The sequence below is a fragment of the Youngiibacter multivorans genome (assembly GCF_017873395.1).
Taxonomy (GTDB): Bacteria; Bacillota; Clostridia; order Clostridiales; family Clostridiaceae; genus Youngiibacter; species Youngiibacter multivorans.
Map to the genome: position 1 here is coordinate 1 of NZ_JAGGKC010000002.1, position 114,236 is coordinate 114,236.

At 44.6% G+C, this 114,236-nt stretch carries 121 protein-coding genes (1 of these 121 running past the window's edge); 31 read left to right on the top strand and 90 right to left on the bottom strand.

Annotated elements, in window-relative coordinates:
- Positions 1–154: 154 nt before the first annotated feature.
- The 11 genes from J2Z34_RS01545 to J2Z34_RS01595 all read right to left on the bottom strand — a co-directional run bounded on the left by J2Z34_RS01545 (position 155) and on the right by J2Z34_RS01595 (position 12,453).
- On the bottom strand, positions 155–1,570 hold the full coding sequence (locus J2Z34_RS01545; protein ID WP_209458092.1) for a sigma-54 interaction domain-containing protein: 1,416 nt from the start codon (positions 1,568–1,570) through the stop codon (positions 155–157).
- A gap of 432 nt (positions 1,571–2,002) precedes the next feature.
- Entirely contained in the window at positions 2,003–2,167 is a 165-nt protein-coding gene (locus J2Z34_RS01550) for a hypothetical protein (RefSeq protein WP_209458093.1), read from the bottom strand.
- A 2-nt stretch (positions 2,168–2,169) separates the two neighbouring features.
- Positions 2,170–2,394, bottom strand: coding sequence for a hypothetical protein (locus tag J2Z34_RS01555; protein ID WP_209458094.1), 225 nt, complete (start codon positions 2,392–2,394; stop codon positions 2,170–2,172).
- A 362-nt stretch (positions 2,395–2,756) separates the two neighbouring features.
- Complete coding sequence (locus J2Z34_RS01560; RefSeq protein WP_209458095.1) at positions 2,757–3,287, bottom strand: hypothetical protein; 531 nt, start codon at positions 3,285–3,287, stop codon at positions 2,757–2,759.
- Between the two features lie 2 nt (positions 3,288–3,289).
- Positions 3,290–4,468 carry an AAA family ATPase gene (locus tag J2Z34_RS01565; RefSeq protein WP_209458096.1) on the bottom strand — a complete coding sequence of 393 codons (1,179 nt, stop codon included), beginning with the start codon at positions 4,466–4,468 and terminating at the stop codon, positions 3,290–3,292.
- A gap of 223 nt (positions 4,469–4,691) precedes the next feature.
- Positions 4,692–7,322: a cation-translocating P-type ATPase gene (locus J2Z34_RS01570; protein WP_209458097.1), complete on the bottom strand. Its 2,631-nt coding sequence runs from the start codon at positions 7,320–7,322 to the stop codon at positions 4,692–4,694.
- A gap of 480 nt (positions 7,323–7,802) precedes the next feature.
- Entirely contained in the window at positions 7,803–9,287 is a 1,485-nt protein-coding gene (locus J2Z34_RS01575; protein ID WP_209458098.1) for a tripartite tricarboxylate transporter permease, read from the bottom strand.
- A 32-nt stretch (positions 9,288–9,319) separates the two neighbouring features.
- Entirely contained in the window at positions 9,320–9,769 is a 450-nt protein-coding gene (locus J2Z34_RS01580) for a tripartite tricarboxylate transporter TctB family protein (RefSeq protein WP_209458099.1), read from the bottom strand.
- A gap of 71 nt (positions 9,770–9,840) precedes the next feature.
- The gene (locus J2Z34_RS01585; RefSeq protein WP_209458100.1) at positions 9,841–10,839 is read right to left on the bottom strand and encodes a tripartite tricarboxylate transporter substrate binding protein; all 999 of its coding nucleotides are present in this window, start codon (positions 10,837–10,839) and stop codon (positions 9,841–9,843) included.
- A 17-nt stretch (positions 10,840–10,856) separates the two neighbouring features.
- Positions 10,857–11,741, bottom strand: a complete 885-nt coding sequence (locus tag J2Z34_RS01590; RefSeq protein WP_209458101.1) for an NAD(P)-binding domain-containing protein — start codon at positions 11,739–11,741, stop codon at positions 10,857–10,859.
- 1 nt (position 11,742) lies between these two features.
- Positions 11,743–12,453 (bottom strand): RraA family protein, encoded by a 711-nt coding sequence (locus tag J2Z34_RS01595; RefSeq protein ID WP_209458102.1) that lies wholly within the window; start codon positions 12,451–12,453, stop codon positions 11,743–11,745.
- A 564-nt stretch (positions 12,454–13,017) separates the two neighbouring features.
- Between J2Z34_RS01595 and J2Z34_RS01600 the strand changes: the two genes are divergently transcribed.
- Positions 13,018–13,911, top strand: a complete 894-nt coding sequence (locus tag J2Z34_RS01600; protein WP_209458103.1) for a MurR/RpiR family transcriptional regulator — start codon at positions 13,018–13,020, stop codon at positions 13,909–13,911.
- Positions 13,912–14,151: 240 nt separating this feature from the next.
- Here the strand turns inward: J2Z34_RS01600 and J2Z34_RS01605 are convergent, their stop codons facing one another.
- A complete protein-coding gene (locus J2Z34_RS01605) occupies positions 14,152–14,412 on the bottom strand; it encodes a hypothetical protein (RefSeq protein WP_209458104.1) in 261 nt (86 codons plus the stop codon).
- Positions 14,413–14,486: 74 nt separating this feature from the next.
- Positions 14,487–15,296, bottom strand: coding sequence for a rhodanese-like domain-containing protein (locus J2Z34_RS01610; RefSeq protein WP_209458105.1), 810 nt, complete (start codon positions 15,294–15,296; stop codon positions 14,487–14,489).
- Positions 15,297–15,423: 127 nt separating this feature from the next.
- On the opposite strand from J2Z34_RS01610, the gene J2Z34_RS01615 reads away from it, so the two are divergent.
- From J2Z34_RS01615 to J2Z34_RS01625, 3 genes are all read left to right on the top strand, one after another.
- Positions 15,424–15,702 (top strand): type II toxin-antitoxin system Phd/YefM family antitoxin, encoded by a 279-nt coding sequence (locus J2Z34_RS01615; RefSeq protein ID WP_209458106.1) that lies wholly within the window; start codon positions 15,424–15,426, stop codon positions 15,700–15,702.
- 109 nt (positions 15,703–15,811) lie between these two features.
- On the top strand, positions 15,812–16,435 hold the full coding sequence (locus J2Z34_RS01620) for a DUF6088 family protein (RefSeq protein ID WP_209458107.1): 624 nt from the start codon (positions 15,812–15,814) through the stop codon (positions 16,433–16,435).
- The gene (locus tag J2Z34_RS01625; protein ID WP_209458108.1) at positions 16,428–16,610 is read left to right on the top strand and encodes a hypothetical protein; all 183 of its coding nucleotides are present in this window, start codon (positions 16,428–16,430) and stop codon (positions 16,608–16,610) included. The genes J2Z34_RS01620 and J2Z34_RS01625 overlap by 8 nt, the downstream gene beginning before the upstream one ends.
- A 155-nt stretch (positions 16,611–16,765) precedes the next feature.
- Here the strand turns inward: J2Z34_RS01625 and J2Z34_RS01630 are convergent, their stop codons facing one another.
- The 6 genes from J2Z34_RS01630 to J2Z34_RS01655 form a co-directional block, all read right to left on the bottom strand.
- Entirely contained in the window at positions 16,766–17,251 is a 486-nt protein-coding gene (locus tag J2Z34_RS01630; RefSeq protein ID WP_209458281.1) for a pyridoxamine 5'-phosphate oxidase family protein, read from the bottom strand.
- A gap of 102 nt (positions 17,252–17,353) precedes the next feature.
- On the bottom strand, positions 17,354–17,701 hold the full coding sequence (locus tag J2Z34_RS01635; protein WP_209458109.1) for a hypothetical protein: 348 nt from the start codon (positions 17,699–17,701) through the stop codon (positions 17,354–17,356).
- Between the two features lie 414 nt (positions 17,702–18,115).
- On the bottom strand, positions 18,116–18,499 hold the full coding sequence (gene panD, locus J2Z34_RS01640; RefSeq protein WP_209458110.1) for an aspartate 1-decarboxylase: 384 nt from the start codon (positions 18,497–18,499) through the stop codon (positions 18,116–18,118).
- Between the two features lie 4 nt (positions 18,500–18,503).
- Complete coding sequence (gene panC, locus J2Z34_RS01645) at positions 18,504–19,376, bottom strand: pantoate--beta-alanine ligase (RefSeq protein WP_209458111.1); 873 nt, start codon at positions 19,374–19,376, stop codon at positions 18,504–18,506.
- A gap of 19 nt (positions 19,377–19,395) precedes the next feature.
- Entirely contained in the window at positions 19,396–20,229 is an 834-nt protein-coding gene (panB, locus tag J2Z34_RS01650; RefSeq protein ID WP_209458112.1) for a 3-methyl-2-oxobutanoate hydroxymethyltransferase, read from the bottom strand.
- The gene (locus J2Z34_RS01655; RefSeq protein ID WP_209458113.1) at positions 20,219–21,103 is read right to left on the bottom strand and encodes a Rossmann-like and DUF2520 domain-containing protein; all 885 of its coding nucleotides are present in this window, start codon (positions 21,101–21,103) and stop codon (positions 20,219–20,221) included. Before J2Z34_RS01655 ends, panB begins: the two co-directional genes overlap by 11 nt.
- A 688-nt stretch (positions 21,104–21,791) precedes the next feature.
- On the opposite strand from J2Z34_RS01655, the gene J2Z34_RS01660 reads away from it, so the two are divergent.
- Both J2Z34_RS01660 and J2Z34_RS01665 read left to right on the top strand, forming a co-directional pair.
- Positions 21,792–22,859, top strand: a complete 1,068-nt coding sequence (locus J2Z34_RS01660) for a Fic family protein (protein ID WP_209458114.1) — start codon at positions 21,792–21,794, stop codon at positions 22,857–22,859.
- 83 nt (positions 22,860–22,942) lie between these two features.
- Complete coding sequence (locus J2Z34_RS01665; protein ID WP_209458115.1) at positions 22,943–23,086, top strand: hypothetical protein; 144 nt, start codon at positions 22,943–22,945, stop codon at positions 23,084–23,086.
- 355 nt (positions 23,087–23,441) lie between these two features.
- Here J2Z34_RS01665 and J2Z34_RS01670 read toward each other — a convergent pair whose 3' ends face one another.
- A complete protein-coding gene (locus J2Z34_RS01670; RefSeq protein WP_209458116.1) occupies positions 23,442–24,479 on the bottom strand; it encodes a type II TA system antitoxin MqsA family protein in 1,038 nt (345 codons plus the stop codon).
- A 1,159-nt stretch (positions 24,480–25,638) separates the two neighbouring features.
- On the opposite strand from J2Z34_RS01670, the gene J2Z34_RS01675 reads away from it, so the two are divergent.
- The 3 genes from J2Z34_RS01675 to J2Z34_RS01685 are packed head-to-tail and all read left to right on the top strand — an operon-like array spanning position 25,639 to position 27,272.
- Complete coding sequence (locus J2Z34_RS01675; protein WP_209458117.1) at positions 25,639–25,992, top strand: helix-turn-helix domain-containing protein; 354 nt, start codon at positions 25,639–25,641, stop codon at positions 25,990–25,992.
- The gene (locus J2Z34_RS01680; RefSeq protein WP_209458118.1) at positions 25,985–26,737 is read left to right on the top strand and encodes an ImmA/IrrE family metallo-endopeptidase; all 753 of its coding nucleotides are present in this window, start codon (positions 25,985–25,987) and stop codon (positions 26,735–26,737) included. The genes J2Z34_RS01675 and J2Z34_RS01680 overlap by 8 nt, the downstream gene beginning before the upstream one ends.
- On the top strand, positions 26,730–27,272 hold the full coding sequence (locus J2Z34_RS01685; protein WP_209458119.1) for a PIN domain-containing protein: 543 nt from the start codon (positions 26,730–26,732) through the stop codon (positions 27,270–27,272). The genes J2Z34_RS01680 and J2Z34_RS01685 overlap by 8 nt, the downstream gene beginning before the upstream one ends.
- A gap of 101 nt (positions 27,273–27,373) precedes the next feature.
- Here J2Z34_RS01685 and J2Z34_RS01690 read toward each other — a convergent pair whose 3' ends face one another.
- The 16 genes from J2Z34_RS01690 to J2Z34_RS01765 all read right to left on the bottom strand — a co-directional run bounded on the left by J2Z34_RS01690 (position 27,374) and on the right by J2Z34_RS01765 (position 43,861).
- Entirely contained in the window at positions 27,374–28,645 is a 1,272-nt protein-coding gene (locus J2Z34_RS01690; RefSeq protein ID WP_209458120.1) for an L-cysteine desulfidase family protein, read from the bottom strand.
- Between the two features lie 26 nt (positions 28,646–28,671).
- Positions 28,672–30,372 carry a sigma 54-interacting transcriptional regulator gene (locus J2Z34_RS17875; RefSeq protein WP_209458121.1) on the bottom strand — a complete coding sequence of 567 codons (1,701 nt, stop codon included), beginning with the start codon at positions 30,370–30,372 and terminating at the stop codon, positions 28,672–28,674.
- Between the two features lie 5 nt (positions 30,373–30,377).
- Positions 30,378–31,016: a dihydroxyacetone kinase subunit DhaL gene (gene dhaL / locus J2Z34_RS01700; RefSeq protein WP_209458122.1), complete on the bottom strand. Its 639-nt coding sequence runs from the start codon at positions 31,014–31,016 to the stop codon at positions 30,378–30,380.
- A gap of 4 nt (positions 31,017–31,020) precedes the next feature.
- The gene (gene dhaK / locus J2Z34_RS01705; protein WP_209458123.1) at positions 31,021–32,004 is read right to left on the bottom strand and encodes a dihydroxyacetone kinase subunit DhaK; all 984 of its coding nucleotides are present in this window, start codon (positions 32,002–32,004) and stop codon (positions 31,021–31,023) included.
- Between the two features lie 14 nt (positions 32,005–32,018).
- Entirely contained in the window at positions 32,019–32,735 is a 717-nt protein-coding gene (locus J2Z34_RS01710) for an ABC transporter ATP-binding protein (protein WP_209458124.1), read from the bottom strand.
- Positions 32,713–33,498, bottom strand: a complete 786-nt coding sequence (locus J2Z34_RS01715; RefSeq protein WP_209458125.1) for an ABC transporter ATP-binding protein — start codon at positions 33,496–33,498, stop codon at positions 32,713–32,715. Before J2Z34_RS01715 ends, J2Z34_RS01710 begins: the two co-directional genes overlap by 23 nt.
- Positions 33,486–34,556 carry a branched-chain amino acid ABC transporter permease gene (locus J2Z34_RS01720; RefSeq protein ID WP_209458126.1) on the bottom strand — a complete coding sequence of 357 codons (1,071 nt, stop codon included), beginning with the start codon at positions 34,554–34,556 and terminating at the stop codon, positions 33,486–33,488. Before J2Z34_RS01720 ends, J2Z34_RS01715 begins: the two co-directional genes overlap by 13 nt.
- Before the next feature lies 1 nt (position 34,557).
- Positions 34,558–35,433: a branched-chain amino acid ABC transporter permease gene (locus tag J2Z34_RS01725; RefSeq protein WP_209458127.1), complete on the bottom strand. Its 876-nt coding sequence runs from the start codon at positions 35,431–35,433 to the stop codon at positions 34,558–34,560.
- Positions 35,434–35,524: 91 nt separating this feature from the next.
- On the bottom strand, positions 35,525–36,658 hold the full coding sequence (locus J2Z34_RS01730; protein ID WP_209458128.1) for an ABC transporter substrate-binding protein: 1,134 nt from the start codon (positions 36,656–36,658) through the stop codon (positions 35,525–35,527).
- 88 nt (positions 36,659–36,746) lie between these two features.
- Positions 36,747–37,244: an L-2-amino-thiazoline-4-carboxylic acid hydrolase gene (locus J2Z34_RS01735; protein WP_209458129.1), complete on the bottom strand. Its 498-nt coding sequence runs from the start codon at positions 37,242–37,244 to the stop codon at positions 36,747–36,749.
- A gap of 530 nt (positions 37,245–37,774) precedes the next feature.
- A complete protein-coding gene (locus J2Z34_RS01740) occupies positions 37,775–38,584 on the bottom strand; it encodes an ADP-ribosylglycohydrolase family protein (protein WP_245250463.1) in 810 nt (269 codons plus the stop codon).
- Positions 38,581–39,234, bottom strand: coding sequence for a vWA domain-containing protein (locus J2Z34_RS01745; protein WP_209458130.1), 654 nt, complete (start codon positions 39,232–39,234; stop codon positions 38,581–38,583). The genes J2Z34_RS01740 and J2Z34_RS01745 overlap by 4 nt, the downstream gene beginning before the upstream one ends.
- A gap of 130 nt (positions 39,235–39,364) precedes the next feature.
- Positions 39,365–40,357 (bottom strand): macro domain-containing protein, encoded by a 993-nt coding sequence (locus tag J2Z34_RS01750; protein WP_209458131.1) that lies wholly within the window; start codon positions 40,355–40,357, stop codon positions 39,365–39,367.
- Between the two features lie 219 nt (positions 40,358–40,576).
- Complete coding sequence (locus J2Z34_RS01755) at positions 40,577–41,512, bottom strand: SGNH/GDSL hydrolase family protein (protein WP_209458132.1); 936 nt, start codon at positions 41,510–41,512, stop codon at positions 40,577–40,579.
- 240 nt (positions 41,513–41,752) lie between these two features.
- The gene (locus tag J2Z34_RS01760; protein ID WP_209458133.1) at positions 41,753–42,898 is read right to left on the bottom strand and encodes an aminotransferase class I/II-fold pyridoxal phosphate-dependent enzyme; all 1,146 of its coding nucleotides are present in this window, start codon (positions 42,896–42,898) and stop codon (positions 41,753–41,755) included.
- A gap of 84 nt (positions 42,899–42,982) precedes the next feature.
- Entirely contained in the window at positions 42,983–43,861 is an 879-nt protein-coding gene (locus J2Z34_RS01765) for a rhodanese-like domain-containing protein (protein ID WP_425348030.1), read from the bottom strand.
- Between J2Z34_RS01765 and J2Z34_RS17940 the strand changes: the two genes are divergently transcribed.
- Positions 43,791–43,958: a hypothetical protein gene (locus J2Z34_RS17940; RefSeq protein WP_425348031.1), complete on the top strand. Its 168-nt coding sequence runs from the start codon at positions 43,791–43,793 to the stop codon at positions 43,956–43,958. The genes J2Z34_RS01765 and J2Z34_RS17940 overlap by 71 nt on opposite strands.
- Positions 43,959–43,972: 14 nt before the next feature.
- Here J2Z34_RS17940 and J2Z34_RS01770 read toward each other — a convergent pair whose 3' ends face one another.
- Both J2Z34_RS01770 and J2Z34_RS01775 read right to left on the bottom strand, forming a co-directional pair.
- Positions 43,973–44,884, bottom strand: a complete 912-nt coding sequence (locus J2Z34_RS01770) for a sulfurtransferase (protein ID WP_209458135.1) — start codon at positions 44,882–44,884, stop codon at positions 43,973–43,975.
- Positions 44,885–45,187: 303 nt separating this feature from the next.
- Positions 45,188–46,525 carry an SH3 domain-containing protein gene (locus J2Z34_RS01775; RefSeq protein ID WP_209458136.1) on the bottom strand — a complete coding sequence of 446 codons (1,338 nt, stop codon included), beginning with the start codon at positions 46,523–46,525 and terminating at the stop codon, positions 45,188–45,190.
- A 229-nt stretch (positions 46,526–46,754) separates the two neighbouring features.
- Here J2Z34_RS01775 and J2Z34_RS01780 point away from each other — a divergent pair, with 229 nt between their 5' ends.
- The 3 genes from J2Z34_RS01780 (at position 46,755) to J2Z34_RS01790 (ending at position 50,637) form a co-directional block, all read left to right on the top strand.
- A complete protein-coding gene (locus tag J2Z34_RS01780) occupies positions 46,755–48,332 on the top strand; it encodes an ArnT family glycosyltransferase (RefSeq protein ID WP_209458137.1) in 1,578 nt (525 codons plus the stop codon).
- A 416-nt stretch (positions 48,333–48,748) separates the two neighbouring features.
- Entirely contained in the window at positions 48,749–50,035 is a 1,287-nt protein-coding gene (locus J2Z34_RS01785; protein ID WP_209458138.1) for an AAA family ATPase, read from the top strand.
- A complete protein-coding gene (locus J2Z34_RS01790) occupies positions 50,032–50,637 on the top strand; it encodes a hypothetical protein (protein WP_209458139.1) in 606 nt (201 codons plus the stop codon). The genes J2Z34_RS01785 and J2Z34_RS01790 overlap by 4 nt, the downstream gene beginning before the upstream one ends.
- Positions 50,638–50,719: 82 nt before the next feature.
- Here the strand turns inward: J2Z34_RS01790 and J2Z34_RS01795 are convergent, their stop codons facing one another.
- Genes J2Z34_RS01795 through J2Z34_RS01810 form a run of 4 tightly spaced genes read right to left on the bottom strand, consistent with a single transcriptional unit; the run spans position 50,720 to position 53,801 of the window.
- Entirely contained in the window at positions 50,720–51,625 is a 906-nt protein-coding gene (locus J2Z34_RS01795) for a DUF4085 family protein (protein ID WP_209458140.1), read from the bottom strand.
- Between the two features lie 2 nt (positions 51,626–51,627).
- The gene (locus tag J2Z34_RS01800; protein WP_209458141.1) at positions 51,628–51,852 is read right to left on the bottom strand and encodes a PF20097 family protein; all 225 of its coding nucleotides are present in this window, start codon (positions 51,850–51,852) and stop codon (positions 51,628–51,630) included.
- A gap of 16 nt (positions 51,853–51,868) precedes the next feature.
- Positions 51,869–53,101 carry an ATP-grasp domain-containing protein gene (locus J2Z34_RS01805; protein ID WP_209458142.1) on the bottom strand — a complete coding sequence of 411 codons (1,233 nt, stop codon included), beginning with the start codon at positions 53,099–53,101 and terminating at the stop codon, positions 51,869–51,871.
- The gene (locus J2Z34_RS01810) at positions 53,025–53,801 is read right to left on the bottom strand and encodes a glycosyltransferase (RefSeq protein ID WP_209458143.1); all 777 of its coding nucleotides are present in this window, start codon (positions 53,799–53,801) and stop codon (positions 53,025–53,027) included. Before J2Z34_RS01810 ends, J2Z34_RS01805 begins: the two co-directional genes overlap by 77 nt.
- Positions 53,802–53,889: 88 nt before the next feature.
- Here J2Z34_RS01810 and J2Z34_RS01815 point away from each other — a divergent pair, with 88 nt between their 5' ends.
- The gene (locus J2Z34_RS01815) at positions 53,890–54,108 is read left to right on the top strand and encodes a sulfurtransferase TusA family protein (protein WP_209458144.1); all 219 of its coding nucleotides are present in this window, start codon (positions 53,890–53,892) and stop codon (positions 54,106–54,108) included.
- A gap of 41 nt (positions 54,109–54,149) precedes the next feature.
- Here the strand turns inward: J2Z34_RS01815 and J2Z34_RS01820 are convergent, their stop codons facing one another.
- Positions 54,150–55,049, bottom strand: a complete 900-nt coding sequence (locus J2Z34_RS01820; RefSeq protein ID WP_209458145.1) for a LysR family transcriptional regulator — start codon at positions 55,047–55,049, stop codon at positions 54,150–54,152.
- 166 nt (positions 55,050–55,215) lie between these two features.
- Between J2Z34_RS01820 and J2Z34_RS01825 the strand changes: the two genes are divergently transcribed.
- From J2Z34_RS01825 to J2Z34_RS01840, 4 genes are all read left to right on the top strand, one after another.
- Positions 55,216–55,893 (top strand): YeeE/YedE thiosulfate transporter family protein, encoded by a 678-nt coding sequence (locus J2Z34_RS01825; RefSeq protein ID WP_209458146.1) that lies wholly within the window; start codon positions 55,216–55,218, stop codon positions 55,891–55,893.
- 91 nt (positions 55,894–55,984) lie between these two features.
- Complete coding sequence (locus J2Z34_RS01830; protein ID WP_023384790.1) at positions 55,985–56,212, top strand: sulfurtransferase TusA family protein; 228 nt, start codon at positions 55,985–55,987, stop codon at positions 56,210–56,212.
- 20 nt (positions 56,213–56,232) lie between these two features.
- On the top strand, positions 56,233–56,799 hold the full coding sequence (locus J2Z34_RS01835; protein WP_245250464.1) for a YeeE/YedE thiosulfate transporter family protein: 567 nt from the start codon (positions 56,233–56,235) through the stop codon (positions 56,797–56,799).
- Positions 56,800–56,823: 24 nt separating this feature from the next.
- The gene (locus tag J2Z34_RS01840) at positions 56,824–58,050 is read left to right on the top strand and encodes an FAD-dependent oxidoreductase (RefSeq protein WP_209458147.1); all 1,227 of its coding nucleotides are present in this window, start codon (positions 56,824–56,826) and stop codon (positions 58,048–58,050) included.
- 83 nt (positions 58,051–58,133) lie between these two features.
- On the opposite strand, the gene J2Z34_RS01845 is transcribed toward J2Z34_RS01840, so the two are convergent.
- The 8 genes from J2Z34_RS01845 to J2Z34_RS01880 all read right to left on the bottom strand — a co-directional run bounded on the left by J2Z34_RS01845 (position 58,134) and on the right by J2Z34_RS01880 (position 65,130).
- Complete coding sequence (locus J2Z34_RS01845; protein WP_209458148.1) at positions 58,134–58,775, bottom strand: GntR family transcriptional regulator; 642 nt, start codon at positions 58,773–58,775, stop codon at positions 58,134–58,136.
- A gap of 71 nt (positions 58,776–58,846) precedes the next feature.
- Positions 58,847–59,731 carry a DUF1932 domain-containing protein gene (locus J2Z34_RS01850; protein WP_209458149.1) on the bottom strand — a complete coding sequence of 295 codons (885 nt, stop codon included), beginning with the start codon at positions 59,729–59,731 and terminating at the stop codon, positions 58,847–58,849.
- A 19-nt stretch (positions 59,732–59,750) separates the two neighbouring features.
- Positions 59,751–61,247, bottom strand: coding sequence for a tripartite tricarboxylate transporter permease (locus tag J2Z34_RS01855; protein WP_209458150.1), 1,497 nt, complete (start codon positions 61,245–61,247; stop codon positions 59,751–59,753).
- Positions 61,248–61,259: 12 nt separating this feature from the next.
- Positions 61,260–61,733: a tripartite tricarboxylate transporter TctB family protein gene (locus J2Z34_RS01860; RefSeq protein ID WP_209458151.1), complete on the bottom strand. Its 474-nt coding sequence runs from the start codon at positions 61,731–61,733 to the stop codon at positions 61,260–61,262.
- 62 nt (positions 61,734–61,795) lie between these two features.
- Positions 61,796–62,779 carry a Bug family tripartite tricarboxylate transporter substrate binding protein gene (locus tag J2Z34_RS01865; RefSeq protein ID WP_209458152.1) on the bottom strand — a complete coding sequence of 328 codons (984 nt, stop codon included), beginning with the start codon at positions 62,777–62,779 and terminating at the stop codon, positions 61,796–61,798.
- Between the two features lie 19 nt (positions 62,780–62,798).
- A complete protein-coding gene (locus J2Z34_RS01870; RefSeq protein ID WP_209458153.1) occupies positions 62,799–63,497 on the bottom strand; it encodes a 4-carboxy-4-hydroxy-2-oxoadipate aldolase/oxaloacetate decarboxylase in 699 nt (232 codons plus the stop codon).
- Complete coding sequence (locus J2Z34_RS01875; RefSeq protein WP_209458154.1) at positions 63,497–64,225, bottom strand: PIG-L deacetylase family protein; 729 nt, start codon at positions 64,223–64,225, stop codon at positions 63,497–63,499. The genes J2Z34_RS01870 and J2Z34_RS01875 overlap by 1 nt, the downstream gene beginning before the upstream one ends.
- Positions 64,226–64,251: 26 nt before the next feature.
- A complete protein-coding gene (locus J2Z34_RS01880; RefSeq protein ID WP_209458155.1) occupies positions 64,252–65,130 on the bottom strand; it encodes a DUF6282 family protein in 879 nt (292 codons plus the stop codon).
- Between the two features lie 410 nt (positions 65,131–65,540).
- Here J2Z34_RS01880 and J2Z34_RS01885 point away from each other — a divergent pair, with 410 nt between their 5' ends.
- A complete protein-coding gene (locus J2Z34_RS01885; RefSeq protein WP_209458156.1) occupies positions 65,541–66,179 on the top strand; it encodes a GntR family transcriptional regulator in 639 nt (212 codons plus the stop codon).
- 260 nt (positions 66,180–66,439) lie between these two features.
- On the opposite strand, the gene J2Z34_RS01890 is transcribed toward J2Z34_RS01885, so the two are convergent.
- The 5 genes from J2Z34_RS01890 to J2Z34_RS01910 all read right to left on the bottom strand — a co-directional run bounded on the left by J2Z34_RS01890 (position 66,440) and on the right by J2Z34_RS01910 (position 71,589).
- A complete protein-coding gene (locus tag J2Z34_RS01890) occupies positions 66,440–67,447 on the bottom strand; it encodes a beta/alpha barrel domain-containing protein (RefSeq protein ID WP_209458157.1) in 1,008 nt (335 codons plus the stop codon).
- A gap of 92 nt (positions 67,448–67,539) precedes the next feature.
- A complete protein-coding gene (locus J2Z34_RS01895) occupies positions 67,540–68,487 on the bottom strand; it encodes a hydroxyacid dehydrogenase (RefSeq protein ID WP_209458158.1) in 948 nt (315 codons plus the stop codon).
- Between the two features lie 11 nt (positions 68,488–68,498).
- Positions 68,499–70,037 carry a tripartite tricarboxylate transporter permease gene (locus J2Z34_RS01900; protein ID WP_209458159.1) on the bottom strand — a complete coding sequence of 513 codons (1,539 nt, stop codon included), beginning with the start codon at positions 70,035–70,037 and terminating at the stop codon, positions 68,499–68,501.
- 21 nt (positions 70,038–70,058) lie between these two features.
- Positions 70,059–70,508, bottom strand: a complete 450-nt coding sequence (locus J2Z34_RS01905; RefSeq protein WP_209458160.1) for a tripartite tricarboxylate transporter TctB family protein — start codon at positions 70,506–70,508, stop codon at positions 70,059–70,061.
- Between the two features lie 85 nt (positions 70,509–70,593).
- Entirely contained in the window at positions 70,594–71,589 is a 996-nt protein-coding gene (locus tag J2Z34_RS01910) for a tripartite tricarboxylate transporter substrate binding protein (RefSeq protein WP_209458161.1), read from the bottom strand.
- Between the two features lie 174 nt (positions 71,590–71,763).
- Here J2Z34_RS01910 and J2Z34_RS01915 point away from each other — a divergent pair, with 174 nt between their 5' ends.
- The gene (locus J2Z34_RS01915) at positions 71,764–72,684 is read left to right on the top strand and encodes a LysR family transcriptional regulator (RefSeq protein ID WP_209458162.1); all 921 of its coding nucleotides are present in this window, start codon (positions 71,764–71,766) and stop codon (positions 72,682–72,684) included.
- A gap of 104 nt (positions 72,685–72,788) precedes the next feature.
- On the opposite strand, the gene J2Z34_RS01920 is transcribed toward J2Z34_RS01915, so the two are convergent.
- The 6 genes from J2Z34_RS01920 to J2Z34_RS01945 form a co-directional block, all read right to left on the bottom strand.
- Positions 72,789–73,421 carry an ABC transporter ATP-binding protein gene (locus tag J2Z34_RS01920; protein ID WP_209458163.1) on the bottom strand — a complete coding sequence of 211 codons (633 nt, stop codon included), beginning with the start codon at positions 73,419–73,421 and terminating at the stop codon, positions 72,789–72,791.
- The gene (locus J2Z34_RS01925) at positions 73,408–75,057 is read right to left on the bottom strand and encodes an ABC transporter permease (RefSeq protein ID WP_209458164.1); all 1,650 of its coding nucleotides are present in this window, start codon (positions 75,055–75,057) and stop codon (positions 73,408–73,410) included. Before J2Z34_RS01925 ends, J2Z34_RS01920 begins: the two co-directional genes overlap by 14 nt.
- Positions 75,054–76,109, bottom strand: a complete 1,056-nt coding sequence (locus J2Z34_RS01930; RefSeq protein ID WP_209458165.1) for a Fe(3+) ABC transporter substrate-binding protein — start codon at positions 76,107–76,109, stop codon at positions 75,054–75,056. The genes J2Z34_RS01925 and J2Z34_RS01930 overlap by 4 nt, the downstream gene beginning before the upstream one ends.
- Before the next feature lie 192 nt (positions 76,110–76,301).
- Complete coding sequence (locus J2Z34_RS01935) at positions 76,302–76,901, bottom strand: ABC transporter ATP-binding protein (RefSeq protein ID WP_209458166.1); 600 nt, start codon at positions 76,899–76,901, stop codon at positions 76,302–76,304.
- Positions 76,888–77,667, bottom strand: a complete 780-nt coding sequence (locus J2Z34_RS01940; protein ID WP_209458167.1) for an ABC transporter permease — start codon at positions 77,665–77,667, stop codon at positions 76,888–76,890. The genes J2Z34_RS01935 and J2Z34_RS01940 overlap by 14 nt, the downstream gene beginning before the upstream one ends.
- Positions 77,657–78,604 (bottom strand): ABC transporter substrate-binding protein, encoded by a 948-nt coding sequence (locus J2Z34_RS01945; protein ID WP_209458168.1) that lies wholly within the window; start codon positions 78,602–78,604, stop codon positions 77,657–77,659. The genes J2Z34_RS01940 and J2Z34_RS01945 overlap by 11 nt, the downstream gene beginning before the upstream one ends.
- 382 nt (positions 78,605–78,986) lie before the next feature.
- Between J2Z34_RS01945 and J2Z34_RS01950 the strand changes: the two genes are divergently transcribed.
- The gene (locus tag J2Z34_RS01950) at positions 78,987–79,586 is read left to right on the top strand and encodes a type IV toxin-antitoxin system AbiEi family antitoxin domain-containing protein (protein WP_209458169.1); all 600 of its coding nucleotides are present in this window, start codon (positions 78,987–78,989) and stop codon (positions 79,584–79,586) included.
- Positions 79,586–80,485 (top strand): nucleotidyl transferase AbiEii/AbiGii toxin family protein, encoded by a 900-nt coding sequence (locus J2Z34_RS01955; protein ID WP_209458170.1) that lies wholly within the window; start codon positions 79,586–79,588, stop codon positions 80,483–80,485. The genes J2Z34_RS01950 and J2Z34_RS01955 overlap by 1 nt, the downstream gene beginning before the upstream one ends.
- A 153-nt stretch (positions 80,486–80,638) precedes the next feature.
- On the opposite strand, the gene J2Z34_RS01960 is transcribed toward J2Z34_RS01955, so the two are convergent.
- The 7 genes from J2Z34_RS01960 to J2Z34_RS01990 form a co-directional block, all read right to left on the bottom strand.
- A complete protein-coding gene (locus J2Z34_RS01960) occupies positions 80,639–81,058 on the bottom strand; it encodes an OsmC family protein (RefSeq protein WP_209458171.1) in 420 nt (139 codons plus the stop codon).
- Between the two features lie 9 nt (positions 81,059–81,067).
- A complete protein-coding gene (locus J2Z34_RS01965; RefSeq protein WP_209458172.1) occupies positions 81,068–81,508 on the bottom strand; it encodes a glycine cleavage system protein H in 441 nt (146 codons plus the stop codon).
- A gap of 30 nt (positions 81,509–81,538) precedes the next feature.
- A complete protein-coding gene (locus J2Z34_RS01970) occupies positions 81,539–82,324 on the bottom strand; it encodes a hypothetical protein (RefSeq protein ID WP_209458173.1) in 786 nt (261 codons plus the stop codon).
- Positions 82,321–83,538 carry a reductive dehalogenase gene (locus J2Z34_RS01975; protein WP_209458174.1) on the bottom strand — a complete coding sequence of 406 codons (1,218 nt, stop codon included), beginning with the start codon at positions 83,536–83,538 and terminating at the stop codon, positions 82,321–82,323. Before J2Z34_RS01975 ends, J2Z34_RS01970 begins: the two co-directional genes overlap by 4 nt.
- A gap of 120 nt (positions 83,539–83,658) precedes the next feature.
- The gene (locus tag J2Z34_RS01980) at positions 83,659–83,892 is read right to left on the bottom strand and encodes a thioredoxin family protein (protein ID WP_209458175.1); all 234 of its coding nucleotides are present in this window, start codon (positions 83,890–83,892) and stop codon (positions 83,659–83,661) included.
- Positions 83,893–83,963: 71 nt separating this feature from the next.
- Positions 83,964–84,968: a permease gene (locus tag J2Z34_RS01985; protein WP_209458176.1), complete on the bottom strand. Its 1,005-nt coding sequence runs from the start codon at positions 84,966–84,968 to the stop codon at positions 83,964–83,966.
- Between the two features lie 13 nt (positions 84,969–84,981).
- Positions 84,982–85,347 carry an ArsR/SmtB family transcription factor gene (locus J2Z34_RS01990; RefSeq protein ID WP_209458177.1) on the bottom strand — a complete coding sequence of 122 codons (366 nt, stop codon included), beginning with the start codon at positions 85,345–85,347 and terminating at the stop codon, positions 84,982–84,984.
- Positions 85,348–85,487: 140 nt separating this feature from the next.
- Between J2Z34_RS01990 and J2Z34_RS01995 the strand changes: the two genes are divergently transcribed.
- Complete coding sequence (locus J2Z34_RS01995; RefSeq protein ID WP_209458178.1) at positions 85,488–86,180, top strand: [Fe-Fe] hydrogenase large subunit C-terminal domain-containing protein; 693 nt, start codon at positions 85,488–85,490, stop codon at positions 86,178–86,180.
- A 2-nt stretch (positions 86,181–86,182) separates the two neighbouring features.
- Entirely contained in the window at positions 86,183–86,437 is a 255-nt protein-coding gene (locus tag J2Z34_RS02000) for a MoaD/ThiS family protein (RefSeq protein ID WP_209458179.1), read from the top strand.
- 246 nt (positions 86,438–86,683) lie between these two features.
- Here J2Z34_RS02000 and J2Z34_RS02005 read toward each other — a convergent pair whose 3' ends face one another.
- The 4 genes from J2Z34_RS02005 to J2Z34_RS02020 form a co-directional block, all read right to left on the bottom strand.
- Positions 86,684–87,346, bottom strand: a complete 663-nt coding sequence (locus J2Z34_RS02005) for a DUF6320 domain-containing protein (RefSeq protein ID WP_209458180.1) — start codon at positions 87,344–87,346, stop codon at positions 86,684–86,686.
- A gap of 5 nt (positions 87,347–87,351) precedes the next feature.
- The gene (locus J2Z34_RS02010) at positions 87,352–88,776 is read right to left on the bottom strand and encodes a hypothetical protein (protein WP_209458181.1); all 1,425 of its coding nucleotides are present in this window, start codon (positions 88,774–88,776) and stop codon (positions 87,352–87,354) included.
- Positions 88,777–88,797: 21 nt separating this feature from the next.
- Complete coding sequence (locus tag J2Z34_RS02015) at positions 88,798–89,739, bottom strand: alpha/beta hydrolase (RefSeq protein ID WP_209458182.1); 942 nt, start codon at positions 89,737–89,739, stop codon at positions 88,798–88,800.
- A gap of 145 nt (positions 89,740–89,884) precedes the next feature.
- Positions 89,885–90,775: a LysR family transcriptional regulator gene (locus tag J2Z34_RS02020; RefSeq protein ID WP_209458183.1), complete on the bottom strand. Its 891-nt coding sequence runs from the start codon at positions 90,773–90,775 to the stop codon at positions 89,885–89,887.
- 126 nt (positions 90,776–90,901) lie between these two features.
- Between J2Z34_RS02020 and J2Z34_RS02025 the strand changes: the two genes are divergently transcribed.
- Positions 90,902–92,791 (top strand): FAD-dependent oxidoreductase, encoded by a 1,890-nt coding sequence (locus J2Z34_RS02025; protein ID WP_209458184.1) that lies wholly within the window; start codon positions 90,902–90,904, stop codon positions 92,789–92,791.
- A 182-nt stretch (positions 92,792–92,973) separates the two neighbouring features.
- Here the strand turns inward: J2Z34_RS02025 and J2Z34_RS02030 are convergent, their stop codons facing one another.
- The 5 genes from J2Z34_RS02030 to J2Z34_RS02050 all read right to left on the bottom strand — a co-directional run bounded on the left by J2Z34_RS02030 (position 92,974) and on the right by J2Z34_RS02050 (position 99,346).
- Positions 92,974–95,226, bottom strand: a complete 2,253-nt coding sequence (locus J2Z34_RS02030; protein ID WP_209458185.1) for an FAD-dependent oxidoreductase — start codon at positions 95,224–95,226, stop codon at positions 92,974–92,976.
- Positions 95,227–95,518: 292 nt separating this feature from the next.
- Positions 95,519–96,202 (bottom strand): helix-turn-helix transcriptional regulator, encoded by a 684-nt coding sequence (locus tag J2Z34_RS02035; protein WP_209458186.1) that lies wholly within the window; start codon positions 96,200–96,202, stop codon positions 95,519–95,521.
- Positions 96,203–96,270: 68 nt separating this feature from the next.
- Complete coding sequence (locus tag J2Z34_RS02040; protein WP_245250465.1) at positions 96,271–97,488, bottom strand: pyridoxal phosphate-dependent aminotransferase; 1,218 nt, start codon at positions 97,486–97,488, stop codon at positions 96,271–96,273.
- A gap of 72 nt (positions 97,489–97,560) precedes the next feature.
- The gene (locus tag J2Z34_RS02045; protein ID WP_209458188.1) at positions 97,561–98,952 is read right to left on the bottom strand and encodes a PTS transporter subunit EIIC; all 1,392 of its coding nucleotides are present in this window, start codon (positions 98,950–98,952) and stop codon (positions 97,561–97,563) included.
- A 19-nt stretch (positions 98,953–98,971) separates the two neighbouring features.
- A complete protein-coding gene (locus J2Z34_RS02050; protein WP_209458189.1) occupies positions 98,972–99,346 on the bottom strand; it encodes a RidA family protein in 375 nt (124 codons plus the stop codon).
- Positions 99,347–99,508: 162 nt separating this feature from the next.
- Between J2Z34_RS02050 and J2Z34_RS02055 the strand changes: the two genes are divergently transcribed.
- Complete coding sequence (locus J2Z34_RS02055; protein ID WP_209458190.1) at positions 99,509–100,957, top strand: glycoside hydrolase family 1 protein; 1,449 nt, start codon at positions 99,509–99,511, stop codon at positions 100,955–100,957.
- Between the two features lie 99 nt (positions 100,958–101,056).
- Here J2Z34_RS02055 and J2Z34_RS02060 read toward each other — a convergent pair whose 3' ends face one another.
- From J2Z34_RS02060 to J2Z34_RS02070, 3 genes are all read right to left on the bottom strand, one after another.
- Positions 101,057–101,758: a ferritin-like domain-containing protein gene (locus J2Z34_RS02060; protein WP_209458191.1), complete on the bottom strand. Its 702-nt coding sequence runs from the start codon at positions 101,756–101,758 to the stop codon at positions 101,057–101,059.
- 125 nt (positions 101,759–101,883) lie between these two features.
- Positions 101,884–102,384, bottom strand: a complete 501-nt coding sequence (locus J2Z34_RS02065) for a hypothetical protein (protein WP_209458192.1) — start codon at positions 102,382–102,384, stop codon at positions 101,884–101,886.
- Between the two features lie 4 nt (positions 102,385–102,388).
- Positions 102,389–103,294, bottom strand: a complete 906-nt coding sequence (locus J2Z34_RS02070; protein ID WP_209458193.1) for a prephenate dehydrogenase — start codon at positions 103,292–103,294, stop codon at positions 102,389–102,391.
- A 286-nt stretch (positions 103,295–103,580) separates the two neighbouring features.
- On the opposite strand from J2Z34_RS02070, the gene J2Z34_RS02075 reads away from it, so the two are divergent.
- The 5 genes from J2Z34_RS02075 (at position 103,581) to J2Z34_RS02095 (ending at position 107,578) form a co-directional block, all read left to right on the top strand.
- Positions 103,581–104,762 (top strand): acetate/propionate family kinase, encoded by a 1,182-nt coding sequence (locus tag J2Z34_RS02075; RefSeq protein ID WP_209458194.1) that lies wholly within the window; start codon positions 103,581–103,583, stop codon positions 104,760–104,762.
- Positions 104,763–104,970: 208 nt separating this feature from the next.
- A complete protein-coding gene (locus tag J2Z34_RS02080) occupies positions 104,971–105,240 on the top strand; it encodes a TM1266 family iron-only hydrogenase system putative regulator (protein WP_209458195.1) in 270 nt (89 codons plus the stop codon).
- Complete coding sequence (locus J2Z34_RS02085) at positions 105,237–106,256, top strand: ABC transporter substrate-binding protein (protein WP_209458196.1); 1,020 nt, start codon at positions 105,237–105,239, stop codon at positions 106,254–106,256. The genes J2Z34_RS02080 and J2Z34_RS02085 overlap by 4 nt, the downstream gene beginning before the upstream one ends.
- Complete coding sequence (locus J2Z34_RS02090; protein WP_209458197.1) at positions 106,246–106,998, top strand: ABC transporter permease; 753 nt, start codon at positions 106,246–106,248, stop codon at positions 106,996–106,998. The genes J2Z34_RS02085 and J2Z34_RS02090 overlap by 11 nt, the downstream gene beginning before the upstream one ends.
- 1 nt (position 106,999) lies before the next feature.
- Positions 107,000–107,578 (top strand): ATP-binding cassette domain-containing protein, encoded by a 579-nt coding sequence (locus J2Z34_RS02095; RefSeq protein WP_209458198.1) that lies wholly within the window; start codon positions 107,000–107,002, stop codon positions 107,576–107,578.
- Positions 107,579–107,679: 101 nt separating this feature from the next.
- On the opposite strand, the gene J2Z34_RS02100 is transcribed toward J2Z34_RS02095, so the two are convergent.
- The 9 genes from J2Z34_RS02100 to zupT all read right to left on the bottom strand — a co-directional run.
- Positions 107,680–107,826 carry a multicopper oxidase domain-containing protein gene (locus J2Z34_RS02100; protein WP_245250466.1) on the bottom strand — a complete coding sequence of 49 codons (147 nt, stop codon included), beginning with the start codon at positions 107,824–107,826 and terminating at the stop codon, positions 107,680–107,682.
- Positions 107,827–107,889: 63 nt separating this feature from the next.
- Entirely contained in the window at positions 107,890–108,096 is a 207-nt protein-coding gene (locus J2Z34_RS02105) for a hypothetical protein (RefSeq protein ID WP_209458199.1), read from the bottom strand.
- A gap of 390 nt (positions 108,097–108,486) precedes the next feature.
- Complete coding sequence (locus J2Z34_RS02110) at positions 108,487–110,214, bottom strand: vWA domain-containing protein (protein ID WP_209458200.1); 1,728 nt, start codon at positions 110,212–110,214, stop codon at positions 108,487–108,489.
- Between the two features lie 2 nt (positions 110,215–110,216).
- Positions 110,217–111,131, bottom strand: a complete 915-nt coding sequence (locus J2Z34_RS02115) for an AAA family ATPase (protein WP_209458201.1) — start codon at positions 111,129–111,131, stop codon at positions 110,217–110,219.
- A 216-nt stretch (positions 111,132–111,347) separates the two neighbouring features.
- A complete protein-coding gene (locus tag J2Z34_RS02120; RefSeq protein ID WP_342453071.1) occupies positions 111,348–111,701 on the bottom strand; it encodes a NifB/NifX family molybdenum-iron cluster-binding protein in 354 nt (117 codons plus the stop codon).
- Positions 111,695–112,546, bottom strand: a complete 852-nt coding sequence (locus J2Z34_RS02125; protein WP_209458203.1) for an Mrp/NBP35 family ATP-binding protein — start codon at positions 112,544–112,546, stop codon at positions 111,695–111,697. Before J2Z34_RS02125 ends, J2Z34_RS02120 begins: the two co-directional genes overlap by 7 nt.
- Before the next feature lie 16 nt (positions 112,547–112,562).
- A complete protein-coding gene (locus J2Z34_RS02130) occupies positions 112,563–113,387 on the bottom strand; it encodes an MBL fold metallo-hydrolase (RefSeq protein ID WP_209458204.1) in 825 nt (274 codons plus the stop codon).
- Between the two features lie 55 nt (positions 113,388–113,442).
- The gene (locus tag J2Z34_RS02135; protein ID WP_209458205.1) at positions 113,443–113,808 is read right to left on the bottom strand and encodes a DUF134 domain-containing protein; all 366 of its coding nucleotides are present in this window, start codon (positions 113,806–113,808) and stop codon (positions 113,443–113,445) included.
- Positions 113,809–114,017: 209 nt separating this feature from the next.
- On the bottom strand, positions 114,018–114,236 hold the final stretch of the coding sequence (gene zupT / locus J2Z34_RS02140; RefSeq protein WP_209458206.1) for a zinc transporter ZupT. 594 nt of this gene lie beyond the right edge of the window; only the last 219 of its 813 coding nucleotides appear in the window; its start codon lies beyond the right edge, outside the window; it ends in the stop codon at positions 114,018–114,020.

The following is a 114,236-nucleotide window of genomic DNA, read 5'->3' on the forward strand; positions in this document are numbered from 1 at the left end:
TGTTTCTTGAAGCTGAAGCTATTATTTCCTCCACCTGCATAGCAGGTGGTTTATTTGTTTCAAATGTGCCATTTGAAACGCACTAAAGTGACCAAAAAAAAATGTATCAGATTTGATACCGTTTCAAATCTGATACATAAATCAAACTATTTAATTAACCCTGTTTCTTCAGCTTCTTGTACAGGTGCGTCCTGTGGATGCCAAGTACCTCGGCCGCCTTTGTGATACTTCCGTTGCAGTCCCTCAGCGCAGCCTCTACGTATTTCCTCTCAAAATCATCCATTGCTGACTTAAGCGGAACTGTCACAGGTAAACCAGATTGAGACCCCTCTAAGCATATCCTGTTTTCAGATGCCTTCTTGTTTTCGTCAAAGGATATGTCAATCTCATTGCCTGGCGTAATTATTACATACCTTTCTATTACGTTCCTCATCTCCCTGATGTTTCCAGGCCAGCTGTAATCGAGTAAGTTGTCAAGGGTGTTTTTTGACATCCTCTTATCCAGTCCGAACTTCCTGTTGAAGCGGTTAAGGAACATATAGGCTAAAGGGATGATGTCCTCTTTCCTGTCCCTGAGAGGGGCGATCAATAGAGGTATGACATTAAGCCGGTAGAAGAGGTCTTCCCTGAATTCACCCCTCGTTACCATCTCCTCCAGGTTCCTGTTTGTGGCTGCTACGATCCTCGCGTCCACCTTCCTGTATTTTGTGTCACCCAACCTTCTTATCTCCCCGGTCTCGATGACCCTCAGAAGCTTTGACTGCATAGAAAGCGGCAGTTCCCCTATCTCATCAAGGAATATGGTTCCTTTGTGGGCAAGCTCGAAAAGCCCGGCACTTCCATTAGGATTAGCTCCTGTAAATGCACCCTTGGTGTAGCCAAACAGCTCAGCCTCAACCAGGTCGCCGGGTATTGCGCCGCAGTTCACTGGCACGAAGACCTCGTCCTTCCTTGGGCTGTGGTCATGTATGTATCTGGAGACAACCTCCTTGCCGACACCCGACTCACCTGTTATCAGCACCACACTGTCGGCTTTTGCAATAAGGCTGCAAAGCTTCATCACCTTCTGCATAGATGCACTGTTTGTTACTACCTCTCCGCTGCTGCCAGCAAGCTTCGAGAGGTACTTGGATATGTCCTGATATTTGGATGCATTCAGCTTCTCTGTCTCAAGCTCACGGGCATAGAATTCTAGGGCAGCCTCATTCCTTGAATTGGTAATTACATACCTAAGCTCCCCTTTGTCATCAAAGATAGGCGTGCTTGTGGAAAACACTGCAGTTTCCTTCTCATTCTCGCTTCCAGCCACATGCACAATGCCCGAGCATTGCTTTCTGAGCTTCATGCATTCAAGTGCGGTGGATTTCGTATAGTAACCTCTATCAATAAGGTCATAAATAGTCTTTCCCGAGATGTCCACCCCGTCAAGCCGCAGCGCTTTTACCATGTTCTTGCTGAAAAGCACTATCCTCGCCTTGCTGTCTGTGATCAGTATATTGTCAAACGATTCTATGAGAAGCTCCTGCAGGTTCAGGTCCTTGTTGTCTTCATATTGGTAAAAATACTTCATATCATCACTCCGAAATGCATCTTAAATTAAGTCCTAAACGCGAAAACATTTACAAATAGGTTATCGCTAAATCAGATACTATTCAATGTATGATATTTATTTAACACGAAGTCAAGAGATAATATGATATATGCTCCACTGTCCATACTCAATTTCATTCCAATGTATCATCCCATGTGAGCTTCCAGCATTAGCATCTTATTTGACAACCTTGGTTCAGCCTTTCGGTAAGGACATGATAAAAAACAAATGTTTCTACTGCAAAATGCAACTGGAGCATTTGTTACAATTTATCTTATGGTCAGATTAAAAAGGCGTCTTATCACATAATAAAATGCAACAAAACGCCTGGGGTAGCACATAGTTTAGTGTTCTATGTTGTTATTGTAAATGCCTAATAACAAAAAGGAAGAGTTCTAGATTCAAGGTGTTCTATTTTTTAGGTTCCTTTTCAACATAGTAATCAGAAGGTTTACCATTGTCATGATCAACTTTCGTTATTGTTTCAATATAAGTTCCCCGATCATAAATCTCGATAGTTACAACTTCTCCCTTATCGTTCGTCTGACAGCCTGAGATTGATTTATCATCACCCATAATTATTTATCTCCTCGATAAACACTACCATCTTCATCTCTCCAAACACCATCGGAATCCTTTGTTAATGTTTTGCCCTCGGAAGTTTCCCATTTCTCAACTATAATTTTATTACCGTCTTTATCCTCTCGTTCATGGACATGTGATGTTCCAGACTTTCCAGAATAATCATGGTTTGTAAAACCACTACCGTGATATGAAGTGTGAGTTGAGTTTTTATCACTCATAAGTATTCCTCCCTACTTAATATAATTAATTATATTATAATTCATATAAATCGGAAGTACAGACAACTATTGAATAATTAATGTCAAAAATATATAAATAAATGTAAATTTGTAGTACATTAGTCGAAGTAATAGCTTGATAGTTATCCATCCATAAATTGTACCCATCTCAGGCTGGCTCCAAGTGTTGTATACTTTTTAGACTCTTTTAAAGAACTGAACTTGAAGCACAACAGGCAAACATCAGAGAATCGGTAAAACTAAAGCGAAGTAAATTTCCAAAAAAAGAACTTGGCTAATGTCAATAATAAAGTTCCGATACCTTATTATCATTAATTGGTTTCGGCATTTCCCTCATTTTTCTACTGAAATTCAGGTTTCAGTAAATCATATAGTGAAAATTCACCATTTCTAACAGCTGCCTTACTTTTATATTGCTTTATACAAAGTACCAGTTTGTTTATATCTTTAAAATATTCTTCTATAAATGAATAGCTTTTGACATCTTTATATCTCATGGAATTTCTGCAATACAAACTAGGTTTCAATCTGGATTTTTTAAATTCTTCATACTTATCTTCATTGAAAATTACGAGCATTTCTATTTCAGGTGCTGTTATGACATTCACGATTTCAATTTTCTCAGCATAAGCCTTACTCAATTTGAATTTTTCTCTTCTTGAATCCAGTATCCTGTATACTGTTATCTTTTGTTCGAAACCTTTTCTCAAATACCTGACTTCAAAACTTTTTCCGTCCCTGCATGGAATGACCTGTCGGTCTATCATCTGTTTTCTATTGAAAATCAGTTTATCATTATCAAGCAGCAAATTGATGATTGCTTTTTCAGCAGCTCCTTCGCATATACACGCAACATATCCATCTATGCTCATGATTACCTCAGGTTAGCTGCAGTTTCGATGATTGCAGTTTTTAGATCGATATACGCTTCATACATCGGAGTTGTTCCACGCAAATATCCGCTTTCATACGCTTCACTTTTCTTGATGTCGTTTCGTTTCAATATTTTAGAAAGATTTTCTACTGTTATCCCACCGTTATTTCGGGTTATGAATATGTCATCATTTCTTTCAAATTCATCCAGCAACTCCGCATAATGTGTGGAGAATATTATGGTTGCGCCATTTTTGTTGACTTCATGGTCCAAAAAGAATCTGATAAGTGTCGCGGCGATTTCTTTATTAAAATGGTTTTCAAGCTCATCTACAATCAAGTATCCGCCTCTTTCCAATACCATCATCGCATACATAAATACATTTATTCCTTTGATTGTTCCAGAGGACAGATACTTTGCCATTTCCGATGTGCGGTACATGATAATCTCTTCTTTACCTTTGAATTTCAGCCTGATTTCCACCTTTTCTTCTGACTTGTCGACTACAGGTTTAATGTATTCAATGCTTGGATCCAGAAATGTTATCAGTTCCTTTGGAAAGTCTCCTAAAATCCTAATTAAGTTGATATTTGTCATATTGATCAAATCTCTATAATAAATCTTGGTATTGCTTTTTTTATTTATGGCAATGACAATACTGACATCCTCAGGCAAGAACTCTTCATCACCTTTTCTGACTTGTATCGGATCCAGGCCATCAAATTCAAACAAACTTTTCCTTGTCTTGATGTCCTTTATCGCTTTCTTCCAAATTTTCTCATCTTCAATGATATATTTGCTCTCACCCTCAATGCTGTTCTCATCCTTTTTAATTATCGTCACCAACTTGTATACATTCTCTAGTTCAACGCTAAAATAAGTTTCGAGAGTTATCTTTTCGTTATTTGAAATACCATTTAAGATTTCGTTCTTTTCAATCTTGTTAATTGACTCATTGTTCAGCATCTGGATAATGAATGATATTAATTTTAAAGTCATGGTTTTTCCCGAAGCGTTCACGCCAATAAATGCCAGCACATTATTCTGATATATTTTCGGAGCAATCTTGAATAGCATTTCACTGGATTCATTCCTTACACGTTGCTGAGTTACAAATTCCAGTTCCAGCGAATCTGAAAATAAATTGAGTCCCGTGGCCTTGATTTTCAAAATCCTCATAATATTCTCCTTTAAACACATTTCTTGTTTTTATATGCTAAATGTACCACATAATTAAGGTTTAAATCAATATTTTACAATTTTAAAACATATTTTATGTTTTAAAATTGTAAATTTAATTCTTGTTTTCCATAGCGAAAGCAGTCTATATCCATAAAGAACAAGGGCAGGCCTAGCTGACCTGCCCTTGTTTATATGTCTTACCTGTTTTATGTATCCCTAATTACCTTAGTTCTGTCTCCGCTTTTCCTGAAGATAAACCATCAGCAGCCACACGAACCACCTGAACCAACAGGAATGATACGAACGCCATACCAACCGCGAATATCGAGTACCCCGAAGGTATGCTTGCAACCTCGAATATGTTCCTTAATACCTGTACATTGAATATGATGTAGAAGAGTGCAAAGCCCATGATTACTGAGCCAGCGAGAACATGGTTCCGAGTACCAGCTGACTTCAGGAATGAACCTGCAGTCCTTGAGCTTATGCCATGCAGAAGCCTGGAGAGTCCAAGAGTCAGGAATGCCATTGTAGCAGCGACATTTGAATTTCCTGTCTTTAGTCCTGTTACGTATGACGCCATTACAGCAAGAGCCATTATCGTACCGTCTATTGCAACGGACCTTATGAAGCCTGTATCAAGTATGTGAGCATCGATATCCCTTGGAAGCTTGGACATGAGTCCCTGCTGGGGCTTCTCCATACCTATGGCAATTGCAGGGAGTGAGTCAGTAACAAGGTTTATGAAAAGCAGGTGTACAGGCATGAAGGGTGCCGGAAGACCTGCAAGGCTTGCCATCAGCACCGCAAGTATTCCTGAAGTGTTTCCAGACAAAAGGAACCTTATGGCATTCCTGATGTTCTCGTAGATTCCCCTTCCGGAAGCCACAGCCTTGACTATGGTTCCGAAGTTGTCATCTGAAAGTACCATTGATGAGGCATCCTTGGCAACCTCAGTACCTGTTATTCCCATGGCTACTCCAATGTCCGCCTGTTTCAGTGCCGGAGCATCATTTACGCCGTCACCTGTCATTGCAACGACCTTTCCTTTGTCCTGCCACGCCTTGACTATCCTTATCTTATGCTCAGGGCTTACCCTGGCATATACCGATGTCTTCTCAACCATGTATTCAAGGCCCTCATCAGTCATATGGTCAAGGTCCCTGCCTTCAAGAACTACATCTCCTTCACGCAGTATCCCAAGCTTTGATGCTATAGCTGCTGCAGTTGACTTATGGTCACCAGTTATCATTACAGTTCTTATCCCTGCATCAGAAGCCGTCCTTATTGCCTCATGCACCTCAGGCCTTGGCGGATCCATAAGGGCTATGAGACCTAAGAATGTCATGTCAGATTCATCGCCTTCAGCAAGCGTATCCTTGTCCATTGCCTTCTCAGCGAAGGCAAGAACCCTCTTTCCCTGAAGGGACAGACTCTCAACCTTTTCCAGTAAGGATTGCCTGGTAGCTTCGTCAAAAAGTCTTATTCCGTTTGACTTCCTCATCCTTGTTGCACTTGCAAGGACCACCTCAGGCGCTCCCTTCATGAACATGATGTTCTTTCCCCTGTACTCGACAAGAGTACTCATGAGCTTCCTGTCAGAGTCAAAGGGCAGCTCGGAGAGCCTTGGATGATTTTCCCTGGCCAGCTCCTCATCCATTCCATAAAGCTCTCCAAGGTCAACGAGAGCTGTCTCAGTCGGGTCACCAAAGCTCTCATTTCCTCTTGTGACAGCATCGCTGCACAGGAGCCCTGCCGCTATCAGGTCTCTTGTAAGTTCATCGTCAACATCAAGCGACTTACCTTCAATGATCTCGCCATCAACAAGGGTATCCGTTACAGTCATCTTGTTCTGGGTAAGGGTTCCGGTCTTGTCTGTACATATAACAGAAACCCCACCAAGCACTTCCACTGAATGGAGGTCCCTTATGACAGCCTTCTCCTCAGCCATCCTGCCGGTGCCTATTGAAAGGACAACAGTGACTATGGTACTCAGCGCTTCAGGAATTGCAGCGACAGCGAGTGAAACTCCGAAAAGCAATGCTTCCATAAGAGGCTTTCCCCGAAGCACATCTGAGATGAGTATGAGTGTAGTAAGTATCATGATCCCTGATGCAAGCTTCTTTGAAAAGTCATCAAGGTCCTTCTGAAGCGGAGTCCTCTTGTCCCCTGTCCCGGAAAGGAGCCCTGCTATCTTACCAAGCTCAGTAGTCATTCCAGTAGCAGTTACAGCCATGGTACCTCTTCCCTTGACAACGAAGCTGCCTGAATGAACCATGTTGAGCCTGTCACCGATTGGTACCTCAACCTCATCAATTGATTCAGTGGTCTTAAGTACACCCTCTGCCTCACCGGTAAGCGAGCTCTCCATGACTATAAGTCCCATGGACTCTATAAGCCTTCCATCTGCAGAAACCATGTCTCCTGCTTCAAGGAGCAGTATGTCACCAGGCACAACCTCCCTGGAAGGGAGAACCTTCATCTTGCGATCCCTTATTGCCTTGACGCTTGGTGCGCTGAGCTTCCTGAGGCCATCCATGGACCTCTCCGCCTTGACATGCTGCATTGTTCCAAGAACAGCATTAAGCAGAAGCACCATTACAATGACAACAGCACTTTCACCTTTGCCAAAGGCTGCTGAAAGCACAGCTGATGCAATCAGTATGATGACAAGAAGGTCCTTGAACTGGCTGAAGAAAACCTTCAGCAGCCCGTCCTTCTCCTCTTCATTCAGGGCATTTATGCCATGCTTTAAACGCCTTTCAGAAGCCTCCTCTTCAGAAAGGCCATAGCCTAAAACGCCAAGGTCATCAAGCACCTCTTCACTTGTCTGGTTCCAATAATTCTTCATTTCTTTTACCCCCTAAAATTTTGCAGACAAAAAGACCCTAAAGCTGAAGAAACTAATCTTCAGCCATAGAGTCTCACAAAACCACAAAATCTCCGGCACCGGGGATATCCCGAAATGACGATGTCGGACCTGTTACCAGGAAGTTACTCCCTCTATGGAGTTTTTATCTTATTATGTTGCCAATATTATCAGATTCACAAAATGCTGTCAACAAATCCCGGGATTTTTAACCAAGCTTTAACAATTCGGCAAATCATGAAATTATCCATAGCAATCCTGAAAAATCGCACAGCACTTAATTATCCTATAGGAATCAGTATCACCTTAATTTCTTTAAATACTGTAACCTAAATTACCTATGGGTATTAACCGAGTCAATTAAAAGCAGGATTACAATAAAAGTAATCCCGCCTCATATAACCGTCCTGCCTGTTCGGTTTTAGTATTTGCAAGTCTACCGCTTAAGCTGATATCTATCAGCTAATCAGCCAGATTTGAATTCTTTTTCTTCCTCATCAGCGGAAGTATTATTGATACTACTCCGATAATGATGAATATAAGACTCAGAGGCCTAGTGAAGAATATTGAAGGATCTCCATTTGACATCATGAGTGACTGCCTGAGGCCAGTCTCTGCCATTGGCCCAAGTATGATTGCAAGCACTGTAGGAGATGCAGGGATCTTCAGAAGCTTGTAGAGCAAGCCAATCATACCGAATACGAACATTACGCCTACATCGAAAATATTATTGTTGATTGCAAATGCGCCAGTTACGCAAAGAACAAGAATATAGCTTATGAGTATCGGCTTTGGAAGGAAAAGGACCTTAGCAAAGTACCCAGCTCCAAACAGTCCGAATAAAAGCATAAGTAGCTGCGCAACAAGCAATCCTGCAAAGAATATCCACATTATTTTGGCATTGTTTCCTGTAAAGAGGTCCGGACCAGGTCTTAGCCCCTGGATCAGAAGTGCTCCAAGGAAAAGCGCTGAAACCGCGTTTCCAGGTATTCCCAAAGTAAGGAGAGGAACAAGTGATCCACCTACGCATGCATTGTTTGAGGTCTCACTTGCTATGATTCCATCAACTATACCGGTACCGAACTTTTCAGGATGCTTGGATCGCCTCTTTGCTTCATTGTATGAAACGAAGGCAGCGACACTGGCACCAGCGCCGGGCAATATGCCTACTGCAGTACCGATTATCGAGGATATGGTGAAGTTACCGATATTTCGCTTCATCTCTTCCTTGTTAGGGAGGAGTCTTCCCTTGATCTCATTCATGTCTTTCTTGGATGTAGTCGACTTACCCAAAAGGAATGCCTCACAGATCGAGAACAGGCCTATAAGAAGCGGAACAAGGGCTATCCCGGAAATCAGGTTGATATTCCTGAACGTAAACCTCATTACCCCTTCTACAGGATCCATTCCGATCGTTGCAATCAGGAGGCCGAAAACACCTGAAATCAGACCCTTGATCATATTGTCTTCAGACAAGCTTATTATTATGGTAAGCCCGAAGAATGCGAGAGCAAAATACTCAGGCGGTCCGAACCTTAGGGCTTGTTTCGCAAGAAACGGAGCGAAAAAAGCCAGAACTATAACGCTGAATATACCTCCAATGGCAGAAGAAAGTGTTGCAGTTCCTATGGCAAGCCTGGCTTCGCCCTTCTGCCCCATGGGATATCCGTCAAAGGTAGTAGCTGCAGCAGATGGAGTACCAGGTGCATTGATAAGAATAGCCGATATGGAACCGCCGTATATTGCACCGGTATAGATTCCACCAAGCATTATAAGTCCAGTTTCAGGCTCCATTGCAAAAGTAAATGGTACTAGTAGTGCGACTCCCAGATTCGCTGTGAGTCCAGGTATGGCCCCGACGATTATACCGCCGATGACTCCCAGAGCACAGACAAGCAGGTTATATGGTGATACCGAGGCCATCAAGGCCTGTAACAAATCCCCCATGTTTATCCTCCAAAGTAAATATTGTCTCCCGACTAAAGAAAGGCACTGAATATCCCTTCAGGAAGAGGTACATTTAGCACCTTGCTGAAAGAAAGGTAGATTACAACTGTAAACAGCGTGGAATTCAGAAGCAGCTTGACAATGTTCTTGTAACCCAGGAGATACTGGATTGCAATGATAAATAGAAGAGAAGACAACACAAAGCCCAAAATTTCCAGGCCAAGTATGAAAAGCACATACCCGATAATGAGGATCAGGAAATACTTGCTTTCCTTTTTCAATATCAACAGCGGATTTTTGGATGTATCTGATTTCAATTTTGAACTTGCATCGATAAAGAGCATTATAGACAGAATAACCAGCATTCCGGCAAGAACCATCGGGTATGCCTTTGCACCTTCACTAAGTTTTCTGCCCAGATATATGAATCCAAGTGAAATCGCCAAAAACACAATCGCTACGATCCTATTAACCTTAGCCATATCTAACCTCCATAGTAATTTGAGACGACCCAATCGACATCTCAATCGAGTCGCCCCAACATTAAATTTGATTATTTGCCCAGTACTGACTTGTAGGCCACTGAAGTTGCCATTATCTTGTCTGTGAATGCCTTTGAATCAAGGTAGTTGATTGAGAGCGATGCGTTAGTCATCTGTGTCTTGTACTCCGCCTCTTCCATTCCCTTCTTGCATGCTTCAGCAAGTATCGCGACTATCTCATCAGGTGTGTCTGCCGGTACTACCAGTCCTCTGAAGGTTCCAGAATATACTTCAAATCCAAGTTCCTTTATTGAAGGCACGTCAGGATAGTTAGGATTCCTTTCAGGTGTGAGAACTGCAAGAGGTACGAGCTTGCCTTCCTTGATGTGCTGGTCAAATGATGATGCTCCACCAATTACAGCTTCAATATGTCCGCCAAGTATGGCAGTAGTTGCAAGTCCTGAACCGTCGAAGGGAATGTTCTGAGCCTGTATTCCTGTAGCCTTTATCATTCCTGCGTTTCCAAGGTCATCGGTAGTTCCTTTACCCGAGCTTCCGAACCTTATAGTGTTAGGATTTGCTTTCGCAAAGGCTATGAATTCTGCAAAGGTCTTGTATTCCTTTCCGCTCTGTACTACAAGGAAGTCATTTTCCTCCGTAAGCTGTACAACGCCCTTGAAGTCATCAGCCTGGAAAGGAGTCTCATTAAGCAGAGGATTTATTACGATTGAAGTAGTAGCCATGGTAAGGAAGTACCCGTCAGGAGCAGCAGTTGCGCCCTTGTTCTGTCCAACAGCTCCGCCTCCACCTGCAAGGTTCTCGATTATTATCGACTGGCCAAGATGCTTTTCAGCATATGGAGCAAGTATCCTAGCTGTAAGGTCAGCTGAACCGCCGGCTGCAAACGGGACAAGTATGGTCACTGATTTCTTAGGAAAGTCAGTCTTTGTAGGAGCAGCAGTTGTGCTTGGAGTCGTAGCAGTCGGAGTAGAGCTTGCGCATCCGGCAAGCAGTGCAGTACCAAGTGCTGCTGACAGAATGAGTGATATAAGCTTTTTACCTTTTAACATGATGTTTCCCCCTCATCTTATAAAATACCCTTAACACGCATTGCATTCATTACATCCAAATAATTCTTAGGCTTTGATTCCTTGAAGTATTCCATAAGCTTCAGTCCATTCAATTCCTCCAGTGCTTTTCTTGTCGCTATTGTCATGGTCGGTGTCAGCCCGCATTCTTCAGCGAACTGGATGACACTCTCCATTTCATGTATCCTTCTCTCGGAGTGGATTGCATTTCCAGAAATGAGCCTGTTGGCAGTGACTATGAATTTCTCTCCATCAAGCGAGCCTGATATCGATTCGATTATCTTGTCCTGTATGTTGTTCACGTAAGCGCACATAAGCGTCTCAGTCATGAGTGTTGCAAGACCCTTCATGTATATGCTTCGGGTGAGCTTTATGGCAGAAGCATCTCCAGCCTTGTCGCTTACCTTCTCGATATCCATGCCATGGGGTTGCATCAGGCTTAGGAACCTGTCAGCACCTGTTCCGGAAACCAGTATCGGAACCTTGTGCTTATCTTTTGGAAGAGATCCAAGCATAGCCACATCAGCAAAGTCTATCCCTCTTTCAGCTGCAGCCTTTGCAATTTCCACCATATCGTCAGGCAAAGAGGTTGAAGCATCTGCGAAGAGTTGTCCCTTGCCAAAGTACTTCATTGCATCCATTGCCGTAGTCAGTGTGTATGCAGTAGGAACCATCGACATTATGACTTCTGATGAACCTATAAGGTCTTCGAGACTTTCAGAAATTTCCACTCCGGCCTTTTCAGCCCTAGCATCAAAATTTGCCTTATTTTTCGTATAAGCTACATCAAACGCCCTGATTTCAACATCCTTTCCTTCAGCCTTGAACCCGCAGCTCATCTCATATGCAGCTTCTCCAAATCCGATGAATCCGAGTCTAACCATCTTATTCACTCACCAGCTTCCTGCCAGCCTTAAGGTCTATATACTCACAGCCTTTTTCAGCAAGGCTCTTGTCAACCCATGACCTGTTAAGCTTTCCAGCCATTGACTCAACAATCTTGCTCTGGTCCTTTTTGTTGAATTCTATAGAGCTCTTGAGGACCTCCTCAAGATCTTCCCTTGGGACAACCACTACCCCGTCATCATCACCTATGACCAGATCACCGGGATTAAGGCTTACTCCCCCGCACGTTATGTTCACATTGATTTCCCCCGGCCCTTCCTTGTAGGGTCCGGCTGGAGTCGTACCGGTAGCATATATTGGTATTTCAAGATTCCTAATGGTGTCAATATCCCTGATCGGTCCGTCAAGGACTATTCCACCAAGCTTCCTGAACTCCGCATGCCTCACCATTATCTCACCCATAAGGGAGTGGCTTCTGTCACCACCGTTTGAGACAACTATGACATCCCCCTCCTGGGCCATATCCAATGCCTTGTGCAGCATCAGGTTGTCTCCAGGCCTGACCTTTACAGTTATTGCTGAACCAACCATCTTGAATCCATTCTTAGATAAACGTCTGATCTCTGAATGCATTCCGCTCATTCTTCCCATGCAGTCAGCCACGTTTGAACCCGGCAGTTCCCTGAAAGCTTCAATTGTCTCTGCATCAACCCTCTCCGGATTCATGAAAACCCTTAACCCAACAGCCATGCTATCACCCCTATACAAATATTGTAAACCTTTACTTTTACTTTAAAAAAATATGTTGCTTTGTACTAAATATTCTGTATAATGATTTTTGAAAAACATATTTCATAATTTTGTCGGTTGTCATTCATTAACTATGTTCATAGTACAAATAAATAATCAGAAAATCAAGTATTATCTGAAACATTATATTAGAATTTATATTTGACTGTAATTTTCATCATCACAACAAGCACAGCCAATTACTTCTAATTTCCTATTCCGCAAAATAAGCGCATATTTTTGACTTAATGATCTAGTTTTCAATCGTATGTTTGATAATTGTTTGTCTATCTTGCTGTTACGTAGATTGCTTTCGATGAATATCTATAAGTGTTCAATGAGATATTGCGCCTTGTTATTGTAATCATTTTAATAATACTATAATTTACTTGCATAATTTTTTTATATAGTTTGCTTGCAGTTCAATTAAAGCCGATAATATAGTTGAATTAATCATCTTTGACAACGTTTCCAAATACCATTAATATTTAAATAGCAGCTTTTGAAGCAATACGGGGTGAATACATGAAAGACAGGATAAAAGAAAAGATTAAAAATACAAACCTAACCAAGACAGAATTCAAGATAGCCAATTATTTCCTTGATAACGAAGAGCTTGTTTACTTCAAGGCAGCCAATGAGATAGCTAACGAGATAGGAGTAAGCGACTCATCTGTGATCAGGTTCATCAAGATGCTTGGCTATGCCGGATATACTGAATTTCAGCAGGAAGTCCAGAACGAATTGAAATCACTCATGCAGAACTATTCGGTAACACTGGGTCCTACAAGCAAACTCAAGAAAACAAAGCTTGAGCCCGAAGCAACAGACCTCAGCAGCAGAGTCTTCAACCTTACCTGTTCCAACCTTGAAGCTACTTTTGCCAACAACCCACCTGACAAGATAGCAAGGATCACAGACATACTGCTTAAGAGTGAGCAGAAGTTCATAGTTAGTGTCAGAGGTTCAGCAAGCGTGGCATATTTTCTCGGCGAGAAGCTTAAGCTTATACTCCCAAATGTCAGGCCTGTCCTACAAGGAGACTACTCTCTGATACACACTTTAGCTGACATAGGACCGAACGATTGCCTGTTCCTTGTAAGCTTTCCAAGATACTCAAGGATAGTGCTTTCAGCCATTTCAATGGCAGTCAAAGCCGGAGCAAGAATCGTAGTGCTTACAGACAGGCTGACCTCCCCCATCGCGAAGAAAGCGGACGAGATACTCCTCGCGAACTGTGAAACAATAGGCTTCAGCAATTCGTATGTCTCTGCACTATTCCTGGCAGACCTTATCATTGCTGACATCAGCCAGAAGCTTAAGCCGGAGAATCTTGACAGACTGAACCTGATCGAGGAGTACATCCGCATGAACAACATCAATTACCTTGAAGATGTATTCCCGTACAAAACTGATTGACAGATTCCTCCAAATCCAACAAAGCAATATTCAAACATTATAGCTATAGACTTGTTTATCTTTTTGAGACATGAAATTAAAGTTGATTTGCACTTAAAAAATGAGATCCGATGCAATACAGTCAATGCATTCGGATCTCATTTTTTTTGTCATTTAAATTGTCATATACTTATCAGGCTTCCAGTAAGTTCACCCTAATACTTAAATTTGAAAGAACCTCAAAACTTAACTGAATTCTGCCTATCCGTCATACTCCTCCGAATAGCCGCACTTTCCGCATCGGTATCTGCTCTTTTTCTTTCCCAGAGCACCAGCGGAAGCTCCCAAAGGTCCGAAGATTGAACTTCCTACAATCGCCTTACCCACACTGAATCCTTTGTATGATGAATCGGATTTCTTCCAGAGAGTTATTTCTCCGCATCTTGGACATCTAAGCGGCGCATATCCCATTGTCATGTCCTCCTTCTTAAGGTTTAATCCAAAAAGTATTTCAACATTCATTCAATACTGGAATTTTCAAGACATACCATATACACAAAGTATAAACCTATAAGCTTATGATTTCCATTAAAGGATTACCTTACTACAGGATACCCTTTGTTCATCCAGCCATAAGGATAATTGCCTTTGGTTCCCATGCCGGCATTCATAGAAACCGCGTCATATCCAAGAAGCCTTAATCCAGCAGTCACCTGTCCTGATGTCTGTCCAGTATAGCAGTATACTATTATCTTCTTGTCCTTAGGAAGGACACTGAATCCATCAGCAGTTTCATTTCCGAACGGTATGTTTACAGCTCCTTCAATATGCTCAGAACTGAAGTCAACAGCCCTTCTTATAGAAAGTATTAAGAAATCCTCATCCTTCCTCTCTGCAATCGACAGTACATCCTCTTCAGAAATCTTGTAGTTCTTGAACAGAGTATCAGACACTTCAGATAAACCCTCATAATATTTTGTTACTGCAGCCTGAACAATCGGATCTATTGTCCTATCTGACTCTGACAAACAGGTCGGCTCTGTCGTCACAAGCTCCTCATAACCTTCAACCCTGACAATCCCAAGGTCCCATCCCAAGTTTACGCTCCTTGCGTAAATCCCGGCTATGTTCATCGTCAGCACAGCCTGCCCTGCTGTCTGTCCAGTATAACAGTAAACGAACACAGGCTTTCCCTCAGGAATCATCTTAAGGCCTTCAGCTATCGCCGGTCCGAATGGCATGTTTATCGCCCTGATAATATGGCCTTTCTCATAGTCCTCCGCTCTTCTTATATCGATTATGGTCATCTCTTCAGACGCCTTTACTTTTTCAATAAAGTCCACTTGGTCAATCTTGTAGCGGTTGTCAGGCATCTGCCTGAAGTATTCAAGAATCAGCTTCTCCATAGGTACCCTCCAGTTACGTGTATTGAACTTATGATAGCATTTGAGGGATTCAAGGTCAAAGCTATAGGCAGTCTGAAATTCGATGATATGATATTATGGAATTATAAGAAATTCGGAGGTGAGTTATATGTCAGCAATCAGACCAATTTCAGATTTGAGATACAGATCTCGTAGCATATCAGAAGAGTGTCATAATAGTACTGAGCCGGTCTTCATACAAAAAAATGGTAAGATTGACCTGGTAGTCATGAGCTCATCTCTTTTTGACAAACAACTTGCTCTTCTTGAACTTTACAAGAAGTTACTTGAAGCCGAATCACAACGAAATTCAACGAATGAAAGAAAATCCCACGAATCGCTAGTTACGGAGCTTAGGGATCGAATAAACAAAAATAATGCACCTTGAATTTTTAATTAAACTACCTGCATAGCTTCATAATAAGATAAAATATTGCATTTTCGTTACCAATAACATATAATATTGGTAACGAAACCTTTTGTAAGGAGGTGCTATTATGATTAGAGTTGAACATCTAGCCCTAATTCGCAAGAGAATATTAGAATCTGAAAAAGGAACAATATTTGTCACATCAGATTTTAAAGATATTTCAGAACGAAATGCAATAAAGATGTCACTATCGAGGCTAAGTAACGAAGGATTGATCAGAAGAATTGCACGGGGACTTTATGAATATCCAGAGTACAGTGAATTCCTCCAGCAGTTTGTCTCACCTTCTCCAAATAAATTTGCTTACGCAATTGCCCGAAACTTTGGATGGACAATCATACCATATGGTGATACAGCCCTAAACATTTTAGGCTTATCAACTCAGGTTCCGAATATCTGGTCGTTCGTAAGTGATGGCCCTTATAAAAAGTATGAATTAAACAATATAATCATTGAATTCAAGCACACTACTAATAAAGAAATTACAGGATTATCATATATTACTGCACTGATTATCCAGGCACTAAAAGCTCTCGGTAAGGAAAATATCAGTAAATCTACTATTTATAGACTACATGACAGACTTACTTCTGACGAAAAAAGATTAATTTTATCCGAAGCCAAATATGCGACATCCTGGATTTACGAAGCAATGAAACAAATAATGTCCCAAGGAGATGTATATGCTTAAAGTAGCAAACCTCTCAACTAAAGACAGAGAAGCTCTTTTTAGAAACACGGCTCAACAAATGGGATTAAGCGAAGCAATTGTTGAAAAAGACTTTTGGGTTTGCTGGACTTTGAATTATCTATTTCATATCTCAAAATGGAAGAATCATCTTTACATCGCGACTACAATCATATGAAAAATATGATATTTGGCAAAAAGCCAACATTATCCGAGATATTAGTTTCAATAATGGATCTTGAGACCAAAATAAACAATCTATAAAAAGTTTGCTCTCAATTTTTTTGAGAGCAAGCTTCACTATTATATTTACTTTTCAGTTGTCTTTCTATCCTATCCTCTTGCTCTGACGAACTCGATGGCTTCCTTACCCGTCATATGCTCAATATCTATTGCGATGATATACGCATTCTCACATTTTGCGATTTCCATTTCCTTTGCCTCTGTGCTCTGGTCACCAGAGTACTTTTCAACCAGTGCGTGAAAGGCATCCAGCCTTTCGTGACCATCAGCTATCCTTGCCTTTCCAAATGCTATGACGCTCCTGAAATATGTGGTGTATTCACTGCTCACTATAGTGTCCTCATCTACTACTGCAAAGGATACCTTCGGATTCCTTAGAATTGAATCTACCTTATGTCCTGACTTAGCAGAATGGAAGTATATCCTTCCATTGGAATACACATAGCTTACCGGAACAGCATATGGATAATCCTCATCCCCTGTACACGCAAGTATCCCATTCGTGCACCTTTCCATTACTGCAGTAGTGTCTTCACTAGACATTAGCTGCCTCTTTCTTCTCATTTCCCTGAACACAAACATTCCCTCACTTTCAGCTTCATACACACATTCTTATTTGACTTCTTTACTGCTGTGCCGCTTCCCAGCATTAATGCTCTATAAATCACTGGTCTTATACTACTTGTTTTCAGCAGGCGCCGGAAAGAGAACCATACCGTCTATACTATTAGGATCAATAGTAACATGCACATAGACATCGTCACGCCCTGGTACCGGGAGCCAGTATCTGAGCCTGCCGTTCACTGACTTCACAACCTGATAGCGTCCTGTCTTGAACATCTCATTCACCCTGCAGCCCTTATGGATCTCTGGCGAGCCCACAGACACGCATCTGACATCAGTCACGAATCCGACACTCTTAGCATATGAGTTGGATGCAATAATCGTCCTGTCCTTCCTTATGAGCCTTGCCGTTCCGGGAAAGCTCTCCCACATCAGGTAAAACGCATTAATCAGTTCATCCATAGATTTCTCCTTCATGATTCATATATACTTTTGTCCTCTTCACCTGTCAGCATGACCATTCAGCTGGAACAAGGACTTCTATCCAGCAATTGTACCATTTTCCGTGTCATCCTTGCCATTTATCCTAAGATATTGCTTAAGTTTGCACCGACTTACATACTGCTTCGAAGGCTCTTGTCATATAAATCTCATTCATATGAGATAATTATTCTCCAAGATGTCCACCCCATGCCATTTAGAAAATTGCAGTCTGGTTCATTCCATACATCATATGAATTACTGGTTATCCTGTCAATCGAGTGAAAAGAACTGCTTGCAGTAATGAAAATACACACTGCATCACAGCATTTAACTTGCTGATCAGCAGTGTGTATCTTACTAAAATGACATGTGATTCCAATTGGAATCTACTTACTATTCAGTGGTACCGTGGATCTCCTCATGCTTTACCCTTATTATCCTGTTCTTGTCATCAAGCACCAATACGTTAGGCAGGAAGGACTTAGCCTCCTCCTCATTCATCAGGGCATATGCGATTATGATCACCTTGTCCCCCACCTGAACCAGCCTTGCTGCTGCCCCGTTTATGCATATGACACCGCTGCCGGCATCTCCCTTGATCGTGTATGTCTCAAAGCGTTCACCGTTATGGAGGTTTACTATCTGTACCTTCTCACCGGGCAGGATGCCTGACTGGTCAAGGAGGTCAGAGTCAATGGTTACGCTGCCCACATAGTTGATGTCAGCCTGAGTTACAGTAGCACGGTGCAGTTTACCCTTAAACATATTTAACAGCATTTCATCACCTCACTTCAACAGAAAGTACTCTGTTGTCTATTAGTCTGGTCTTGCCGAATTTCACAGCAACAGCAGCCAGAGCAGTCTTTCCCGGCTCTATGTCTGTTATCTCCTCAAGTGTCTCTCCGTCAAGGATCCTTACATAGTCAATGATAGCAAGATCCTGCCCTTTAATGTGGTTCTCTATGACTTCTATAAGCTTCCTTACACTCCTACTATCATCACTTCCTGAATTAAGGTATTCCAAGGCCTTCTGAAGTCCGCAATTTAAACATACCGCCTGCTTTCGCTCCTCAGGACCAAGATAGATATTCCTCGAGCTCATTGCAAGACCGTCCTTCTCCCTTACGATCGGGCAGACTATAACCTCTACAGGCATATGGAGGTCCCTTACCATCTTCTTTATTATCAGAGCCTGCTGGGCATCCTTCTGTCCGAAATAAGCCTTGTCAGGCCGTACTATATTGAACAGGATGTTTACAACCGTAGTGACTCCTTTAAAATGAGTAGGCCTTGATGCTCCGCAGAGCTTCTTTGTTATCTCCCCAGACACCTCAACAGCTGTTGAGGCACCTTGTACGTAAATCTCCCCTGCTTCAGGATTGAATACTATATCAGCACCTGAATCAACCGCAAGCTCATAGTCTCGTTCAATGTTCCTTGGATAGCTCTCAAAGTCTTCACCAGGAGCAAATTGAGTCGGATTTACAAATACACTAACTACGACCAGGTCGTTATCAGCTTTTGCAGCTCGTATAAGGGAGCAATGTCCTTCATGAAGATACCCCATGGTGGGCACAAGACCAAGGGTCCTGTTCCTGTGGTCTGCATCAGTTAACCAAGCTTCCAGATTTTCAATAGTTTTTATGATACTCATATTTTCACCAACCCATCCATCAATATAGTCTTTCCAGGATTTCATCGTTCATCTTGTACGTATGCTGTATCTCCGGGAACTGTGAATCCCTGACTTCACTTACGTAGCTTGCAACTGCTTCAGACATGCTGCCCCGCAGCTTTGCATACTGCTTCACGAATTTCGGGGTGAAATCCGAGTAAAGACCCAGCATGTCATGGATTACAAGAATCTGTCCGTCACAGTACTTTCCTGCACCTATTCCTATAGTCGGTATGCTCACCTTCTCACTTATGAGCTTTGCAAGCATCTCAGGTACAGCCTCAAGGACTATGGCAAATGCTCCAGCTGCTTCAATCGCCAGGGCATCCTCAACAAGAGCCCTTGCTGCACTCTCTTCCTTACCCTGGACCTTGAAGCCGCCGAAAATATTCACAGACTGTGGTGTCAGGCCTATATGCCCCATGACTGGAATCTGAGCTCTTACGATTGCCCTGACTGTATCAGCCATGTGCTTCCCGCCTTCAAGCTTTACAGCATTAGCCTTGCCTTCCTGTATGAACCTTCCCGCATTGCGGACAGCCTCATCTGTATTGATGTGGTACGTCATGAACGGCATGTCCCCCACAATAAGTGCATTCCTGACACCCTTTGCCACGCATCTGCAATGATAGAGCATTTCCTCCATGGTCACTTCGAGGGTTGAATCCTTACCCTGAATAGGCATTGCCAGGGAATCTCCGACAAGTATAGAGTCAATTCCGCTCTCATCAAGTATCTGCGCCATTGTATAGTCATATGCCGTAAGCATAGTAATCTTCCTGCTGTTCTTCTTTGCATCCGAAAATGCCTGAGTCGTGAATTTACCTGCCATCTATCCTTACCTCCAAAATCCCTTCAAATTTTTCAATCTGCTCATGAGTCAGCCTGTTGCCATCAAGCATCATGGCAGTCTTATAAGCTGCCGCCCTATAGAACTCAAGCTCAGAAGGCATCTTATCTCCTATCGCCTTCAGATGAACGCTTACAGTGTCGTAGTCTCCTCTTACAATCGGTCCGGTTAAGGCGTCAATTGTCCCCTTCTCCCTTATATTTGAAAGGGCAGATTCAATGAGTGGCTCTATAGCCTGAAATATGTCAGCACGGTCCATGCCTGCCGCTTCAAAAAGACTGATGCCGCTCTCAAGAAGAGTGACCATAAAGTTTGATACTACAGATGCACCCGCATGAAAAAGAGGCTTGTTTTCCGCCTCAATCCGGAAGTGCTTCCCGTTAGTTTTATCCAGTAATGACTGTGCAATCAAAACCGCCTTATCCGTGCCTTCCAGGGTGAACCAGCTTCTTTCTAGCCTTTCTGCGCTGCCATATGGTTCACCAAAGCTCTGCAGAGGATGCATGCTGCCAGTCTCACAGCCAGCCTTCCTGATACCTTCAAGGATTTTCGACGAATGGGCTCCGCTGACATGAAACCAGAAGGTTTCTGGCTTTACCTCATAACCATCAAGCATTAAGGCTGCTTCACGGTCGACTTCTGCTAAAGCCTGGTCAGGCACTGTTATGAATATGATGTCGCTTGAATCTGCCAGCTCCCTGAGTGTCCTGTACGCAATGGATGAAGTAAGTACTGCAGCTTCAACTGCAGACTTTTCGGTCCTGCTGCAAAACCCGGATACATTTAGACCATGAGCCTTAAAATAAAGCCCGAGAGCCTTCCCAACCTTTCCAGCACCGATGAATCCAATTTCCAATAGCATCACCTCGATAAAAGTGTGCAGTTCCATGATTCATACAAGCGAAAACAATTGAAGCTCCCGGGTATTTGTAAAAAATTGCAATAAATAAAAAATGTCCATTTCACCTGTACGGGTGCTCCTAGGCAGAGCAAGCCCCTTTGACAGACGAAAAAGACATAAATACCAATTCCAATTAGAATTCATCTGTCTCTGTCGCAAAGGATCAAAGCCGATTCCAAATATTCCGAAAAACCTTAAGTTGCGTGCAGTTCAAATCGATACCGCCGCTTGTACAGTTCATAAAGATACTGCCAAGATTTATTCTAAGGCATTGCCATGAATTTATCAATCTATTTCTGAAATCATTTACCTGACCTGTTCATTTGAACCCTTAACGAATTTCTCCACAAACCTTAGATATCTGCTGATAGATACAAAACAAAGTATTGAGGAATAAATTAAAGCGAGAATATGCTCTTGTCCAGACACTTCAAAATAGGTGTTCAGGTTATGCAAATTGATGATTTGGATGATGGAGACAGAGCACATCCTTTCTGCTCAAAATTCATTTATAATGTGCAGTAAAGATATGATTACTGCAGAAAAACAGACTATTACTTCTGCCTGAACAAATCGACTTCTGCATTATTAAGCACTATAATAATGCAGAACAGGAAATTATTGTGCAGAAAGGATGATACCGATGCGAAAGTTTGATTATGGAGTAATACCAGACGAGTTAATGAACTATGAGGTTATGAATCTAGTCTCTGCAATTCATGAATTCAAAGGAAAGCAGAAGCTTTATATTGAAGCAAAGCCGGATGTGCTTAATGCCATGCTGGAAATCGCAAAAATTCAGAGTACTGGGGCTTCAAATAGAATTGAAGGTATCCATACCTCAGATGAACGTTTGAAGGCACTGGTAAAGGCAAAATCTGAGCCCCGTAATCAATCGGAGAAAGAAATTGCGGGTTATAGAGAAGTGCTTAGCCTGATCCATGATAGCTACGATTATATGGAACCAAGAACAAACGTCATCCTTCAACTTCATAGAGACCTCTATCAATTTAGTTCGACATCTTCTGGCGGCAAATTCAAAAACAGTGATAATGTTATCACTGAAACAGATGCCAATGGAGAAAGCCGGGTTCGATTTAAACCAATGTCGGCTTTTGAAGCACCTGAGGCAGTATACAACTTAACCAACACATTCATCGACGCAATCCAGGTTGAAAAATATGATCCATTGCTGCTCATACCTATGTTTATTCTTGATTTTCTTTGCATTCATCCATTTAATGACGGGAATGGACGTATGAGCCGACTGCTGACTTTACTTCTGCTGTACAGGTCAGGATATATTGCAGGCAAGTATGTCAGCATTGAGATGATTATTGAAAAGACTAAGGAGACATATTATGAAACATTGCAGGACAGCTCAACCAATTGGTATGAGGGTCAGAATTCCTACCTCCCATTTGTTAAGTACTACCTTGAGGTTATATTAAGTGCCTATAAAGAATTCTCAGCACGAATAGAATTGATTCAAGACAGAAACCTGTCAAAACCTGATAGAATCCGTGTGTTATTTCAAGGTACTCTTCAAAAACAGTCAAAGCGAATGATTTTGGAGAAATGTCCTGATATCAGTACGTCAACAGTGGAAATAGCCTTGGCTTCATTGCTCAAAGAAGGCTATATTATCAAGACGGGCGCCGGGAAAAATACTGCATATATTCGCAATGTAAACTACAGCATACCAGACTAAAGGTATCTCGAAATGTTCCTATGTGCCCAATAGCGGCTAGAGCTATAATTGCCAAATCCTGAAAGAAAATCAGTTCGGAACATATGGATACTATATTCAGCTGGTTAATAGAGTTTAAGAACAGGGCCTTGTTTTCACCAAGAAAGTATGAAGAGCTGCTCTTGCCAGCTTATCGCCCAAATATGGTCTATGATGACTATACCTATAAGGTAGAAGTTCTTGGCTGATACCATATTTCAATATTTGCGAATCAAGTTTCAACGAAGAGGATTTGGAGCAGCATTGTTATCGCTACATAGTCAGCCTTGATTGAAATCTCAAGTTTTCTTTCCTTGGCAGCCTTACGCATCTTCTGAGCGATGAAGCCGCTTGATGCACCTGCCCCCAGGCAAGCAATATGTTTTTCATGTGTCTCCCCCCTTTCTCATTATCTATGGGTACAGATTACCATCAATTGACTAAAAGCTTCAAATACTTAGGTTAACCAGCTGAGTGCAGTTCTTTACCTTAGAGTATTTTGAATTTTGAAGTCTTCAGAAAATGAGAACAGCCGGACAAAATGTCCGGCATTTACTTCTAAAACTAAATATTAAGCTTTCCAATTTGGCTATAATAAATTGCCTCATCCAACAAGGTTCCGACATAAGCCTTTTCACTGATAACCCTTTGCAGCACATCGCAAGGTTCCATATCCTTGAATTCACTTGCTACAGCTTCAAGGACTCCCAATTCCTCAAGTGAAAAATCAGATATATTGATACTAACAACAGGATTTATTGAATATCCTATCTCATCGAAAAGAGGCTCAGCTAGAGATCCAATCGAATCCAGGGTAAGTATTTCCCTGCAGCCAACTGGCAGAGCTCCAGTCCTTTTGTGCATATATACCAGACCCATCATAGACCGTCCGTGCCTTGAGAAGTTCATAGCATCAGAATACCAAAGCAAAGACATCAGCTTTGCCCCATTAAGGTTAATAATGAAAGTGGAGAAATACCTTATAACACTGATGACCTTGCTTAAATCTAGCCGCTTCCCTCCATTCAGGTCGCACTCCTTATCGTATCTTGAATATATGCTCATTATGGCCTGCCTCTTGAGATACTCTGTCCCCGACTCTTCAATCCTATCCTTGATTTTACTCCTGACCTTCTCATACTTGCCAGGGGAAAAACGGGATCTGTTCTTTTCAATCATCGAAAGCGCAAAGAACGGATTCTCATAAGCCATCCTCATCGTCATGTCATACGTATCATCCTGGATAAGCTTGCTCTCATATCTAGTTACAGTGACTTCTCCCCATCCCAAAAGAGCTGAAAAATCGCTTTGAGTCATTCCATAATAGCTTCTGATTGCAGCTATCTCCTGAGAAGCCAGAAGTCCCCTTTTCTTGCGATACGAGTCTCTTGCCCTCAGCAGATTCTCATCCATCATGGCAGCAGGGACATATTCATTCTCTGCACCATCGCTAAATGGGCATGAATAATAGGTTTCCTCGTATTCAACGGTCTCTTCCTTTACGATAGCATGAGAATGCCGCTTTTTAATTTCGATCGTATGTACCTTGCCACATATCGGACAGTCAGTATCTAGCTTACTGGTGATGTAGCCACTGCTCATTTAATTCCCTCCTGAATTCATTTATTCATGCTATTACTTCCAGTTCGATCAGAATTTACCAAAGTATTGAAGACTAAATATTTGCATGCCAGAAATCCTTATTTTGGGGTCTACACAATCTCATTGTTCAAGTCAAGTTGAGAATCATTCAAAACTTGCGCAATTTCCATTAATGGCTTCTTACTACCGTATCCTCTGGTTAAATCCCCTTGAATCTTATTACTTCCTTATTCACATTATATGCTATCATATGATAGTTCAAAGAGAGTTTCACTTACCTTTATTCAAAATTCAGCAAAAATGTACAAGAGTAAAAAAACTCCTGACCATTCTCACGGTAAGGAGTATTTCTATGTCTGTCATATCCATTTAAGATTAAGATTGAACTGGATTGTACTGAGGCATGTCTATTTCAAATGATTCCAAAATCCATATCCAGTGCATTAAGATTGAAGTCTCTGATTTCCGAAACAAACAGTTGCTCCCACAAACAGTGCAGAAAGGTTCCTTACCCTCAAACACTATTATCCTGACCTTTATCACCTTTTCCAAAGTGATGCTTTAGGTCGAATATTCGACAAGATCATGACATTCCATACAAAATGTGGTCATTAGCAATATTTCTCCCTTTACATGACTATGAAGTGTATTCATCCCTGCAAGGTTGTTCACCTTCTTTTTTACTTAACTTTCACATTAATTATAGCCTACTGAGGAGTATTATTCAGAGACATGGATCAATTGTGATTTTTCATAAAAGAAAATTTTACATTCGGTATATGACACCATGTACTGAAACTACTGATCAGAAAGCTCCGGGAAGACTATTCCTCCTGGAGTCTTGCTTTTGCCAATTCTAAATCGCTTTTGCACAAAATTCATTATAAATGTGCAGTAATGATGAGTATTGTGGAAAATACACATCCTTCTACCTACAGCAGATAGTCCTCTACTCTTTATTGTTCAATTCTAACAAAGCAATTCAATCTAAATTTCTGCACATTTCATTCAAACACAGATTTAGCTATTAATATGAACCGAAATTATCTCACAACACTGAAAATCATGGACGAAAGGCAAGTTTTGTCATATTTATATTTTCTTTTTTTATGTTATTTATGACTTGAATTGCATATAATATAGGTGAGGGGGTGTCATTATGAAAAGTTCAACAGAACATCTTGGATACAGGCTGAAAGAGTTGCGAGAGCAAAGCGGCTTCACGCAACGCAACATCGCGAATTTCCTTAAAGTCGACCAGAGTCTTATTTCAATGGCAGAAAAAGGAAAACGTGCATTGACTTCAGACATGATCGAGAAGCTGGCAGCTCTATATGGAGTCCAGCCAGGCGCATTCCACGAATCAGAATCAGTTCTGAGGCCATTGACATTCGCTCTGCGAGCCAATGAAATACTTGAGGAGGACCTGGAAGTAATAAGCTCCATAAATAGGATTGCTCTCAATTCAATTTTTATGACAAATTTGCTCGAAGGCGGCAATACCCATGGATAAGATGGATTTGTGGAAAAAGGCTGTCAATCTAAGAAAGCAGTTAGGTAAAGATGCAACTTCGTCAATAGATATTTTTGCTTTAGCCTTTTCAATCGAACACCTGTCAATTGTCTACTATCCAATGGGTGACAGACTAAGCGGGATTTGTGTAAAGAATTCAGTAAGCAATGTTATTGCGGTGAATTCAGCCATGACGATTGGGAGGCAACGGTTTTCGCTAGCCCACGAGCTATACCATCTTTTTTTTGATGACGAGAAGCTTACTGCCATTTGCACAAAAAATATTGGCGTTGGCAGCGAAAAGGAGATTGACGCGGATCAGTTTGCATCTTATCTCCTCATGCCGCCTGATGCCTTGTCAGATATGGTAAGGCAGATAAAGAAGACACATTCAGACAAACTATCAGTTAAGGATATCGTACGAATTGAACAGCATTTTCAAATCAGTCGGCAAGCAGTGCTAAGCAGGCTCATCGCTGAGAAGGAACTGACAATGAAGGATTCAGAGCCAATGCGCAAGAATGTCATCCTATCCGCGCTAAGTCTGGGGTATGATGACACACTGTATAAGCCAACCCCAAAAGAAAAGCAATATGGAACATACGGATATTATATCCAGCAGGTAGATAGAGTTGCGGAGAAAGGCCTTGTTTCCGACGGAAAGTATGAAGAGCTGCTATTGTCAGCTTATAGACCGGACCTTGTATATGGAGATGATGCCGAAGGAGGAGAATTGCTTGACTGATTCGCTCTTCTTCGATACAGACTGCCTATCTGCCTTCCTATGGGTAGGAAACGAAAGTCTACTCGTTAAGCTATATCCAGGTAGGATCATAATCCCTAAGCCTGTATATGATGAACTGTCTTATCCTGGAGTCACTCATCTTAAAGCACGATTTGACACACTGCTCTCGAGCGGGCAAGCGAGTTTAGAAAGCATCCTAGCTGATAGTGAAGCATATTTGTTATATTATCAGCTTGCATATGAGCCAAACGCTGGCAATAAAATAATCGGTAAGGGCGAAGCTGCCTCAATAGCTCTGGCAAAAAGCTCAGGTGGTATTCTAGCCAGCAATAACCTCAGGGATATCAGTGTCTATGTTGAAAAATTCAGTTTAAGGCTTATGACTACCGGAGACATCTTGATTCAGGCGCTAGAGGGCGGTTATATTAACGAATCTCAGGGCAATACCATTTGGGCTTCGATGCTTGCTAAAAGAAGAAAGTTGGGGTCAGCATCCTTTACAGACTACATCCGTAGCAAAAAAAATGACATTTGAAAATACTATTTTCCATCATTATGGAAGTCAAGAATACCCATTGAATCACATTAGTTAAAAAAAAAGACCTGGATCTCCATGCAAGCATGGGAACCAGGTCTTCAGTTCTCTATCATTATGTTAAGTATCTCGGTATCGGTGTTCTTCATCCCCTGCCTGGCCATCCTGCCGATGTTCCTGACAGTTTCCTCGACATCCGATCCTACCAGGCCTTCGCCTTGGTGGAATGTCCTTCCTTCCTTGCTCATGTTGATTGCCATGATCATGTTGTCCAGTGCCATTGCAATCTTTGAAGCGCAGGAGGGCTTAGCACCGTCGCACACCATCCCCCCGGTGGTTGCGATGGTATTGGTTACAATGTTAGAAATGGTCTCGTAGTCGTAGTCAAGAAGGTAGCCAACTCCGCTGCCTGCTGCAGCTGAAGCGCTGACTACTCCGCAGAAGGCTGAGAGCTTGCCTATGTATTTCTTCTGATGTATAGCCATCAGGTTGGATACTATAAGCGCCCTGTACAGCTTATCGAGCGGAACCTCCATGGATTTGGCGAATTCAATTACTGGTATGGATACGGTTATGCCCTGGTTACCGCTGCCAGAATTTATGACTACAGGAAGGCTTGAACCACCCATCCTCGCGTCAGAGCCTGCAGCTGCCCTCGCCTTGCTCCTGGTCCGCGGGTCCTTAGGGTCTCCGCTTTCCATTATTGTCCTTCCTACCTCCGCACCGTAACTTCTCGAGAGGCCTTCGTCAGCTATTGCTGAGTTATATGAAATCTGTCTGTCCAGGACCTGCACCAGGTCCCAGTTCTCGGCAAGGTCAACACTGTCCGCATATTCGATTATGCTCTTTAGGGACAATGAGGACTTGTCGGTATCCTCGGAAGCTCCATTCACTGCATCGCATTCAAAGAGCTTCTTTCCATCCTTCTCTATGCTGTAGAACCTTGTATGGTCGTACTTGATCTCGACCATGGAGCTGCCATCCCCATTTTCAAGTCTTACAGCAAGATACAGGTTCTCCTCGTCCTCGACGAGAACGATCCTTACGTCCTTGTCCCTTAAAAGCTTTCTTGCTTTCAGCCTGTTCTCGTCGGTGATCCCTTCAAGTACCTGAAGCCCCTTGCTGGAGTCACCTCCGCAAATGCCAAGCACCGCAGCTGCAGTTATGCCCTTCATCCCCCCGGAGTTTGGCACGGTGACACCCTTAACGTTCTTCACGATATTGCCGCTGCAGCTTATTACAACCGTATCAGGCATCCCGCCCAGGACCTCTTTAGCCTTAGCCGCCGCCAGCGCAATTGCTATGGGTTCAGTGCAGCCAAGGGCAGGTATCAGCTCCTTCATAAGTATCTTCTTGTAGATGTCCTCAGTCATGCCCAATCACTTCCTTTCCGACATGTCTACTGTAGTCCCTGCTTCTTCAGCTTCCTGTAGAGAGTCGCACGGCTTATGCCCATTTTTTCTGCTATTGCTTCCTTGCTCATCTTGTCAGCCACCATCTGCTTAAGCAGCTGTTCCTCGATGATCTCCAGGTTGCAGCTCTTCTCCTCTTCCCTGAAGAAGCCGAAGGACATGATGTCATTTTCCTCGACTGCCTTACCCTCAGCATTGAATATTATGGTCTCAAGAGTCTTGTCCAGCTCGCTGAAGTTTCCGGGCCAGGTGTGGCCTGCAAGTATTTCCAGGGCTTCCCTGGAGAATTTCAGCTCGCTCTTCCCATGCCTTATGGCAAGCTCCCTTATCCTTCCTTCTATGATGAAGGGAAGGTCCTTCTTCCTGGCCCTTAGCGGCGGGATCTCCAGGGAGTTTTCCATTAGCCTGTAATGAAGCTCGTCGTTGAACATTTTCTTTCCTGAGAGCTCCTTCAGGTCCCTTGAAGTATGCATTATGAACCTGATGTCAGTGGCTTCATGCTCTACCTGGTTCCTGGGGTTCTTCCTGTACTTGATGACATCAAGAATGTCCTTCTGCAGGTAAAGCGGGCACTCTTCGATGTTCATCATCAGCACAGTACCCTGGTTTGCAAGGTTCAGAGCCCCTAGGAGCGGATTCTTATCAGTTCCGAAAAGCTCGTTTTCAAGGTCGCTGTAGGTCTTACCGGTACAGTCCATCCTGACGAACCTTTCCTTTGACCTGTCAGAGAAGTTATGCATGGACCTTGCGATCTCCATTACCTCGAGCCCATCCTCGCTTCCAATAAGCACGTTGCAGCCGTCAATCGCAAATTCTTTCGCCTTCTCGATGGTCTCCACCATGCACTGGTCGCTTGAGCGAAGCTTGTCAAAGCTCAGCGACTTGTACCTGTCCATAACCGAAGAATAGCTCCAGTGGCTGTCCCTCAGGCTCTTGAACGAGAGGAGGATCCCCTCCTTCGCTCCATTAACCACAACATTCTTTTTCGACACGATCCCCCTGAAGCTCTGACCCTTGTCCTCAAGGAAGAGGCTCTTCACTATCTTGTCCTTGGGAGAAAGTATCATGTTGCTTATGGTGCTGTTCTTGAATATGTCCTCGGCGTTCCGCCCAAGGATATCCTCTTCAATGTTGAAATACTTCAGGAACTGGTCGTTGCAGAACGAGACCTCGTTCCTTCCATCAAGGGAGAGCAGGCCCTCCTCGATGGTGTTGATTATCGTCTCCCGCTCGCTCTTTGTCTTCTCAAGCAGCGCATAATCCTCCATGTTCTTGAGCCTGAAGGAGAGGAGGTCAGCCATGCTTTCAAGGAAGTCGATTGCCGGACCTACCTTCTCAAAAATCGATGTCTTCATGTTCTTGGGAACAAGCAGGGCTACAGCTCCTACCGGTCTCTCATTGTACATTATGGGAACAGATATCATCCCCTGGATCTTGCACTGGGAGCTGTCCACGCAGTTCTTGCAGATTGGATACTTCCTGTTGTCCTCTATGATGAGCACCTTCCCGGTAGTCAGCACCTCACCGATGACGGAGGTACGTGTCACCGGCAACTGGTTGCTGACATTCCGTGAGGTATAGGCGATCTTGTTGTACTCGCTGTCGATTATGATCACGTCTATGTCCAGTATCGTCGAGATCGCCCTGGAATATTTGTTGGCGATGTCCTTTATGTGAAGGAGGTTCACAAAAATCAGTCCTTTCCAGGCTTCATACAGTCTGAAAGAAGCTCAAGCTGATAGCACATGGTTACAGCTCCTGGATCAAGGCACCCTACACCCTTGTTAGTCTGGTAAGTCGCCCTTCCCTTTACAGCCTCCATGCCCTTGGTGGCTTCCATTCCTTCTACTGCTCCCCGCTTCATTTCTGAAAGTACGGAAGCATCATCCATTCCCGCTTCCATACCGGCTTTCATCCTTACTATAGCAGTATACAGAGGGTCTATCATGGTCTTGTAGCCAGGCTTTGCATTCCCTCTTTCCATTATCGCAGTGAGCTTAGCCTCAAGTATGGTGTGAAGCAGAGGTACATCAATGACCTCCTTGTCCCCTATTGCCTGTGAAGCCTTTATGTATGCGCTTCCGTACAAGACTCCTGATGAGCCGCCTACAGTTGACATTATGAGCATCCCTATCTTCTTGAACATGTCCTTAAGGCTTAATGCCTCAAGTATCTCACGGCTTGCAACGAGCTTCTGGAAGCCCATGTTCATGTTTACCCAGTGGTCTCCGTCTCCGGTTGCAGCATCAAGGTCTGTCACATAATCCCTGTTCTCCTCAAGCTTCTTAGTAACGAGTTCAATATAGTCGAGGTAATCCTTCTTAGTCATCATATTTCTACCCCTTTAGCGCCGGTGTGTCGCATGGCGCATCCAGAAGCTCCTTAAGCTCGTCATCAAGGTCCATTAGTGTAAGTGAGCAGCCTGACATTTCAAGGGATGTCATGAAGTTGCCGACAAATGTCCTGTACACCTTTATGCCCTTTTCAGAGAGTATCCTCTCCACCTCATTATTCAGTATGTATAGCTCCATGAGAGGAGTTCCGCCAAGGCCGTTGACCATAAGGGCAACCTCTTTGCCGGAATAGTCGTAGTCAGCAAGGATCTTTTCAAGGAGGACCTCAGCCAGCTCAGCAGCTGACAGTATATGGCTCCTGTTGACTCCCGGCTCACCGTGAATTCCCATCCCTATCTCTATCTCGTCATCAGCAAGTGAAAATCCAGGTTTCCCGACTCCAGGCAGAGTACATGGAGTCATAGCCATGCCCATTGACCTTATCCTTGAGATCGCCTTCTCTGCAGCTGCCTTGACCTCAGGAAGGGTTCCGCCTGCTTCAGCCCTGGCTCCGGCTATCTTGTGGACGAATACGGTTCCTGCGATACCCCTTCTTCCAGTCGAATAGGTGCTGTCAGGAACAGCCACATCATCCCTTACCACTACGCTGTCGACCTCTATCCCATCCATCATGGCAAGGTCCTTCGCCATCTCGAAGTTCATTATGTCGCCTGAGTAGTTCTTGATGACAAGGAGCACTCCCTTTCCGGAATTTGCCTCCTCGATGCCCTTAAGTATCCTGTCAGGCGAAGGTGAAGCGAATACGTTGCCCGCAACAGCAGAGTCAAGCATTCCCTTACCAACGTACCCTGCATGCGAAGGCTCGTGACCGCTTCCTCCTCCGGAAACAAGTCCAACCTTTTCAGACTTCTCTCTTCTTGTGATAACCTCAAGCTCCCTGATATATACAAGGTTCCTGTGGGCTTTCTCCATACCTTCCAGCATTTCGGAAACAACCTTGTCCGGACTGTTTATTATCTTCTTCATATCGCACCCCCAAATTAAAATTCTTCCACCTGTCCAAGATAAGCTCGCCTTACGGCTTCATTAGTCGCAAGGGCTTTGGCATCGTCTGTCAGTATCACCTTGCCCGTCTCAAGCACGTATCCCCTGTGCGCTATGGACAGGGCCATGTTTGCATTCTGCTCAACTAGCAAGATCGTCGTTCCCTGTTTGTTTATTGAAACTATCAGATCAAATATCATCATTACAAGCTTTGGAGCAAGCCCTAATGACGGCTCGTCAAGCATGAGAAGCTGCGGCTCAGCCATAAGCGACCTGCCAATTGCAAGCATCTGCTGCTCGCCGCCTGAAAGTGTTCCTGCAGTCTGCTTCTTCCTTTCAGAAAGCCTTGGGAAAAGGTCGTAGACCCTGTCATAGGACCTTTTTACTGCTGCCTTGTCCTTCCTTGTGAACGCCCCAAGTGAAAGGTTCTCCTCCACCGTCAGCGCAGGGAATACCTCCCTGCCCTCAGGCGACAGGCTTATGCCCATCCTGACTATCTCAGAAGGCGGCTTTCCTGCAATGCTTACTCCATTGAAGGTTATCTCACCTCTTGTTGGCTTAAGGAGTCCGGTCACCGTGCTTAATGTCGTGCTCTTTCCTGCACCGTTGCTGCCTATGAGTGTCACTATCTCACCCTGCCTGACCTCAAGGTCCACTCCCTTAAGGGCATGAATGTTGCCGTAATGCGTGTTAAGATTCTTTACTGTCAGCACTTTCATCCCTCCTTCCAAGATAGGCCTCTATTACTCTCGGATCCCTAGCTATATCCTTAGGCAGACCCTCAGCTATCTTCTTGCCATAGTCAAGAACATAGATCTTGTCAGATATGTTCATGACCAGGCTCATGTCATGCTCAATGAGAATTACAGTATGTCCATCTGCCTTCAGCTTCCTTATGTATTCAAGAAGCTCATCGGTCTCCTGCGGATTCATTCCTGCCGCGGGCTCATCAAGAAGCAGAACGCTTGCACCCGTTGCAATTGCTCTCGCTATCTCAAGCCTTCTCTGGTCACCGTAAGGAAGGTTAGTCGCATAGCTGTGCATCTTGTCCTTCAGCTTTATTGAATCAAGCAGCCTTATGGCCTCTCTGTGCTTTTCAGCCTCCGCAAAGCGGAATCTCCTCGTCCTGAGAACCGCATCCATGAAGCTGTAGCTTGTATTGACATGCATTCCCAAAAGCACATTCTCTATCACCCTCATGTCACCGAAAAGCCTTACGTTCTGGAAGGTCCTCGCCATTCCCGCCTTGACAATGTCCTGAGGCATCATGCCGCTTATGGTTTTGCCGTCCAGCCTGATCTCGCCCTCGGTAACCCTGTACACGCCTGTCAGCATGTTGAAGAGGGTAGTCTTACCTGCTCCGTTCGGTCCTATTATGCTTACTATCTCACCCTTTTCAGCGGAGATTGAGACCTGGTCAACGGCCACCAGGCCGCCGAACCGCATCGAAATGTCTTTGACCTCTAGATATGCCATCCCGCTTTCATCTCCTTCATCCTTTGTTCTTTGTTCCTTGTCAGATCCTCAGTCACGCCTTTCGGCAGCTTGTATGGCGTCTTCTTCTGTCCGCCTAGGATCCCCTGCGGTCTGAATCTCATGGTTAGGACCAGAACGACCCCGTATACGACGAACCTGTACTCCTGCAGGAACCTCATGACCTCCGGAAAGGAAATGAGAAGCGCCGACCCAACGAACATTCCCTTTATCGTACCCATGCCTCCGAGTATTACAATACTGAGTATCAGTATCGATGTATCAAAGGTAAAGGTATTTGGATCAATAAATCTGATCATGTGTGCATAGAATGCACCTGCAAGTCCAGCGAAGAACGCTCCGATAACAAACACCAGCACCTTGTAGTAGGTTGTCTTCACTCCCATCATGGTGGCAGCAAGCTCATCATCTCTTATGGACATTAGAGCACGCCCTACCTTTGAGTTGACTATGTTGTATATGACAACCGTGGTTATCAGGAGGAACACCAGCATCAGATAGTAAAGGCCGTTGTTGCCTACTATGAGGTCAACTCCTAAAATGCTTGGCCTTGGAATCCTCGATATGCCCAGCGGTCCGTTTGTGACCGGCTCCCAGTTAAGAAGAACCATCCTCACGAACTCGGAGAAGCCTAAGGTGGTAATCGCCAGGTATGTTCCAGAGAGCCTCAGTGTTGGCAGACCCAGGGCAAGGCCCATTAGGGCTGCAAATACTGCAGCAATAGGTGCTGTTATAAAGAAGCTCCAGCCTGTCTGTATGCTGATTATGGCCGAGGTATAAGCTCCGATTGCGTAGAACGCAGCATGTCCCAGCGAGGTCTGTCCGGCATAGCCTGTTATAAGACCCAGTGACTGTGCAAGTATGGCATAGACACCGATCATTATGATTATCCTCATTATGTACTGCGACCCGACTATGAAGGGAAGCAGAAGTATAATGAGTGCCAGAGCGATATTCGAATAAAGCCTGTATCTTGCATAGAATGAACTGACCTTTTCCAAAAGACCTGAAAGCCTTATTTTTCCAATCTTATCTCTCATGCTACACCTTCGTTATCCCCTTCTTGCCGAACAGGCCGTTTGGCCTTACAAGAAGGACTAATATAAGAATGACGAACGCCACTGCGTCCCTGTAGCTGCCTCCAAGGTAAGTGGCAGCGAAGCTTTCTGATATCCCAACCACGACTCCTCCGAATATGGAGCCATAAAGGACTCCGATTCCTCCAAGTACCGCTGCCGAGAAAGCCTTCATTCCTGCCATGAAGCCCATGCCTGCATATACCATCTGGTAATAGCCGCTGATGAGTGAGCCGGCTATAGCCGCTGATGCTCCTCCAAGAAAGAACGTGAAGGTTATAACCTTGTTGACATCGATACCCATGAGGTGAGCCGCCTTCTGGTTCTGCTCAACCGCTCTCATGGCAAGGCCCACCCTGGTAAACCTTATTATGTAGGTCAGGACCGAGAGAAGTACAAGTGAGACCAGGAATATGAAAAGCTGTGTGGTCCCTATCTGGGAGCCAAGTATGTTCACGGTACCGTAGTCGAAAAGCTTCGGGAAGAACTTGGTCTGGCTTCCGAACCCGATCATGAGAAGGTTCTGTATGATGTATGAAATTCCGATCGTCGTTATAAGCGCCGCAATGGGCTTGGACTTCTCCGACCGGAGTGGCTGCAGCGCAGACTTGTCTATAAGAACTCCCAGTACTCCTGTGAGTATTACGCTCAAGGCTATTGCAGGGATGATCCCCATATTCATCGATATGAAAAGGAGTGCGAAATGCGCTCCGAAGGCATATACGGAGCCATGCGAGAAATTCACAAGCCTCAGTATGCCGAATACTAAAGAGTAGCCGACGGCAATAAGCGCGTAGACCATTCCCAGTGTGATGCCGTTGATTAGCTGCTCTAAGAACATATCTTTTCCCCCTGTCGAGAACCTCTTTTATTAAACCCATGAAGCCGGCAATAAGTCATTTCCTTAGCTCCATTGCCGGCTTCACAAACTGCTATTTTACTTCTACGAACTTTCCGCCTTCTATCTTGACTACAGTGAACGGTCTGACAGAGTCTCTGTTCTCATTGAACTTTGTAGCTCCGGTTACTCCGTTATACTGTATCTTTTCAACTTCGTCCCTTATCTTCGCCCTGTCAGTCGACTTTGCATTCTGTATTGCAGTAAGGATTATACCCATGCTGTCATATGCCTGTGCTGTAAGGCTTGAAGGGTTTGCTCCGTACTTCGCCTTGTAGTCCGCTACGAACTTTGCAACCTCTGGCTTTGTCGATCCTGAGAAGAACTGAGCCGGGAAGTGTATTCCTTCAGCATTTTCCTTCGCAAGCTCTATGAGCTGCTGGCTGTATGCATTGGAGAAGCCCACGAACTGAATGTCCTTGTTCACTGCCTTGTACTGGGTTGCAAGCGGGGCAAGCGTGTTGTACATCGCCGCAACTATCACTACTTCGGCACCTGCGCTATTGAGCTGGGATATGTTCGGGCTGAAGTCAACTGTTCCGTCAACTATCTCCTGGTGGTCAACAAGCTCTCCACCAAGCTCCGTTATGAGCTTCTTGACTATGCCTGCAGTGTTTGTACCCCAGTCTGTCTTAACTGAAAGGACTCCTATCTTCTTCTTTCCAAGGGTCTTCAAAGCTATTTCAACTGCTGCCTTGGATTCTATCGAGATTACTGTGTTATTCCTGAATATGAAGTTTCCTTCCTTGGTGAAATCAGCATGTGATGCTGATGGGGATATGTTGACTATACCGGTCTCCTGGTACTTTGGAGTGGCTGCCATTGCAACGCCTGATGCGAAGTGTCCGATTACAGCCGATATGCTGTCATCGCTTGCTATCTTCTCAGCTATTGTCGCTGCCTCTTCACCGTTGTTCTTGTCGTCATATACGACTACCTCGATCTTTCTTCCAAGGACTCCGCCCTTTGCGTTCCATTCTTCAGCCATGAGGTTCACCGCATTCTTGAAGCCTGTTCCGTATTCTGCATAGTCGCCTGTCTGAGGTGCCGCTACCGCTATCTTTACTGGTGCTTCCTGTGTTGGGGCTTTGGATCCGCATCCTGCGAGTACCGGTAGGATCATTGTAGAGATTGCTGCCAGTGCTACGAGTTTAGTGATTTTTTTCATGATTTTCCCCTTTCTGTCGATTGATTCTTCAAGCAGTCGATACACCAAAATTGAAGCATGAAATTATCAAGGTATTATGAAGATTCTCCTATTTGTGGAAGTGAAGCTTGCAGGTCTTGCAGCTCTTTGCGATGGTATCAGTAAGGTCAAAGGTGTAACCCATGGTCTCCGCTATTCCTCTGTCGCCGTCCATTGCCATGTCACAAAGCAGCTCGCATGTCTCGTCATCAAAGCCAAGCTTCTTCCAGGCTGAGATAAGCGGGCAGTAGTTGAACTCAACCACCAGGTTGTCCCTGTCAAGGCTCTTGACATCCATCTCGAAATATTTCAGGACTCCCTCATGCAGGAACAGCGTCTTGAAGTACGGTATGTCCTGTGTGTCCACCATCTGATTCTTGATGGCCTCACCGTGGATCCTCCCGGTCTTCCTTATTGCAGCTCTTGTGAAAGCTTCTGCGTCATATCCCATTGCCTTCGCCTCGGAATACATGAGACCCATCCAGGTTGCCCTATGCTCTATGGCCGCCCTAAGCATATTCACCCTTTCATCAGTTGTAAGACTTGGAACATTCACGATATTTGTCATATTTTCCTCCCAAACTTTAATTTAATCTATTTTTACCCCATAGATTACAACATAAATTATTCGCGGATTTAGTTAGTCATTTTCAAATTCAGGACAATTTTCAGAATCTTTACTCTTTCGTAATACAAAATCTCATTTTGATACATCTTCAATATTTGACCTTATTTTTATCGATTTACCGTCTCAAATTGAGATATGCCGTATCTTTTTGCTACATTTCAAATTATATATGACGTTGTAAACATTATCAATACCCCTCGTAAACTTTTACATGCTTTGTCCCAAATTAAAATTCAACCAACAAATTCCGCATTTTTGAATAAGTAAAACGGCGCCCGAAGATTTTATCTTCAAGCGCCGTTACTTATGTTGTTATTATATTTTCATAATAACGATAAGTCAATATGAATTTGCAAAGAAATGAACATTATTTGAATAAACATTCAATCAGGTCCCTTATACCTTCTAAATAACCTTTGAATTTCAGCCCGAAAAATAGAGTTCAGGTAAGCCTTTCGGGTGATCCCACATTAAACAAACAAGTTATTCTTATGCGACTCTCTCACATACTCTTCCCTGAATCTTCTTACTACAGCTCCGAGCCTGTCGTCAAGGAACTCAAAAACCCTTTCTTCAAGCTCTTTCGGTATCCCATATGCAGCCTCAGCAATGCTTCCTGTTATGGCCGCAAGGGTGTCACTATCTCCTCCAAGGGAGATGGCGTTCCTTATGGCATCCTCGAAGCCTGTGCTCTCAAGGAAAGCAGTTATGGCCTGAGGAACAGTCTCCTGGCAGGTCTCATTGAACCTGTAGGACGGTCTTATCTGGTCCAGACTCCTTCCAAGGTCATAACCATACCTTGTCACCACATATTGCCTTATGGTATCCTTGGAGCTTCCTGTCCTGGCAAGGTAGATGCAGGCAGCGATTGCCTGAGCTCCCCTTATCCCTTCCGGATGGCTATGGGTGACTTCAGCGCTGAGAGCGGCCTTTTCCTCCACCTGCCCGATGCCATCATACGCCCAGGCTACAGCTGAGACCCTCATTGCTGACCCGTTTCCATAGCTTCCATAGGGAGCTGTATCTTCTGAAAACAGCCAGCTTCCGAACCGTCCGCCGTATCCAGCATCAGGATAAAGCCTGCCATATTTCTTCATGGAAGAGACGAAGTCGTCCTTGTCTCCTCCATTTTCAATCGCTTCCGCGATTGCAACTGTCATCACTGTATCATCTGTGAAGAAACATCTTCTGGTCAAAAGAGGAAAGTCCTTGGTCTTTATGTTATTCCACTCATATACCGATCCTGCGATATCTCCGATTATTGCTCCAAACATGGTCATCTGTTCCTCCCGCGCTTCTTGAAGTCCTCATCTATACGGTCCTTCCAGTCCTTTGGGATGCTGCTTTCAGCCCTCATGCAGCTTACAGTCTCGCTTATGACCTCATAGTTCAGCTGAGTGCCCTCACTGTCAGCATTGTAGTTAGCCGCCCTGTCCCTGTCTATGCCGAAACGCTCCGCTGTTGCCACAGCATCGATGTTGGCTCCGAGGAACATGAACTCCCATCCATACTTCTCCTTCTGACGTCCTATCATCTGCCTGATCTTCTCATAGGTGAACTCGCGGCTTGCATTCTCCATGCCGTCAGTGGTTATGATGAACATGACGTTCTCTGCCTTTTCATCTTCAGCTGTATGCCTCTGCACATTCACTATCTTGTTCACCGTATTGCCTATGGCATCAAGAAGAGCTGTGCTTCCTCTAACGAAATACTCCTTGTCCGTTATTGGAGCGACCCCCTTAAGGTTTATCCTGTCATGCAGCAGCTCATACCTGTCGTCAAACAGCACCGTAGTAAGGATGACATCCCCGGGTTCCTTCCTCTGCTTATCAAGCAGCGCATTGTATCCGCCTATGGTGTCGCTTTCAAGTCCGCTCATCGACCCGCTTCTGTCAAGGATGAATACCAGCTCAGTAAGATTCTTTTTCATTTTGATAACCTCCAAATCTTTTTTCTGACTTAAGGTTACCATTTAGGAAGGCTCATAAGGTCGCCCAGCAGGCGACAAATGAAAAACCGACTATTCCGGTTAACTGATACTGATGCAGAAGGCCAAGGCCTCATTCCCCCAAAGCAGCCTGCCCGAATCCGTACAACGCCTCGTTTATCTCAAATATGTTATGGATTCCTCTCTCAAGGAAATACTGGATGATAAGGTCCGACTTGCTGCTGTTTGACAGTGCAAATCCCGCCTTCATGAGCAGATCCCTCGTCTCATCAAGGTTAAGCTCAAGCGCTATGGCAAATGCTATGGCGGTAGCCTTGCTGGGCTTGTAGAAGACATCATTCCTGATCTTCGAGAACAGCTTCCTGTCCACGTTTGCCTTCTTGTAGACATCAGTGTCCTTGAGCTTCTTCTCATCAATTAGCCTTATAAGGCTCCTGGAGAAGGTCTCATCCATCTGTCCGATCACCTCATCAAGGCTTCGCCTGCTCTTCCTCGTAGGTGCCTGAGACTCCATTGGAGACATCATCGAATCTTCAAGAAGGTTTCCACTGCGCCTTCTTACTGATACAGGCTTTTCCTCCACATACTTCTCATCTATGTACTGTGTGATCGAAGAGAACAGCTTATTGGAGAGCATGAAGGAATCCCTGTCGTAAACCACCAGATATACAGTCATGTCATTGGACAGCAGGAACTCCCCAATTACAGATATCGCGGTTCTCAGCGCCAAGTCCTTGGGATACCCGAAACTCCCTGAGGAAATCAGAGGAAACGCAATGCTTTCAAGCCCGTATTCCCTGGCAAGGTTAAGTGAACTCCTGTAGCTATCCTTAAGAAGTCCTTCTTCACCAGAATTTCCTCCCCGCCATACAGGTCCAGCAGTATGGATGACATACCTTGCAGGAAGGTCGTACCCCTTCGTGATCCTCGCCTGCCCCACAGGCAATTCTCCCAAAGTCCTGCACTCAACAGCAAGCAAAGGCCCTGCAGCCTTGTGTATTTCAAGGTCCACTCCTCCACCGGCGTCAATTGCACTATTTGTGGGATTGACTATGGCATCTGCAGTTACCTTAATGATGTCGTTTCTTATGATTTCAAGCGGCACGACTCCACCTCCAGTTATTCTTAGCTATCTTCTATATTCAGGGTATATTTAAGCCCTCTCCCCTGATTATATCCCTTTTCAGCATTGTCGAGTACTTTCTCTCTCAAGATAAAGGAACATTGAATAATAAAAAGGATATACCATGAAGGATTTCCCATCCTTGTTCATAGCATATCCTTTTCATATAGGGAAAGTCATATTGGCAAACTGACTTCAATTTTAGAAATGACTCATACAAATCTGGAACTGAAGTTCTGCAATTATCATGTGACCCACTGTATTTGGATGCGGATCTATGCTCATTGCAAATCCGGCCATATTACCAGAAAGTGCATAGGCAACTGCCGCAACAGGGTCGAGCATTACAGGATCAAAATCACCATCATAATATTTGAAGGCATTGTAGACATCAGCCACAGCGAATCTGCCATCTTCCGCTATGCTGTTTATCGTCTTGTTGATCTGGCCTATGCTCTTGTCTACAAAAGCATAAAGCGGATCCTCAGGCTTAAGCGGATTGTACAGGTTGTTTACGATTATCATTGATTCAGGCGCAAGCTGCCTTACAGCTCCAATTATCCTCGGGAAGTCTTTCCTGAAGGTCTGTATCCCCTTCTTGAAAGCTGCTGCTAGTGGACCATCCGGATCGCTGAGGCCTTCGTACCTTGCCTGGGCTTCTACCGGGCCCATTGCCTGTAGACTGGCTACTAATGACGCAATCTCTGTATTATCTATTTCACCATCTACAATAACGCCATATTCGGCAAAAATACCTGCAATGAATGGCTTAAGCAGATTGTTTCCACCTATGTTGATTGTAACCAGGTCCCTGTCCATGACAAGAGGTCTGGTAATCGGGCAATACTTCACCCTCATGAATAGACCGGTGGAGTCAATTCCGGGAGTACCAACATTAACGTAATTTACATCATGAAAAGCATCCAAAGCATCCTCGAGCATATCAGCATAACCAAAATAAACAGGTGATGGTGGAGGAACAATGTATGCAGACATGCCATAGGTTACAGAATCTCCAAGGGCGATATAATGCAGTGTCATCGGATCTGCAGACGCAAGAGTCGACGTGAATAAAACGGTGAAGAGCATGAACATAGCAGCGACCATAGCAATCAGCTTCTTAGCCCGCTTTTTCATATTTGCACCCACCTTATTTTACAGAGGATTCCCTCCGCATATTTATAACCTCATTATCCACCTGTTCTGCTCACATGACAATGCTACTATAATAACTTAATGTTATGTTTACAATATCAGTAAAATTGTTCATTAAATGACTTGGAAATACTTTTGTAATACTGTTGCTTATTTTTCCAGACAACAAAAGGCCGCCTTAGCAGCCTTATAAATTATATACTTAGTTGTCCGGTAAGACTCTTAAACTTCCTTACATTCACATATGGCAGAACATACCCTGTCGATATCCTCATCCTTCAGACCCATGTGCATCGGAAGCCTTAAAAGCCTTCCTGCAACACTGTTTGTAACACTCATGTCACCCTCACATCTTCCTCTGCTTCTGCCTATAGCCGTGTCATGAAGCGGCTCATAGTGGGTGAATGCCTCTATTCTATGTTTATGAAGATGAGCCTTGAGATAGTCCCTTTCCTTCCTGAAGTTAAGGAGAACATAGAATACATGCCCGTTTATACCGGCATTCTTTGGAACCCTGCACAGCTTTATGTATCCTTCCGTTTCAAGTTGACTTAGCTGAGATTGGTATCTTAGCCAGAGCTCCCTTCTTCTGTCAGTTACCTGAATGAGCCTACCAAGTGAAGCTTCCAGGTAAGCCATGGAAAATACCGGCATCTGATACTCACCACCCGGTCTCTTCCACCTGTATGAGCTTACCTTTCCTTCCCTGTAGGCCACCCTGTCCGTACCCTGGTATATTATCTCGGATACTTTTTCCCTATAACCTTCATCTGTTACAAACAGGCAGCCTCCGCTTCCTGCAGAGGTTATGTTCTTTGAGCAGTGGAAGCTTACCGCCCCCATGGCACCAAAGGTACCAAGAGGCTGACCCATGAAGCTTGCCCCGATGCAGTGCGCCGCGTCTTCAAGAAGGACAGCTCCGCTTGCTTTGGCAATATCCATAAGGGACTGTATGTCCGCAGCTACTCCGCCATAATGTATCGGGACTATGGCTCTTGTCCTTTCGGTAATTGCCCTTTCAACTGATTTCGGGTCAAGGTTGCAGGTATCTTGCTCGATGTCAGCAAAGACAATGGATGCTCCAGCCCTGACGAATGCATTGGCGGTGGCAGGATATGTGAAGGACGGGATGATCACTTCGTCGCCAGACTTGAAGTCCATGGCCAGCGCCATTACCTCAAGTGCAGCAGTCGCGGACTGCATGAAGAATGGAGAAGCTGATTCGCTGTAAAGGTCAATTGAAGAAAGCCTCCTCTGAAGCATCTCTTCAATACCGTCATTGTCAAAAAGGCGTCGCCTTGAAGTCTCCGTCGCCCTATTGAATATCTCCTCATCACCAAATGGTTTGTTGAATCTTATCCAATCCATCCTGATTGCCTCCGCATGTTAAAAGTAAGTGCCTTTCCATGATTTTATCACGAAAAGGCACTCTGTTTCCCTATTAGTCTCTTATTACTTTACTACAGGATATCCTGCGTTTGCCCAGCCCTGAGGAGCATTGGCCGCATTTCCCATTCCGCCGTTAAGCGAAACCGCATTGTAGCCCATGAGCCTGAGTCCTGCGACAACCTGTCCTGCAGTCTGTCCGGTGTAGCAATATACAACTATTGTCTTATCCTTTGGAAGTGTTCCGAAGGATGAAGCCATTCCCTTTGCGAAAGGTATGTTCTTTGCTCCTTCGATATGTCCTGCAGCATAGTCAGCCGCGCTTCTTACTGAAAGTATGTACATTCCAGCATCCTTGGCATCAACCATTGCCTTGAGGTCAGCCTCGGAGATCTTGTAGTTCTTGTACTTGGTGGCTGATACTCCAGCAAGGCCTGAATAGTACTCGTCCATTGCCTTCTGTACTGTTGCGTCTATCTTAGTAGGTGTTCCTGTCAGAGTTGCAGCTTCAGTGGAAGTTGCTGCTTCATAGCCTTCAACCTTTGATATTCCAAGGTTCCAGCCAAGATGAACACTTCTTGCAGGTATTCCAGCGATATTCATCGTTGTTACAGCCTGTCCTGCAGTCTGTCCGGTGTAGCAGTAAATATATATTGGCTTGTCTGTAGGTATGCTCTTTAGGCCAGCTGCTATGGCAGGTCCCCAAGGCATGTTGACCGCGCCCTTGATATGACCCTTTGCATAGTCCTCTGCGCTTCTTATGTCTATAACTGTCATGGCCTCACTTGCCTTTACCTTAGCAACGAATTCCTTGTTGTCTATCTTGTAGACATTATCAGGCATCTCTGCGAAGTACTTGGTTACGAGTGCTGACATGTCAGCAGCAGGTGCTGCTGTTGGAGCTGTTGTAGGTGCTGTTGTAGGCGCAGTTGTAGGAACCGTCATGGATCCTGTGCCATTGTCCTTGCTGCCGCAGGCGGCGAGAGACAGAGTGAGCATAGCAGACATCATAATTGCGATAAGCTTTTTGTTCATTTATTAATCTCCTCCAGATGTTTATGATCCGTCCGATGGTCCTACAGGCGCCGGAGTTTCCGGTCCTGCAACAGTGCCCTTTTGCTCCCATTCGACCCAGGCTCCGTCATATACCTTGATGTTAGTGAATCCAGCTTCCTGAAGCAGGGCAGCAGTCTGAGTAGCCCTGAATGAGGTCTTGCAGTAGAGTATTATGTTCTCATCCTTTGTTATGCCCGCATCCTTGTAGAACAACCCCAGGTCCCTTGAGGACATGAAGGTTCCGTCTGAATACAGGTTCTTGGTATGAGGATAAAGTACCGCAGTAGGAATGTAGCCTGCATCATACTCCGCCTGTGACCTGACATCAACAATTACAGTACCATCGACCGGAGTCTCAGTAAGAGACTTCACATCCTCGAAGGTAGCAATCATGCTTGTATCAGCTTCCTTAGCGACATACTTCGTTGCAGGAAGGCTCGCAGCATCAGCGGTCAGCTCCAGCTTCTCGTTGACGAGAGCCTTAGATCCTCCGTTTACGATCATGACGTTCTCGTGACCATATACCTTGAGGACCCACCATACCCTGCCGGAGTATACTCCGCCATTTTCATCATAGACATAGATGATGCTGTCGTTTGCTATTCCCTTTGAACTTAGAACGCTCTCTATCTGCGCCTTCGGAGCAAGCAGTCCCGGGACTGGCGTGCTAACAGAAAGCTCAGTCGGAGTCAGGCTAATGGCACCCTTAAGGTGTCCCTTCGCATATGCCTCCGGTTCCCTGGCATCAATGACAATGACCTTTCCTCCTGAGAGGTAATCCTTGCCTACCTGGGAAGCTTCAACTATATTCTTGGTTCCTGGATAAGTCGTGTCGACGGAACACGCGGTAAGTGAAAACATCAGTACGAGAGCCAGGAATACGATCCTGACAGCCTTATGTTTCTTCGCCATATTTTCCTCCTAAACGAATTTGTGAGATTGCCAAGGAGTGTTTTGTTAATTATCAAACTAAGTAGTCCAAAAACTAACACATCGACCTCTTTTATTATATGGTATCGTTGTAATGAATGGTTATCGTATTTACTTATGCAATATCCTTAAATGTTATGACATTAACTTAACAATAATTCTAAATATCGTCGCAAAAATGTTGTATCAGGTCACCATCACCTCCAGACAGGAATGTACCCCTGAAGCAACATGCTGCAGGGGTACATTCAAAAATCATTACTTTATTCCTAAGGCTGCATAATCCTAAGGCGCCTTCACAAATGACAAGGAGATGTAGCCCTGCTTTCCTGCATAGCTGGTCTTCCCCCACCCGTTTTCCATCTCATCGACATAGACTATTGTCTGGGCCGGGATAAGTATCAGGACAGGACTTTCCGTACCCGGGCTTTCACGAAGATTTACATTCCATTGGGTCATCCTGTGATGTGCAGGATCAAAAGCAACAGGCTTCAGGTATTCCATGAAGCTGTACCCACTCCATCCTGAGGTGTGGACCCCTGCCCATCCCTTCCAGGAAAATTCCGCTAAGACAATAGTCCCTTTGGGAATTACATAGAGCTGTTCTCCTGTTGTTTCAGGCCTGCTTCTCATGACAAGGTTCTCAGTGGTTATTAGGAAATCGCTGTTTTCAGCCACTGAACCATACTCCGATACTATACTGTCAGCCATGCCCTGGATGCGCCATTTGAATTCAAGCCTTTCAGCGGAGTTCGTGTCGTCATAGGGTGCTGCAAATCCCTTAGCCTTTAAGTTAGAATAATATCTTCCAAGTACGACTGCCGTCTTCGTGTCAGGATGCTTTTCAAGATAGTCCTCGTAGGCTTCGAGGTAATCCTTCGAGTAGTCTTTACCATCTGTAACCGGCGTATTGTCAAGGCCACCGAGGTACCCATTAAGGTAGTTCCCAAAATCCCTCAACACATTTCCCTTGAATCCTGATTCAGGGTATTTCTTCATGAAGCCTTCTGCAGCGGCGATCCTTTCGCCAAGCTCGCTGACTGGGATTACAATGCCGGCATCCTTGGCCCATGGCTTATCCGAATCCATGGCCTTGAACCTAAGGTACTCCTCCATTTCAGTTGAGATGTTTCCAGAATAGGACCCCATAAGACCGTAGTCAACTATAGGCTCCACTGTCCCTTCAATCCTAATGAACCTGTAGCCGGCATCCACCATTCTGCTGTAGAGAGCCTTCAAGTCGGGATCCGTTACTGAATCAGGGCTTATGGCCTCTGTCACATCATCAAAATATGGTTCCAAGCCCTGAAGCTTATTCCAGACGTCAGTCATTCCAATCCTTCTGTACGCATCTAGGTATCCAATATAATCAGCAAGTATTGCATCGCTTTGCTCCTCAGATGCCGAAGCCATCATCTCATCCATCTGCTTCCTTATGCCAACTGGGTCATCGGAGGTTTCAAGGCTTTTCCTGAACTCCTGCAAAGTCTCCTCTGTTACCTCAACAGGCTCCTCCTGCTTAGTCTCCTCTGGTTTTCCCGTCTCTGTCGGTTTTTCACCGCCTGTAGTGCATGCTGCAAGGAACAGAGTACAGAAAAGAACTGCTACCAATACTCTTTTCATTTCAACACCTCGCTTCCATCACTTATACCTTGATTATATTCCTTAATCACCAAAGTTAAATTTCAATCAGGATACAAAAATACTTTGTATCTTCTCGCATGACAAGTTAGGAAAATATCCCAGTGAAATTTCCAGCCACTTCTCATACTTTGCAGACTGGTGTTAGAATGTAGAGGTATGGTAGCGTCTAAGTACAAAATCACACCAGTAAGACAAAGGGAGGTCGGATATGAAAAAAACGATAAAAAGAATACTTCCTGTAACCGCCCTCCTTGCATACTTCATTGCAAACCTGGTTACAATCATGGACTTTCCAACCATCCATTCAGATGAGCTGTGGCTTAAAGGACTGACTGAAGAGATGATAAGGAAAAGCTCCTTTTCAGTTACCGAACCTTTCTATGACCTTTATCCCAGGGTGGTACATCCCTTCAGGTGGCTCTATCATAGCCTGGAAGCCTTGTTCTTCACAATTTTCGGCAGCTCAGCTGCTACGTCAAGGATGCTGTCACTTGTTGCAGCTTCACTGGCCCTCATAGTTTTCTACAGGATACTTTCGAAAACCCTTCAAGGTTGGCTTCTTCCAATAGCTGGCACCCTGACCCTTGCACTTAATATCCAGTTCCTATATAGTGCAAGGTTTGGAAGGCAGGACAGTATCATACTTCTTCTGCTCGTTACAGCATACGGAATAGCCTCAGGAGCAATGCTTAATGGCAGAAGGGCACCTTTGACACTTGCGCTTATTACCCTCCTCGGCATCGGTGTCCATCCGAACAGCTTCCTCATAGGAATGACTGTTGCTTCCGTTCTTATAGTCCGCCTGTTCATGAAGGAGATAAGACTAAAGGACCTGGTCTCATATTTCATTGTGACAGGGGCAGGCTTCGCGGCGTATATTGCAGCTGGAAACCTTATGAATCCTGGATTCTTGACTGGATACCTTAAGTTCGGAGAAAGCCTCGGCATAGAAGGCAGTCCCATTGGAAGACTTGAAGGCTTCTACTGGTTCTGGTACAAGCTATACCATAGAATCGGCGGAACCTACGACCTGTTTGACATCCGGATCGAGATAGTACTTATGATTGCAAGTATCTTGCTGATTCCATTGCTGGCACTTGCAATGCGGAACCGGGGATCAGGAATATTCAATATGACATTTCTACCCTGGTCTGCGATACTCGGTATTAACTTGGGGCTTCTTGTAATCGGCAGGTACAATCAGACTTCGGTGGTCTTCCTCATCCCATTTATAATACTGGTACTGATGACTATGATAGATAAAATATTAGAATCTCCCGAACGAAGATGGCTTGCAGCTGCAACTTCAATCTCATTACTTGTTCTCGTTCCTTCAGGATTATACGGAGGCCTTCAGAGCTACAGCGGATCAAAGCCTTACAAACTAAGCTTTGAAGCCATGATTGACGAAATTGACGGAATTGTATCTGACGATTCAGTAGTCCTTGGAAATCTCAACTCAATAGATGCCTTCGATGGTCAAAGGTTCTATGACATAAGGAACCTTGCATTCCTTGAAGACAATGGGATGACCATAGAGGACTACATAAAGGAAAGAGGAATAACCGTAATACTGTTACACGAGGAAATGGATTATATAAGTAAAACCGCCCCGACCTGGGATTTCCTGTACGGCAGTGGTACATACATGGATGAGCTGTTAGTGTATATTTCTGAAAAGACAGAGCTCATCGGTGAATTCGAAAATCCATTATACGCAATGAGAATAACAAGATATTCAGGTACCTATCCCTGGAAGACAAGAATATACCGTGTAAGGCCCTAGTGGCATTGCACGGTATATTCTTGTCTATGTCTATTTCAGATTATATGCAAACATCTATTGCTCTTCAGAATGGGATAAAGGAAGTTCAGAATCAGGCTCAAAATTGCTTGAGATCCATCTGAGTCGGATGTATTCAATAGTGTTTTGTACCTCTTTCAAACTGCTAGGAGTGAAATTAATTCTGTTTTACGTGTAAGCTCTATCTATTTTTTTACCTAAAATTGTATGTCCTTTAACATATTTAGGTTGCAGAAGCAAAATGCCATCAACTCTAGCGATAAATTATTTTTCGTTATCAATCTTTAATCTTATATTATTAGCAACTTTATTTTATTTACGCATTATTTTATTGCGTTTCGTTGGAATGAAGAGTATATTGAAGTTAGAAATTCATATAAACTTGGAGGTGGTCTAAGTTGAAAATTACCAAGATAACTCTTTGTGGATATCGGAATGTAAAAAAAGTTGAAATGGATCTTGATTCAATAATAGCTTTAGTTGCGGTCAACAGCTATGGGAAATCCAATATTCTAAGTGGAATCAAATTCGGAATAGAATTTATAAAAGAAAATCAGGCCCTCAAAAGAAAGTTGATGGAGTTGCATAGTGCAGTCCCGATAAATACCGAAACAGCTTCTGATGACTTCAGCATTGAGTTTACAATGGAAACTACGACAGACGGAATTAGATATTCGGCAATATATGGATATCAGTTCAAATGGTTCAGAGATGATAACCTCGGCTCAAGAATAGTTGGAGAGTGGCTGAAAATTAAGGTCAACGAGAAAGGCCAAAAATACAACCTATTCATAACAAGGGACAGTGCCGGAGCCACTTATAAGTCATCGGAAACTGGAAGATGCACAAATAAAATTAATATTGAGCAGAACGAACTTGTAATCAACAAGTTGATGGCGTACGACTCATTGTACTTTCTTGATATCATCAGAAAAATAAACAGCATTAATATGTACATCGAACGTCATCTTGATGCCAGCCAGTCATATACATCAAATATATTAGTTTTTAATGATTCAGATGAATTGTCACTTAGTAACATTGATAGCATCCCAAGGCTAATTTACAACTTGAAAAACATGCATAGATCCAATTATGACATGCTTATTGATTCATTTAAAACTCTATTTCCAAACATTGATGATGTAGTTGTAGAAAAAATTGACAGAACTGACTTCCCATATCCTAGTTCACGGGAAAAAGTACCTTTTATAGTCGATAACCAGATTTATCTGATGTATGTCATTGACAAAAACCTGAATCAGCCATTGAATTTTAAATATATATCAGATGGCAGCAAAAGGATATTCCTAATACTTGCAAGCCTTATCCTCGCTGGCATAAATGGCTACTCAATAATTGCAATAGAAGAGCCAGAAAACTCCATACATCCAAGGCTATTGCAGAGCTATCTTAGAATACTGTCCCAATTCTCCAATGAGTGCAAAATTATTTTTACAAGCCACTCTCCATATATCATTCAGTATATGGAGCTGAGCAGTATTTATGTAGGATTACCGAACAGGTTTGGAATTGCGAATTTTTCACGTATCAAACAGAGGGCTGCGAGCCGCTTAATCCATGACTCCAGTGATCTTTCTGTGTCAACAGGCGAATACATTTTCAATCTTTTGAGTGAAAATGATGATTCTATTCTCGATTACTATACTGAGGATACACAATGAAAAGAGGAATCGTGATATTCGTTGAAGGTGATACTGAAGATGCATTATACCGCAGATTTAAGGATAAACTCCACTCGATGACAGAAAACCACCGATTTGAAGTCTCAGACCTTATAGTTTGTAACCTAAAAGGTATTGGAAATTTCAAAATCAGAGTACAGCGAAAATTTGAAAAGGATATCCGAAGAAAGCACCCTGAAATAGAGTATACCGTATTTCTTTGTTATGACACTGATATCTTCGATTTTGCATCTAATCCACCAGTAAAATGGACTGAAGTTGAATCAATGCTTAAAAACCTTGGCGCAGTTAAAGTTCATCAAGTAAAAGCCAGACATTCGATTGAGGATTGGTTTCTCAATGACCTGTCAGGATTACTGAAATTTCTGAAATTGCCCCCAGGCACCAACCCGAACGGAAACAATGGTTATGAAAAAATGAAGAACCTGTTCAAAAAATCAAATCGGGTATATGTCAAAGGAGAAGGGATTAGTGGATTTATAGACTCGATTAATTTAGACAAGGTAATGTGCATAAACTGCAACCAGCTAAAACCACTGTGCAAAGTACTAAACGTGCAGTGTCCACGGCTTAATCCATAAGTATCCTACTTCAAACCCGGAATAATTCATGAAAAAGTAAAGGATATGAGGCTAAATAACTTTAGGCTCATATCCTTTACTCTTATTCGAAATCTCCCCAATCCTTCTCACCATGTACCATAAGAAGATTGTCATATGTTACAAAGAAATATGACTTAATTCCATCCTGCCCGGCAAGCAGTACATTAAGCTCGTACCTGTCACCCTTCCAGTAGACTTCTTCATAAAGCCAGTAAAGACCTGAAAGTTCATTCTCCATCAAGGTAATTTCCGGATTAAGAAGGACAAGCCTCTCTACATCAGTGAAGCCTCCACTGTTGTCAAGGTCAATGGTAAGCCTCCCTTTCTCACTAATAACTTCAGTTATCCTGCAGTCATGGAGGTCAAAGCCATCCTTATACAGCTTCCTGATTGATTTCTCATTCTTCAGGTACTTCTGGTACCCCTTGGCTGCTTTTTCGACCTTTCTTAAGTTCCTTTTGGATAATTTCCTGACCTTTTTCAGTACCTTTCCTGTAGCTTTGCCTAACGTAAACACCCTAAGGTCAGCAATCTGTCCCCTGATTTTTTCAGGAAGGTTCACTTCATACCATTTCATCCTGCCTTGAAAGACTTCTTCAAAGATAGCTTCATTTTCTTCAATATCGAATACGACAGGCTCCTTCAATGCTTCTTCATGGACGCCTTCAAGGAGGTCAACTGGTTGGTCAGCCCATATCAGAAGAGGTTTAAGGACAATGTCCTCACCTTTTCCCTGGACAGCTAATGTCTCATCCTCGTCGAAGGTTTCCAGCTCTTCCAAGTCTGAATCATATGTCGATTCCTCTGCCATGCGTCTTTCAAACCTTATGAATTCAGCCAGTTTCCTTTTGTATTGCTTCCTGAAATATTCCTCAGAGAACTTCCCTGCCTTCCTGGATTCTTCCAGGCCGAAATGCAGGTCGGTATTCTGCATGGTAATGTACCACTCCTTGGTGAAATAGTTCATTTTTAATCCTCCTGGTCAAGAAGGTCTATGGTAAGCTTTGAGCAAACGCTGCATTTGTATGCTGTAACCTTCGGTCTTCCAAAGAATCCAGACTTACCGATGTTTTCACCACCAGCAATGAATATCCCGAGCAGTGGCTTTTTACTTGATGACAGCCATTTGAGCCTGTACCTGTCTCCGTATAGATGTCCCTTTTCCATTATGCTGCTGCAGTATGGGCAGATCATTGTCCTCTCCTCCAATCTAAAGTGTCCTTATGAGATTGTTCGCGTCCTTGTCAAGAACCTTCATTGTCCTTCTCAGTTCTATAAGGTTCGCTTCAACCTCCAGCCGTGTTTCTCCTTTGACTATGACATAGCCTGCCCTCTGGGATGCGTTCTCAATGGTTGGCAGTAGGTCGCCGATATGGATATTGTAGCCTGCATCAAGGATGTAAGGCAGCTTCTTAATCTCTTCAACCGGAGTCATGTGGCAAACCTCTCCCTCTCCACAGAAGAAGAGCCTGGTTGAGAACGGCTTCGTATTTTCAGGTTCAGGTGCATGTTGCAGGCTTTTCTTGTCATAGTCCCTGTTAAGGCATCCTTCTATGTTCATACGCAGGACATCGGCTCCGGTTGCATAAGGGATCGTCATGTCCTCATATGCGCCACCAAGCCTGCAGGCAATCTCATTGACCTTGATACCCTCACTGCCAACAAGAAACTGGAAATAGATGGGACCTTCTTCAATACCGAAGTCACAGCAGATCTTCCTTGTTAGCTCCTTCAGTTCCTTTCCATACTGATCCATATGCTTAGATGGATTCTCATGGGAGGTACATACACCGATGTGTTCGTCAGGAGAAAAAGTCACCCTGTCGGTTATTGTGAGTATCTTAACCCTACCCTTGTCCACCCATCCGCTTATTGTAATTTCATCATTTTCGTAGAACTCTTCAACAAGTATCTCATTGCTCCTCGAGTGCTTAAGGACATCATCAAGCTTGCTCCTTACTTCCTCTATTGTTTCAACCTTGAATATCCCTCTCTGGCCTTGTGAGTCAAGTGGCTTAATGACAAAAGGCGGCTTCATTTCGGACAGCTCAGTGTCGCTGAAGCCTCTCCCAATAATACTGAATCTGGCTGTAGGTATCCCCTTCTCCCTGAACCTCTCCTTCATATGCTTCTTATTGGTGACAAGGAGAGCTGTATCGTCACTTAAAAATGATGGTATTCCAAGATTGTTTGCAGTAAGCGTAACTGAAAGAACAGGCTGGTCGGTGCCTGAAGTCATGACACCGTCCACCCTGTATTCCCTTGCACATCTTAAAATATCCTCAGGGCTGAAGGCATCGGCCAGGACCATGTGGTCCGCCAGGCCTTTTGCCTCTGTCCATTCATTGTAGTCAGCAGCTATTGCCTCATATCCCAGAGACTTTATCCTCGAAATTGCGCTCCTCTGGCAGCTGCCCGCTCCAACCATCAGTATCCTCTTCATCGTGCATCTTCCTTTCGCCGAATACCAGACTTTTCAATCCGTAGTTGAACCAGAGCCTGGAACACAGTATGACACATTTCTTAAGGTCATAGCCTGATTTCCCGCATAACCTCTCACGCCTTGATACCTCAACATTTCCAACAAGCTTTGCATACGGAAGGAGCTCTGCACTAAGGTATACGAACCTGTTGCCCGGATCAGCAAGATTCCTGTAGACATTCCTTGAAACAAGCCTGAAGCTTGATACCCTGAGCCCATGGAGGTTTCCATATCTCAGCCTGAAGAACAGTCCTACAAGCTTCGAACCTAATGCCCTCAGACCCTTAGACCCATAGTCCTCATATACACCGAATACGATGTCGCAGCCGTCCTTTGCAAGGGAAATCATCCTCGAAGCATCCCTAATGTCATGCTGCAGGTCGTCATCTATTGTAATTGCCCAGTCACCCTTTGCCATGAGCATTCCTGTGACAAGAGCCCTCTGCTGACCCATGTTGGATCTGATATGGATACCCTTGATCTGGCTGTAGGATTCAGAAAGCTCACTTATCCTTTCGAAGCTGCCATCGCCTGAGCCGTCATCAACCATGATGACCTCGTAGGTATATCCGCATTCTCTGAAAAAGCCGTCTATCTCATCAATAAGCGGCTTTAATGTCTCTTTGCTGTTGTATACCGGAACTATAACTGAATAGTCCACAGTTCACTCTCCCTTCGAGGTTGATGCATAACCTCTTTGGATGCTATACTTCAATTGTGCGCATTACGCATGGAAGGACTGAAAAAATTTGGACAAGATCGACTGCTTCGGAGACATCTGCCCTGTACCGGTAATCAAGCTTCAGCAAAGGATATCCAGCATTGCTTGCGGCGAATCCTTCATGATGGTAGTGGACCACAGCTGCGCAATAGAGCACATGCGTGAAGTCCTTAAGAAGGAAGACCTTGACTGGAACATCGATGAAGTCATGAACGGTGTATGGGAAGTTACAGTATCCAAAAAGTGATCAGATATGGTATTTCAGGAGCCAAAGTGGCTCCTTTTATATTAGCAGAAATGCTTCTCTCCGTTTTCCCTGAAGTACTTGTATACTTCAGAAATCGCTCCTGTCCTGTCGCACTTCTTTCTGGTAACCAGGTATATGGGGAAATCCATCTCAAAGTCCCTTACCTCTATGAGCTTGTATTTCTTCTCATAAAGCTCCTTCTTCACAGACATGTATGGAAGGAAGCAGACCCCAAGGTTGTTGTTGACCGATGACTTCGCTGCAGGCACCGAATCCACCTTGAACATGATGTTTATCTTGTCCATGGTCATGGCCTTCGGCTCTATCCGCTTCTTAAGTGACCTTGATATCGTAAGAGTATCGTCGTCAAGGAGTATGAGCTCGCATTTTTCAAGGTAGCTGACGTCTATGACATCAGGAATATTTGATTCGACGTTGGCAACCAGCACTATCTTCTCGCTTCCTATCTTTGCGAAGTCAAGCTCCGAATCTACCGGCTCTTCAGTTATGAAGCACAGGTCAGTAAGGTCGTTGTGAAGGTCGTTAAGCGAATCGGATGTGTTCTTTGCTGACATTTCAAAGCTGTAGCTCGGATACTTCTTCTTCACCCTGTAAAGAACGCATGGAAGCGAGTAGTCCACCAGAGACAGATATCCGTTTATCCTAATGTTCTCTTCATTAGCGTCAATCATGTCAAGCTCTTCCCTCATCTTGTCATGAATCCTGAGCATGGTTCCGGAGTGCTTGAAAAGGATCTTTCCTGCCTCAGTAGGCTCGACACCCTTGTTGCTCCTTTCGAGAAGCTTGTAGCCCAGCTCGTCCTCCAGCTTCTGGATGGTCTGGCTGAGCGCTGACTGGGAGATATGCTTGCTTCCAGCCACCTTCGATATACTTTTTGTCTCTATGACCTCACGGAAGAATTCAAGGGATGTAAGATTCATTTCAAGTCACCTCAACCTCTATTATATAGCATGATTATTTTTTTGCCATCTGTTTTTCTTATACTGATTCGTCAAACAAGTTATACGTTAACATTGATAATATGGTAACATGTGGTTGTGAGATTGTTAAGAGTATAGCAAACTTATTTTGAAGGAGAGTGAACAAATGGCTGAAAGAACCGGCGCATCATCAAGACGCTCTTCAGCACCAAAAAAGCCGAAGAAGAATCAGATACCGTACGGATTTCTTACAGTAGCCCTGATAGTTGTCGTTGGACTTCTGCTCTATACGCAGAACCCGACAGTGTCCTTCTTCTGGATGATAGGTAATATCTTCGGATTCATACTGCAAAAAGGAAGGTTCTGTTTCACGGCATCAATGAGAGACCCTTACCTTACAGGATCAACATCCATAACAAGAGCTGTCATCATAGCCTTTGCAGTGACCACCATCGGATTCACGGCAATCAAGTACGGCTATCATGCAGCAGGGCTTCCAATCCCAGGCCAGAGCTATGTTGTTCCGATAAGCGCCGCGACAGTGATTGGCGCATTCATATTCGGAGTCGGCATGGTAATAGCAGGCGGATGCGCATCAGGAACCCTCATGAGGGTTGGAGAAGGCTTCGCCATGAACTCTATCGCTTTCCTGTTTTTCATAGTCGGATCCCTTTGGGGAGCACACGACTTTGGCTTCTGGAAAGAGAAGTTCATATCCAACGGACCGACAGTATTCCTTCCCGATGTATTCGGATGGGTCGGAGCGGTAGTGGTACAGTTACTAGTCCTTCTGCTTCTATATATAGCAGCAGACAAGTGGGAAAAGAAAAAGGCAAGCCACTAAAAAATCACTTAAAGTACCAAATTGTCTTAAATTTACAGAAAATGTGTTAAAAACAAAACAAAATAATTTGAATTAAATGGAGGAAATTAAAATGAAAGAAGTTATGCTTGATTGCTTTGGAGAAGCGTGCCCGGTTCCACTCGTAAAGACACAGAACAAGCTCAAGGAGCTCGAAATTGGTGATGTACTCATAGTGCAGATCGACCACAGCTGCGCAATGAAGAATGTACCGGAGTGGGCAAGGAAAGAAGGATACAATGTCGAAGTCGAGGAAGTTGACGACGGCGAATGGGAAGTAATAATCGAGAAGAATAAATAGCACCAGGCGGAGGTGTGGAATTGGAAAAGGAAAAAGAAAAGAAGAAATTCTTTGACCAGATGAAGTCGAACGAGTACTACATCAAGTGGCTCAAGGAGCCCTTCACCTACGTCACAGCCGCAGTTCTTCTGTCTCTGTTCCAGATAGTGTCCCTTGCAGCTACAAAGAACCCCTGGGGAGTTTCAGGAGCCTTTGCAGTATGGGGAGCATGGATATATGAGGCAGTAGGCGGAAGCGTTGACAAATGGTACTACTTCGCATCAGAAGGAATGCAGAACACGCTGAATGGCGGAATAATGAACCACCCCGATTCCTGGAGGAACTTCGGAATAATAACCGGAGCACTTGCTGCGACACTTCTCGCATCAGGATTCAAGTTCAAGAAGATAAAATCCTACAGGCAGGTAATCGCTGCGGTCGTCGGCGGAGTCCTCATGGGCTACGGCGCAAGGATGGCATTTGGCTGCAACATCGGAGCCCTCTATGGAGGAATCGCTTCCCTGTCGCTGTCAGGCTGGGTATTCGCAATAGGAATGTTCGGTGGAGCAATTGTAGGAAGCAAGCTGCTGGTCAAGTACTTCATGTAATTTGGGAAGGTGAGGCAACACGATATGGGAAGAGAAAAGGCTGTAGAAAATTATGACGTAATCATCATAGGCGGAGGTCCTGCAGGACTTTCAGCTGCGATATACGCAGGAAGAGCAAGGCTCAAGACACTTCTCCTCGAGAAGGCATTAGTCGGAGGACTTGCAACATATACAAATGAGATAGCAAACTATCCTGGATTTCCTGACAATCCTAAGGGTGAGACAATCACAGACCTTATGAAGAATCAGGCAAAGAACCTGGGAGTAACCTTCAAGCTCACTGCTGTAACAAGCGTTGACCTCAAGGGTGAGGAAAAGGTAGTTGAGACCTTCAGAAACAAGTTCCTTGCTAAGGTAATCATCATCGCTACAGGCGGAAGACCAAGGACCACAGGCGGAAAGAACGAGGAGAACTACCTCTTTGACAAGGGCATAAGCTTCTGCGCAACCTGCGACGCTGCTTCAAACACAGGCAAGCATGTTGTGGTAATAGGATCAGGAGATGCAGCCATAGAGGAAGGAATGTTCCTTACAAAGTTCGCTTCAAAGGTTACTGTATCTGTAATGCATGAAGAAGGAAAGATGGACTGCAACGAGATAGCAAAGGCAGCTGCCCTTGCTAACCCTAAGATGGCATTCGTCTGGAATACAGTAGTAGACGGCTTCGAAGGCGACGGACACCTTAAGACAGTAATAATGAGAAACGTAAAGACAGGCGAGCTGATCCCTGTAGACTGCGATAACTGCTTCGAGTTCATAGGATACCTTCCTAACTCAGAGCTCTTCGAGAACCAGCTTCCTCTTACAAGGCAGAAGTACATAACTGTCAACAACAAGATGGAGACTGGAATTGAAGGAGTACTCGCAGTAGGCGACATAACAGACAAGTACCTGAAGCAGATAGCTACGGCAGTCGGCGACGGAGCCGTTGCAGGAACTGTTGCTGAAAGATACATCGCTGAGAAGAACATTTTCGACAACCAGGTAATGCAGAAGGAAAAGCCAGGCCTCATATACGTCTACAATGCGATAGACTGTGACGCCAGAAATTTCCTTGCAGACATTGAAGCGATCGAAAAGTCAGCAGAAGGATCTCTTGCAGTATCAAGGATCGACACCTATAAGTCCAACGGACTGGCTCTGAAGCTTGAACTTGAAAGCGTTCCAGCAGCTGTAGTCACAAAGGAAGGCAAGATAGTGCAGAAGATTTACGGCCTTAACAAGGAAGCTATCCTTGAAGCGCTGAAATAACAGATGATGGCCCAAAAGGCCTATGACAAAGCCCGGAATAACTTCCGGGCTTTTAAACTTTCAATTGTTCCTCTTCAGCTCGATTAGAACAGGACACTATAGTTTTCTTTCAAGACATTTCTTACATTAGATACATGCTTCCTCATTGCTATCTCAGCCATTTCAGGATTTCTCGCTTCTAAAGCCTTAAAAATGACTTCATGCTCGTTATAGGAATCTATGCTTCTGCCTGAAATCAGTATAGTTCGTTTATTGTATCGTCTCAACTGCAGCCTTATAGATTCTATCATCTCAACTGCCTCTTTATTTGGACAGGCCTCATATATAACATGATGGATCAAATCATTGGTTGCCGAGTATTCTTTAAATTTACTATCTTTGATGTACTCTTTCATTTCAGCTAGACTAGCCCTTATTATATCAATCTCCTTGTCTGTAATAACCTGAGCTGCACAATAAGCTATCAGCCCTTCAAGCCTTTCTCTAATTTCCAGCAAGTGAACTGCCTCATCAATACTCAAAGACTTAACTATAGCGCTTTTATTGGCTTTTATATCTACAAGTTTTTCGTTGACGAGCTGCATCAGAGCTTTCTTCACTGTATTTCTACTTACTCCCAGTTCTTCTGCAAGTGTTGATTCAACGAGTGTCTGTGATGGCACATACACCTGATCAATTATCCTCTGTCTGATTATCTCATATACTCTTTCCCCTTGAGCTGCCATCTGAATGACCTGCCTTCCACCAATGTTCTATTAATTTATTATACTATATCGATATAAATAACAATATATTATTAAAGAATATCAATAAGTACTTCTATAGCTTCCTTGTAATCTTTAGGAGGTACCCCACCCAGGGACTTAGATTTCTCTGAAGACGCTATTTTCTCGAGCTTCTCTTTGGTGCTTCTGGACATCGAGTAGTCCAGGCCCATTTCATCTAATGTAGAAATAACTTCTTTCATCTCAGAAACCCTTCTTTCTGCATGAACTACTGTTCTTGGAATCAGCTGATTTGAAAGGTCCTCTATTGTCTTATTATGAATACTCTCAGTCAGCGATTCAACTATCGTATCCAAAACACCAAATTTTGCTGATGCAGTCAGTGACTCTATCAACAACTGGGTCAACCCCTTCATGAAAACACTTCTGAACATCTTTATTGCTGAAGATCCACCAGCAGCAGTTTTCAAGTCAGCCAGCTGCATGCCATATCGCGAAAGTTCTGATTTGAAGGATTCTGCGCCATCCCCTGAAAGAAGCATTGGTACTCGATGTCCTTCAGAAGGTACTACTCCCATTACTGCTGCATCACAGAACATGACACCTTCTTTTCTCTTAAGTTCTGATATTGCTTTCATGGTCATAGGTGAAGCAGCATTGACGTCAACAAATACTTGGCCTTCTTCCATATACTTGAATACAGATTCAGCAATTGAAAGGGCAATTTTAGCACTTGTAGCTGATACTATGAACTTTGACGACCTGATTGCTGTTTCCAACTCAGGAACCAGCTCAATTCCTATTTCTCCAGCTCTTCTATTGATTATGATTCCCTTTTCAGGATGGTCACTGAAAGCATCATATGCAATTATTTCATTCAAACCTTCTGACTTGAGACCTTTGGCGATATGATAAGATGCTTCACCAAACCCTATGAATGTTACCAGATTTTTCAATATGTCTTCCCCCTCACAGTTATTCCGGATTGATCTTTTTCATTTTCTGCTTATTGAACATCGGGGTGAAGAAAGCAATCAGAGAAACTATAATTACAATAAGTGAGATTGGTCTAGTTAAAAAACTTAACCAGTTACCATCACTTACTATGAGCTGTTTTCTCATTGCATTCTCTGCGATTTTACCTAATATAAGACCAAGGACGAAAGCAGATGTTGAATAATTAAATTTATTGAACAGATACCCGACAAAACTAAAGGCAAATACTACAAATACATCAACGAAGTTATTCCTCAAAGAATATGCTCCGACAACTCCCAGCACCAATATCAGAACAGCCAGTAATGGATATGGCAGGTTCAAAATCTTAGCGAATTCCTTCGAAATATATTTACCAAGGACAAGCAGTAACAATGACGATACTATTATCCCCAAAAATATGCTGTTTAGCATTGTGGGCTGTTGTTTAAACAGAAGTGGTCCAGGAGTTAATCCATGCAGCATAAATGCAGCCATGATTATTGCGGCTGTTGGACTGCCTGGAATTCCAAGCGTAAGTGTCGGAACCATTGATCCTCCTACCGCTCCGTTGTTGGAAGCTTCAGGGGCTATAATACCATCATCAATTCCTGTCCCGAATAGTTCCGGAGTCTTGCTTGACCTAACAGCTTCACTGTAGGCGATGAATGCTGCAATCGATCCGCCAGCCGCAGGAATTATACCGACAATAGTTCCGATTATTGAAGATTTGACATATAGCCACCATTTGGACATTACATCTTTGATTTTGATAAATTCAAAGCCCGCATCCTTATCAACTTTTGCTTCCTGTACCTTATCGCCACACTTATCTGAAATGTTCTTATACACTTCTGCAACCGCATAAGCTCCTATCATTAACGGGATATAGTCTACTCCGCTGAAGAGGAAAGATTGGCCGAAAGTAAATCTCTCGATTCCATTTATTGCATCTAATCCTATTGTTGAAAGAAGAAGTCCCAGACATGCTGAAAGCAGTGCTTTAAGCTGGTTCTTTGAACCCAGGCTTGATATGCAGCTAAGCCCCAGTAAAGCTAACGCGAAATATTCTGCACTCTGGAATTTAAGTGCGAATCTTGCTAAAAGTGGCGCAGAGACCAGCATTGCTATAGCAGAGAATATACTCCCGAATGCTGATGCAGTCATTGCAAGTCCTAATGCCCTTCCTGCCTTTCCTTTTAATGCCATCGGATAACCATCAAAGGTTGTTGCTATGGCACTTGATGTTCCTGGAACTCTTAGGAGTATGGCCGAAATACTTCCACCTGCCTGTGCACCTACATTTACTGCAACGAGTACTATAATACCAACAATTGGATCCATTCCATAAGTAAATGGAAGAAGGAGTATTATCGCCATGGAGGGTCCAAGACCTGGTAAAGCACCGCATATGATTCCAAATGCTGTAGCAATTATCATGAATATCATTGAAACTGGACTGAATACGATTGTTAGCGATTCTAAAAATGCTGTCATGATTCCCTCCTCCTAATACAAGAAATAGCTTAACTCTCTGAATATCCCAATTCCTCTCGGGAGAGATACGAAGAAAAGTCTTCCGAAAATTAAGGTAATTCCTACTGTAAGTATCAATGTGAAGATTAAAGCCTTGCCACCACTTTTATATCCCATTGCGAAGATTGCAACCATAGAAAATATCAATGTGGACAGCACAAAACCAATATAATTCATTCCAAAAATGTATGATGCAAATATCGCAATATTTATGAGCATTATTCTAAAGCCTTTGTCGTTAAGATTTATCTTTTCAGCCTTTTCCTTGTTCATTACCATTCTTACTGTTATAGCTATAAGGAAAATAGCACTGATCAAAATCACCATTTGCGGGAAACCTTGAGGTCCTATCTTATCTGTAGAAATGGTCATGCCTCCAAATCCAAGAGATACCACAAAGAACACTATCAGGAACAATGCCAGGAATATATTGAATAGGTACTCCATTTTCTTCTCCTTTTTAATTAAAGTGTTCCTGTTACGGAACACTTTAATCATTCATGATGTCCTTATTTTGCGAGTATAGCCTTGAACTTTGCTATCTCTTTAACCCACATATCACCGTATTCTTTCTGTCCAACGTATCCTGGGATAATATTAGACATATCCTTCTTTGAGGCATCAACATATTCGGTTGAATTATACACTTTTTGGATAACTTCAGTAAGGTAGTCCTTAACTTCCTGAGGCGTACCCTTCTTTACAGCAAATCCTCTCCATGATCCCTGTGTGAAATCTATCTTCTTTTCAACAGTACATGGTGTATCCTTAAGCTCAGGTATCATATCAAGCCTTACATCATGAAGTACAACGATAGGTTTGATTTCACCGCCCTGTACCATGGTCAAGAAGGAGATAACCTTATCCTGGTATATGTCAATCTCGCCACCGAGAGCTGCTGCTTTTGTTTCAGAAGCAGAATTGTAAGGAACGTATGTCAGTTCGATTCCGGCAGCTTCTGCAAATCCGTTTGCCATATAGTCATCAAGTCCTCCAGGTGATGTTCCACCAATTTTCAACTTGCCTGGATTTGCCTTGGCATATGCAATGAGATCTTCCAAAGTATTGAACGGACTATCCTTTGCCACTCCAAAAACCTGTATATCTTTCTGGAAGTTAGCTATTGGTTCAAAATCACCACTCAGACTGGCATTCGGCCGACTTAACGCTTCGGCAATCGCATGTGAAGGAGTAATCTGAAGTATCGTATATCCATCTGCAGGGGCCTGTGCTACATATACCATTCCGTCAACTCCACCTCCACCGGCTTTGTTAACAACGTTTACAGGCTTGTCTACAAAATTCCCCATCAGATTTGCAACCTGGCGTGTCATTATATCTGCAGAACCCCCAGGACCGAATGGAACGACTATCTCTATTGCTCTCTTCGGATAATCCAACGCTGGTTTGCTTTCCGTCGTTGGTTTCTGTGAACATGCTGCTACGGTAAGTCCCATGGCTATGACTAACATAAATATTGCTGATTTTTTCACTGTTATCCCTCCAGATAAATTATTCAACTTCGTTAAGCTCATCGTAATACACTACGCCTAAATCCTCGATTACTTTCCTGAAACCATAGAAATCTATACCAAGTTCTCCAGCTTCAATCTTTTCTCTTGTTTTAGCTTCTTTTTCTTCTCTTGCCTTAGACTTTTTCAGTGAAGATTCAATATCGGCTTTCTTTACAACCACAATCCCGTCATCATCAGCAACAATGAGGTCACCAGGATCAACAACCGTATTTCCGCAAACTGCAGGAGCATTTACCCAGCCGCTCTGATGCTTGTTTGTTCCAGTGCAAATTACAGATGAAGACCACACAGGAATACCGAGTTCCCTAAGTGTTCGGGTATCTCTAACTCCAGCATCTACAATTATCGCCCTTACACCCTTCTTGATAAAGGAACTGGTTATAAGGTCTCCAATCATCCCATGCTTGTTTGATTCGCCAATTGTTGTTATTACAACAATGTCTCCAGGTTTGCAGACTTCCACAGCTGCATGGACCATAAGGTTATCTCCGGACTGACAGGTAACAGTTACAGCAGGTCCGCAAACCGAGTAATTTCTGTCTATCGGCTTCAACCTGTCACTCATAAGTCCGGTTTTCCCTTGAGCCTCATAAACAGTTGCAGTGCCCAGTCTTGCAAATTCTTCGGTTATACTTTGATCAGGTCTTGGGATATTCCTTACTACATACCTTTTCATCAATAAAGCTCCTCTCCTACTACAGGGAAGAAATTGGAGAATGATTCAGCATACTTGTATGCATTTACTCCAGAAATCCTCCGAGCGTGATTCCCTCTCATAAAGGCTCTCTGAGTATAGTATTCAATGAGATGTGGCTGAGCCTGGAAGCATTTCATTGCACTTACCTTCTGGTTATAAGTCGAAGTAATGTCTACAAATGATCCTGGAACATATCCGCTTATCTCAGTCTGATGAGGTTCGAAGCCGAATAATCTCATCTGTTTCGTACTCTTCAATCCATCATACAAAGCCCCTGCTGAATTTGCTGCTACACTCGCCTGGAACACTGCCTTGTTTGTATTATCATGGTCAGGATTGAATGCATCCCTAGAGTCGTGAGTCAATATGATGTCTGGTTGGAACTCTCTGATTTTAACAATTATCCTGTCTAGCCTTTCCCGATCAAAATAAATCGGATAATCTTCGAAATCCCAGAATTCCACATTCTTCAGACCAAGGATGTCCGCAGCCTCCAGAGCTTCTTTTTCTCTTATTTTCTTGACATTTTCAGTAGTCTGACCTTCAGCTTTCCACAAATCATTCGATTCGCCTCTAACCCCGAAGCTAAAGACTACAAGACTTACTTCCGCTCCCTCAGAGATATACTTGGCTATTGTTCCTCCGGCTCTCCAAACAAAATCACCTGCGTGTGCACTGAAAACAAGCATCCTTTTATTTTTTATCAATTCAACACCTCACGATTATATAATATTTATTCAACTAGTGCATTTGAATTCTTTACTATCATGGTCATAATATCTTTGTCAGAAAAACCTTCAGCATGCAACATATCTGCAAAATTTGAAAGTCCTTCATCTGGGTAAACATTAGCTTTTTGTCCAAGGTCTGTGCCGAGGATTATATTCTCAGGTCCGATTGCCCTCATCTGCTCCATCATCACTTCTTTGTCAACTTTACCTGTTGATACAGTTGTATAGCAGTGCTCCATCATTGCTCCATACTTGAGGAGTTCTTTTTGTTCCTCTATCGTATAGAATGTTGCAGGGAATGTGACATGAGTTATTACGATTCTCTTAACCTTCGCTTCATGTGCAGCTTTGACGAGCGCAAAAGTCTCTTCCTTAGAGATATGACTTGTTGACAGTATCATGTTGTACTTTGCGATAATTTCGCAAACTTCATATGCTTCCTTGATTAGTTTCCCATCCTTGAGAATATTGATTGTCTTTACGTCGATACCGTCTTCCTTCATCTGTTGCTGCACTATTGCCCAGTAAGGCATTGCCTTGTATGGATGTGATGCAAAGTGAATCTGTTCATTTTCTGCATCGACAGTTGGAAACCATACGTTCTTTGCGCCACCTCTTCCAGCCATTTCAACTGCCATTGGATTAATTCCACCGACAGCATTGTTCAATGTTATTGAACCAAATACCTGACATTCTGGTCTGAACATTGTAATGACTCTGGCACGCTCTGCTGTGCAATTGTAATGAGACTTGATCAGGTACCCCTTTAACCCAGCCTTGATGAATCTGTCTGCAAGTTCCGGATCGTCCACCTTTCTTGGCAGCATATCCGGACCTGAATGCACATGAAGGTCATATGCACCTTTGATAAGATCATTCATAAATAAACCTCCTAAAACATTATCGCTTGCAATGTACTTCGAGTTTGTACAACCAGATTGTATTACAATTAAGATAGCATTATCGAATTCCAAAGTCAATAACTTTCTGAAAACAATTTCATATATTGTTCATTTAAGTTATCATTACCTCATCTGTCAGTCAATTCTGCAAGTAAAATTCTGATAATTGGGGCAACCCTAATAAGTTCACATCAGGTTGTGATCGCCTTAAAGTAATATTTTGGATGTAGCAAATCGCAAGGATAGGCTCGCTTAATTAGGAGTTAGACTATTTATGAGGCAATTTGATGTAACTCAACAACTATCATAGATTTCGCGCTTCAATAATGATATAATTAGCATTATTGTTTAGCAATTATGTTTAATTTGTGTAAAGTAGGTTGATAATAATGTCGATAACTGAGCAAATATATGAGTCAATGAAGCAAGGGATAGCAAATGGAACATATCAGCCTTCAGAAAATCTACCCGAACAGGAACTTTCAAATGTCTATGGAGTTAGTAGAAACACAATAAAAAAGGTTCTTCTCATGTTGGAACGGGAGAACCTAGTTGTCATCGAGCCTAATAAAGGTGCAAAGGTCAGGTCTTATTCAATGGATGAGGTGCTGGAATTCCTAGAGCTCAGAGCTAACCTTGAAGGATTCATAACACGACTAGCAGTCAACAGATTCACACCAGATGACATAAAAAATTTGGAAGAGACGTTAAGAGTAATGAAGGTACATTACTCTAACAATGAGCTGATAGAATACTCGAAAAATAATCAAATCTTTCATAATGCAATCTATAGTGCATGTCCCAACAAATTGGCAGTAGAGTTGACAAAAAATTTAAAATCGCAAATGAGCAAGTACAATACTAAGACTATACTAATCCCCGGCAGGGACTCGCAGTCCTACTCAGAGCACTCAGCAATCCTTGATGCAATTAAGAATAAGGATTCAGATCTTGCTGATGCACTTATGGTAATGCATATAATGAACGTCAGAAAAACCTTCAAGGAAAACTATAAGTTCCTTTTTTAGATATATATAATTCCCCGATTCTTCCCTTCATCGAATCAACTTTAAGAATCAAAATTTCCTGTAATCAGATACTATACAAATTATGCCCAATACTTTAGTTAATTCTAAGTGCGCACTTAAAAGCCCTTCCACATGTTGATTGCACAAACAAATCAACATGTGGAAGGGCTTTTTGATTGGTTCTGTTTTTGTTTGACTTACTCCAAAAAGTCGATACAAGTCAAATTCCTTTCAATTTCACAATGTATACTGTACCCTTTTCAGGCCTTCAGCATTTCATCCGCTACCCTGACAACAATATCCTTGGTTACGGTCTTTCTTTCCAATTTCGATACTCCTCTGATGAGCTTGTAGAGATGGACATTCTTTTCAGCAGCTACATCACGGAATATCTTCTCGAAGCTGGAGTGGGCACCGGCATCTCCGAATACAAGGTCGATTGGTTCGACTGGATTATGGTAGCCATATTCCTTCATAGCCGGGGACAGCTCCTTGTCGATGAAATCGAGCAGCGCATACTGGTCGATGTATTCCATCTGCCCTATTCTCTGGAAAAGCGCTACAGCCATCTCGGTAGGACAGTTTCCAGCACTCCTTGCCATTCCCATCAGGCCACAGTCTATTACTGTCGCACCAGCTTCAGCTGCAGCAATCGCATTTGCTCCTGAGAATCCAAGGTTGTTGTGGCCATGGAAGCCAACAGGCATCTTGACCTTTGCAACCATCTTTTCTACATATTCCCTGACTTCACCTGGAGTCATGGTTCCAGCTGAATCCATGATAGTCAGTTCATCAAGTCCCCATTCCTCAAGCATCCTTGCTTCCTCAGCAAGATCATCCGCATTCAGCACATATGCCTTCATGGCAGAGTATCTGCATGTAAGTCCATACTTCTTTACCAGCTTTACTGCCTCGCTTGCGCTTTCCCCGTCACTGGCATTAGCTCCGATTCTAAGGAACTTCAAGCCGTATTTCGCTGCAAGTGCAACATTTGCTTCAGTGACATTTGCTACACCAATGAACATTCCCAGTTCAGCCTGGTCAAGATATGGCTGGACAAGTTCCAGGTATTCAATGTCAGTGAGGGGTGCTATTGCACCTCTTGACTCATAGGCACCAAGACCAAGCGCATTACCGAATTCGATGACCTTGACGTTGCTTTTTATCAGCCCCTCAATCATCATTTTAGTTAGTTCCGCAGAAAATCCTTTACCAACAACATTAGCTCCATCCCTCAAAGTACAATCCATCATGATAAGGTCTTTCATAACACTATTCTCCTCTATCTGCAATTCCGTCTTACCTTTTCCCATAGGCCTTGAGATCAGGTATTCCGGCATGGCATTAAAACTTTAGTTTTCTAGACTACCGGAAACTGAGGGGTCCTGCCATTCAGGACATCATCTATTCCCTGTACTGAATCAGTGACCATCCTCGCCATAGCTTCTTCTGAGGCTGCAGCGCAATGCGGTGTAAGTATTACATTAGTCAGGCCAAAAAGCGGATTGTCAGCTGTTGCTGGCTCAGGATCCGTGACATCAAGACCTGCACCTGCAATATCGCCATTCTTCAGGCTTTCAACCAGAGCCGCCTCGTCAACTACATTCCCTCTGGCAACATTGATAAGATATGCAGACTTCTTCATCATCCTGAACTCTGCTGCCCCTATGGATTTTTTAGTCTCATTTGTGACAGGTATGTGTATGCTTATGAAGTCAGAGGTCCTTAGAAGCTCCTCACGGCTATCAACTATTGTCACACCTTCAATTTTCTTGTTCTTCGGAAGGTATGGGTCAAATGCCACCACATTCATTCCGAAGCCGAAATGAGCCATCCTGGCAACAAGGTTGCCGATTCTTCCAAGACCAATAAGTCCAAGTGTCTTTCCGCTTACCTCGTTGCCAAGTACCTTATCCTTGATCTGGTAGTTTCCGTTACGATACTCACAGCTCATCAGATTCAGCTTCTTGGCGCAGGCAAGCACCAGTGCCATAGTATGCTCAGCAACCGAAAGTGAATTTGCAGTTGGTGCGAAGACTACACTTCTGCCAAGCTTCCTGGCAGCTGCTATGTCTATGCTGTCATAGCCAGCGCCGTGCTTAGCGACAACCTTAAGGTCAGGACATCTTTCGAATATTTCTTCATCTATTTTTGCTACCCTTATGATCACGGCTGTGCAGCCCTGGAGGTCTTCAATCAGGGTCTCCTTGTCAAGTCCTCTGCCGAACTTGACCTCATAGTCAAGCTTCTTCAGCAGATCTATTCCTTCATTAGCTACCTTCTCAGGCAGCAGTACGGTTCCACGCATTTATACTCCCCCTAGTCATCGCTGTTCTTGTCCGCACCTGTAGACTCAACCGATGGCACTTTTGTATTTATTTTGCTCATGAATATCGGTGCAAACAGTGAAATTCCTATCATTGCTATCAGTACAAGGCATATCGGTCTTGTCAGATAGTAGGTGAGTACACTTGTGTCCTTAGCCATAACTATTGCCCTGTGGAAATTTCTCTCAGCCATGGATCCCAGTATGAGGGCAAGCGTTATCGGAGCTGTTGCGAACCCGGTCTTTCTCATGAAGTAGCCAAGTATACCGAATATTGCCATTACAACCACATCAACGAAGCTCATGTTGATCGCGTATGCTCCGACAACTGATAGTACAACTATTATCGGTGCAAGTATCGAAGTCGAGATTCCTGATACCCTTGCAACTGACTTAGCAATAAGAAGGCCGGCAATTCCCATCAGGATATTTGCAATCATGAAGCCTATGATTATCGCATAAGTTATGTCGCCCTGCTTGCTGAAGAGTGAGTATCCAGGCGTAAGCCCGTGGATCATGAGAGCACCCATTATAACTGCCGCAGCCGAGCTTCCAGGTATTCCAAGGGTCAGAAGAGGTATGAGAGCTCCTCCAGTAACCGCGTTGTTCGCAGATTCCGAGGCCCAAATGCCCTCTCTCGAGCCATTCCCGAAAAGTTCCTTATGCTTCGAGAATCTCTTCGCTTCGTTATATCCCATCCATCCGCCGATGTCTCCACCAGCTCCCGGCATGATTCCTACGATTATTCCGATTATCGAAGACCTGATGATATTTGGAGTTTCCTTAATAAGTTCTTTAAGAGACGGAATCGGGCTTCCGCTCAGGTCCGGGATAGGCTCTACCTTTTCACCCTTCCTCATTGCACGGATTCCTTCAGCCTGGATCATGACCTGCGATATGGAAAATAATCCTATAAGTGCAGGTACCAGCTGTATTCCAGATTCGAGAGCAGTCACGCCGTAGGTGTACCTCGCAACTCCAAACACGGTATCATAGCCTATGAATGATATGCACATTCCTATGAGACCTGATATTATGCCCTTCAGCATGTTGTCTCCGGCAAGAGACCCTATTATAGTCAGGCCGAATATTGCTATCAGGAAATACTCTGGTGCGTTGAACTTCAGCGAGATAGTCGCCAAAGGAGGAGCAAGGAATAGAAGTGCTGCACCACTCAATGTGCCTCCAATCATGGAAGCTACAGTTGATATTCCAACTGCCTGTAATCCCTTTCCCTGCTTGGTAAGAGCGTATCCATCCATAGCAGTGGCAGCTGACGCTGGCGTTCCAGGTGTATGCAGAAGAATTGCTGTTATTGAACCTCCATAAAGAGCAGAGGTATATAGTGCGGTAAGCATTATTATTGCGGCTGCCGGCTCCATTCCGAATGTGAACGGAATCAGCAGTGCTATTCCCATGGTCGCTCCAAGTCCTGGCAGTGCACCAATGACTATTCCTCCCACGACTCCAACCAGGAGTCCGATTAAGGATTGCAGCGAAAACAAATTCTGTATAAGTTGTTCTGTAATCATGATTTTCTCCTTTGATCCGAATTATGGAAGCATTACATTGAGCGTCTTGACGAAGAGCAGATATACAAAAAGGTTCAATGCAATGTCTGTGATGATTATCGCTTTGATGTTCTTATTGCCGTAGTAAACCATCATGACTGGCACGAAGAGTGCCGTTGCTATGAAGAAGCCAGCGAAGTTCATCGCCGCAATATATGCCGCTATCAGTACAAAAACCATGACTGGTGTCTGGATGACCTCCAGATTCAGAAGCGTATCGCTCTTCAGCGTAAGCTCAGGCTTTTTTGTCTTTCTGATTCCAAGTACCAGGACTATCACCGAAAGCGCCAGAAGCAGCATTATGACAATCTGCGGGAACTTGGCGGACTCAGCCTTGATCTTGCTTGACTCAAAATACAGATATGCTGAAAAGAGTATCAGTATCGCTCCAAGATAAATATCTATGTTCAGCTTGCGAGTTTTCTTTTCCATTTTATCCTCCTGAAAAATCATTCTATCCAGCTTGAGCACCTTCAGGGACTGAAGGTACTCAGGCCATAGAATCAGCTATTAGTAGCTATTTCCAACCCATGGTCTCAGCCATGTCTATCATTATCTTTTCCTGGTCAACAACATAGGTCGCTGCATCCTTCGAGTTCATGAAGTTCACTTCAAGTCCCAGTTCAGACATCTTCTTGACCTGGTCCGCATCAGTAATTGCTGCTTCGAACGCCTTCGCAAGTGCAGCTACGACTTCCTCAGGAGTACCAGCCTTAACACCGAACCCTCTGTCTGACGAATTGGTGACTTCTTTTCCAAGTCCTGATTCATTCCATGTAGGTACCTCAGGTATGAGGTCTGATCTCTCATCAGAGAATACCGCGATTGTTATGATTTCCTTGTTAGCCATTGGTGTGAGCACATCTCCAACATTGCCTGCAAAAGCGTCCACATGACCGCCAAGTGCTGCCGCAAAAGCTTCGGATGCACCGCTCATAGGTACAGCAGTTATCTTGAGGTCCATAGCAGCCTTGATCTTGTTCAGGAGGATGTCATCATCTGTTCCTGCACCGGAGGTTGAGATCGTTACTTCGTTTGTCTTTGCATACTCTACAAAGCTCTTGAGATCAGTGAATCTCTTCTCATCCTTGTTTATCGCAAGTACGCTGAAATCTGAAACATGGTTGGCGAGCATCTGGAAATCAGCTATGCTTTTGCTTCTTCCAAGGCTCTTGTCAAGATAGCCTGAGAATATGGTCGGAAGGTTTACCATCGATACATTGTATCCGTCCGCCTTTTCTGAAAGGAGCTTTTCCCAGCCTACCCAGCCGCTTGCTCCTGGAAGATTGACTACATTGACTGTGGTGCCAAGTGCTTTTTCAAGATACGGCTGAAGTACCCTCGCTCCTACATCTGAGCTTCCACCTGCTGAATATGGTACTATGAGGTTTACAACCTTGTTCCCTGGAAATGCCGCAGCCGTCGTATTTGTTGTTGTATCCTTGGTCCCGCTCGAACATCCTACTGTCACTGCCATTACCGCTGCCATTGTTAGTGCAAGAATCTTTTTCATTTTTCTCCCCCATTTGCATTATTGTAATTATTTGTTGTCTGTTTCGTGTACTCATCATAGCAAACGCTTACAATTAATAAAAACGAATTAAATAGATGTTAATTATCGAATGTTTCGATATAATGTATCTTAAGTACGAATTTAGTTGATATATCCTTAACAAGGAGGAACATAATGAACTACGACCTTATAGAAACCTTTCTGGCCCTTGCCAAGACACTGAACATAACAAAGGCGGCGAACCAGCTGTTCATGTCCCAATCGACAATCAGCTACCGGCTGAAGGTCCTGGAGACTGAATTGAAGGTTTCACTCTTTGACAGGGACAAGGGCTACAAACACATTGAGCTGACAAAGCATGGAGAGAAATTCCTGAAGATCGCCCAGGAATATGAAAGGGTATCTGATGAGATCTCAAATTTCGCCAACCTCAGCATGTTCAAGACTGTTGTAGTTGGAGCTGTGGACAGCGTAAACAACTTCGTGCTGAACAACCTCTACAAGCAGCTCTTGAACGACCTTGATGATGACTGGAGAGTGGGTATCAGAACCCTGCACACAAGGGAGATCTATGACAGCGTAAGCTTCAGGACAATTGACGTCGGCTTCGCCCTCAGCAACCTTCAGGTACCCTATACTGAGGCAGTCAAGGTCTATGAGGATTCACTGTTCGTTGTCAGCAAGCACAATGCGAACTTCCAGGCCAACAAGATAGCTCCAAGCCGTCTTGACCTTACAAACCAGATATACTTCAACTGGGGTGAAGAATATTCAAAGTGGCACAGCACCTACTTCCGCCAGCCCGATTCCCCGAAATTCAAGGTCGATTCCACACTGCTCGCATTTCAGCTGCTATCAGAAGGCTACTGGTTCTTCGCGCCAGCCAGCGTATGCCTTAACATGAAGAACCTGTTCGATTTCTGCCTGTATGAGCTGTCCATTGAAAGTCCGGTAAGGTCAGTGTATATGGTAAGCAACACCTCAAGGATTTCCACAGCAAATTCTGATATCGCCATCTTCAAGGAGAAGACCATTGACTACATGTACGAACTGGAGAAACAGAAAACAGACCTTAAGAATTTCATCATGAACTGATATCCTCCGTTTACCTGTCTCAGAACATTTCTATGAAATAGAAGAAGATCCCTGACCCAAAAGCGTTCTGCTTCAAGGTCAGGGATCTTCTTCATTATTCATCTCTAGTGGCAGTCAAGCACCAGCGTCTCATCCGCAAGGGCTTTAGCATCATCTTCATCGTGTGTCACGAGGATCGTCGTCATTCCTGTGCTCCTTATTATCCTATGGAGGTCTTCCCTCAGCTCCTTTACAAGAGCAGAATCAAGGCTGCTGAAGGGCTCATCCATGAGAAGTATTGATGGCTTTGGAGCAAGGGACCTTGCCAGTGCAACCCTCTGCTGCTGTCCCCCGCTAAGCTCATGCGGGTATCTCTTTTCAAGCCCGTCAAGCCTTGTGAGGCTAACCATCTCCCTTACCCTGCCATCATCCTTACCTTTCATCCCGAAGGCGATGTTCTGGGCTACCGTAAGATATGGAAACAGGGCGTAGTTCTGGAAGATGAAGCCGGTGTTTCTCTTCTCAGCAGGGATGAAGATACTTTCGTCCTGTACAGTCCTGCCTCCTATCCTGATATATCCCTTGGACCTGTCCTCGAGCCCTGAGATTATCCTTAGCAGCGTGCTCTTTCCGCTTCCGCTTTTACCAAGGACTGCGATAATGCTTCCATCCTTGACGTTAAGGTCGAAGCCTTTGAATATTTCGGAATCCTTCTTCCCGTACCTGAATTCGAGGTTCCTTATATCAAGCTCCATCATTCTTCACTCCCTTTTGTTTGTTTACCATGGCAAATGCCAGGAGAGCCACCATGCAGATCAGAATTATCATAAGTGCCGGCACGGATGCCTCCATTATCCTCTCGTCATTTGCATACTCATATGAGCGTGTGGCAAGAGTATTGAAATTGAAAGGCCTTAAGAGAAGAGTCAGCGGTAGCTCCTTAAGGATATCTATGAAGGTAAGTATGAAGCCGGTGACAAGTGAACCCTTTATTACCGGAAGCTCGACCTTCCACAAGGCGTACAGCCTCCCCTTTCCAAGTGTCTGTGCAGCTTCAGAGTATCTCGTCCCGATCTTCGAGAAGCCTGAGTTAACGCTGTTGTAGCCTGCTGCCATGTACCTTACGACAAACGCATAGGTAAGCATCGCTGTGCTGGTACTTAGGACCAGCTTCCTGGTTCCCGGATCAAGCCACCTGTATAGCGGAAAAAGACTTGAATCGAGCCACACGAAGAGTGTGATAGTTCCTATGGCTATTACCGCACCAGGAATCGAATAGCCAAGCTGGGAAAGCTTTGTCATAAGCTTTGATACCCTTTGTGGCAGCCACCTCGAGGTTGAGACAATGATAGTGTTGACGATAAGAATAATAAGGCTTGCAAGCAGGCTGTAGGTAAGAGTATCCAGCATTATCCTGCCTGTCTCTCCCCTTTCAACCTTGTCAAAGGAAGCTATTGCCCATTGAAGCATCTGACCTACAGGAACGAAAAACACTATAAGAGCTGTCAGCGAAAGTATGGAAAGAACCAGTACATTCCATGCTCCCTTAAGTCTGTATGGCTTCAGCTGCCTTACGCCCTGCATTCCGTAGCGCTTCCTGCCTCTCGTCATGTCATCGATGACAAGGAATCCTACGACGAGCACCATAAGGTAGAAGGACAGCCTCAGTGCGACTCCTGTATCACCAGACCCGAACCAGGAGCCGAATATCGCTGAGCTTATAGTCTTAAGATTGAAGTACCTTGCCACACCATAGTCTCCGATGATCTCCATCATGATGAGCGATAATCCTCCAGCAAGAGGAAGCCTTATGAGTGGAAATATGACCTTGAGGAAAATCTTAAAAGGTGAGTAGCCATGGAGCCTTGCAACTTCAACAAGCTCTGACGCGTGATTTTCAAGGAAGGACCTTACCGGGGCGTATACGTAGGGATAAAGAGTGATAGCGTAGATGACAACAGCACCCCTTATGTTCATTATGTCAAATGCTCCTGGAGAAACCACTATTCCAAGGCTTCTCAGCGTACTCTGCACAGCTCCTGTATACCCAAGCATTCCTGCGAACACATAGGCAGCAATGTAAGGAGGTATCGTAAGCGGCAGATAGAAGAACCATTTGAAGAAGCTCCTGAATGGGAAATCAAACATGGCAACAAGAACCGCAAGTGTGACACCGATGATTGAAGAGAGAAGCAGCGAAAAGGACACTATTGTGAGAGTCTGGACCACAGCATCCTGAAGGAGGTATTCCCTGAAGCGCGACCATTCTTCACTCCCGGAAAAATCAACTTTTAAAAGGATTGCCAGTACTGGCAGGACAGCCGAAAAAAGAATCAGAAAGGAAAGCACAGAACCTGTGCCCGCCTTCCTCATTCCACGAATAACCCTTATCATTTCCAGCCTGCTTCGGTCAGTATCCTTACTGCCTCTGCGTTAGCTGCCCCAAGGCTTGAAAGGCTTAGCTCCTGCTCCCTGAATTCTCCAAGTGAAAGAAGGAATTCAGAAGACTCGGCTCCTTCAAGGACCGGGAACTCAAAGTTGGTCTGGGCATATGAGCTCTGAGCCTTTTCTCCAGACAGGAATTCGAGCAGCTTTACGGCATTTTCAGCATTCTTCGCTCCCTTGATTACTCCGCCACCTGAGATATTGATGTGGGTTCCGTTTCCTTCCTGGTCCGGGAAGAATACTCCAAGACCCTCAGCGACCTTCCTTTCCTCAGGGTCAGCGCTTGTAAGCATAAGACCCAGATAGTAGGTGTTCATTATGGCAATGTCACCCTCTCCGGCAGCAATGGCCTTTGCCTGGTCCCTGTCTCCACCCTTCGGGTCTCTGGCAAGGTTAGCTACTATCCCTTCAGCCCATTCTTTAGCCTTGTCAGCACCTTCAAGCTCAATAAAGGATGCTATGAGAGTCTGGTTGTACACGCTGTCAGCACCCCTGACAAGTATCCTTCCCTTCCACTTCTGGTCAGTCAGGTCCTCATAGGTCGAAAGCTCGCTTTCATCCACTCTATCCCTGGCATAGACAATTACCCTGGCACGCTTTGTAAGACCGAACCAATATCCATCAGGCTCCCTCAGGTTATCAGGTATGTTTGACTCAAGGACTCTGCTTTCAGTAGTCTGAAGAAGCCCAGCCTCCTGTGCCCTGTATAGCCTTCCCGCATCTGCCGTTATGAACAGGTCAGCTTCAGTGTCCTCACCCTCAGTCTTGAGCCTTTCAATAAGTTCATCTGACTTTCCCTTCACTATGTTGACCTTTATCCCGGTCGCCTCTGTGAATGCTGCGTATATGGCATCATCAGAGTCATAATGCCTGTCGGTGTACAGGTTAACTGCCTCATCAGCAGTTTCCGTTGGTGCCGTAGCCGCTGCACCCCTTGCTGCGCATCCTGAAAAAATCGCAGCTGTCGCTGCCAATGCCATGATCGTCCTAAAAAGCTTCATGTTGCCCTCCTATAGTTGATAATTGTTCTCAATTACTCAAGCAATATATTCTCATAATTGAGAATGATTGTCAACAAGGAAGTTTAAGTTTGTCACTCAATAGTCAAAGTCAGGTCGCAGCAAGTAAAAAACGAAAGCGGCAGCCCTTAAGGCCACCGCAGCGATTGCAATTATTCGATTATCTTCCAACAGCTATATGGATACGATCCTGTCCGCCATCGCCTCTGCCTCAGCAATGTCATGGGTGACCATGATCACTGTGATCCCCTTGGATTTGCATAGGTCCTTCACAAGCAGCTGAAGCCTCGTCCTCATTTCCGAATCAAGACTTGCAAAAGGCTCATCAAGCAAAAGCACCCTTGATCTGCAGACTAATGCCCTTGCAAGCGATACCCTCTGCTTCATGCCTCCGGAAAGCTCACCAGGCTTCTTATGCCTGTGCTCATAAAGACCGACTGACTTCAGGGCATCATCAATCTCATCCTGCGTAAGCCTTCTGCCAGCTATCCTTACATTGTCCTCCACTGTCTTCCATGGAAGAAGGCTTTCTGATTCCTGGAACACAAATGGGAACGGAACATCTATACCGTCGAATATCCTTGGATCATAGCTTATGCTTCCCTCATATTCCTTGTCCAGACCGCCGATTATGTTGAGAAGCGTACTCTTCCCGATTCCTGAAGGTCCCATGACCGCTACGATCTCGCCCTCACCTATATCCAGTGAGAAATCCTTCAGAAGATATTCGCTTCCGAAGGACTTTTTAAGCCCTTTAACCTCAATAAGCTTCATTGGCTCTACCTCCCTTGAACAGCAGGGATTCAAATAGAATTCCGCAGAATGCAATGGTCACAAGTCCTGCAAGAAGCCCCGGAGTATCCATGTACATCCTTCTCTCGAAGATGAGCCATCCAAGTCCGGTCCTACTTCCTACCATCCCAAATACCATCTCCACACTGATCAGTGCCCTCCAGCCCCTAGACCAGGATATGCCAAGTGATGATTTCAGGTCCTCCACAGAGCCCTGTACATATATGTGCCAGAACCTTGTCCACCTATCCAGCCTGAAGGCTTCCATGAACCTTCCATACCTTGAGCTGAGTCTCTCAGCGCTCAAATCCAGCTGAGCCCATAGCGGCCATAGTGTGGCATGGACCATGATGAGAACCATCGATGTCCTTGTTACTCCAAGCCACAGAATTACAATTGGAAGCACTGCTATGCCCGGAAGTGGTGAAAGGATTGACTGAAGGAGAATAATGAATTCCCTTGCGTACCCGGAAATACGGGATATGGCAACCATAGCCGCTGAAATTACCAGGGAGAGTGCCATCGCAAGGAATACTATCCCTATACTGTAGGCTGTCTTCATGATCAGATCCCCATTTACCAGAAGGTCAATGAAGCTCCTTGAGATATCCATCAGCCCCGGAAAAAGTGCATCAGGAAACCTTCCTGAACGAGCTACAACCTCCCAAACAGCAAGAAGCACCAGTATGAAGATCCCTCTGGCAAGCAGCTTATTTCCTTTGCTTAACTTCCTTTTTCTACTTTGCATCCTGCTCCCAAAACAGCTCCATACCCTTAAGACTTGAGGATATGAGTCCGTTCCTTTCCATGAATTCTACAAAGGTATCTATTCCTTCAACTCCTGTGCCAAAGGTTGTGGTTCCATCGCCAAGGTAGCTTTCAAGCTCACCTGTCTCATATTCATATGCTTCAGATAGAATCCTAAGAGTACCATCCTTATCGCTTTCAATATACTCCATGGTCTTCACCAGGGCTTCCTTGAAGGACTCGTACACCTTCGTATCCTTGAAAACCCTATCCTGGCAGATGCCTACAATAAAGGTGAAGTCCCCACCAAAGCTCTCTCTTCCATCAAGTAGTACCCTTCCACCATTCTCAAGCTCCTCCTGAAGATATGGGGGAGTGGTGAAATGAAGAAGGTCTTCATTGCCTGAGATGAATGCAGTGACACCGTCTGGATGAGCCATAGAAAGAAGCTGTCCGTCAAATGCTGAAGCTTTTCCAGTCGCCTTCTCCGCCGCCATCATAAGCAGTATGTGCTGTATGGATCCGGGTTGCGGAAGCATAATCCTGTGATTGTCCTTAAGGTCGGATATTGAACTCAAATCAGGATCCTTTGTCACCAGTGACACCGAGGTTTTTGATATCCCAGCGATTATCCTCCAGTCCATCCCCTTATCCCTTCCGATTAGGAAAGGAGGAATAGCTGTAAAGCCAATGTCGAGGTCTCCAGAAAGCATTGACTCCCTGATGGCTGATGTATTGCCAAGCTTTTTCCACTGCACAGCAATGTCCAGATTCCTTTCCTGAAGCGCAGCCTCAAGGAACCCTTTGGACTTCATTATCTCAAGTGGTGCATAAGCAAGACCGAACTGTTCCCCTATGCTGAGTGTCTTCTCCTCCTTCTTCCCGCAGCCGGAAAGAAGGATTGAAAACACCAATCCAATTACAATTATAGTTATCATATTCAATGAACTTCTGCGAAACATAAGTATCCTCCGGAAATGTATTGCCGCTTTTCATTATACCATGCTGATTAGTCAGATATGGTGAAAAATCTGACGAAATAATAGCCCTCTCTCCGACATCTATACTGATGTATGCTGACACCTTATTCTTCTAGAGTAATGATCCAAGGCCCAGCAGGTAAACATACGCAGCTTTGTCTGAAACCATATAAGATAATTTGGAATAACTGGTCAAGAATATAACTTTATAACTTTATCCGCTTCCTCAATAAATCAGTTAAAACTTGTATTGAACATTTACAATTGTTGGATTAAAATATAATTACAACTTTATCCGCTTGTCCCCTATTTTAGCATTAAGTTGTAAAGGAGGCGTTTTATGAGGTCAGTTGAAGAAATCAAATACCTTTTTGAAAACCATGCTGGTATGATGCGTACATCAGAGCTGCTTGAAGAACGAGTATACTACAAGGAACTCCAATCTCTCATAGAAGTAGGAGTTATTGAAAAAGTTCGCTATGGTTACTATCAGCTAACGGATAATGAGAATTTCAGTGAAGTCACGACTATAGTACGGCTTTTCCCAGATGCTATATTTTGTATGGAAACGGCTCTCTACTATTACAGGTATAGCGACAGGACACCTAAAGCCTGGAATCTTGCTGTAAGTAAAGATAGTGGTAAAAGCAGGTTCAAAATCGAATATCCCCCAGTTAAACCATACTACATTGAGCCATCGCTTCTTGAGATTGGTCTTACAAATTTTGAAATAGACGGGAATCTAGTCCGCATTTACGACAAAGAAAGGACAATCTGCGATTGCCTTCGCTACTATGGAAAAATGGATAGAGAGATTTTCAACAATGCAATACGACGCTATGTTTACGATCCGAAAAAGGACATTTCCAGACTCATGGAATATGCAAAAAAGATGAGAGTTGTCCAGAAGGTGAATAATATCATTGGAGTGTGGATATAATGCCGGACGTAGGCGCTTCAATACTAGCCAAGCTCAAGTACAAGTCAAAAACTTCAGGAGTGCCCTACCAGCAGTATCTACAGCTTTTTTTTCAGGAGGAGTTCCTGCGTCGACTTTCAAAATCGAAATATTCCGGGAATTTGATTTTAAAGGGAGGCCTATTTATATTCGCTCTAACCAACTTCAAAAGTCGAGCAACAGTCGATGTTGACTTCTTGTTAGATAGAATTAATGGCAATGCTGATTATATCTTAAATGTTATTAATGAAATCATTGAAACTCAGACTGGCTATAATAAAGTGATTGTTCTAAAAGCTTCAAAAACAGTTCAAATAGCAATCCACCAAAAATACCCCGGTGTGGGTATTCAAGTAATAGGGCAACTGAAAAATGTCCGAGTTCCATTCGGAATTGACATTGGCATTGGAGATATTATTGTTCCAAAATCACAGAAAATGGTCATTCAAACACAGCTCGATGGCTATGATTCACCTGAGGTTTTGACCTACTCACTTGAAAGTACTATCTCTGAAAAATTCGATGCCATACTTCAGAGGTTGGAATTGACAAGCCGTATGAAGGATTTTTTCGACATACATTACCTTGCACACACTTTTGATTTTAGTGGGTATAATCTGCAGCTTGCCATAGAACACACTCTGAGAAATAGAAATACCTACTTCGGTAGCGATAGCTTAGAAAAAGTTGTTTCCTTAAAAGATAACCTTAATATTAAAACAAGATGGAAACACTTCACCAAAACAATCAACTCACCAGATCTGAACTTCAGTGAAATTATTGGAACTATCGAAACCTTCCTGAGTCCAGTTTGGGAGGCAGTTGTGAGTGGTAAAGTTTTTTCAAAGGAGTGGAATTGTAAATCCAATTCCTGGCAATAAAGCCAAAACCAAGCAGTTAAAGTATTTTTAAATAAATTTTATCTAAGAGTATGCAAGACACGATTTTCCTACTCCATTTCAGCGTCTTGATTAGGTTGACAAAATATAAGCCCTTCGCTCCGACATCATGCGGAACGAAGGGCAAATTTCAGTTCAATATCCAATTGTGACAATTTCAGGCTCCAGGACAATTTCACTCTTCAGGGAAGCTGTTACCGGTGAATTATCAGCAGCAAGCTTTAGTGCCGCTATTGCCTTCTCTTCCGTACCAGCACCGCAGATAGTGACCTTTGGCATAAGCCTGATAGTGTGGAATTCTTTACCCTCATCCTCTGACTCACCCTCTGCTTTGCATTCATAGGCTGCCATCTCAAGCCCCGCCTTCTCCATCTCAATTACTACGGAAATCTGGAAAGAGATGTTCACCGCCATCATAAGTGCATCCTCAGGGGTCATTACTCCTGCTTTCCCGCGCTGCATGGGAGTGGCTGAAAATTCCATTTCTATACCATTCTGGCAAACTGTATTACCTTCAAACCCGCCATTCCAGGTTGCCTTGTTTACATATATCATGCTTTCACCTCACATTTTTGACAGATTCTCAAGCATCACAGGAAGGTATGCGTCAGGAAACAGAAGCTCAGCAATGTCATCATCCCAGTTTCCCGGTTCAAGCTTGAAGAGCCATCCTTTTCCATAAGCATCACTGTTCACAAGGTCAGGCGAACTCTCAAGGTCCTCATTGATTTCCACTACAGTACCGCTTACAGGCACCTTGACGCTTACAGCCGCTCCATCCATTCCAATGCTTGCAGCCTCCTCATCCTTCTCCAGGATCGCTCCCAGTGCCGGTAAGTCAACAAACGTTGCTTCACCTGAGGTCATCTGAAGATAATCAGTGATGCCAACTATAGCAAGCTCTCCATCATGCCTTACCCAAACTTCATCCATGCTGTAGAGGCAGGACCTGTCCACCCTCAGATTATAGCCTTCATAGGTAGTTTCAAAAAATTCCCTGTCCATGCTCATCCCTCCGTATGTTGAATTTTGTTCCTATCTGCTCCATACCCCTGCGGCCTGAAACTCATGCCCGAAGCCTTCAGTAATTTCAGCCTCTAGGCTCTTGTACTCAGCTTCAGTGAAATCTGCACCAGGCATCTGGTATATGGTCACAAAGCTTTCAGCGAATCCACCAAGCTGCATCCTTACAGCTTCAGGCGAATCAGTAGTCAAAGGATTCCCGGTGATCTCCTCCTCGGTCTTGTTCCTGTTGGTTCCTACCAGAAGAGAATACATTGCCTTCCCGCCATCTCTCCATATATATAGCTCAAGTCCCTTCATTGGAGCTGCCTCTTTAGACGAGACCTTGAGGCCATAGCTGACGGTGCCCTGCTTATATCTTATGGTGATTACCAGGACATGGTCTCCCGCCACATAAGGAACCTCAGCTGTAATTGTGTTTCCCTTAAGCTCAGCCATTCCACCCGATGGAATAGCTTCTCCACTGTCAATTCTGTATACCTCGAAGTCGATAAGCTCAATATTCCCCTTGAACAGCTTGTCATCATTAACAGGAAAAAGCTCAATCTTTTCTCCTGCAGTCACCTGAAGTGTATTCTCCAGCTTATACTGGAAGTCCTTCGGATGCAGCGAATCCGCCTGAACCGACCTGTTTCCATAGTCCCATCCATATGTTCCCATTATGGCTCTGGCAGTACCCTGTGAGCTCCTGGCCTCAAGTCCTGGAGGACCAGGGAGCTCTCTGAAGAAAGCGAGATATACTGCAGCAGCAGCTACAATTATTACAATACCTGAAGCTATAACCTTCAGCTTATTCAAAGTCCCTCTCTCCTTGGTCTTAATACTACCGGTCTTTCACCATAGCTTTCAATGTGCAGGTATCCATGCTTCTCCCTCTGGTGGGTGTTTACCTGAAGCTCACAGCCTCTCCTGGTTTCGCATCTCGTGCATTCGAAGCACTGCAGAGATTCGAATCCCCAGGTGAACGGGCATACAGCTATGCAGGTGGCGCAGCTTCCGCCGTTGTCCTGCCAGAAATTCAGGCATTTCTCACCGTTGATGTACCACTTCCTTACTCCAGGATTCCCCGTCTCATATGACACAGAATCCAAAGGCTCTCCAAAGCTTATGGAGTCAGATGGACAATGCTCTGCACATAACAGGCAGTTCTTGCAGAAGATCTCCACGCCGAAATCTACCGGCTTGTCAGGTACAAGAGGCATGTCCGTCAGCACCTTGAATAGCCTTACGCTTGGACCGAACTCAGGAGTGATGAGTATACCCAGCCTTCCAAGCTCGCCCAGGCCTGCATCCACAGCAAGTGGAATGCTCATGGCGGTGTCGTTCATGCAGGGTATTGCCTTATAGCCCATGGCCCTAATATATTCGGCAAGAGATACTGCGGTTATTCCCATCCTTGAGTAGCCTATGGAGGTTGCAGTGCTTGACTCTATTGCAGGCGATGTTCCTATACCCTTTGGATCCATTGCTACAGCCATTACTATCGCCCTGTCCATGCTCTTCGGTATCCTGAATTCTTCTTCGGTTTCCTCCGGAATCCCATCATCAGTGATGACTATGGGCTTCACCATGTCCTTTGAATAGACCCATCTTTCATCAAGTGCGGCAATACCGACCAGGTCAGCCCCGTAAAGCCCAGCTGCCCTCTTTACAAGCCTTGTCAGCTCCTCTGAAGGCTTCACTACCTTATGCGCTGAAAGGACATCAGGTACCACCATGGTGCTCCACTTCAGCATCTGGAAGTTAGGGAATCCATATACTCCTATAAGGAGGTTGAACGCATTTGCTCCCATGTCAAGGGCGTTGTCCTCCTGAAGATAGCCTTCGACTCCCTCCATCATCTTCCTGCCCATGTTCCTGTGCATCTTATCAAGCCAGAACATATATCCAAGCTTTCCTGTATCCTTCATACTTACCGTGACGAAGGCCTGGCTTGTCACTGGAAACCTTTTGTAGCCCTGACCGACCACATATGGCACTTTCTTAGTCTTCATCTCACTTCTTGGTATCATCGAAATCCCCCTTATCCTTGCCTTGTTTCCTAATTCAAATGTACCAGTATATTCAATCGTTTACAAGGACTGTCACCAAAAGGGAAAACCCGGTCAGGGAGTTTCCTGACCGGGATTGCTTTACTCAGCTATGTATTTCTTGATGGCATCCAGGTTTGGCACCCTTCCTGCGAAAAGGACCTTCTCATCCTTGACAAGCGCAGGAGTCCCCATTACCCCATAGGACATTATGTCCTTTATGTTCTCTACCTTCAGGACTTCAGCATCAAGCCCCATGTCCTTCACGGCTTCCCTGACGTTCGCCTCAAGCTTCTTGCAGTTTGAACAGCCTGTTCCAAGTATCTTTAATATCATCTAAATCATTCCTTCCTGAATTGAATATTCGAATTGAAAATCACATTACCTAAGCATTAAACCTACGTCGATCATATGAACACATGCCCGTAGGCGTTGAAGAAGAATCCTATAATCAGAATGCCTATTGTGACTATCCCTATGAAGGTTCCAAGAAGCTTTGGCTTTATGACATTCTTCAGCATTATCATCGATGGCAGACTAAGTGTCGTAACTCCCATCATGAAGGCAAGCACAGTTCCGAGTCCTACACCCTTAGACAGCAGAGCCTCTGCTATCGGAAGAGTTCCAAAGATGTCGGCGTATATTGGAATCCCAACAAATGTCGCAAGGGGTACGGAGTACCACTTGTCCTGTCCGAGAAGGGCTTCAATGAAGCTCTGAGGAATCCAGTTGTGTATGGCAGCACCAATTCCTACGCCTATCAGCACATACACCCAGACCTTCTTGAATATGTCCTTAACCTGGTCCTTGGAGTAGTCAATCCTTTCCTTAACTGAAAGCTTCTCCTCCTCGTATGCAACATCCATGTTGTTGAACACGAAGCCTTCGACCTCGTCTTCCATCCTGAGCTTGCTTATTATCGTACCGCCAACTACTGCTAAAATGAGTCCTACGCTAACATAGGCGAGGGCTATCTTCCAGCCGAATATGCTGGCAAGGAGCAGTACTGATGCAAGGTCAACCATTGGCGAAGATATAAGGAACGAGAACGTTACACCAAGCGGCAGTCCTGCGTTCGTGAAACCAATGAACAGTGGAATTGAAGAACAGGAGCAGAACGGGGTTATTGTCCCGAGAAGGGCTCCAAGAATATTTGCCTGTATTCCAGTGAATCTTCCGAGTATCTTCCTCGTCCTCTCAGGAGGAAAGAAGCTCTGAATATATGAAATCATGAATATAAGTGCGGAGAGGAGTATGAATATCTTAATTACGTCATATATGAAGAAATGGATGCTTCCTCCGAGCCTTTCAGTAGTGCTAAGTCCGAAGACATTTTCAACAAGAGCCTTTACCAGGTTTGACAGCCACGTCATCTTCAGCAGCTGGTCGTTTATGAATCCAAATATTGCCATTTTTACACCATCCTCAAGAGATCATCTCTTCGTCAGAGATCACGCAGCAGCTGTTAGAGTATCTTTCCTTGTACTTAAGGTTTTTCCCATCGAGTTCAAGTTGAGGATAATCACCTATGTTATCAAGGATATCCTTCGCTATTCCAAGCAGAACCTTGCTTTCAGCCTTAATGCTGTAGTATACGTACTTTTCCTTACGCTCATCATTGACAAGTCCCAGGTCACGAAGCTTTGACAGTGCCTTTGAAACCTTAGGCTGAGGAATTCCAAGGACACCGCTCATCTCACAGACGCAGGCCTCTTCCCTTGCAAGAAGCATTACAACCCTGAGCCTAGTCTCATCCGATAAAAGCTTGAATATTTCAGTAAGTCTTTCCATTTCAACCTCCATCTACTCATATGCACATATGTGCATATGATAATATTACCCCTCTGCAAATCAAAAGTCAAGCATTTGGTATTGCATCTTTTTATGGCAGTGATAATCTAAAGTTAAGTGAAGCAAGATGAGGTGCCCCTATGAATGGAGAAAATATAATCCGGATAGCAAGCCTTGCTCCCTCCTATCCAGCATATTTCAGCTGTCACCCAGAACAGCTTGTGACAGCGCTGAAGCTTCTGGGATTCCATTTTGTTGAGGAAACTGCCTCTGTCGTAGGCAATGCAGTGGATATGAGGCTAAGTGAAGCAAGGAAAAGAACAGGTCCAATTATCGGCAGCTCCTGCCCAAGGATAGCAGAAGAGATCAGGGAAGGCTGGCCGGGGCTCAGTGATCTTATGTCAGATGTCCCCTCACCAATGGAACTCCATGGAAGTATGCTTCGGGAAAGGTATGGTGCTGACTGTAAGCTGACATTCCTGTCACCATGCCCATGGAAGGCTGAGGAGAACAACATAAAGAACTGCGTCGATGAAGTCGTGACCTTCGACGTACTTGAGGAAATGATTCTTGATGCAGGAATACCAAACCTTTCAGTTCTTAAAAGGACACCCTTTGATTCAATCGTGGATGACCCTGTACACAGGCTATCGCCACTGGTTATGGGAGTGCACGGGTTTGACGAATGCATAAAGAGGCTAGATGATCCTCGCCTTCTTGCCGAAGGCTACAACGAGCTCTTGTGGTGCAGCGGCGGATGCTTCAGGACGGCTCTGAAGAAGGAAGAATCGGATATACAGATTGAGCGTGTATTCACCGCATGGGAGGAATAGATATGGAGAACTTCAAATTTAGCATCTATGACGGCTGCGAACCAAGGATTCTTGAGCTCGAAAGGACTCCGGAAGACTTCACCGAGCTTCTGTCTATGATTTCCGACAGGTATCCCGGAAGACATGGAAGACTGATGGAAGGCATAATCAGGCAGCAGTTTACCGTTATAAAGAATACCATGCGTGTAGAGCTCATGAGCGAACCCATTTCAGAGAAGGACAAGGTCATAATCATGGCAAGTGTCCATGGGGGCTAATCAGACATGACAGAAGTGAATTGATATGAAAAGGCGGAGGTTGTATGCCTCCGCCTTTTACATATGTTCTAACGTTCTTAAAAACGCGCGAAACATTCCTTTTAACTAATGTTACGCGCAAATTTAGGAACAATATAATTTAAACAATTGTCAGTTTCTGATAGTTGGCCCAAACGAAAATAATCAGCAGAGTATTTATGTATCGACCTAAACTTTTGTCTTCGAATTCAACTGAAGGATTATTGACTATACATGCATCCTCTTCTGAAGCTCCAGGAGTATCTCCCTGCCCTGGAATATGACTATAGCAGCAATCATGACAAGGCTCAGGAATATGGAGAGCATTGAAGGTATCTGATGGATGACCCATCCGAATACCAGGAACAGAAAAGGAATGAGTCCCATGACTGCTCCTATGAGAAGATACAGGAGGTAGTCCCCTGCCTTCAGCTTCACTACCCTGTTTGCAATGAACATGGCTGTCATGGCGCTTATGCATAATATGGGAATGGCGTAGTCGAGTGACCAGCCTATCCATCCAAGGTAGTAGTCCCAGAACACCGCGAGGATTGAAAGGATAGCTACCTGGTAGACTATGCTTTTGGCGATGTTCCTCCTTTTCGAGATTATCGAAGCGACTATGGCCCACATACTTATCGCTCCGAAGGCCACAAGTACAGGAAGGTTAATCTTCAGTGGCCTTATCCTGTCTACAAGGAAAGATAAGGCGACAAGTGTCAGGGATATGAACGTGAGTATCCTTATGGCGAGGTTCCTCTGGAACCTGAGCGGAATATCTGGAAATGGCGATGGCTCGCTTACTTGGGATTTTTTCACAGGATTCCTGCAAAGCGGACATGCATCCCAATCACCCTTGATCTCGATCTTACAACTCCTGCAGCTGCTCATACGGCTCACTCCCTTCCAACAATATTCCCCATCTCTTCATTATCTACCTTGTTTGCAGAAACCTTGATCCTGACTCCCTTTTCAGTGAGCATAGTCACGAAATTCTTCTGTATCTCAGTCTCGGTGAAGGGAGACATGAATGCTACAGTCAATATTCCGGCATGGCTTACAGACAGGAACTGAGGCCTGGCAGCTGCGGTTATGGCATAAATCTGGTCAACATACCCGTCGATGTCTTTCTGCAGGTTTACCCTGCCCATATTTGAAATGGCCAAAGTCAGCTTCCTGTTGTTGAGAGCATTTGCAGCCCTCATCACAAGGTCCTTGAGTGGCCTCGGCATGATCCTTAGTACTATGTTCTCCTCATAGGATTTCAGCATCTGGACCTTGCTCCTTATCTTCTCAGGTGTAAGCTGTCCCTTGAACTCCTCATCGATGGTCCTTGCAATCTCCTCTATGGTGTCGCCTCCTTCTCCCTTAAGGCCGTAGGTATAGCTTACCTGGACCGTGCTGAAGAAGTTCCTTGCAGTGCTTGATTTGAAGAACTGCCTAAGATTCACTGGTATTGAAACCGAGATGGTCCAGTCGTCCCTTCGCCTGGGAGCATCCCTGTGCGTTGCCTCTATGAAGAGAGCAGTCATATATATGGTAAGTGAAGTGCCTGATTCCTTTGCAAGCTTCAGCACCTCGTCAACAGCCATTTCAGTCTCGACTATCCTTATCCTGCCGTCCGGAGTCTTTGCTCCCCTGACCCTGTATATCCTTTCCTTTCTTTTCCTCTTTGTAAGCCCTACACTCTCGGTGACCACGTCAGCGGCCTTGCCGCCAATGTTCACTGCAGCCTTCCCCACTGCCTTGCCTACCTTTGTCACTGTACCCACAGTCATCTGCACCGGATTGAAAGACCACCACTCCTCACTGCCTCCAAAATGCCTTTGGAAGCTGTCATCAAGAAGCTGCATCTGCGATCCCTTGCCCTCCATCACGGACTCACTCCCCTTGAGTGCATCCGGATACTTCAGGTCTATGTAGTTGTAAAGCAGATTGTCAAAGAACCACAGTCCCCCTGTTCCATCTGAAAGGGCATGAAAGACTTCAAGATGTACCCTTGTCCCATGGTACAGCACCCTGAAGAGAAGGTTCTTCTCATCACGCCTGTAGATGTTCGCACATGGAACCTGAACATCCGGCATAACCACAGGCTTAAGGTCGCTGTCCTCCAGATAGTACCAGAAGAAGCCCCGTCTCATTATTGAGTGGTAAAGCCTGAAGTAACCGTAGGTCCTGTCCAGTGCTTCCTGCAGGACAAGAGGGTCCACTTCTTCCCTCACCTCTGCGCTAAGCCTGAATACCTTGGTATCTGTATTCGTCATTGTGGCAAGGAATATCTTTGATGCATTGTCAAGCTTTGCCCAGCCTTTACGTTTCACAGTCGACCACCTCACCAAAAATCAATTGTTTGATCCTGCGCCATCTATTCCAAGAAATGTCCTTATTTCCCTATATGCAATGTCCAGAGAGTCATCCAGCCTAGGATGTGTCAGAAAGCCATGCACCGCATCAGGAACCCTTACTAAAACCACATCGTTTCCTGCAGCCTTCAGGGCTTCGCCATATGCCTCACCCTCATCCCTCAGTGGGTCAAGTTCAGCAGTTATGATTAAAGTTTCTGGAAGGCTGCTCATGTCATCCGCCATTATCGGAGAGATATAAGGATCCTTCCTTCTCTCCATGTCAGGCACATACATGTCCATGTACTCCTCCATCTTCTTCATTGTAAGCCCGAAGTCGTTCCCGTTTTCTATGACCGACATATAAGGAGACTCCTCGGAATGGTCCCAGTATGTTGCTGGATAAAGGAGTATCTGCCTTTTTGGCACCTTCCTTCCCCTGTCCCTCAGCATCATTGAGACAACTGCTGCAAGGTTGCCACCTGCAGAATCACCTGCCAAAGTTATCTCATCAGCATCTTCAAGGCCTATCCAGTCCGGGTTCTCCATAAGTGCAGCTGCTGCAGAATAGCAGTCGTTTAATCCTGCTGGATATGGATGCTCCGGAGCAAGCCTGTAGTCAACTGAAAATACAGCCATACCCGTCTCCTCGGCCATCTCAAGGCATGAAGGCGTGTAGCTTCCGATATCTCCGATCACCCAGCCTCCGCCATGGAAGAACAGTATCGCACCTTTGTTCCTCCTGACCAGGGGATAAAACTCCCGTATAGGAATCGTGTATTCACCGCCCTCGAACCTTATCACCTTGTCCAGTACCCTGTACTCTTCCTTGATGTCTGGCGAAACCGCCTGCTGAAGCCTTCTTACCAGCCTGTAGTCTCTCTTCATGTCTATCCTTGGAGAGGATGCCAATTTCAGCATCATCTTCTGAAGCCTCTTCATAGGTTTCACCATTCCTTCAAATTTCAGTCATGCATGCTAGAATCAGCCTGCTCAAACTTATTTATACTAAATTATAGCATACCGCAATACCCTATACAGAGACTTAGTTTCAACGGGCGTAAGAATTACTTCAGGATTCCTGCTATTATGACATAAGCTTCCTGCATGCATACTCAATGAATTCCCTGGCGAGCTCAGTATGATACGTCTTCTTGTTTACAACAATATGGAATTCCCAGTAAATATCCAGGTCTTCAATTTCAACTGTACTGACATTGCCAAGCCCGGCATGCTCTCTCCCAGCATAGAAACTTACTGCCGCTCCACTCTCCACAAGCTCTCCGGCAAGTCCGATCTCGGCTGCATTGATAAGTATGCTTGGTTCGCAGTTATGCCTGGAACAGATATCCCTGAGCAAGTCCTGCGAGCTTGTCCTGGTATTAAGCGAAATCAGTCTCTCATTTACAAGGTCATCCATTCTAATCGAACTCATCTCAGCGAATCTATGTTTCTTTCCGACAAGCAAGTTGATCTTCCTTCTCTGTGAAAATACAGAATCGAATTGCGAAAAATCTACAGGTGCAGGAAGGATTCCTATGTTCAGCTTGAATTCAAGAAGTGCCTGTCCGCATTCATCATCAGTGAAGCTCTTGATTCGGATATTAGATTCCGCATGTTCAAGGATGAACCCGCTTAGGAAGTCTGGAGGCAGCAGGTCGAATATCCCTGTCGCAAAGCCTATCGTGAGTGTTTCCTTCTGCTCCGCCTTCATATCCTCGATCACAGACAATATATACTGATGCTGGCTGACATATGGATTGGCGAATTTTCTGAGCTCCTCTCCATATGGGGTTAGCTCTATTCCGATATTGTTCCTTAAGAATAACGGCACTTTAAGCTCCTCTTCAAGAGTCTGTATGCTTTTGCTGAGACCCTGTTGAGAAATGAAGAGATTTTTTGATGCCTTTGAGAAACTTTTCTCCTGGCATACCTCCAGGAAATATTCCAACTGCCTGTGGTCCATAACCTTTCTCACTCCTTGCTTTTAAAGGTACAACTCCTGGTTGTGTCTCCACCAATTATACTATGTTTTACAGTGAGTTGAACGAGAAATATAATGAACATGGTTATATTTTTAACATATATACAAGGAGGGAAAACTATGAAGATCAAGTCTATCGCATTGGTACTTTGTGCAATAATGCTCTTCTCGCTCTCTGCATGCTCTGACAAGCCTTCAGCAAGCATCAAGGCAGGCACATATACGGCCAAGGAAAAGGGATATGGCGGTGAAGTAAGTGCTGCCGTTACAGTTGACTCCACAGGAAAAATAACAGACCTGAAGATTGAAGGTGCTGGTGAAACTGCAGAAGTAGGAGGAAAAGCTATTCCTAAAATTACGGAGGCGATACTCAAGGACCAGACGGTCCTGGTTGATGTTGTGACCGGTGCGACTGTAACAAGCAAAGCAGCGCTTGCAGCAGTCACTGCAGCCATAAAGTCGTCAGGAGTAGATACTGAATCCATGAAGGCACCGAAAAAGACCGGTGCAGATTCTGAAAAGACAACAGAAGTAGTAATTGTCGGATGCGGAGCATCAGGAATGACCGCAGCTCTTGCTGCAGCAGAAAAGGGTGCTAAAGTAATAGTTGTTGAGCAGACCTCAAGCTATGGCGGGACAGCTCTTATGGGAGCCGAAGGCTTTTTTGCAGTCGGGAGCGAACAGCAGAAAAAGGCTGGAGACACCACGACAACAGATGATATGTACGATTGGTTCATGGAATACAATCATGAAAAATCATATTCACCATTAACAAGAAGCTGGCTTGAAATGACTTCTGGAACTGTAGACTGGCTTGCCGGATATGGAAATCCTGCTACCCTTATGGAGAACACACAGCTCGCACATGAGGATCAGATACAGACATACCACAAGTTCGATGATAAAGTCGCAGGATTTAAAAACATGTATGACAATATGTTGAAGATGGGAGTTGAAGTCATTTTCGACACGAAGGTAACAGACCTTATCCTTGATTCCAATGGAAAGGCTGTCGGTATCATCGGTACTAAGAATGATGGCGGAAAACTTAAAGTCAATTCAGCCGCGGTCATACTATCAAGTGGTGGCTTTGCTGCAAATCCAGAGATGCTGGAAGAAAATGTGGGACTTTCAATCGGTGAATATTCACTCATGACAGCGGGCAGCACAGGTGAAGGCATTAAGATGGCACAGTCAGCCGGAGCTGGAAGCTATGCCCTGAACATTGCAGCATATCATGGAGCAATGCTTCCAGAAGGAAACAGCTTCGCATTTTCTCCGATAATGATGACTGCCGCACCTATCTGGGTTGACAACAGTGGTGCAAGATTTGCCAATGAAGAGATCGTATATGATTTCGCTTTGTGGGGAAATGCCGCATTCAATGCTGGCGGAAGCTACTGGGCGATAATAGACAGCGCATCAGCAAAGAAATTCGCCGAGGAAGGCTGCCCTTATACCCACTCCTTCATGAAGACAATACTAGTGGCAACAGCCCTCGACAAGTCTGTATTCCCATCTGTTGTAAGAGCTCCTGAAGATATTGCAGCAGATCCGAAGTTCGTCGAGAATCTCGATAATCTTGCTAACAAGGCAGACTGGATAGTAAAGGCTGATACAATCGAAGAGCTGGCAGCCAAGATGAATGTTCCTGTTGAAAGGCTGAAGGCTACTATAGAACAGTACAACAAGGCAGTCGAATCAAAGGATGATTCAATGTTCAACAAAGATTCGAAATACCTTGACTACAGCATCGTAGAAGGTCCTTTCTATGCACTTAGCCCGAAGGTTCTTTGCGAGGGAAGCCTTGGAGGCATAAGCGCAAATGAGAAGCTTCAGGCCGTAAAGGATGACTGGACTGTCATTCCCGGACTCTACGCCTCAGGTAATAACGTAGGAATGATTTATGACAACAGCTACCCTGTCATGGAGGGTGTCACTCTTAGCTTCGCCCTCAACTCCGGAAGAATCGCAGGTTATAGCGCAGCAGAGGAAGTGCTGGCCAAATAGCTGAAAAGTCAAAAACAAATCATGGTGCCAGGATAAACCTCCCTTAAAAAGCACTGAGTAAGCTTGCTGTATGTGGACTCTGGCAACACACCCCACCACTAAGTCAAGGAATGCTTCTGCATTCAATTGGAATTAAAGCACTATAAAGGAGGCTGGATGTTAATCCAGCCTCCTTTTATTGACTATTTCCCTGCTGCCGCGCTGTTTCCAGCTATCCTTCCGGCTGTAAGTATCTCAGTAGTGGCATTTCCTCCGAGCCTGTTTCCTGCGAAGAATCCGCCTGTAACTTCTCCAGCCGCGTAAAGCCCTGGTATTATCTTTCCTGCAGTATCAATAACACGTCTGTCTGTGTCCACTGTGAGTCCGCCCATCGTATGATGCGTGGATGGAGCAAGATACCTTACTGAGAGGCTTCCTATCTTGTAGGTCTCAGGCTTGTATTTGCCGGCTGCATCCTTCTCACATTCTCCGATAAGGTTCCTGTATGCTGTCTTTGCCGGGCTTGATGGAGTAGTTGATGTCCCTATAAGGAATGCATCGTACTCGGTTATAGTCTGCTTAAGCACGCTTTCATCGATCTTCAGGAGTGCAGCAGCTTCAGCGAGGGTAACAATGTATTCCCTTCCTTCAACCGTCTTTCCTCCGGAGCTTCCCATGCTCTTTGCATTTGTCACCTGGATGAACAGACCCTTGTCTCCTCCGAAGTCGAAGGCTCCCTGAGCAAGCACATCCCTTTCAGCTGACTCATTGACATATCTCTTGCCTGCATTTTCGGTTCCAGCAGGACTTATGAATATTACGTCTTCACCATTTCCGCCTGCCAGGTTACCGTTATTTGCCCAGCCAATTGGCATGAGCTGTGTCCATCCCATTCCTACAACCCCTGCACCGACTGCCTGCGCCATTACGATTCCTTCACCCTGCGCAAGGCTTCTGTTTGTAGTTAGTATAGATTTGGTCAGGTCATCGGCATTCCAGTATTCATTGGTTTTCAGAACCATCTCGATATTGGCGCCATAGCCTCCAGTTGCAAGAACTACACCCTTAGTTGCAGTCACTTCAACTTCTGTGCCATCGAACATCTTTCCCTTAACCCCGACTATCCTTCCTGAGCTGTCCTTGACAAGTTCTGTCGCTGTTGTCCTTGTCATAATCTTGTTCTTCGAGTTCGCCTTCAGGACAACGCTCTCAGGCGCCTTGAAATAGCCTGCCCACTTTCCGCTGTTGTCTCCGAAACCGGTAGCCTTGTATTCGACTCCATCAACGACTCCGCCTACTATTCCGTTTATCCTCTGCCACATGCAGCCGATAAGCGTCGAAAGTGATGTGTTGTTGAAGATGGTACCCATTTCCGAATACCATGGCTTGATCTCACTTGCATCCTCGCACATCTGCTTAACAAGTTCGTATTTGCTGTAGATCCATTCAGTCTTCGCATTGTTCAGACGCATTCCTCCATAATATGTCTGGAATATGTGCATCTCGACGCTGTCGAAATTAATAAGGTCCTTTTCAGTGGCACCCTTGGCCATCTTTGCATCTGCATATGCCTTGTACTTTGCTATCTGTGCCTTAAGAGCCTTAAGTGTAGGCAGATATTCAGCATGCACTCCTCTGCTCGCAAGGTCATAATCATCGACATCCTTGATAGCTGCAGCGTCCTTGACTGTTCCATCAAATGGCTTCTCATTCCAGTTAAGGATCATAGTGAGGACTGAAAGTCTTCCTGTATCCGAGTGGATCTTTTCAACCTTCTCACCTGTTGGCTCATAAATACCTGTGGTCGCATCAGGATTTGCAGGATCCCATACCAGGGATGGCTGAACTATCTGGAGAGCTCCTCCTGCGACTAAAGTGTTTCCACCCATCTCAACTTCCTTCTCCATTACAAGGACAGTAGCGCCTGCCTGTGCAGCAGCTGCCGCTGCAGCCATTCCGGCTCCGCCTGCTCCAATTACAACTACATCGTACGTACCTGTAATCTTCGTTCCGGTAGCAAGCTCGAAAGCCTTCGTTCCTTTCTTCAATGCAGCTGCATCACACCCCGCCTGCTTTGCCGCATCCTCAACTGCTGCCAGCACTGCTCTGCTTGTGAAGGTTGCACCGGAAACCACATCTACACCTGTGGATGTATATTCCTTTATCCAAGGAAACAGTATGTCATACGCCGGCTTGCCAACATGGGCGGTCTCAGCCTCAGAGGAGATTGCAATGTCAGTTATTGCCTTGTCAGAAAATGTGACGTCAAGAACTACATTTGCATTGTATCCCATTGCCGTACCAGTGTACTTGCCTGCCTTGAAGCTTATTGCAGGAGCAGATGGAGCTGTTGGAGCCGCTGTTGCTGTAGGAGCTGCAGGAGTCTTGTTGCACGCTGTGATGGTACCCAAAAGGCAAACGGTTGCGATGAATCCAATCAGACGCTTAGCTTTCATGTCTTCCCTCCTGATATGACTTATTCGAGAGTTTAAAGCTCTACAGCTATATTTTAGTCCTTTATTCACTATTTGTTTCATATATTGTCAAAATATTCACTAAGTTTACATATACTCACCGAATCCATTCAATTTGTTCAATTACCATGCACATCTTGAAAACACTCCCCCGATTTACATCTCATTCGTCATATTAATGAACATATAGTCATAACAACTGGTAGGAATAAAATCTAAAACAAAAGATCATGAATCCCTTTGGAAATTCATGACCTTCTTGTTCAATTTCTTGTTATTTGGATTCCATACTATCACTTACTGGCTTGTTTCTTAGGTGCATGTAGACGGTGTTCTTCGATATGTCTAGAAGCTCCGCAACCTTTGGTATGGAGTCTTTAATATTGAAGATTCCGTAGTCGTCAAGCTTATAGATTATTATCTTATTCTTGTTTGAAACGTTTATCTCATTGTTCCTCAGGACGTTCTCCCTGACCTTCTTAAGTGTCGATTCAATCAGTTCATCAGAGTTGTCTACAAAGTTCTCCATGTTAAGTTGATTAGCATCACTCGGTGTTCCAGGTATGAATACCTTCATGATATCAAGAAACGAAGTGTTAAGGTACAGGTTCATGCAGAGCAAACCGATTATCCTGTTCTTTTCGCCCCTAATTGCTATGGTACTTGATTTAAGTGGCTCACCCTTCTTGTTTGTCGTGAAGTAGGAGATGTAGTCCTTCTTTTCACAGGATATCTTCTCCAGCATCTCAAGGGCCAGATCTGTTATAGGAACACCTTTAACCCTCCCTGTATGCTCTCCGTTTATTATGTTAATCACTGAATGCTCATAATCCTCAAGGCTGTGAAGTACAATCTCATAGCCTGAACCCAGATAATCAGCAAGCCCATTGATTATCTGGGCATAAGAGTTCAGGATTTCCCTGTCTACAATAGTAAGTTCTACTTCTTGAATCGCCATTTTACTTTCTCCCCAAACTAATGTGTATCATTGAATTCTATTATTAGTATTTTTCATACTATTTCTTTTTACCTTTGGTTTCTTCCTTCATCCTGCCATTTTGTCAGTGCCGCTTTAATCCTGTTAAGTGCATCAATTACTCTCGAGTCATCCTTGTATACTCCGAGCACTACCCTGAAGTGGCCTTCTCCTCCGGTACCGTAGTTGATCCCATCATTTACTGAAACTTTGGCTTCTTTCACCAGATAGTCGACTATCTCAGTGGAGCTTCCAATTTTCGAGACATTCACCCAGCACAAGAAGCCAGACTCGGGCATGTCCATCGTTACGTTGGGTATTGAATTGATGATTTCGAAGGCTGCCTTCCGCCTAAAGTCGAAGGACTTCCTGAAATCCTCCATGAAGCCTGGATCCTTGCAGGCCTCGATGAGGGCTATCTGGCTTGCAGTGCTGGTAGCGCCAAGCACGGATACTGCGTTGGCATATAATGAATCCATTATAACATCAGAACATACCACATATCCAACCCTGAGCCCGCTTAATCCCATACCTTTTGAAAACGAAAACACCGTTACCGTCCTTTCGAACATTCCTGGCATAGCAGCAGGAGTCAAAAACTCGTTCTCATAGCAGAAATCCTCAAAGGCCTGGTCACATACAAGGATCAGGTCATTCTTTATAATAAATCTGCAGAGCGTCTCCAGAGAATCCCTGTTGTATACCGTGGTCGTTGGATTGTTCGGATGAGTCAATATCACCATCTTTGTCCTTGAAGTGAGTCTTGACTCAAGGTCTTCAATTATCAACTGATATCCATAATCCTCATGAAGGGGCACAGGGACTACAGTTCCTCCCATAATCGAGATGTTCAGGTAGTTGTTCGGATAGCTTGGGCTTGGGATTAGAACCTCATCTCCTTTGCCAATGAATGGAAGAATAGAGAAATATAGACCTGAATCCGAGCCTGGTGTAATAAGTATATTCCTCACCGGGTCAACATCAAGCCCGTTGTAGCTATTCAGTTTCTTAGCTATCTCATACTTTAGCTCCTGGTTGCCAATTGGTGCTGTATAGTGAGCCGAAGAAGGATTCCTTATCGCATCCACCAGTGCATCCTCTACATGCTTAGGCATTGACGAATCAGGCATGTAGGGGTCCGCCCAGCCCATTAGCGCTACACCCTGTTTCTCCAGCTGCTGGTATGAGCCGCCTACATCTGCCTTCTCAACCTTAACAAACAGTCCACCGCTGGCATTTCTGAATGCATCTATCATCTTCTCTTTCATAATCATCCTGCCTTTTAACCATAATAGGGGGTGAAAACCACCCCCTTTAATTATTCAGTAAACTACCTTATCTTACAAGTTCTCGTCGAACCCGAATACTATTGTGAGTATTGTTGCGACTGCGAACGCTATGGCAAATCCCACCATTACCAGCCACATGTTCGAAGGATTCTCACCTATGAACATTGCGAAGTTAAGGAATGACGGTCCGCCCATGGCATAAGCCTTGAGGGCGAAGAATGATGCGAATGCTCCACCACAGGCTCCGCCTATGGCTGCTGCGTAGAAAGGCTTTTTGAATCTGAAGTTTACTCCATATATCGCTGGCTCTGTTACGCCTGTGATCGCAGCAATGGTTGCTGATCCAGCAATAGTCTTTGTCTTTGGATTCTTCGCCTTGAGCCAGACTCCAAATGCCGCACCTGCCTGTGCCATGTTGGCGGATCCGCTGGTTGGCGAGATGTAGTTGAAGCCAGAAGTTGTTATGCCCTGTATAAGGACAGGAACCATTCCATGGTGGATTCCAAGTACAACCATGGAGGAATAGACTCCGCCATATATGAGTCCGGCAAGTATTCCGCCCTTCTCAAAGAGTATCGTTACAGCCGCTGCAAGCTTGAGGCCTACGAATGTCATTGCGGGTCCTATTGTAATTAGTATCACAGGAGTGGCAATAAGCATAGTAAGGGCTGGAACGAAGATTATCTTCAGAGCTCCTGGAATAATCTTGTCTACGTACCTCTCAACATATGATGCGAACCATACCGCGAATATTATTGGCAATACGGATGATGAATAGTTTACAACTGTAAAGGGTATGCTCATGAATGAGAATGCTGTGGTACCCTCTGTTATGAGCTTGGCCCAGTTTGATGAAAGCATGGCTGCGCATATTGTAAGCGCCACATACTGGCTCATCTTGAACTGCTTTGCAGCAGATACTGCCAGGAGGAACGGGAGGAAAACGAAGATTCCGTTTGCTATTGTGTTTATTACAAAATAAGTATTGCCTTTGTTGTTAAGTCCCATAACTACAGCTATGGTAAGTATCGCCCTTACGAGTCCGGCTCCAGCCAATGCTGGCACAATTGGATTGAATATGCCGGCTATAGTCTCGAAGAAACCTGTAAGTATGCTTCCTTTGCTGTTCTTCAGGCTGTCCTTTGTCGACTTGATGTCCATTCCGTCCGGATTTTCATCGATTGCAGACTCTTCCTTAATGCCAGCCACTTCTACAAGGTCCTTGTATACATTGCCTACGCTTGTTCCGATGACAATCTGTATCTGGTTCTCGCCCTTTACCACTCCAAGTACGCCGTCAATCTTCTTAATTTCCTCCGGCTTTGCCAGGGACTGGTCCTTAAGTGTAATACGGAGTCTGGTCATGCAGTGCGCTGCATTTGCGATGTTACCTTTACCCCCGATGTTTGAGAGTATTTCTGCTACTAGCTTCTTGTTGTTCATCCTTCTCTCTCCTTATATGTTATTTGTGGGCAATGACCTCTACTTCGCATAAAGCGCTCTTTGGTAACTCCTTTACGGCCACGCAGGACCTGGCGGGATGGCCTGTGAAGTATTCGGCATAAATCTTGTTGAACACACCGAAATATTCCATATCTGACAGGAAGCAGGTGGTCTTTACTGCATCATCGAATGTCATACCTGCTTCATTCAAAACAGCTTCAATATTTTTCATTACCTGGCGGGCCTGAATCTCGATTGTACTGCCTTCAATCAAATTTGATTCAGGGTTTATCGGAATCTGGCCCGATAAAAACAGAAACCCTTCAGTAGCAATAGCTTGTGAGTAAGGGCCTATTGCTTTCGGCGCCTTATTTGTACTTATTCTTTCTTTCATGATAGCCTCGCTTTTCAATAAAATATATTTTACTATTGCTACTATAACAATTAATTTTATTTTAGTCAACGATTCAAATGTAATAATTTTTATTGAAATCTAAATCATTTATGGTATCATCTTAATTACGATGAATTATTTTTTAGCGAAAAGGAGATTCTTATGACTAAACTTAAAGAGTTCCCCGCAGGTTTCTTTTGGGGAGGCGCCACGGCAGCCAATCAGTGCGAAGGAGCCTGGAATATTGATGGAAAAGGTGTGAGCATTTCAGATGTTATGACAAGCGGATCACACAAGGTACCTAGAAGGATAACACTGGATATCGATGAATCCAAATATTACTATCCATCACACGAATCTGTGGATTTCTATCACCGCTACAAGGAAGACATAGCGCTTTGCGCCGAAATGGGCTTCAACATCTTCAGGATGTCCATCAACTGGACGAGGATATTCCCTAACGGAAATGAGACAGAGCCAAATGAAAAAGGGCTTGAATTCTACGACAAAGTTTTCGCAGAACTGAAAAAATATAGCATAGAGCCTCTCGTCACAATCTACCATAATGAGAACCCTCTGCAGTTGACACATGAATTCAATGGATGGGCGGACAGAAAATGCATGGACTACTTCCTTAGGTTCTGTGAGGTCCTTTTCACAAGGTACAAGGATACAGTCAAATACTGGATACCTTTCAATGAGATCAACTGCCTTACTACAAAGCTTGGCAACTGGAACCATGCAGGTATACTCAACGGCAAGACTGAATTCTTTATCGCACAGATAGATGATCCAAGCAAGCGATTCGCTGCGCTTCATCATCAGTTTGTCGCCAGTGCTAAGGCTGTTCTCATGGGTAAGAAGATCAATTCAAATTTCCAGTTTGGAACAATGATTTGCCACATTACGGTTTACCCCCTCACCTGCAACCCTGATGATATCATCCTAACCCAGGAGGAAGACCTTCTAAGGAACTGTTTCAGTGGGGATGTACAGGTTAAGGGCATCTACCCTTACTACATTAAGAGGTACTTTGAAAGGAACGGAATTTCCTTCAAGATTACTGACGAGGACCTCGAGGTCATTAAGAAAGGTGTGGTGGACTTCTATTCATTCAGCTACTATATGTCGAACTGTATCAGCTCCGACAAGGAAAGTGCGCAAGTTTCCGGAAATGTCATGGGAGGAGCCAAGAATCCCTATCTTTCTGCAAGTGAATGGGACTGGCAGATTGACCCCAAGGGTCTTCGGTATACACTCAACCATGTATTTGACAGGTACAATGTACCAATAATGGTAACTGAGAACGGACTCGGAGCTAGGGATACCTTTGAGGACGGCAGGATACATGACGAGTACAGGATTGACTACATAAGGCAGCACATCGAACAAATGAGACTGGCCATTGATGATGGTGTTAACCTGGTCGGTTACACTCCATGGGCAAGTATTGATCTTGTCAGCGTATCAACAGGCGAAATGGAGAAGCGCTACGGGTTCATCTACGTCGACAAGGACAATGAAGGGAACGGAACCCTTGACAGGTATAGGAAGGACAGCTTCCACTGGTATAAGAAAGTCATCGAGTCAAACGGAAACGAGCTTTATTAGCTGGCGCCATAAATAATCAATTTTTTCTAAGACCTGGATATATTAACCTAGTGCAAAAGGGACCTGAAGCCATTTCCTGCTTCAGGTCCCTTTAGATGCTTACTCCTCATCGAGTATGCATATTCCATTATTAAGGTTCAGGTTTCTCTGTCCTCTTTCTGTATTAGCTGCGTTACCTCTTCTTGCACCCTGGAATCCTGTCCCGTCATTAAGCTGCTGGTTAGTCTGTACTCCATTGCCTCTTGAACCTCTTCCACCTCTATTAACTCCGCCTTGTCCGATACCTGTTCCTGTCTGTCCGTCCGCTGCCCTCTCAAAGGCTGCCAGATGGCTTTCAGATGCCTTCATCAGGTTCTCGAACACGAACTCAATATCGTCCGGCAGGTCAAGTTTAAGGAATTCCTCGTACATTGCAATATTTTTGACCTCTGCCTCTACGCCCGCCTTGTAGCTTTCTTCCAGAGTCTCAGGAAGCACTGTGTATTTCGATGCATCAACTGTCGGCAGTTCAAGCTTGTATGCTTCAAACAGCGGTTCAAGCGCTGCAATGTGGGTAGCCTCTGCCTTTACGATGTTTGAGAACGGCCTTACGCTTCCGTATTCAGCAATTATCGTCTCATACTCAGCCTTTGCAAGATACTCGTCCTCTAATGTGTACTTCAGCATCTTTTCAATCTCAGTTGTAGGGTTAGCCGCTGCTCCAGCCGCTCCGAAGTCAACATCAAGCGCGAATGCTGTTCCTGATAGTCCAAATGATGCTGCCAGTATCGCTGTAGTAAAAACCTTCATATTCTTTTTCATTTTTACATCTCCTCATATTTAAGGCCTCATGACCTTTTCTATGTTTTCATTCTAGTCTGGAGATGTGAGGGGTTTGTGATGGATTGGTACCATGACATTGGCAGGTCTGTGGCAGATATGAGTGATTAGTCTGTGCACTCCATCTCGGAATCCTCAATTGACCTAAGCATGCTTCCATGCATAAGGTAGTGGTTGAGCATACCTTCAAGCGTGCTCTGTTCCTCTTCGAAGGCCTCGACAGTAAGTGAATCGATGTATCCTTCGCCTCTTTCTGTCAGCGCTGTATAAACCAGGTCCACAACAGCATCCGTGCCTTCTTCACCACTGTCGATAAGCGTTATGGTATGGAGGATCACATAGTTACCTGACGTCCTTGTGAAAACTATTGACTCATTCTTCTCATAAGATGAAATGACCCAGACCTCAGGACCTGGATCAGTCTTGAAGTCAGTCCTGAAGATACATCCAAGCTCCGCAAAACCTGAATCTGAATAAAGCAGATCACAGCTCCACGGACCTATCCACTCGTATTCCCTTGTGGGACAAAGAAGCGGAAACACCCTTTCAGGTGGTGCTGAAAGCTTCTGTACATATCTGAAGGATTTCCTGATCGCATTCTTTCTCATGGTCCTATTTCTCCTGATTTGCAGTCGCCTGCTCCTGATTAACAGTCGCTTGCTCCTGGTGAACAGTCGCTTGCTGCCTCGCATCCAGGAGCTCCTTCCTTTCCCTGCCTTCCTTCAGCAGCGACTTCAGCATAACCTTGTCCTCTGATTCCAGTGCATCCCTGTATTCCACAAGCCTTCCAATCATCGAGTCAATCTCATGCAGGAGGTTGTCCTTGTTCTCAAGGAAGAGTTCAGTCCACATGTGCTCGTTGAGCCTTGCAACCCTGGTCAGGTCCCTGAAGCTTCCTGCGGAGAAGCCCTTGTGCTCAAGAGCAGAAGGACTCTTGACGAAGGCGCTTGAGACAACGTGAGCAAGCTGCGAGGAGTATGCTATTATCCTGTCATGAGCAGAAGGGGTCGATACCTTGATGGCACCGAAGCCAAGGCTCCTGAAGAAATCAGATACCCATTCAAGCTCGGAATCCTTCAGTTTCTCAATCGGTGTCAATATCATCGATGCGTTCTTGAACAGTGTCCACTTGGAATGGTCAAAGCCAGAGTATTCTATTCCAGCCATTGGGTGTCCTCCAAGGAACCTGAAGCCCTTCTCTTTTGCGAATGGCTCAAGTGTATCGCAAACCAGCTCCTTGATGCCTCCGCAGTCAACGACCAGTCCGCCCTTCCTGAAAAGGTCTCCCCTTCTTGTCACATACTCTATTGTGTCCTTTGGATAAAGCGCAATGATGACAAGGTCCATGGTCTCAAGTAGCGAATCCTCGAGTATCCCGGAAATGACACCCTCATCAATGGCTTTTCCCGTAACCGACATATCGATGTCCCACCCGTAGACCTCACTGCCCTCAACATGGCCTGAGGCCTTCGCCATGGAGCCTCCTATAAGTCCCAGTCCTACAATTCCAATCTTCATGTGTCAAGGTCCTCCAAAAAGCAGCGTAAAGATATGGATAATCTCCACTTTACCCGCATATTCATGCGATATTTTTCTCATAATGTATCATTTATGACATTCAAAGTCAAACAGCGGAGATCCTGGAAAAGACATTCACAGATGTCTTTATCCAAGTGCATTATCTGTAACCATTCAGACTTTGCTCATGTTATTTCCGGAATCCCCCTTTTTGCTCGATTCACCCCGAAACCATATGATATACTTGAATTGATGGAAAATTTCGAATTCACGGAGGTGACGGTGGATGAATATTCTCGTGGTCAATGTCGGAAGCTCCACAATCAAATACCAGCTGTTTGACATGGATAACGAATCGGTTGTCTGCAAGGGGCTTCTTGACAAGGTAGGAATAAAGGGGTCTGTTCTGGAGCACAAGCATTCTGGCAATAAAACCAAAAGGATAGAAAAAGACATCGATGACCACAAGACCGGTATGGACATGATTCTCAGTGTTCTTCTCGGAGACAGGACTGAAGATGTACGAATCGATGCAGTCGGACACAGGGTTGTCCATGGAGGCGAAAGCTTCAGCGCATCAGTCGTCATTGATGATTCAGTCATAAAGGCCATTGAGGACTGCAGCAGTCTTGCACCACTTCACAATCCCCCAAACCTCATGGGTATAATGTCATGCACTGAGCTTTTGCCCGGTATTCCCCATGTTGCTGTGTTCGACACCGCATTCCACCAGACCATGAAGCCTGAAAACTACCTCTATGCACTCCCCAGGGAAGCATACGAGAAGTACAAGGTAAGGAGATACGGATTCCACGGCACATCCCACGAATATGTTTCTAAGGTTGCTGCAGAAATTCTCGGCAAGCCATATGAGGAGTGCAGGATGATAACCCTTCACCTTGGAAGCGGAGCCAGCATGGCAGCCATAAGGAACGGACTTGTGGTGGATACCAGCATGGGCTTCACCCCTCTCGAGGGTCTTGTCATGGGAACAAGGACGGGCGACATGGATCCAGCGATAGTCTGCTACCTGATGGAAAAGCTGAATCTAAGCCCAGACGAAATGAATGACTACCTGAACAAGAAATCAGGACTCCTTGGACTTTCAGGAGTATCCGCAGACCTCAGGTATGTGATAGAGGCTGCTGAGACAGGGAACCAGGATGCCAAAGAGGCTCTGGAGGTATACTGTCAGAGGATAAAGGGTTATATAGGAAACTACATGGCAAAGCTAAATGGCTGCGACTGCCTGGTATTTACTGCAGGAGTCGGAGAAAACAGCTCACTTGTCAGGGAAAGGGTCCTTGAAGATCTTGATGCCTTAGGAATAAGGCTGGATAAGGAAAAGAACAACGCTGGCTGCATGAACTGCGACATATCGCTGCCTGACACACCAACGAGGATATTTATTGTCCCGACAAATGAAGAGCTGATGATCGCGAGGGAGACACTGGAGCTCGTCAAATAAAGGCAAACATGTAATTTCCAATTAATTTTAGAATAATAGACTGACAAGATTGACATTTTTCTAACAATTAATTAATATTAAGTTAACTGAATATCTTCAGTCCTGAGCCATTTGGGTACGTCCCGGATGGGAAGGCGATGGAAAAGGATAGGAATATCTATGTCCGCGTCTTCATGGCGCGGATATTTGTTTTGAAGGAGGAAGAATTTTGGAATCCAGGATCTCAGTCATCAGCATCATCGTAGAGGATACAGAAAAGTCCGCGGAGGTCAACGAGCTTCTCCATGAGTTCGGAAGCTTCATTGTGGGCAGGATGGGAATACCCTACAAGGAGCGAGGAGTATCCATAATCTGCGTAGTCCTTGACGCTCCCGGAGACATAACCAGCTCCCTTTCCGGAAAGCTGGGTATGATCAGAGGAGTCAGCACAAAGACAATAGTTGCAAAGCAAAACAGGAAAGAGGAGGCAATCAAATGAAAAAGGTCATTTCAGTAATAGTATCATTACTTATAGCAGGTGCCGCATTCTCAGGATGTCAGGCGAAGCCAGCAACACCTACCGCAACTTCTGCTCCATCGGTGACAACACCGTCCAAAGCTGAAGCAGTGGAGATAAGGATCGGAGGTCTCAAGGGCCCTACATCCATGGGAATGGTTGAGCTGATGGAATCTGACGAAAAGGGAACATCTGAAAACAACTATACCTTTACGATAGCGGGCTCAGCGGATGAGCTTACACCAAAGCTTGTACAGGGAGAGCTTGACATAGCAGCAGTTCCTGCAAACCTTGCGTCTGTGCTCTACAACAACACCAAGAAATCTGTAAGCCTCCTGGCGGTAAACACCCTTGGAGTCGTTTATATAGTCGAGACCGGAAACGAGATACAGACCCTGTCTGACCTGAAGGGCAAGACAATCTATGCCACAGGAAAAGGCTCGACTCCTGAGTACAATCTCAGGTACCTCCTCAAGGAAAACGGACTTGATCCGGACAAGGACATAACCATAGAGTGGAAGACAGAGCCTACTGAAGTGGTTGCCCTTCTCTCGGGCGAAAAGGGAGGCATAGCAATGATGCCTCAGCCTTACGTAACAGTAGCGCAAGGTTCAGTGAATAACCTGAGGATAGCAGTAGATCTCACCGAAAGCTGGGATAAGCTGAAGAATGGAAGCACCCTTATTACCGGAGTCCTTATTGTCAGGAACGAATTTGCAGAAAAGCATCCTGAAGAGCTTGCGGCATTCCTTGCCGAGTACAAAAAATCCACTGAGTACGTGAACGCGAATCTAAAGGAAGCATCACTTCTTGTTGAGAAATACGGGATAGTCAAGGCAGCAGTTGCAGAAAAAGCCATCCCCTACTGCCATATCACATACATGGACGGGGCAGGGATGAAGTCTGCAATGGAAGGCTATCTTGCTGTACTCTTCGAGCAGAATCCGAAATCGGTAGGCGGAGCCCTTCCAGGCGCTGACTTCTATTATGAAAAATAGGGAAGGCTACGAGAAAATCCTGGCAGTAGCCTTTGCCCTTCTTGTCTGGCAGCTGTCAGCCATGGCCATCGGAAAGAGCATTCTGCTCGTCACGCCATTTGAGGTATTGGTAAGGCTTTCTGAGCTGATAGTAACCAGGGATTTCCTTTCTTCTGTCATGTTCTCCTTCGTAAGGATTGTATCAGGATATCTTTTGGCTCTCATTGCAGGAAGTGCTTTTGCCGCAATTGCTGGAAGACACCATATGGCCGAGGTTCTCCTCTGGCCGTTCATGACAGCCATTAAGTCAGTGCCTGTGGCTTCATTCATAATCCTTTGCCTCATTTGGCTTAGCTCAGGCAGCCTCGGTATCTTCATCTCATTTCTAATGGTGCTGCCGATTGTATACACCAACATGCTGCACGGACTTAAAAGCACAGACACCAGGATGCTTGAGATGGCCAAGCTTTTCAATGTAACAAAGCTAAGGAAACTTAAATACATATATCTTCCTCAGCTCAAGCCCTATATCGTCTCTGCCTGCAGCGTATCCATAGGTCTGTCCTGGAAGGCAGGTATAGCAGCTGAGGTAATCGGGATACCAGCCGGGTCAATAGGTGAAAGGCTTTATGAGGCAAAGATCTACCTTGACTCAGCAGACCTCTTCGCATGGACAGCAGTGATCGTAGCAATAAGCGTCTTATTCGAGAAGCTGTTCCTTCACCTTATCAGGAAAGCCTATCAAAGACTGGAGAGGACGTAGAATGGATATCAGCGTATCAGGAATAAAAAAGAGCTTCGGCGAAAAGATAGTCCTTGATGGCTTCAGCGGCACCTTCAGGGAAACCCATCTGACCTGCATAATGGGCCCCTCAGGTTGCGGCAAAACCACCCTTCTCAATATCCTCATGGGAATTGAACTTCAGGACGAAGGGGCAATTTCGGGAATGCCGAAGAAACCGGGAGCTGTCTTCCAGGAGGACAGGCTTTGCGAAAGCTTCAATGCCATCTCAAATGTAAGGATGGTATGTGCCAAAGGCATGAAGGACTCATTCATTGCCTCACATCTTGAAAGCATTGGCATAAGTGACCTAAGCCAGCCAGTCAGGGAATTCAGTGGTGGAATGAAAAGAAGAGTCGCAATAGTAAGGGCAATATTGTCTGACAGCGACATTCTCTTTCTCGACGAACCCTTCAAGGGACTCGACGACGACACTAAGAACCTCGTAATGGACTATGTGGTTGAAAACACGAGAAACCGGACGGTCGTACTCGTGACCCACAGCCTTGATGAGGTCAAAGCCCTGGATTGCGACATGATTCTCATGGGTGAAAAGGAATAATGACACAAAAATCAAAGGGAATGGATGCTTGATGCACCCATTCCCTTTGATTTTTGGTTCTTTAAGTTTGCCATCTGCAAGGATATGCATGACTTTTTCTTCTAGTAATCCTCCCCGTGGATGAACTCCCTTTCAGCCAACGGGTTAGGTATGAATGCGTACGGCCTCATCATCTCATTGTCCTCATGGTCAGTGATGTGGCAGTGCCATACGTATACGCCTTTCCCGGCATTTGGCTCATACAACAATCTTTCTCGAAAAATTAAAAGCGGAGACTCACTTGAATCTCCGCTATCTTTTCTGCAATATTTCTAGTGTGGTGAGTGCCTCATAAGGAATACGTGGGAAGCAATGCCGTTCCCATCCTCAATATTACCCCATGCGGTATGCAATCCCTTTGCAGCATTTTCACTGACATTTCCAAGGCTTTGCTCAGGAACCTTAGGATGGGCAAGAACTGTTACTGTACCCAGCTGCAACATAAGGGCCAACATTATTACTGATGCTATCTTTTTCATTTATATTTCTCCTCTTCTGTTTTCAAATACAACATGTTACTTTCAAAAGGTTCATGCAAATATAGCTTGCAGGCAATCGTCTCCATTATTGCTAAAGAACGCAATAGGAATGACGATTCATGCATACATTATTCTCCAATGACTACCGGGTACCAATACGCTGCTCCATGCAATAGCAACCAAATTGTATTGTTTTTCAAGTTTGATCTCAGGCGATTCCGAATCAATGGATTGTTATTTTTTGTTTATGTCTCTATTATAAGCATCACCATTTAAATGTCAAAATATTTCGCCTATTTTCCCTGTTAACATTTTGTAACCGTTATTCACATTTTTCACAATTACTATAAAAGGCATTGACGAATTTTATGTCGTCAATGCCCCTCATTTTCATATCATGTTAGCCAGCTCATTCTGCAGGAGTACACCGACCACATCCGCGAACTTATCCGGTGAACTTATACGAGCAAAATTATGACCGTATATTTTCTTTGCAGCCTCCACATTCCTGTCCTGGCCGGTAAATACTCCAATCACAGCTATGCCGCTTTGGATCCCCTTCCTTACCTCCCTGGCTGCATCCTCGACACCTGCAGGTCCAGCATATTCTTTCCTTCCTGGCAGCCTTCCTGAAATGCTCATACCGTGCATATCGTTAGGGTCACCGTCGGTAAGGACTATGAGTATCCTGTTCTGGAATCTTCCTTCGCCCGCAAGGTGCAGGGCTGTCCTTATTGCGAGGCCGTCCCTGTTGAAGCCTGCCACGGTATAGTCGAAGATTGCCTTATTCCTTCTGGAATCGTCATAGTCACGGTAAACGCTCAGAACAAGGAAATCCCTGACGCTGCAGAAGGAAAATACCCTGACAGGAATTCCGCAGCGTGTCAGGCTCTCAGCTATGATGTAGCCCTGTGCAGCAATCGACTCCTGCCTGCTCATCTGTGAGGCTGACCCATCCAGCATGATATCCACACACAGGTCCATTGTCTTTTCATGCAGAGTCCTTACAAAGACCTTATCGTCGTTAAGGTAGACATTCCTCCACACCTTTTCAATCACTAGGCTTCCGCTTTCCGACTTCAGCTTAGTTGCTTCCATGCTAGTCAGCATCGTGTTCCTGATCCTTCTCTCAAGCTTTGAGATAAGATTCGAATTTCTCGCATGGCTTTCATCATAATGCTTCAGGTTGCTTTCCCTTTGCCTGGTCCTGGCTTTCCTAACCTGGGATGATTCCTCATTTTCGATGAATTCCCCTCTTGTCAGGTGAAGATGGCAGTTGCTGTGGCTGCCAGTGCACAGCATTCCTTCAAGAGTCCTTGTCTTGTCGCCCTCAATGAGAGGCTCCCCGAAATGGCTTCTTATGTACTCCCTCTGGTCCTGCTCCCATTTGTTTCTTATCTTAAGCAGCTGAAGTGTAACTCCGCTTTTTGTCTCATCCACTCCGAACTGAATTTCTCCGTTATACTCGGCAGTTCCGATATTCAGTCTCTTCAGGAAAGGCACTCCCTGAGAAAGCCTTCTTCTGCCTCCCAGATGTACAAGCTCCCTGCCCCGCTTTGCCCGCTTGGGCTTGATGTTATTCTCATCAAGAGGGAGGAATTCGAAATAGCCTTCAAGTATACGGTTCATCCTTCCTACTATCGCATCGGTATCCATTGAAGCATCAAACTCAAGCTCGCTTAGTATCTTCAGTGCAAGAGGAGAAGCTTCCACATTAAGTCCAAGAGCTTTCCTGTAATGGGCGATCTCAATCTCATCAACCTCATCATAAGGGTCCTTGCCCTCCCATTTTCCAAGGGTCTTTGTGGCATAGGCTTCTCTCAGGGAGACAATTGCAGGCCTTTCCTCAAACCCCTTGTGGTAGGTTCCGTTCTCTATCCCGATCCACATCAGGTTCCGAAATATAACAGCGCTCCTGTCACCCTCCAGAGTCTTGAAGAATTCAATGATCTTCTCGAACTCATAGTACCTGTGTGCAGCACCGATCACCTGGTTCCAGTAGATATCTGCCTTGCCCCGCTCATCATAAGCCCTCATCTCGGGCTTGAATGCATAATTGCCAGCTGCTGTCCATATTATGTTCGATGCCCTTGTCTTTTCGCTTCCCCTGTCTTCCATGGTCACTCCTTGAATATGTCATGCCTTTCCAGCTTTCCTGGAATCCTCAGGCGTATGACATCTTCCACCAGAGTCCGCTCAAAGTCATCGAAGGACTTGTTCACGATTCCCATCCTCAGCGCCCTGTTGGCCTCAAGCCCCTTTTCCATGAGATGTATCGATGAGAGAAGCCCCCTTAAGTCCACTGACTTTGTTGAAATCTCAGAATTGCCGCTCTTCTTTTGAAGGTCGTTGAAAAGGCCTGTGAACTGCTCCAGATATCTGTCCCTTATGCCAGGAAACTCCCTCTTCAGAAGCTTCCTTAGGTTCTCATCTGAAATGCCGGGCATGTCAATTACCATGAACCTTGATGCAAGTGCTTCATTCAGCTCTCTTGTACCTGCATAGCCATAGTTCATCGTAGCAATGAATCTGGTAGATCCGTCCAGATGATTCTTGTCATACCCCGGCACATCGATTATCCTTCTGAAGTCCAGAGTTGCATGGAGGACAGCTACTGAATCATTTTTAGCCATATTGATCTCGTCAAGTATGCCGAAGCCTCCATAACATGCACAGTTGAGTATGGGTCCGTGCCTCATTACCACCTCGCCGTTCCTGAAGGTATCAGTTCCAATAAGTGATGATGAGTCTGTGTTGACATGGAAGGAGATGTCCCAGCTTGGCCTTCCGAAGGCTGCAGCCAGATTTTCAGCAAGCACATTCTTGCCAGTCGCCTTAGGCCCTGTAAGCAATAGGTTTTCTCCACAGAGGAGCGCTACAATAGCCTCCTCCCAAACCGATGTACCATAGTAATGGAACTTTGGTCTGGGAATCCTGTATATGACTTCTTTGTCCACCCTATAGAATTCCCTGAATCTTACAAGCTCTTCCACAAGGCTCTCCCTGATACCCTCTTCCCTGAGAAAATCAAGCATCCTACAGCCCTCCCCTTATTACTAAAGAATATCACCTAATATAATATCTGACATATTCCGTATTCAATTTCATCTTACTACTTCAAATGTATAAGTCAAACTAAATATAGAAGAATAACGGCATCCATTGAGTTATGCCCAAGGATGCCTATAAGTTTTAAATTCAATTTCCACTTCTCTCGCTTTGAACTATGCCAAACCTGAATCCTTCTATCTTCAGCATTCTCCATGGTGCATATGCTCATGGCATATCGATCCTGTGGATACCAGCTCACCTCTTAGGTAGCTTTCCGCAGCAAATCTTGAGTCTCCTCTGGCACCGGTCACAACCTCGATTTCCTTCTCATTGAAAAGCCTGACTGCACTTCCACCCATCCCACCGGATATAATGACCTCTGCTCCCATCTCCTTCAGATATACAGGCAAAAAACCAGTTGTGTGTCCTGGGTTTTGTACCCTTTCATGCCTCACGATGCTTCCGATCTCCTCGGTGTAGATATCAAAGGCTTCGCAGTGTCCGAAATGCTCTGTTACAAGGCCTCCATCGCATGCTACCGCTATCTTCATGATGACGCTCTTTCTGTCACACTATCGAAGTCAAGCATGTCAGTGAGCTTTTCGATATCCTTAGCTGTGTAACGTTCCATTTCTCCTCGGTCGCAGGTCCTTGCCAGTTCAGGATCGATAGGAAGCCTTGCTATCCTGCTGATGCCGTGAGCTGCTGCCACCTCTTCCAGATGGCTGTCCCCGAAGATCATATGCCTCTTGTCGCATTCATCGCACTCGAAATACGACATGTTCTCCACTATACCAAGTACAGGTATGTTCATGGTCCTTGCCATGTTCACAGCCTTTGCCACTATCATCGAAACCAGCTCCTGTGGAGATGTCACAATAATGATTCCGTCCACTGCGATTGACTGGAAAACGGTCAATGGCACGTCCCCTGTTCCAGGAGGCATGTCGATGAACATGTAGTCAACGTCACCCCAGACCACATCTTTCCAGAACTGCCTGACTGCATTCGCGATAACAGGACCTCTCCATATTATTGGGTCAGTTTCGTTCTCAAGAAGAAGATTGGCTGACATTATCCCGATACCTGTGACAGATTTCATCGGATAAATCCCCTGCTGGTCCATGTGAGCCCTTCCCGTCAGGCCGAATGCTTTGGGAATTGACGGACCCGTCATGTCGGCATCAAGTATTGCAGTCTCAAACCCTTCCCTGTTCATTGCCACAGCAAGCATGGAAGTAACAAGGCTCTTCCCTACTCCACCCTTTCCGCTCACTACAGCGATAACCTTGCCAATCCTGCTGAATTCATTCGCATCCACTATAAGTGACTGCTTTTCAGTCCTGTCTCCACATTCCTCTTCGCAGCCGCTGCAGTTTCCATTACATCCTTCGCTCATTTTCCGCTCCTTAGCTTCATATTTCTATCGTTTTTCCGGCAGCGAGATAATCCAGCTTGCCGTCCATTGTTTCCTTCAGCCTTCCATAGGCCTCAAGGCCAGTGCAGTGGCAGGTATAATACATTGGTCCAGATTCCTTCAGGTACCTTCCGATTTCATCGACGATTTCATCACTTTCGCTGGTTCCCCTCGATTTGTTGTACAGATGGAAGCCTCCTATTACCGCCTCAAGGAGTATGTTGCCTTCAACTGCAATCTCCTCGATTATGTTGACTATCCCCCTGTGGGCACAGCCTGCGAAAAGTATCCCTTTCCCATCCTCAGTTACCAGCATGTTCTGCTCATGTGCGAAATCGTCATGAACCATTTCACCTGAGTGAATCATGTACAGGTCCTGATTTCCTGAAGGAGTGAGCGTGTCTCCCTTTATTCCGGAAAACAGCTCAATTCCATCATCCACGACATGGTAGTCCTCTACCAGAACGATACGTCCTGTATCAAGCAGTCTCTTGTCCAGGCCAATGTATTTCCTCGTGCCATCGGGCTTTACAGCCCAATGCTCCTCGAAAGAGCGCCTATTTACGAATGCCTTTGCCTTGCTGTTAAGCTCGAAGAACCTATTTATTCCGCCACCGTGGTCGTAGTGTCCATGGGATAAGACAAGGAAATCCACATCAGCGATATTAACTCCAAGCTTTTCTGCATTAAGATCAAAAGTACCTGATTCTCCCGTATCGAATAGTATCCGTCTTGAACCTGTCTCGATATATAGGCTTAGTCCGTGCTCGCTTCTGAATTCTTCTGAAACTGATTCGTTGTCCATCAGTACCTTTATGACCATAAAAGCTTCCCCCTTAATCAGTCCTTTCGGACTCCTATCCTTTTTCCCTGAAGATCTACTTTACCGGATGATGCACTTCACTTCTATGCTTTCTGCAGCAGCCTCTGTCATCAAGCCTCTCAGTTTCATCGTAGAGCCGATACTCTCCACCCTCGATCCTCATGACCTTCCCGTTCACAATGACATCTGCCAGCTTTTTCCTTGCATCGTTATATATCTTCTGGACCGTAGTCCTTGCCACGTTCATCTTGACTGCACATTCCTCCTGCATCATTCCTTCAAGGTCAATGAGCCTGATCGTCTCGTATTCATCCACTGTCATCACTACAGACTCCAATAGCATAGCCCTCTGGCCCATGGGTCCGAACACCTGGCTATCCGGAAGGCAGCATACCTTCCTCCACTTCATTGGTCTTGGCACTATATATCACCTCATCAAAATATTGCACACGCCTTTGTGACATATGCCACTTATAAGTCCAGTATAAACCTTCATGAGCACATGTCAACAAAGATAGCTACAATAACAAATGGAACCAGTGTCCCATAAGGGTTTGAACTGATTCCAACTTATATAAACAACCGTATAAAACTTAGGATCGAAAATGCTGTTATATGGTATTACTCGAATCAGAAGACAAGTATCAGGCTAAGTGCCATTATTGCCATGCCAGTTATCAGTCCGTAAATCGAAATATGGTGTTCCCCGTATTCTCTTGCAGTCGGCAGCAGCTCGTCGAAGGATATGAAGACCATGATTCCTGCTATGCCTGCAAAGAGGATTCCGAACAGGGTGTCGTTAAGATAAGGCATCAGTATGAAGTAAGCGGCGATAGCTCCAAGAGGTTC

Bases quoted from the DNA above. Each gene is read 5' to 3' on its own strand.
- J2Z34_RS01545 (WP_209458092.1), bottom strand. From the start codon at position 1,570: ATGAAGTATTTTTACCAATATGAAGACAACAAGGACCTGAACCTGCAG.
- J2Z34_RS01550 (WP_209458093.1), bottom strand. From the start codon at position 2,167: ATGGGTGATGATAAATCAATCTCAGGCTGTCAGACGAACGATAAGGGA.
- J2Z34_RS01555 (WP_209458094.1), bottom strand. From the start codon at position 2,394: ATGAGTGATAAAAACTCAACTCACACTTCATATCACGGTAGTGGTTTT.
- J2Z34_RS01560 (WP_209458095.1), bottom strand. From the start codon at position 3,287: ATGAGCATAGATGGATATGTTGCGTGTATATGCGAAGGAGCTGCTGAA.
- J2Z34_RS01565 (WP_209458096.1), bottom strand. From the start codon at position 4,468: ATGAGGATTTTGAAAATCAAGGCCACGGGACTCAATTTATTTTCAGAT.
- J2Z34_RS01570 (WP_209458097.1), bottom strand. From the start codon at position 7,322: ATGAAGAATTATTGGAACCAGACAAGTGAAGAGGTGCTTGATGACCTT.
- J2Z34_RS01575 (WP_209458098.1), bottom strand. From the start codon at position 9,287: ATGGGGGATTTGTTACAGGCCTTGATGGCCTCGGTATCACCATATAAC.
- J2Z34_RS01580 (WP_209458099.1), bottom strand. From the start codon at position 9,769: ATGGCTAAGGTTAATAGGATCGTAGCGATTGTGTTTTTGGCGATTTCA.
- J2Z34_RS01585 (WP_209458100.1), bottom strand. From the start codon at position 10,839: ATGTTAAAAGGTAAAAAGCTTATATCACTCATTCTGTCAGCAGCACTT.
- J2Z34_RS01590 (WP_209458101.1), bottom strand. From the start codon at position 11,741: ATGGTTAGACTCGGATTCATCGGATTTGGAGAAGCTGCATATGAGATG.
- J2Z34_RS01595 (WP_209458102.1), bottom strand. From the start codon at position 12,453: ATGGCTGTTGGGTTAAGGGTTTTCATGAATCCGGAGAGGGTTGATGCA.
- J2Z34_RS01600 (WP_209458103.1), top strand. From the start codon at position 13,018: ATGAAAGACAGGATAAAAGAAAAGATTAAAAATACAAACCTAACCAAG.
- J2Z34_RS01605 (WP_209458104.1), bottom strand. From the start codon at position 14,412: ATGAATGTTGAAATACTTTTTGGATTAAACCTTAAGAAGGAGGACATG.
- J2Z34_RS01610 (WP_209458105.1), bottom strand. From the start codon at position 15,296: ATGGAGAAGCTGATTCTTGAATACTTCAGGCAGATGCCTGACAACCGC.
- J2Z34_RS01615 (WP_209458106.1), top strand. From the start codon at position 15,424: ATGTCAGCAATCAGACCAATTTCAGATTTGAGATACAGATCTCGTAGC.
- J2Z34_RS01620 (WP_209458107.1), top strand. From the start codon at position 15,812: ATGATTAGAGTTGAACATCTAGCCCTAATTCGCAAGAGAATATTAGAA.
- J2Z34_RS01625 (WP_209458108.1), top strand. From the start codon at position 16,428: ATGCTTAAAGTAGCAAACCTCTCAACTAAAGACAGAGAAGCTCTTTTT.
- J2Z34_RS01635 (WP_209458109.1), bottom strand. From the start codon at position 17,701: ATGGATGAACTGATTAATGCGTTTTACCTGATGTGGGAGAGCTTTCCC.
- panD (WP_209458110.1), bottom strand. From the start codon at position 18,499: ATGCTGTTAAATATGTTTAAGGGTAAACTGCACCGTGCTACTGTAACT.
- panC (WP_209458111.1), bottom strand. From the start codon at position 19,376: ATGAGTATCATAAAAACTATTGAAAATCTGGAAGCTTGGTTAACTGAT.
- panB (WP_209458112.1), bottom strand. From the start codon at position 20,229: ATGGCAGGTAAATTCACGACTCAGGCATTTTCGGATGCAAAGAAGAAC.
- J2Z34_RS01660 (WP_209458114.1), top strand. From the start codon at position 21,792: ATGCGAAAGTTTGATTATGGAGTAATACCAGACGAGTTAATGAACTAT.
- J2Z34_RS01665 (WP_209458115.1), top strand. From the start codon at position 22,943: ATGGATACTATATTCAGCTGGTTAATAGAGTTTAAGAACAGGGCCTTG.
- J2Z34_RS01670 (WP_209458116.1), bottom strand. From the start codon at position 24,479: ATGAGCAGTGGCTACATCACCAGTAAGCTAGATACTGACTGTCCGATA.
- J2Z34_RS01675 (WP_209458117.1), top strand. From the start codon at position 25,639: ATGAAAAGTTCAACAGAACATCTTGGATACAGGCTGAAAGAGTTGCGA.
- J2Z34_RS01680 (WP_209458118.1), top strand. From the start codon at position 25,985: ATGGATAAGATGGATTTGTGGAAAAAGGCTGTCAATCTAAGAAAGCAG.
- J2Z34_RS01690 (WP_209458120.1), bottom strand. From the start codon at position 28,645: ATGACTGAGGACATCTACAAGAAGATACTTATGAAGGAGCTGATACCT.
- dhaL (WP_209458122.1), bottom strand. From the start codon at position 31,016: ATGATGACTAAGAAGGATTACCTCGACTATATTGAACTCGTTACTAAG.
- dhaK (WP_209458123.1), bottom strand. From the start codon at position 32,004: ATGAAGAAGATAATAAACAGTCCGGACAAGGTTGTTTCCGAAATGCTG.
- J2Z34_RS01715 (WP_209458125.1), bottom strand. From the start codon at position 33,498: ATGGCATATCTAGAGGTCAAAGACATTTCGATGCGGTTCGGCGGCCTG.
- J2Z34_RS01720 (WP_209458126.1), bottom strand. From the start codon at position 34,556: ATGAGAGATAAGATTGGAAAAATAAGGCTTTCAGGTCTTTTGGAAAAG.
- J2Z34_RS01725 (WP_209458127.1), bottom strand. From the start codon at position 35,433: ATGTTCTTAGAGCAGCTAATCAACGGCATCACACTGGGAATGGTCTAC.
- J2Z34_RS01730 (WP_209458128.1), bottom strand. From the start codon at position 36,658: ATGAAAAAAATCACTAAACTCGTAGCACTGGCAGCAATCTCTACAATG.
- J2Z34_RS01735 (WP_209458129.1), bottom strand. From the start codon at position 37,244: ATGACAAATATCGTGAATGTTCCAAGTCTTACAACTGATGAAAGGGTG.
- J2Z34_RS01740 (WP_245250463.1), bottom strand. From the start codon at position 38,584: ATGACCATGTTTGGAGCAATAATCGGAGATATCGCAGGATCGGTATAT.
- J2Z34_RS01745 (WP_209458130.1), bottom strand. From the start codon at position 39,234: ATGAAAAAGAATCTTACTGAGCTGGTATTCATCCTTGACAGAAGCGGG.
- J2Z34_RS01755 (WP_209458132.1), bottom strand. From the start codon at position 41,512: ATGAAAAAGCGGGCTAAGAAGCTGATTGCTATGGTCGCTGCTATGTTC.
- J2Z34_RS01760 (WP_209458133.1), bottom strand. From the start codon at position 42,898: ATGGATTGGATAAGATTCAACAAACCATTTGGTGATGAGGAGATATTC.
- J2Z34_RS17940 (WP_425348031.1), top strand. From the start codon at position 43,791: ATGTCAGCAGCAGGTGCTGCTGTTGGAGCTGTTGTAGGTGCTGTTGTA.
- J2Z34_RS01765 (WP_425348030.1), bottom strand. From the start codon at position 43,861: ATGACGGTTCCTACAACTGCGCCTACAACAGCACCTACAACAGCTCCA.
- J2Z34_RS01770 (WP_209458135.1), bottom strand. From the start codon at position 44,884: ATGGCGAAGAAACATAAGGCTGTCAGGATCGTATTCCTGGCTCTCGTA.
- J2Z34_RS01775 (WP_209458136.1), bottom strand. From the start codon at position 46,525: ATGAAAAGAGTATTGGTAGCAGTTCTTTTCTGTACTCTGTTCCTTGCA.
- J2Z34_RS01780 (WP_209458137.1), top strand. From the start codon at position 46,755: ATGAAAAAAACGATAAAAAGAATACTTCCTGTAACCGCCCTCCTTGCA.
- J2Z34_RS01790 (WP_209458139.1), top strand. From the start codon at position 50,032: ATGAAAAGAGGAATCGTGATATTCGTTGAAGGTGATACTGAAGATGCA.
- J2Z34_RS01795 (WP_209458140.1), bottom strand. From the start codon at position 51,625: ATGAACTATTTCACCAAGGAGTGGTACATTACCATGCAGAATACCGAC.
- J2Z34_RS01800 (WP_209458141.1), bottom strand. From the start codon at position 51,852: ATGATCTGCCCATACTGCAGCAGCATAATGGAAAAGGGACATCTATAC.
- J2Z34_RS01805 (WP_209458142.1), bottom strand. From the start codon at position 53,101: ATGAAGAGGATACTGATGGTTGGAGCGGGCAGCTGCCAGAGGAGCGCA.
- J2Z34_RS01820 (WP_209458145.1), bottom strand. From the start codon at position 55,049: ATGAATCTTACATCCCTTGAATTCTTCCGTGAGGTCATAGAGACAAAA.
- J2Z34_RS01825 (WP_209458146.1), top strand. From the start codon at position 55,216: ATGGCTGAAAGAACCGGCGCATCATCAAGACGCTCTTCAGCACCAAAA.
- J2Z34_RS01830 (WP_023384790.1), top strand. From the start codon at position 55,985: ATGAAAGAAGTTATGCTTGATTGCTTTGGAGAAGCGTGCCCGGTTCCA.
- J2Z34_RS01840 (WP_209458147.1), top strand. From the start codon at position 56,824: ATGGGAAGAGAAAAGGCTGTAGAAAATTATGACGTAATCATCATAGGC.
- J2Z34_RS01845 (WP_209458148.1), bottom strand. From the start codon at position 58,775: ATGGCAGCTCAAGGGGAAAGAGTATATGAGATAATCAGACAGAGGATA.
- J2Z34_RS01855 (WP_209458150.1), bottom strand. From the start codon at position 61,247: ATGACAGCATTTTTAGAATCGCTAACAATCGTATTCAGTCCAGTTTCA.
- J2Z34_RS01860 (WP_209458151.1), bottom strand. From the start codon at position 61,733: ATGGAGTACCTATTCAATATATTCCTGGCATTGTTCCTGATAGTGTTC.
- J2Z34_RS01870 (WP_209458153.1), bottom strand. From the start codon at position 63,497: ATGAAAAGGTATGTAGTAAGGAATATCCCAAGACCTGATCAAAGTATA.
- J2Z34_RS01880 (WP_209458155.1), bottom strand. From the start codon at position 65,130: ATGAATGATCTTATCAAAGGTGCATATGACCTTCATGTGCATTCAGGT.
- J2Z34_RS01885 (WP_209458156.1), top strand. From the start codon at position 65,541: ATGTCGATAACTGAGCAAATATATGAGTCAATGAAGCAAGGGATAGCA.
- J2Z34_RS01890 (WP_209458157.1), bottom strand. From the start codon at position 67,447: ATGAAAGACCTTATCATGATGGATTGTACTTTGAGGGATGGAGCTAAT.
- J2Z34_RS01895 (WP_209458158.1), bottom strand. From the start codon at position 68,487: ATGCGTGGAACCGTACTGCTGCCTGAGAAGGTAGCTAATGAAGGAATA.
- J2Z34_RS01900 (WP_209458159.1), bottom strand. From the start codon at position 70,037: ATGATTACAGAACAACTTATACAGAATTTGTTTTCGCTGCAATCCTTA.
- J2Z34_RS01905 (WP_209458160.1), bottom strand. From the start codon at position 70,508: ATGGAAAAGAAAACTCGCAAGCTGAACATAGATATTTATCTTGGAGCG.
- J2Z34_RS01910 (WP_209458161.1), bottom strand. From the start codon at position 71,589: ATGAAAAAGATTCTTGCACTAACAATGGCAGCGGTAATGGCAGTGACA.
- J2Z34_RS01915 (WP_209458162.1), top strand. From the start codon at position 71,764: ATGAACTACGACCTTATAGAAACCTTTCTGGCCCTTGCCAAGACACTG.
- J2Z34_RS01920 (WP_209458163.1), bottom strand. From the start codon at position 73,421: ATGATGGAGCTTGATATAAGGAACCTCGAATTCAGGTACGGGAAGAAG.
- J2Z34_RS01925 (WP_209458164.1), bottom strand. From the start codon at position 75,057: ATGATAAGGGTTATTCGTGGAATGAGGAAGGCGGGCACAGGTTCTGTG.
- J2Z34_RS01930 (WP_209458165.1), bottom strand. From the start codon at position 76,109: ATGAAGCTTTTTAGGACGATCATGGCATTGGCAGCGACAGCTGCGATT.
- J2Z34_RS01935 (WP_209458166.1), bottom strand. From the start codon at position 76,901: ATGAAGCTTATTGAGGTTAAAGGGCTTAAAAAGTCCTTCGGAAGCGAA.
- J2Z34_RS01940 (WP_209458167.1), bottom strand. From the start codon at position 77,667: ATGCAAAGTAGAAAAAGGAAGTTAAGCAAAGGAAATAAGCTGCTTGCC.
- J2Z34_RS01945 (WP_209458168.1), bottom strand. From the start codon at position 78,604: ATGATAACTATAATTGTAATTGGATTGGTGTTTTCAATCCTTCTTTCC.
- J2Z34_RS01950 (WP_209458169.1), top strand. From the start codon at position 78,987: ATGAGGTCAGTTGAAGAAATCAAATACCTTTTTGAAAACCATGCTGGT.
- J2Z34_RS01955 (WP_209458170.1), top strand. From the start codon at position 79,586: ATGCCGGACGTAGGCGCTTCAATACTAGCCAAGCTCAAGTACAAGTCA.
- J2Z34_RS01960 (WP_209458171.1), bottom strand. From the start codon at position 81,058: ATGATATATGTAAACAAGGCAACCTGGAATGGCGGGTTTGAAGGTAAT.
- J2Z34_RS01965 (WP_209458172.1), bottom strand. From the start codon at position 81,508: ATGGACAGGGAATTTTTTGAAACTACCTATGAAGGCTATAATCTGAGG.
- J2Z34_RS01975 (WP_209458174.1), bottom strand. From the start codon at position 83,538: ATGATACCAAGAAGTGAGATGAAGACTAAGAAAGTGCCATATGTGGTC.
- J2Z34_RS01980 (WP_209458175.1), bottom strand. From the start codon at position 83,892: ATGATATTAAAGATACTTGGAACAGGCTGTTCAAACTGCAAGAAGCTT.
- J2Z34_RS01985 (WP_209458176.1), bottom strand. From the start codon at position 84,968: ATGGCAATATTTGGATTCATAAACGACCAGCTGCTGAAGATGACGTGG.
- J2Z34_RS01990 (WP_209458177.1), bottom strand. From the start codon at position 85,347: ATGGAAAGACTTACTGAAATATTCAAGCTTTTATCGGATGAGACTAGG.
- J2Z34_RS01995 (WP_209458178.1), top strand. From the start codon at position 85,488: ATGAATGGAGAAAATATAATCCGGATAGCAAGCCTTGCTCCCTCCTAT.
- J2Z34_RS02000 (WP_209458179.1), top strand. From the start codon at position 86,183: ATGGAGAACTTCAAATTTAGCATCTATGACGGCTGCGAACCAAGGATT.
- J2Z34_RS02005 (WP_209458180.1), bottom strand. From the start codon at position 87,346: ATGAGCAGCTGCAGGAGTTGTAAGATCGAGATCAAGGGTGATTGGGAT.
- J2Z34_RS02015 (WP_209458182.1), bottom strand. From the start codon at position 89,739: ATGAAGAGGCTTCAGAAGATGATGCTGAAATTGGCATCCTCTCCAAGG.
- J2Z34_RS02025 (WP_209458184.1), top strand. From the start codon at position 90,902: ATGAAGATCAAGTCTATCGCATTGGTACTTTGTGCAATAATGCTCTTC.
- J2Z34_RS02030 (WP_209458185.1), bottom strand. From the start codon at position 95,226: ATGAAAGCTAAGCGTCTGATTGGATTCATCGCAACCGTTTGCCTTTTG.
- J2Z34_RS02035 (WP_209458186.1), bottom strand. From the start codon at position 96,202: ATGGCGATTCAAGAAGTAGAACTTACTATTGTAGACAGGGAAATCCTG.
- J2Z34_RS02040 (WP_245250465.1), bottom strand. From the start codon at position 97,488: ATGAAAGAGAAGATGATAGATGCATTCAGAAATGCCAGCGGTGGACTG.
- J2Z34_RS02045 (WP_209458188.1), bottom strand. From the start codon at position 98,952: ATGAACAACAAGAAGCTAGTAGCAGAAATACTCTCAAACATCGGGGGT.
- J2Z34_RS02050 (WP_209458189.1), bottom strand. From the start codon at position 99,346: ATGAAAGAAAGAATAAGTACAAATAAGGCGCCGAAAGCAATAGGCCCT.
- J2Z34_RS02055 (WP_209458190.1), top strand. From the start codon at position 99,509: ATGACTAAACTTAAAGAGTTCCCCGCAGGTTTCTTTTGGGGAGGCGCC.
- J2Z34_RS02060 (WP_209458191.1), bottom strand. From the start codon at position 101,758: ATGAAAAAGAATATGAAGGTTTTTACTACAGCGATACTGGCAGCATCA.
- J2Z34_RS02065 (WP_209458192.1), bottom strand. From the start codon at position 102,384: ATGAGAAAGAATGCGATCAGGAAATCCTTCAGATATGTACAGAAGCTT.
- J2Z34_RS02070 (WP_209458193.1), bottom strand. From the start codon at position 103,294: ATGAAGATTGGAATTGTAGGACTGGGACTTATAGGAGGCTCCATGGCG.
- J2Z34_RS02075 (WP_209458194.1), top strand. From the start codon at position 103,581: ATGAATATTCTCGTGGTCAATGTCGGAAGCTCCACAATCAAATACCAG.
- J2Z34_RS02085 (WP_209458196.1), top strand. From the start codon at position 105,237: ATGAAAAAGGTCATTTCAGTAATAGTATCATTACTTATAGCAGGTGCC.
- J2Z34_RS02090 (WP_209458197.1), top strand. From the start codon at position 106,246: ATGAAAAATAGGGAAGGCTACGAGAAAATCCTGGCAGTAGCCTTTGCC.
- J2Z34_RS02095 (WP_209458198.1), top strand. From the start codon at position 107,000: ATGGATATCAGCGTATCAGGAATAAAAAAGAGCTTCGGCGAAAAGATA.
- J2Z34_RS02105 (WP_209458199.1), bottom strand. From the start codon at position 108,096: ATGAAAAAGATAGCATCAGTAATAATGTTGGCCCTTATGTTGCAGCTG.
- J2Z34_RS02110 (WP_209458200.1), bottom strand. From the start codon at position 110,214: ATGGAAGACAGGGGAAGCGAAAAGACAAGGGCATCGAACATAATATGG.
- J2Z34_RS02115 (WP_209458201.1), bottom strand. From the start codon at position 111,131: ATGCTTGATTTTCTCAGGGAAGAGGGTATCAGGGAGAGCCTTGTGGAA.
- J2Z34_RS02125 (WP_209458203.1), bottom strand. From the start codon at position 112,546: ATGAGCGAAGGATGTAATGGAAACTGCAGCGGCTGCGAAGAGGAATGT.
- J2Z34_RS02130 (WP_209458204.1), bottom strand. From the start codon at position 113,387: ATGGTCATAAAGGTACTGATGGACAACGAATCAGTTTCAGAAGAATTC.